125 protein-coding genes, 1 tRNA gene and 2 pseudogenes (1 of these 128 cut by a window edge) are annotated in these 108,401 nt (G+C 58.5%); 76 read left to right on the top strand and 52 right to left on the bottom strand.

What is annotated here, in order from left to right; genetic code table 11:
* The 16 genes from flgB to BLP10_RS03335 form a co-directional block, all read left to right on the top strand.
* A protein-coding gene (flgB, locus tag BLP10_RS03410) for a flagellar basal body rod protein FlgB (protein ID WP_091130169.1) crosses the window boundary here: on the top strand, positions 1-7 show its final stretch. 380 nt of this gene lie to the left of the window's left edge; only the last 7 of its 387 coding nucleotides appear in the window; its start codon lies off the left edge, out of view; the stop codon is at positions 5-7.
* Positions 7-423 carry a flagellar basal body rod protein FlgC gene (flgC, locus tag BLP10_RS03405; protein ID WP_091130165.1) on the top strand — a complete coding sequence of 139 codons (417 nt, stop codon included), beginning with the start codon at positions 7-9 and terminating at the stop codon, positions 421-423. Before flgB ends, flgC begins: the two co-directional genes overlap by 1 nt.
* A 1-nt stretch (position 424) precedes the next feature.
* Positions 425-757, top strand: a complete 333-nt coding sequence (gene fliE, locus BLP10_RS03400) for a flagellar hook-basal body complex protein FliE (RefSeq protein ID WP_091129829.1) — start codon at positions 425-427, stop codon at positions 755-757.
* 12 nt (positions 758-769) lie between these two features.
* A complete protein-coding gene (gene flgG, locus BLP10_RS03395) occupies positions 770-1,558 on the top strand; it encodes a flagellar basal-body rod protein FlgG (protein WP_091129825.1) in 789 nt (262 codons plus the stop codon).
* 23 nt (positions 1,559-1,581) lie between these two features.
* The gene (flgA, locus tag BLP10_RS03390) at positions 1,582-2,043 is read left to right on the top strand and encodes a flagellar basal body P-ring formation chaperone FlgA (protein WP_091129822.1); all 462 of its coding nucleotides are present in this window, start codon (positions 1,582-1,584) and stop codon (positions 2,041-2,043) included.
* The gene (flgI, locus tag BLP10_RS03385) at positions 2,040-3,140 is read left to right on the top strand and encodes a flagellar basal body P-ring protein FlgI (RefSeq protein ID WP_091129818.1); all 1,101 of its coding nucleotides are present in this window, start codon (positions 2,040-2,042) and stop codon (positions 3,138-3,140) included. Before flgA ends, flgI begins: the two co-directional genes overlap by 4 nt.
* Positions 3,137-3,643, top strand: a complete 507-nt coding sequence (locus BLP10_RS03380; protein WP_175493759.1) for a MotE family protein — start codon at positions 3,137-3,139, stop codon at positions 3,641-3,643. Before flgI ends, BLP10_RS03380 begins: the two co-directional genes overlap by 4 nt.
* A complete protein-coding gene (gene flgH / locus BLP10_RS03375; RefSeq protein ID WP_091129815.1) occupies positions 3,640-4,338 on the top strand; it encodes a flagellar basal body L-ring protein FlgH in 699 nt (232 codons plus the stop codon). The genes BLP10_RS03380 and flgH overlap by 4 nt, the downstream gene beginning before the upstream one ends.
* A gap of 12 nt (positions 4,339-4,350) precedes the next feature.
* Positions 4,351-4,857, top strand: coding sequence for a flagellar basal body-associated FliL family protein (locus BLP10_RS03370; RefSeq protein ID WP_091129811.1), 507 nt, complete (start codon positions 4,351-4,353; stop codon positions 4,855-4,857).
* Between the two features lie 45 nt (positions 4,858-4,902).
* A complete protein-coding gene (gene fliP, locus BLP10_RS03365; RefSeq protein ID WP_091129808.1) occupies positions 4,903-5,646 on the top strand; it encodes a flagellar type III secretion system pore protein FliP in 744 nt (247 codons plus the stop codon).
* 90 nt (positions 5,647-5,736) lie between these two features.
* Positions 5,737-7,383: a flagellar basal-body MS-ring/collar protein FliF gene (fliF, locus tag BLP10_RS03360; RefSeq protein WP_091129806.1), complete on the top strand. Its 1,647-nt coding sequence runs from the start codon at positions 5,737-5,739 to the stop codon at positions 7,381-7,383.
* Positions 7,380-8,039 carry a hypothetical protein gene (locus BLP10_RS03355; RefSeq protein ID WP_091129803.1) on the top strand — a complete coding sequence of 220 codons (660 nt, stop codon included), beginning with the start codon at positions 7,380-7,382 and terminating at the stop codon, positions 8,037-8,039. Before fliF ends, BLP10_RS03355 begins: the two co-directional genes overlap by 4 nt.
* On the top strand, positions 8,033-9,247 hold the full coding sequence (locus BLP10_RS03350) for a MotB family protein (RefSeq protein ID WP_091129799.1): 1,215 nt from the start codon (positions 8,033-8,035) through the stop codon (positions 9,245-9,247). The genes BLP10_RS03355 and BLP10_RS03350 overlap by 7 nt, the downstream gene beginning before the upstream one ends.
* A gap of 14 nt (positions 9,248-9,261) precedes the next feature.
* On the top strand, positions 9,262-10,515 hold the full coding sequence (locus tag BLP10_RS03345; protein WP_091129795.1) for a hypothetical protein: 1,254 nt from the start codon (positions 9,262-9,264) through the stop codon (positions 10,513-10,515).
* Entirely contained in the window at positions 10,512-11,855 is a 1,344-nt protein-coding gene (fliK, locus tag BLP10_RS03340; RefSeq protein WP_091129792.1) for a flagellar hook-length control protein FliK, read from the top strand. Before BLP10_RS03345 ends, fliK begins: the two co-directional genes overlap by 4 nt.
* Complete coding sequence (locus BLP10_RS03335) at positions 11,806-12,423, top strand: transglycosylase SLT domain-containing protein (RefSeq protein WP_425286932.1); 618 nt, start codon at positions 11,806-11,808, stop codon at positions 12,421-12,423. Before fliK ends, BLP10_RS03335 begins: the two co-directional genes overlap by 50 nt.
* 722 nt (positions 12,424-13,145) lie before the next feature.
* Here the strand turns inward: BLP10_RS03335 and BLP10_RS03325 are convergent.
* From BLP10_RS03325 to motA, 7 genes are all read right to left on the bottom strand, one after another.
* Positions 13,146-13,643: a hypothetical protein gene (locus tag BLP10_RS03325; protein WP_091129781.1), complete on the bottom strand. Its 498-nt coding sequence runs from the start codon at positions 13,641-13,643 to the stop codon at positions 13,146-13,148.
* Positions 13,640-14,704: a flagellar biosynthesis protein FlhB gene (flhB, locus tag BLP10_RS03320; RefSeq protein WP_091129777.1), complete on the bottom strand. Its 1,065-nt coding sequence runs from the start codon at positions 14,702-14,704 to the stop codon at positions 13,640-13,642. Before flhB ends, BLP10_RS03325 begins: the two co-directional genes overlap by 4 nt.
* Positions 14,705-14,720: 16 nt before the next feature.
* Positions 14,721-15,707 carry a flagellar motor switch protein FliG gene (locus tag BLP10_RS03315; protein WP_425286927.1) on the bottom strand — a complete coding sequence of 329 codons (987 nt, stop codon included), beginning with the start codon at positions 15,705-15,707 and terminating at the stop codon, positions 14,721-14,723.
* 54 nt (positions 15,708-15,761) lie between these two features.
* On the bottom strand, positions 15,762-16,037 hold the full coding sequence (fliN, locus tag BLP10_RS03310) for a flagellar motor switch protein FliN (RefSeq protein ID WP_091129771.1): 276 nt from the start codon (positions 16,035-16,037) through the stop codon (positions 15,762-15,764).
* Positions 16,038-16,147: 110 nt separating this feature from the next.
* Positions 16,148-16,462 (bottom strand): hypothetical protein, encoded by a 315-nt coding sequence (locus BLP10_RS03305; protein WP_244510366.1) that lies wholly within the window; start codon positions 16,460-16,462, stop codon positions 16,148-16,150.
* On the bottom strand, positions 16,443-17,372 hold the full coding sequence (locus BLP10_RS03300; RefSeq protein WP_175493758.1) for a flagellar motor switch protein FliM: 930 nt from the start codon (positions 17,370-17,372) through the stop codon (positions 16,443-16,445). The genes BLP10_RS03305 and BLP10_RS03300 overlap by 20 nt, the downstream gene beginning before the upstream one ends.
* 2 nt (positions 17,373-17,374) lie before the next feature.
* A complete protein-coding gene (motA, locus tag BLP10_RS03295) occupies positions 17,375-18,256 on the bottom strand; it encodes a flagellar motor stator protein MotA (protein WP_091129765.1) in 882 nt (293 codons plus the stop codon).
* 205 nt (positions 18,257-18,461) lie between these two features.
* Between motA and flgF the strand changes: the two genes are divergently transcribed.
* From flgF to BLP10_RS03190, 21 genes are all read left to right on the top strand, one after another.
* Positions 18,462-19,187, top strand: a complete 726-nt coding sequence (flgF, locus tag BLP10_RS03290; protein WP_091129761.1) for a flagellar basal-body rod protein FlgF — start codon at positions 18,462-18,464, stop codon at positions 19,185-19,187.
* An 8-nt stretch (positions 19,188-19,195) separates the two neighbouring features.
* Positions 19,196-20,518, top strand: a complete 1,323-nt coding sequence (fliI, locus tag BLP10_RS03285; protein ID WP_091130157.1) for a flagellar protein export ATPase FliI — start codon at positions 19,196-19,198, stop codon at positions 20,516-20,518.
* 91 nt (positions 20,519-20,609) lie between these two features.
* Positions 20,610-21,785 carry a flagellar hook protein FlgE gene (locus BLP10_RS03280; protein ID WP_091129756.1) on the top strand — a complete coding sequence of 392 codons (1,176 nt, stop codon included), beginning with the start codon at positions 20,610-20,612 and terminating at the stop codon, positions 21,783-21,785.
* Positions 21,786-21,815: 30 nt separating this feature from the next.
* Positions 21,816-23,276, top strand: coding sequence for a flagellar hook-associated protein FlgK (gene flgK, locus BLP10_RS03275; RefSeq protein ID WP_091129751.1), 1,461 nt, complete (start codon positions 21,816-21,818; stop codon positions 23,274-23,276).
* A gap of 2 nt (positions 23,277-23,278) precedes the next feature.
* On the top strand, positions 23,279-24,313 hold the full coding sequence (locus BLP10_RS03270; RefSeq protein WP_091129747.1) for a flagellar hook-associated family protein: 1,035 nt from the start codon (positions 23,279-23,281) through the stop codon (positions 24,311-24,313).
* Between the two features lie 16 nt (positions 24,314-24,329).
* Positions 24,330-24,677 (top strand): flagellar biosynthesis regulator FlaF, encoded by a 348-nt coding sequence (flaF, locus tag BLP10_RS03265; RefSeq protein ID WP_091129744.1) that lies wholly within the window; start codon positions 24,330-24,332, stop codon positions 24,675-24,677.
* Positions 24,674-25,096 (top strand): flagellar biosynthesis repressor FlbT, encoded by a 423-nt coding sequence (gene flbT / locus BLP10_RS03260; protein ID WP_091129741.1) that lies wholly within the window; start codon positions 24,674-24,676, stop codon positions 25,094-25,096. Before flaF ends, flbT begins: the two co-directional genes overlap by 4 nt.
* Positions 25,097-25,110: 14 nt before the next feature.
* Positions 25,111-25,509: a flagellar hook assembly protein FlgD gene (flgD, locus tag BLP10_RS03255; RefSeq protein ID WP_091130154.1), complete on the top strand. Its 399-nt coding sequence runs from the start codon at positions 25,111-25,113 to the stop codon at positions 25,507-25,509.
* Positions 25,510-25,511: 2 nt separating this feature from the next.
* Entirely contained in the window at positions 25,512-25,778 is a 267-nt protein-coding gene (locus tag BLP10_RS03250; RefSeq protein ID WP_091129738.1) for a flagellar biosynthetic protein FliQ, read from the top strand.
* A 165-nt stretch (positions 25,779-25,943) separates the two neighbouring features.
* Complete coding sequence (gene flhA, locus BLP10_RS03245) at positions 25,944-27,974, top strand: flagellar biosynthesis protein FlhA (RefSeq protein ID WP_244510381.1); 2,031 nt, start codon at positions 25,944-25,946, stop codon at positions 27,972-27,974.
* Positions 27,975-27,994: 20 nt separating this feature from the next.
* On the top strand, positions 27,995-28,723 hold the full coding sequence (gene fliR / locus BLP10_RS03240; RefSeq protein WP_244510365.1) for a flagellar biosynthesis protein FliR: 729 nt from the start codon (positions 27,995-27,997) through the stop codon (positions 28,721-28,723).
* 6 nt (positions 28,724-28,729) lie between these two features.
* Positions 28,730-29,128: a hypothetical protein gene (locus tag BLP10_RS03235; RefSeq protein WP_091129727.1), complete on the top strand. Its 399-nt coding sequence runs from the start codon at positions 28,730-28,732 to the stop codon at positions 29,126-29,128.
* 47 nt (positions 29,129-29,175) lie between these two features.
* Positions 29,176-29,610: a rod-binding protein gene (locus BLP10_RS03230; protein ID WP_091129722.1), complete on the top strand. Its 435-nt coding sequence runs from the start codon at positions 29,176-29,178 to the stop codon at positions 29,608-29,610.
* A 10-nt stretch (positions 29,611-29,620) separates the two neighbouring features.
* The gene (locus BLP10_RS03225; RefSeq protein ID WP_091129718.1) at positions 29,621-29,965 is read left to right on the top strand and encodes a hypothetical protein; all 345 of its coding nucleotides are present in this window, start codon (positions 29,621-29,623) and stop codon (positions 29,963-29,965) included.
* Entirely contained in the window at positions 29,962-30,411 is a 450-nt protein-coding gene (locus tag BLP10_RS03220) for a hypothetical protein (protein WP_244510364.1), read from the top strand. The genes BLP10_RS03225 and BLP10_RS03220 overlap by 4 nt, the downstream gene beginning before the upstream one ends.
* Positions 30,412-30,468: 57 nt before the next feature.
* Complete coding sequence (locus BLP10_RS03215) at positions 30,469-30,852, top strand: response regulator (RefSeq protein ID WP_091129714.1); 384 nt, start codon at positions 30,469-30,471, stop codon at positions 30,850-30,852.
* Between the two features lie 4 nt (positions 30,853-30,856).
* Positions 30,857-31,972 carry a protein-glutamate methylesterase/protein-glutamine glutaminase gene (locus tag BLP10_RS03210; protein WP_091129711.1) on the top strand — a complete coding sequence of 372 codons (1,116 nt, stop codon included), beginning with the start codon at positions 30,857-30,859 and terminating at the stop codon, positions 31,970-31,972.
* Positions 31,969-32,823 (top strand): CheR family methyltransferase, encoded by an 855-nt coding sequence (locus BLP10_RS03205; protein ID WP_091129710.1) that lies wholly within the window; start codon positions 31,969-31,971, stop codon positions 32,821-32,823. The genes BLP10_RS03210 and BLP10_RS03205 overlap by 4 nt, the downstream gene beginning before the upstream one ends.
* A gap of 401 nt (positions 32,824-33,224) precedes the next feature.
* Positions 33,225-34,430 (top strand): flagellin N-terminal helical domain-containing protein, encoded by a 1,206-nt coding sequence (locus tag BLP10_RS03200; RefSeq protein ID WP_091129706.1) that lies wholly within the window; start codon positions 33,225-33,227, stop codon positions 34,428-34,430.
* A gap of 75 nt (positions 34,431-34,505) precedes the next feature.
* Entirely contained in the window at positions 34,506-35,105 is a 600-nt protein-coding gene (locus BLP10_RS03195; RefSeq protein WP_139165420.1) for a hypothetical protein, read from the top strand.
* Between the two features lie 36 nt (positions 35,106-35,141).
* Complete coding sequence (locus tag BLP10_RS03190) at positions 35,142-35,927, top strand: DUF1217 domain-containing protein (protein ID WP_091129700.1); 786 nt, start codon at positions 35,142-35,144, stop codon at positions 35,925-35,927.
* 31 nt (positions 35,928-35,958) lie between these two features.
* Here the strand turns inward: BLP10_RS03190 and BLP10_RS03185 are convergent, their stop codons facing one another.
* The 4 genes from BLP10_RS03185 to BLP10_RS23060 form a co-directional block, all read right to left on the bottom strand.
* A complete protein-coding gene (locus BLP10_RS03185; protein WP_091129696.1) occupies positions 35,959-36,564 on the bottom strand; it encodes a hypothetical protein in 606 nt (201 codons plus the stop codon).
* A gap of 231 nt (positions 36,565-36,795) precedes the next feature.
* On the bottom strand, positions 36,796-38,466 hold the full coding sequence (locus BLP10_RS03180) for a methyl-accepting chemotaxis protein (protein ID WP_091129691.1): 1,671 nt from the start codon (positions 38,464-38,466) through the stop codon (positions 36,796-36,798).
* Positions 38,467-38,655: 189 nt separating this feature from the next.
* Positions 38,656-40,347, bottom strand: coding sequence for a methyl-accepting chemotaxis protein (locus BLP10_RS03175; protein ID WP_091129688.1), 1,692 nt, complete (start codon positions 40,345-40,347; stop codon positions 38,656-38,658).
* A 252-nt stretch (positions 40,348-40,599) separates the two neighbouring features.
* Positions 40,600-40,767, bottom strand: coding sequence for a hypothetical protein (locus tag BLP10_RS23060; RefSeq protein ID WP_175493756.1), 168 nt, complete (start codon positions 40,765-40,767; stop codon positions 40,600-40,602).
* Positions 40,768-40,911: 144 nt separating this feature from the next.
* Here BLP10_RS23060 and BLP10_RS03170 point away from each other — a divergent pair, with 144 nt between their 5' ends.
* Positions 40,912-41,178 carry a GlsB/YeaQ/YmgE family stress response membrane protein gene (locus tag BLP10_RS03170; protein WP_091129684.1) on the top strand — a complete coding sequence of 89 codons (267 nt, stop codon included), beginning with the start codon at positions 40,912-40,914 and terminating at the stop codon, positions 41,176-41,178.
* 64 nt (positions 41,179-41,242) lie between these two features.
* On the opposite strand, the gene BLP10_RS03165 is transcribed toward BLP10_RS03170, so the two are convergent.
* Positions 41,243-41,485 carry a YgaP-like transmembrane domain gene (locus BLP10_RS03165; RefSeq protein WP_425286926.1) on the bottom strand — a complete coding sequence of 81 codons (243 nt, stop codon included), beginning with the start codon at positions 41,483-41,485 and terminating at the stop codon, positions 41,243-41,245.
* Positions 41,486-41,614: 129 nt separating this feature from the next.
* Here BLP10_RS03165 and BLP10_RS03160 point away from each other — a divergent pair, with 129 nt between their 5' ends.
* Positions 41,615-42,109 (top strand): YciE/YciF ferroxidase family protein, encoded by a 495-nt coding sequence (locus tag BLP10_RS03160; RefSeq protein ID WP_091129680.1) that lies wholly within the window; start codon positions 41,615-41,617, stop codon positions 42,107-42,109.
* Between the two features lie 74 nt (positions 42,110-42,183).
* On the opposite strand, the gene BLP10_RS03155 is transcribed toward BLP10_RS03160, so the two are convergent.
* The 3 genes from BLP10_RS03155 to BLP10_RS03145 all read right to left on the bottom strand — a co-directional run bounded on the left by BLP10_RS03155 (position 42,184) and on the right by BLP10_RS03145 (position 43,875).
* Positions 42,184-42,432 (bottom strand): hypothetical protein, encoded by a 249-nt coding sequence (locus BLP10_RS03155; RefSeq protein WP_091129676.1) that lies wholly within the window; start codon positions 42,430-42,432, stop codon positions 42,184-42,186.
* The gene (locus BLP10_RS03150) at positions 42,419-43,057 is read right to left on the bottom strand and encodes an acyl-homoserine-lactone synthase (RefSeq protein ID WP_091129673.1); all 639 of its coding nucleotides are present in this window, start codon (positions 43,055-43,057) and stop codon (positions 42,419-42,421) included. The genes BLP10_RS03155 and BLP10_RS03150 overlap by 14 nt, the downstream gene beginning before the upstream one ends.
* 80 nt (positions 43,058-43,137) lie before the next feature.
* Positions 43,138-43,875 (bottom strand): helix-turn-helix transcriptional regulator, encoded by a 738-nt coding sequence (locus tag BLP10_RS03145; RefSeq protein ID WP_091129669.1) that lies wholly within the window; start codon positions 43,873-43,875, stop codon positions 43,138-43,140.
* A gap of 109 nt (positions 43,876-43,984) precedes the next feature.
* On the opposite strand from BLP10_RS03145, the gene BLP10_RS03140 reads away from it, so the two are divergent.
* The 9 genes from BLP10_RS03140 to BLP10_RS03100 all read left to right on the top strand — a co-directional run bounded on the left by BLP10_RS03140 (position 43,985) and on the right by BLP10_RS03100 (position 49,410).
* Complete coding sequence (locus BLP10_RS03140) at positions 43,985-44,371, top strand: helix-turn-helix domain-containing protein (RefSeq protein WP_091129663.1); 387 nt, start codon at positions 43,985-43,987, stop codon at positions 44,369-44,371.
* Between the two features lie 105 nt (positions 44,372-44,476).
* A complete protein-coding gene (locus BLP10_RS03135; protein WP_175493755.1) occupies positions 44,477-45,004 on the top strand; it encodes a hypothetical protein in 528 nt (175 codons plus the stop codon).
* A gap of 12 nt (positions 45,005-45,016) precedes the next feature.
* A complete protein-coding gene (locus tag BLP10_RS03130) occupies positions 45,017-45,409 on the top strand; it encodes a phage holin family protein (protein ID WP_091129659.1) in 393 nt (130 codons plus the stop codon).
* Complete coding sequence (locus BLP10_RS03125; protein WP_091129652.1) at positions 45,406-45,822, top strand: DUF3618 domain-containing protein; 417 nt, start codon at positions 45,406-45,408, stop codon at positions 45,820-45,822. Before BLP10_RS03130 ends, BLP10_RS03125 begins: the two co-directional genes overlap by 4 nt.
* 21 nt (positions 45,823-45,843) lie before the next feature.
* Positions 45,844-46,572 carry a hypothetical protein gene (locus BLP10_RS23055; RefSeq protein WP_175493754.1) on the top strand — a complete coding sequence of 243 codons (729 nt, stop codon included), beginning with the start codon at positions 45,844-45,846 and terminating at the stop codon, positions 46,570-46,572.
* Positions 46,573-46,959: 387 nt separating this feature from the next.
* On the top strand, positions 46,960-47,313 hold the full coding sequence (locus tag BLP10_RS03115) for a response regulator (protein WP_175493753.1): 354 nt from the start codon (positions 46,960-46,962) through the stop codon (positions 47,311-47,313).
* Entirely contained in the window at positions 47,307-48,365 is a 1,059-nt protein-coding gene (locus BLP10_RS03110; protein ID WP_091129645.1) for an apurinic/apyrimidinic endonuclease family protein, read from the top strand. Before BLP10_RS03115 ends, BLP10_RS03110 begins: the two co-directional genes overlap by 7 nt.
* 96 nt (positions 48,366-48,461) lie before the next feature.
* Positions 48,462-48,911 carry a response regulator gene (locus tag BLP10_RS03105; protein ID WP_091129643.1) on the top strand — a complete coding sequence of 150 codons (450 nt, stop codon included), beginning with the start codon at positions 48,462-48,464 and terminating at the stop codon, positions 48,909-48,911.
* Positions 48,912-49,098: 187 nt separating this feature from the next.
* Complete coding sequence (locus BLP10_RS03100; RefSeq protein WP_091129640.1) at positions 49,099-49,410, top strand: SWIB/MDM2 domain-containing protein; 312 nt, start codon at positions 49,099-49,101, stop codon at positions 49,408-49,410.
* 18 nt (positions 49,411-49,428) lie between these two features.
* On the opposite strand, the gene BLP10_RS03095 is transcribed toward BLP10_RS03100, so the two are convergent.
* Positions 49,429-50,037, bottom strand: a complete 609-nt coding sequence (locus BLP10_RS03095) for a hypothetical protein (protein ID WP_139165419.1) — start codon at positions 50,035-50,037, stop codon at positions 49,429-49,431.
* A gap of 107 nt (positions 50,038-50,144) precedes the next feature.
* Here BLP10_RS03095 and BLP10_RS03090 point away from each other — a divergent pair, with 107 nt between their 5' ends.
* Together BLP10_RS03090 and BLP10_RS03085 are read left to right on the top strand one after the other, a co-directional pair.
* Positions 50,145-51,008: a D-amino-acid transaminase gene (locus tag BLP10_RS03090; protein ID WP_091129633.1), complete on the top strand. Its 864-nt coding sequence runs from the start codon at positions 50,145-50,147 to the stop codon at positions 51,006-51,008.
* A 53-nt stretch (positions 51,009-51,061) separates the two neighbouring features.
* Positions 51,062-51,403: a hypothetical protein gene (locus BLP10_RS03085; RefSeq protein ID WP_091129630.1), complete on the top strand. Its 342-nt coding sequence runs from the start codon at positions 51,062-51,064 to the stop codon at positions 51,401-51,403.
* Between the two features lie 9 nt (positions 51,404-51,412).
* Here the strand turns inward: BLP10_RS03085 and BLP10_RS03080 are convergent, their stop codons facing one another.
* The 3 genes from BLP10_RS03080 to BLP10_RS03070 form a co-directional block, all read right to left on the bottom strand.
* Positions 51,413-52,435 (bottom strand): coiled-coil domain-containing protein, encoded by a 1,023-nt coding sequence (locus tag BLP10_RS03080; protein WP_139165418.1) that lies wholly within the window; start codon positions 52,433-52,435, stop codon positions 51,413-51,415.
* A gap of 168 nt (positions 52,436-52,603) precedes the next feature.
* Entirely contained in the window at positions 52,604-53,206 is a 603-nt protein-coding gene (locus tag BLP10_RS03075) for a DUF1134 domain-containing protein (protein WP_091129625.1), read from the bottom strand.
* Positions 53,207-53,349: 143 nt separating this feature from the next.
* Entirely contained in the window at positions 53,350-54,258 is a 909-nt protein-coding gene (locus BLP10_RS03070) for a 3'(2'),5'-bisphosphate nucleotidase CysQ family protein (protein WP_244510362.1), read from the bottom strand.
* Positions 54,259-54,348: 90 nt separating this feature from the next.
* On the opposite strand from BLP10_RS03070, the gene chpT reads away from it, so the two are divergent.
* The gene (chpT, locus tag BLP10_RS03065; protein ID WP_091129620.1) at positions 54,349-54,990 is read left to right on the top strand and encodes a histidine phosphotransferase ChpT; all 642 of its coding nucleotides are present in this window, start codon (positions 54,349-54,351) and stop codon (positions 54,988-54,990) included.
* 489 nt (positions 54,991-55,479) lie between these two features.
* Here the strand turns inward: chpT and ctrA are convergent, their stop codons facing one another.
* Positions 55,480-56,181: a response regulator transcription factor CtrA gene (gene ctrA / locus BLP10_RS03060; RefSeq protein ID WP_091129617.1), complete on the bottom strand. Its 702-nt coding sequence runs from the start codon at positions 56,179-56,181 to the stop codon at positions 55,480-55,482.
* 527 nt (positions 56,182-56,708) lie between these two features.
* Between ctrA and fliJ the strand changes: the two genes are divergently transcribed.
* Positions 56,709-57,110, top strand: coding sequence for a flagellar export protein FliJ (fliJ, locus tag BLP10_RS03055; RefSeq protein WP_091129613.1), 402 nt, complete (start codon positions 56,709-56,711; stop codon positions 57,108-57,110).
* A gap of 60 nt (positions 57,111-57,170) precedes the next feature.
* On the opposite strand, the gene BLP10_RS03050 is transcribed toward fliJ, so the two are convergent.
* Positions 57,171-57,788, bottom strand: a complete 618-nt coding sequence (locus BLP10_RS03050; RefSeq protein WP_244510361.1) for a GNAT family N-acetyltransferase — start codon at positions 57,786-57,788, stop codon at positions 57,171-57,173.
* A 181-nt stretch (positions 57,789-57,969) separates the two neighbouring features.
* Between BLP10_RS03050 and BLP10_RS03045 the strand changes: the two genes are divergently transcribed.
* Positions 57,970-58,983: a lysylphosphatidylglycerol synthase domain-containing protein gene (locus BLP10_RS03045; RefSeq protein ID WP_091129610.1), complete on the top strand. Its 1,014-nt coding sequence runs from the start codon at positions 57,970-57,972 to the stop codon at positions 58,981-58,983.
* Between the two features lie 28 nt (positions 58,984-59,011).
* Here BLP10_RS03045 and BLP10_RS03040 read toward each other — a convergent pair.
* Positions 59,012-59,272 (bottom strand): annotated as a pseudogene (locus BLP10_RS03040) (helix-turn-helix domain-containing protein); the annotation flags it as partial.
* 203 nt (positions 59,273-59,475) lie between these two features.
* Positions 59,476-59,751 (bottom strand): CtrA inhibitor SciP, encoded by a 276-nt coding sequence (sciP, locus tag BLP10_RS03035; protein ID WP_091129607.1) that lies wholly within the window; start codon positions 59,749-59,751, stop codon positions 59,476-59,478.
* Between the two features lie 231 nt (positions 59,752-59,982).
* On the opposite strand from sciP, the gene mnmA reads away from it, so the two are divergent.
* The 4 genes from mnmA (at position 59,983) to BLP10_RS03015 (ending at position 62,379) form a co-directional block, all read left to right on the top strand.
* The gene (gene mnmA, locus BLP10_RS03030; RefSeq protein ID WP_091129603.1) at positions 59,983-61,137 is read left to right on the top strand and encodes a tRNA 2-thiouridine(34) synthase MnmA; all 1,155 of its coding nucleotides are present in this window, start codon (positions 59,983-59,985) and stop codon (positions 61,135-61,137) included.
* 22 nt (positions 61,138-61,159) lie between these two features.
* Positions 61,160-61,801 carry a class I SAM-dependent methyltransferase gene (locus BLP10_RS03025; RefSeq protein WP_091129599.1) on the top strand — a complete coding sequence of 214 codons (642 nt, stop codon included), beginning with the start codon at positions 61,160-61,162 and terminating at the stop codon, positions 61,799-61,801.
* Positions 61,801-62,118 (top strand): hypothetical protein, encoded by a 318-nt coding sequence (locus BLP10_RS03020; protein ID WP_244510360.1) that lies wholly within the window; start codon positions 61,801-61,803, stop codon positions 62,116-62,118. Before BLP10_RS03025 ends, BLP10_RS03020 begins: the two co-directional genes overlap by 1 nt.
* Before the next feature lie 184 nt (positions 62,119-62,302).
* A tRNA-Met gene (locus tag BLP10_RS03015) sits at positions 62,303-62,379 on the top strand.
* A 61-nt stretch (positions 62,380-62,440) separates the two neighbouring features.
* On the opposite strand, the gene BLP10_RS03010 is transcribed toward BLP10_RS03015, so the two are convergent.
* Positions 62,441-62,821 (bottom strand): rhodanese-like domain-containing protein, encoded by a 381-nt coding sequence (locus BLP10_RS03010; RefSeq protein WP_091129595.1) that lies wholly within the window; start codon positions 62,819-62,821, stop codon positions 62,441-62,443.
* A 296-nt stretch (positions 62,822-63,117) separates the two neighbouring features.
* On the opposite strand from BLP10_RS03010, the gene BLP10_RS03005 reads away from it, so the two are divergent.
* Together BLP10_RS03005 and BLP10_RS03000 are read left to right on the top strand one after the other, a co-directional pair.
* A complete protein-coding gene (locus tag BLP10_RS03005; RefSeq protein ID WP_175493752.1) occupies positions 63,118-65,355 on the top strand; it encodes a putative bifunctional diguanylate cyclase/phosphodiesterase in 2,238 nt (745 codons plus the stop codon).
* 1,169 nt (positions 65,356-66,524) lie between these two features.
* Positions 66,525-67,310, top strand: a complete 786-nt coding sequence (locus tag BLP10_RS03000; protein WP_091129588.1) for a LuxR C-terminal-related transcriptional regulator — start codon at positions 66,525-66,527, stop codon at positions 67,308-67,310.
* A gap of 31 nt (positions 67,311-67,341) precedes the next feature.
* Here BLP10_RS03000 and BLP10_RS02995 read toward each other — a convergent pair whose 3' ends face one another.
* Positions 67,342-67,569 carry a DUF6894 family protein gene (locus BLP10_RS02995; protein WP_425286931.1) on the bottom strand — a complete coding sequence of 76 codons (228 nt, stop codon included), beginning with the start codon at positions 67,567-67,569 and terminating at the stop codon, positions 67,342-67,344.
* Between the two features lie 388 nt (positions 67,570-67,957).
* Here BLP10_RS02995 and BLP10_RS02990 point away from each other — a divergent pair, with 388 nt between their 5' ends.
* Positions 67,958-68,776, top strand: a complete 819-nt coding sequence (locus tag BLP10_RS02990; RefSeq protein ID WP_091129583.1) for a LuxR C-terminal-related transcriptional regulator — start codon at positions 67,958-67,960, stop codon at positions 68,774-68,776.
* Positions 68,777-68,836: 60 nt separating this feature from the next.
* Here BLP10_RS02990 and BLP10_RS02985 read toward each other — a convergent pair whose 3' ends face one another.
* From BLP10_RS02985 to BLP10_RS02960, 6 genes are all read right to left on the bottom strand, one after another.
* On the bottom strand, positions 68,837-70,477 hold the full coding sequence (locus tag BLP10_RS02985) for a GMC family oxidoreductase (RefSeq protein WP_091129580.1): 1,641 nt from the start codon (positions 70,475-70,477) through the stop codon (positions 68,837-68,839).
* Positions 70,478-70,512: 35 nt separating this feature from the next.
* Entirely contained in the window at positions 70,513-71,490 is a 978-nt protein-coding gene (locus BLP10_RS02980; protein ID WP_091129576.1) for a branched-chain amino acid ABC transporter permease, read from the bottom strand.
* A 4-nt stretch (positions 71,491-71,494) separates the two neighbouring features.
* Positions 71,495-72,382, bottom strand: a complete 888-nt coding sequence (locus BLP10_RS02975; protein ID WP_091129571.1) for a branched-chain amino acid ABC transporter permease — start codon at positions 72,380-72,382, stop codon at positions 71,495-71,497.
* Between the two features lie 3 nt (positions 72,383-72,385).
* Positions 72,386-73,093 carry an ABC transporter ATP-binding protein gene (locus BLP10_RS02970; protein WP_091129566.1) on the bottom strand — a complete coding sequence of 236 codons (708 nt, stop codon included), beginning with the start codon at positions 73,091-73,093 and terminating at the stop codon, positions 72,386-72,388.
* Entirely contained in the window at positions 73,086-73,844 is a 759-nt protein-coding gene (locus tag BLP10_RS02965; RefSeq protein WP_091129563.1) for an ABC transporter ATP-binding protein, read from the bottom strand. The genes BLP10_RS02970 and BLP10_RS02965 overlap by 8 nt, the downstream gene beginning before the upstream one ends.
* 80 nt (positions 73,845-73,924) lie before the next feature.
* Entirely contained in the window at positions 73,925-75,133 is a 1,209-nt protein-coding gene (locus BLP10_RS02960) for an ABC transporter substrate-binding protein (protein ID WP_091129559.1), read from the bottom strand.
* Positions 75,134-75,424: 291 nt separating this feature from the next.
* Here BLP10_RS02960 and BLP10_RS02955 point away from each other — a divergent pair, with 291 nt between their 5' ends.
* Positions 75,425-76,912, top strand: coding sequence for an NAD-dependent succinate-semialdehyde dehydrogenase (locus tag BLP10_RS02955; protein ID WP_091129556.1), 1,488 nt, complete (start codon positions 75,425-75,427; stop codon positions 76,910-76,912).
* A 39-nt stretch (positions 76,913-76,951) separates the two neighbouring features.
* Here the strand turns inward: BLP10_RS02955 and BLP10_RS02950 are convergent, their stop codons facing one another.
* The 6 genes from BLP10_RS02950 to BLP10_RS02925 form a co-directional block, all read right to left on the bottom strand.
* Positions 76,952-77,794 carry an endonuclease/exonuclease/phosphatase family protein gene (locus BLP10_RS02950; RefSeq protein WP_091129552.1) on the bottom strand — a complete coding sequence of 281 codons (843 nt, stop codon included), beginning with the start codon at positions 77,792-77,794 and terminating at the stop codon, positions 76,952-76,954.
* A complete protein-coding gene (locus BLP10_RS02945; protein WP_091129549.1) occupies positions 77,794-78,603 on the bottom strand; it encodes a carbohydrate ABC transporter permease in 810 nt (269 codons plus the stop codon). The genes BLP10_RS02950 and BLP10_RS02945 overlap by 1 nt, the downstream gene beginning before the upstream one ends.
* Positions 78,600-79,502 (bottom strand): carbohydrate ABC transporter permease, encoded by a 903-nt coding sequence (locus BLP10_RS02940; protein WP_091130135.1) that lies wholly within the window; start codon positions 79,500-79,502, stop codon positions 78,600-78,602. The genes BLP10_RS02945 and BLP10_RS02940 overlap by 4 nt, the downstream gene beginning before the upstream one ends.
* Before the next feature lie 79 nt (positions 79,503-79,581).
* Positions 79,582-80,862 carry an ABC transporter substrate-binding protein gene (locus tag BLP10_RS02935; RefSeq protein WP_091129545.1) on the bottom strand — a complete coding sequence of 427 codons (1,281 nt, stop codon included), beginning with the start codon at positions 80,860-80,862 and terminating at the stop codon, positions 79,582-79,584.
* 76 nt (positions 80,863-80,938) lie between these two features.
* Positions 80,939-81,940, bottom strand: coding sequence for an ABC transporter ATP-binding protein (locus BLP10_RS02930; RefSeq protein ID WP_091129542.1), 1,002 nt, complete (start codon positions 81,938-81,940; stop codon positions 80,939-80,941).
* Positions 81,941-81,965: 25 nt separating this feature from the next.
* Positions 81,966-82,775, bottom strand: coding sequence for an HAD family hydrolase (locus BLP10_RS02925; protein WP_091129538.1), 810 nt, complete (start codon positions 82,773-82,775; stop codon positions 81,966-81,968).
* 199 nt (positions 82,776-82,974) lie between these two features.
* Here BLP10_RS02925 and BLP10_RS02920 point away from each other — a divergent pair, with 199 nt between their 5' ends.
* Both BLP10_RS02920 and BLP10_RS02915 read left to right on the top strand, forming a co-directional pair.
* Positions 82,975-83,778: a DeoR/GlpR family DNA-binding transcription regulator gene (locus BLP10_RS02920; RefSeq protein ID WP_091129535.1), complete on the top strand. Its 804-nt coding sequence runs from the start codon at positions 82,975-82,977 to the stop codon at positions 83,776-83,778.
* A gap of 59 nt (positions 83,779-83,837) precedes the next feature.
* Positions 83,838-85,088: a glycerate kinase type-2 family protein gene (locus BLP10_RS02915; RefSeq protein ID WP_091129532.1), complete on the top strand. Its 1,251-nt coding sequence runs from the start codon at positions 83,838-83,840 to the stop codon at positions 85,086-85,088.
* Here the strand turns inward: BLP10_RS02915 and BLP10_RS02910 are convergent.
* Positions 85,085-85,864, bottom strand: coding sequence for a sensor histidine kinase (locus BLP10_RS02910; RefSeq protein WP_091129529.1), 780 nt, complete (start codon positions 85,862-85,864; stop codon positions 85,085-85,087). The two genes, BLP10_RS02915 and BLP10_RS02910, sit on opposite strands and share 4 nt — an antisense overlap.
* 353 nt (positions 85,865-86,217) lie before the next feature.
* Between BLP10_RS02910 and BLP10_RS02905 the strand changes: the two genes are divergently transcribed.
* Positions 86,218-86,394 carry a CsbD family protein gene (locus BLP10_RS02905; RefSeq protein ID WP_091129525.1) on the top strand — a complete coding sequence of 59 codons (177 nt, stop codon included), beginning with the start codon at positions 86,218-86,220 and terminating at the stop codon, positions 86,392-86,394.
* A 46-nt stretch (positions 86,395-86,440) separates the two neighbouring features.
* Here the strand turns inward: BLP10_RS02905 and BLP10_RS02900 are convergent, their stop codons facing one another.
* From BLP10_RS02900 to BLP10_RS02890, 3 genes are read right to left on the bottom strand one after another with little or no spacing between them, the layout of a single operon-like run.
* Positions 86,441-86,671 (bottom strand): sulfurtransferase TusA family protein, encoded by a 231-nt coding sequence (locus BLP10_RS02900; protein ID WP_091129522.1) that lies wholly within the window; start codon positions 86,669-86,671, stop codon positions 86,441-86,443.
* Positions 86,664-87,326 (bottom strand): molybdenum cofactor guanylyltransferase MobA, encoded by a 663-nt coding sequence (gene mobA, locus BLP10_RS02895; protein WP_091129518.1) that lies wholly within the window; start codon positions 87,324-87,326, stop codon positions 86,664-86,666. Before mobA ends, BLP10_RS02900 begins: the two co-directional genes overlap by 8 nt.
* A 7-nt stretch (positions 87,327-87,333) precedes the next feature.
* Entirely contained in the window at positions 87,334-88,458 is a 1,125-nt protein-coding gene (locus BLP10_RS02890) for an Mrp/NBP35 family ATP-binding protein (RefSeq protein ID WP_091129515.1), read from the bottom strand.
* 220 nt (positions 88,459-88,678) lie between these two features.
* Between BLP10_RS02890 and BLP10_RS02885 the strand changes: the two genes are divergently transcribed.
* On the top strand, positions 88,679-89,182 hold the full coding sequence (locus BLP10_RS02885) for a pyridoxamine 5'-phosphate oxidase family protein (protein ID WP_091130132.1): 504 nt from the start codon (positions 88,679-88,681) through the stop codon (positions 89,180-89,182).
* Here the strand turns inward: BLP10_RS02885 and BLP10_RS23365 are convergent.
* Positions 89,158-89,373, bottom strand: coding sequence for a hypothetical protein (locus BLP10_RS23365; protein ID WP_210183591.1), 216 nt, complete (start codon positions 89,371-89,373; stop codon positions 89,158-89,160). The genes BLP10_RS02885 and BLP10_RS23365 overlap by 25 nt on opposite strands.
* Between BLP10_RS23365 and BLP10_RS02880 the strand changes: the two are divergent.
* From BLP10_RS02880 to BLP10_RS02860, 5 genes and pseudogenes are all read left to right on the top strand, one after another.
* Positions 89,363-90,627, top strand: a pseudogene (locus BLP10_RS02880) (PQQ-dependent sugar dehydrogenase). The gene BLP10_RS23365 and the pseudogene BLP10_RS02880 sit on opposite strands and share 11 nt — an antisense overlap.
* A gap of 57 nt (positions 90,628-90,684) precedes the next feature.
* On the top strand, positions 90,685-91,014 hold the full coding sequence (locus BLP10_RS02875) for a c-type cytochrome (protein WP_091129513.1): 330 nt from the start codon (positions 90,685-90,687) through the stop codon (positions 91,012-91,014).
* A gap of 91 nt (positions 91,015-91,105) precedes the next feature.
* Complete coding sequence (pncB, locus tag BLP10_RS02870) at positions 91,106-92,398, top strand: nicotinate phosphoribosyltransferase (RefSeq protein ID WP_091129510.1); 1,293 nt, start codon at positions 91,106-91,108, stop codon at positions 92,396-92,398.
* Between the two features lie 5 nt (positions 92,399-92,403).
* Positions 92,404-93,168, top strand: a complete 765-nt coding sequence (locus tag BLP10_RS02865; protein WP_091129507.1) for a LamB/YcsF family protein — start codon at positions 92,404-92,406, stop codon at positions 93,166-93,168.
* Positions 93,169-93,912, top strand: a complete 744-nt coding sequence (locus tag BLP10_RS02860; RefSeq protein WP_091129505.1) for a class I SAM-dependent methyltransferase — start codon at positions 93,169-93,171, stop codon at positions 93,910-93,912.
* Here BLP10_RS02860 and BLP10_RS02855 read toward each other — a convergent pair.
* Both BLP10_RS02855 and BLP10_RS02850 read right to left on the bottom strand, forming a co-directional pair.
* Positions 93,909-94,784 carry an alpha/beta fold hydrolase gene (locus tag BLP10_RS02855; protein ID WP_091129502.1) on the bottom strand — a complete coding sequence of 292 codons (876 nt, stop codon included), beginning with the start codon at positions 94,782-94,784 and terminating at the stop codon, positions 93,909-93,911. The two genes, BLP10_RS02860 and BLP10_RS02855, sit on opposite strands and share 4 nt — an antisense overlap.
* 115 nt (positions 94,785-94,899) lie before the next feature.
* Positions 94,900-95,571, bottom strand: a complete 672-nt coding sequence (locus BLP10_RS02850) for a YcbK family protein (RefSeq protein WP_091129497.1) — start codon at positions 95,569-95,571, stop codon at positions 94,900-94,902.
* Between the two features lie 331 nt (positions 95,572-95,902).
* Here BLP10_RS02850 and BLP10_RS02845 point away from each other — a divergent pair, with 331 nt between their 5' ends.
* Both BLP10_RS02845 and BLP10_RS02840 read left to right on the top strand, forming a co-directional pair.
* Positions 95,903-96,340 (top strand): DUF4112 domain-containing protein, encoded by a 438-nt coding sequence (locus tag BLP10_RS02845; RefSeq protein WP_091129494.1) that lies wholly within the window; start codon positions 95,903-95,905, stop codon positions 96,338-96,340.
* A 2-nt stretch (positions 96,341-96,342) separates the two neighbouring features.
* A complete protein-coding gene (locus tag BLP10_RS02840) occupies positions 96,343-96,717 on the top strand; it encodes a hypothetical protein (protein ID WP_091129491.1) in 375 nt (124 codons plus the stop codon).
* A 42-nt stretch (positions 96,718-96,759) separates the two neighbouring features.
* On the opposite strand, the gene BLP10_RS02835 is transcribed toward BLP10_RS02840, so the two are convergent.
* The 6 genes from BLP10_RS02835 to BLP10_RS02810 all read right to left on the bottom strand — a co-directional run bounded on the left by BLP10_RS02835 (position 96,760) and on the right by BLP10_RS02810 (position 101,816).
* Entirely contained in the window at positions 96,760-97,554 is a 795-nt protein-coding gene (locus tag BLP10_RS02835) for an ABC transporter ATP-binding protein (protein WP_091129487.1), read from the bottom strand.
* A complete protein-coding gene (locus BLP10_RS02830; RefSeq protein ID WP_091129484.1) occupies positions 97,547-98,272 on the bottom strand; it encodes an ABC transporter permease in 726 nt (241 codons plus the stop codon). The genes BLP10_RS02835 and BLP10_RS02830 overlap by 8 nt, the downstream gene beginning before the upstream one ends.
* Entirely contained in the window at positions 98,272-98,994 is a 723-nt protein-coding gene (locus BLP10_RS02825; protein ID WP_175493751.1) for an ABC transporter permease, read from the bottom strand. Before BLP10_RS02825 ends, BLP10_RS02830 begins: the two co-directional genes overlap by 1 nt.
* A 101-nt stretch (positions 98,995-99,095) precedes the next feature.
* Complete coding sequence (locus tag BLP10_RS02820) at positions 99,096-99,941, bottom strand: lysine/arginine/ornithine ABC transporter substrate-binding protein (protein WP_091130124.1); 846 nt, start codon at positions 99,939-99,941, stop codon at positions 99,096-99,098.
* A gap of 209 nt (positions 99,942-100,150) precedes the next feature.
* Positions 100,151-100,996 (bottom strand): lysine/arginine/ornithine ABC transporter substrate-binding protein, encoded by an 846-nt coding sequence (locus BLP10_RS02815; protein ID WP_091129481.1) that lies wholly within the window; start codon positions 100,994-100,996, stop codon positions 100,151-100,153.
* A 121-nt stretch (positions 100,997-101,117) separates the two neighbouring features.
* Entirely contained in the window at positions 101,118-101,816 is a 699-nt protein-coding gene (locus tag BLP10_RS02810) for a fumarylacetoacetate hydrolase family protein (RefSeq protein ID WP_091129477.1), read from the bottom strand.
* 112 nt (positions 101,817-101,928) lie between these two features.
* Here BLP10_RS02810 and BLP10_RS02805 point away from each other — a divergent pair, with 112 nt between their 5' ends.
* Positions 101,929-103,383, top strand: a complete 1,455-nt coding sequence (locus BLP10_RS02805; RefSeq protein WP_091130121.1) for an FAD-binding oxidoreductase — start codon at positions 101,929-101,931, stop codon at positions 103,381-103,383.
* A gap of 20 nt (positions 103,384-103,403) precedes the next feature.
* Complete coding sequence (locus BLP10_RS02800; protein WP_091129474.1) at positions 103,404-104,330, top strand: sugar kinase; 927 nt, start codon at positions 103,404-103,406, stop codon at positions 104,328-104,330.
* A gap of 50 nt (positions 104,331-104,380) precedes the next feature.
* On the opposite strand, the gene BLP10_RS02795 is transcribed toward BLP10_RS02800, so the two are convergent.
* Together BLP10_RS02795 and BLP10_RS02790 are read right to left on the bottom strand one after the other, a co-directional pair.
* The gene (locus BLP10_RS02795; RefSeq protein ID WP_244510359.1) at positions 104,381-105,199 is read right to left on the bottom strand and encodes a DUF4142 domain-containing protein; all 819 of its coding nucleotides are present in this window, start codon (positions 105,197-105,199) and stop codon (positions 104,381-104,383) included.
* 215 nt (positions 105,200-105,414) lie between these two features.
* Positions 105,415-106,329 carry a metallophosphoesterase family protein gene (locus tag BLP10_RS02790; protein ID WP_091129470.1) on the bottom strand — a complete coding sequence of 305 codons (915 nt, stop codon included), beginning with the start codon at positions 106,327-106,329 and terminating at the stop codon, positions 105,415-105,417.
* 605 nt (positions 106,330-106,934) lie between these two features.
* Here BLP10_RS02790 and BLP10_RS02785 point away from each other — a divergent pair.
* Positions 106,935-107,417 (top strand): NUDIX domain-containing protein, encoded by a 483-nt coding sequence (locus tag BLP10_RS02785; protein ID WP_091129466.1) that lies wholly within the window; start codon positions 106,935-106,937, stop codon positions 107,415-107,417.
* A gap of 157 nt (positions 107,418-107,574) precedes the next feature.
* Positions 107,575-108,084: a GNAT family N-acetyltransferase gene (locus BLP10_RS02780; RefSeq protein ID WP_091129462.1), complete on the top strand. Its 510-nt coding sequence runs from the start codon at positions 107,575-107,577 to the stop codon at positions 108,082-108,084.
* Positions 108,085-108,401: the final 317 nt, after the last annotated feature.

The raw sequence follows: 108,401 nt of genomic DNA, 5'->3' as shown, positions 1-108,401 counted from the left end.
TGCATGATGGTCGATCCTCTCATTGCATCGGCCAAGCTCTCAAGTGCGGGTCTAGAGGCTCAATCGGCCCGCCTCAGAGTGATCTCCGAGAACGTCGCGAATGCTCAGTCGACAGGGCGTACGCCGGGCTCCGATCCCTACGCGCGAAAGACGATTACCTTCAAGTCGGAGCTTGATCGGGCCATGGGTGCCTCGTCGGTCGCGGTGAAGGAGATCGGAAGAGACGATACGCCTTTCCCGGTCGAGTACGATCCTGGAAACCCTGCGGCGGATGAAAACGGCATGGTGAAAAAGCCGAATGTCAACATGCTGATCGAGATGGCCGACATGCGAGAAGCCAATCGGTCATATCAGGCCAACCTGCAGATGATGAAGCAGGCCCGCGCCATGATCTCCGCAACGATCGACCTAATGAGAGGCTGATATGATCAGTGCCGCTTCTTCAATCTCTTCAATGATCGATCGGCCATCTGCAGTTTCGTCTGCGGCAACGGCCAACGTGAAATCGATCTCTGGTGCGCCTTCAAACGGCGTCGCTCAGGTCAGCTTCCTCGACACGATGACTCAGGTGGCATCGTCTTCAATCGACATGTTGAAGGCAGGCGAGGCAGCCTCCATCGCGGGGATCCAAGGAAAAGCGTCCGTCCAGCAGGTGGCGGAAGCGGTGATGGCTGCTGAACAAACCCTTCAGACGGCGATTGCGATCCGTGACAAGGTCGTTGCCGCTTATCAAGAAATCGCGCGAATGGCGATCTAAGGAAAGTATACCATGAGAGCACTCGCGATCGCTGCTACCGGCATGAATGCCCAGCAGCTCAATGTTGAAGTTATTGCCAACAATATTTCGAATGTGAACACGACGGCGTTCAAGGGCGCACGGGCGGAGTTCACGGATTTGCTTTACCAAGCTGAACGAGCACAGGCTATTCCCACTCAGGCAGGCGCAAGCCCTGTTCCGGAAGGCGCAATGCTAGGCCTTGGTGTGCGGGCGGCGGCCATTCGTAACCTCCACCGTCAGGGAGCGCTCACCAACACGTCTAACCAGTTCGACCTTGCTGTCACCGGGCGCGGCTGGTTCCAAGTCGATGCCCCCAATGGGGATACGGTTTATACGCGTGCAGGCGCCTTCAACAAGGATGCCAATGGACGGCTCGTCACGCTCGACGGCTACACCCTGACGCAGCCGATCTTGGTTCCCGCGGATGCCATTGATGTCACCATCAACGAATCCGGACAAGTGTTCGCAAAGATCGATGGTGAGGTGGAATTGCGCCCCATAGGCCAACTGATGCTCGCGAACTTTGCGAACGATGCAGGCCTGGAGCCGATTGGCGGCAATTACTATCGGGAAACCATCGCATCCGGTGCGCCTCAGGAAGGCAGCCCTACCGATCCCGGTTACGGTAAGATTCACCAAGGATACCTCGAAGCATCGAACGTCGATGCGATCAAGGAAATTACCAACCTCATTTCAGCTCAGCGCGCGTTCGAGATGAACTCCAAGGTCATCCAGGCGGCGGATGACATGGCGGGGACCGTCTCCAAGGGCATTCGCTAAGTGACATCGGCTGGAAGATTGTCATGAAATCATTACTCCTTTGCGCGGTGGCTCTCGTCTCAATCGCTGCTGCGACCCAAGCAGCTTCTAGCGAGGGGCGCGTGCTCCCGGTCCCGAGCGTGACGATCTATCCGGGCGATCTCATCAGCGAATCCATGCTCAAGGATCGAGTCTTCCCTGAGAATTACCGCTTCCGCACAGCTGTGGTCGAGTCGCCGCGCGTTCTTGTGGGAAAGGCAGCGCGCAGAACTTTGCTGCCGGGAGAGCCTATCCCCATGAACTCGGTCGATGATCCAAAGCTCGTCACGCGCGGTGCTCAAACCGCCATCCTCTTCGAGGAGGGCGGATTATCGATTGTTGGAATTGGCATTCCCATGCAGTCGGGAGCCTTGGGCGAAACGGTTCAGGTGAAGAACGTGGATAGCGGGCGGATCATCACCGGTCGCGTCCAGGCGGACGGCAGGATCAGGATCGGCATCCAATGATTATGCGCGCTGTTCTGCTAATCCTCGGAATGCTGATGGCTTCTCATGCCGCGGCAGCCACGCGGATCAAGGATGTTGCGAATGTCCAGGGCGTTCGCGACAATCAGTTGATCGGCTATGGGCTCGTGATGGGCCTGCAGGGCACCGGAGACACGCTTCGGAATTCCCAATTCACCGAACAAGCTCTCCAATCGATGTTGGACCGCATGGGGGTGAATGTCAGGGACATCAACCTGCGGACAAGAAACGTGGCCGCCGTTATTGTAACGGCCGACCTTCCTCCCTTCGTCGGTGCGGGATCCCGGATCGATGTGACGGTAACGTCGATGGGAGATGCGACGTCCCTGAAGGGCGGCACTCTGATGCTGACCGCTCTGCAGGGAGGCGATGGACAGGTCTATGCCGTAGCCCAGGGAGCCATCGTTGTCTCCGGGTTTGCGGCACAGGGGCAAGCGGAGACGCTGACATCCGGCGTGGCAACATCTGGACGCATCGCAAACGGTGCCTTGGTCGAAAAGGAAGTCCGGGGTGGTTTTGACGCAGTGGGAACACTCGCGTTTGAGCTCAAGAACCCCGACTATAAGACCGCAACCCTGGTCACGGACGCGATCAACCACTATGCGCAGCAGAGGTATGGTACACGTGTTGCCGCTCCGAAGGATTTCAGGACAGTTGTTCTGCATCGGCCGAAGAATATTGCCCCAACGCGGTTCATAGCTGAACTGGGCGATCTGGAAATTCAGCCCGATACGCCGGCGCGCATCGTGGTGGACCAGAGGACTGGCACCGTGGTGATCGGAAAGAACGTCCAGATCTCGACCGTTGCGATTACGCACGGGGCCCTGACGATCCGCGTCACGGAGATGCCCGAGGTATCGCAGCCTGATCCAATGTCGTTTGGGCAAACGGTCGTCGTTCCCAGGACGCAGATTTCAGCCGCGGAAGAGCGGGTTCCGCTTGCTATCGTCAGAGGGTCTGACCTTCAAACGCTTGTAAGAGGGCTCAACCAAATGGGCCTGAAGCCATCCGATGTCATAGCGATTCTCCAGGCCGTCAAGACGGCTGGAGCGCTTCAGGCGGAGCTTGTGGTTCAATGATGAAGTTCACGACGAGCACATCGACACTGGCTGCAATAGCCGCTTTATGGACTCTGACCGTGACTGCGCCTGCCTTCTCGCAGGAAAAGCCGGCGGAAGTGAAGGGCAACAATTACTGCGCCAACATCGCCGATGCGGCATCCGACGCCCGTTACGCTCTTCAAAAGCAGGAACTGGCCAATATGGAAAAGGAGATTGAGGGCAGGCTCAAGATCCTTGAGGCGAGGCGGGCTGAATACGAGGAATGGCTGCGCCGCCGGAATGAAGTTCTCGAGAAGGCGGACGAGACGATTGTCGCAATCTACTCCCGCATGCGTCCGGATGCAGCCGCTCTGCAACTCATCAACATGGAAGATGAGATTGCTGCAGCTGTTATCGCTAAACTCAACCCGCGCGTTGCCAGCGCGGTTCTGAATGAGATGGAGCCGGCAAGAGCCGCTCAGCTGGCCAACATCATCACGGATGCTCCGAAGCGCGTTGCGAGTAACGGGAGGAAAGATTGAAGCTTATCATTTCCATCGCTAGCCTCTGCCTCCTTGCGGCCTGCGCGACACGTCCCGAGGATCTAGGGCGTGAGCCGATGATGACCCCGGTCGGCTCAGGCATTGCCGTTGAGCGCGAGCCCCTGCCTCATGTGTTCAAGAGCACGGTGAGCACGGCACCGAATTCCACCTGGAGCAATGCCAGTGCGGATCTGTTCACTTCTCCACGCGCGCGGCAGGTGGGGGACATCGTAACAGTCAATATCCAAATCGACGACAAGGCGCAGTTCGATAACGCAAGCGACAGGTCCCGCTCGTCATCCATCGACGCAGGCCTCGGCTACGGGTTCGCGTTCAAGGGGTGGCAGGCAGACGGGACGGCTGATGTCGGTCTGGATTCCTCCTCATCATCTCAAGGGCAGGGGACCATCGACCGCTCCGAAAAGCTGCGCCTTTCAGTCGCGGCGATCGTGACCGAGGTTCTTCCCAACGGAAACGTCATCATCAGCGGATCTCAGGAGGTTCGGGTGAATTATGAGGTGCGTGTGCTGAATATCGCCGGCATCGTTCGCCCCCGCGACATCTCCCCCCGAAATACGATCAGTTATGACAAGATCGCTGAGGCGCGTGTCTCGTATGGCGGTCGCGGACGCCTCATGGAAGTCCAGCAGCCCGCTTATGGGCAGCAGATTTTTGACGCTGTGACCCCGTTCTGAGCAGGCTTACCCATGGCAGAGAATCTAGCGCTCCCTTCCCCATCCGATCGAACTAAGAAAGAGGGGACCAAAAGCCTGATTTTAACGCTCGGAATGCTGACTCTTCTGTCTGCTGTTGTCGGAGGCGGATTTGGTCTGAGCATCGTGTCAAGCATCGAGAAGAGGGTGGAGGAAAAGTACAATGCTCTGCCTCAGCAGCCCATAGAGAAGAGCGCTTACACGGGTGATGTTACGCTCAAGAAACTCGCTCCGGTTGTGACGAACCTGGCAGGCTCCGAAACCGATTGGGTTCGTCTTGAAGCGTCCATCGTTTATAAGGGCGGGATCGAGTTCAACCCTGACGTCGTTGCGGCTGAAGCGCGGCAGGATGTCCTTGCTTATCTGCGGACCGTCTCACTGGCGCAAATTCAAGGGCCGAGCGGTCTTCTCCACGTGAGAGAAGATCTCAATGAAAGAGCCAAGATCAGATCGAATGGTCTGGTTCAGGAGCTTGTGCTCGAAACTCTTGTTGTCCAGTAATCAAAAATTCTTTCTCAGAGCTGTTTATCCTTTAAGGCCTCTTTTATGCGGATCCGGATCCTCTTTACCAGCCTTGTTCTTCTGCTGCTAACTGGCGCTGGAGCCTATGCGCAGGTTCCGAGTTTGGAGAGCCTTCTTCCGCCAAGCGACGGTGCCGCGAGTGGACGCATCATTCAGATGGTCGTTCTTTTGACGGTCCTATCCCTTGCTCCGGGACTGCTCATCATGGTGACGAGCTTTACCCGTTTCGTGGTGGCTTTTTCATTCCTCCGTTCCGGCCTGGGACTCCAGAGCACCCCTGCCAACATCTTTTTGATCAGCCTTTCCCTTTTCATGACTTTCTTCGTCATGGGACCGACCTTCGACAAGGCTTGGAACGAAGGCGTTCGTCCTCTCACAGAGAACAGGATTACGGAAGCCGAGGCGTTTAATAGAACTGCGGATCCCTTCAGGGAGTTCATGCTCGCCCACGTTCGACCGAAAGACCTGCAGACATTCGTCGATCTTGCCTCGGAGAGCTATCCCAAAGCCAACGAGGGCGAGAAGATTGATCTGCGGATTCTCATTCCTGCGTTCATGATCTCCGAGTTGAGGAGAGGCTTTGAAATCGGCTTCTTGATCGCGCTGCCATTTCTCGTCATCGACATGATTGTGGCGACGCTTGTCATGTCGATGGGCATGATGATGATGCCTCCGACCATTCTGGCGTTGCCGTTCAAGATCCTGTTTTTCGTTCTGATCGATGGCTGGAACATTCTCGTCAGCGGGCTCGTCAGATCCTACTTCTAGGTGCTTCCAAGCAGGGTAGCGGCAACCCTCGCACAAGGTTGATGGAGCAAGAAGGACACTCGATACATCTTATCATTGTCGAGATTCTCTATGCCCGGTCGTCAGCAAGCCGAAAGATTGTGGACCAGCCTGATGCAGCTTGGTGCGCGCCGTTTAGCGGCCCTGGGCGCCATCGGGTTCGTAGTGTTCCTTGCCGTTGGCGTTGGGGCTTATTACCTCAGCCGCCCGGCGCAGGAGACACTCTATACAGGCCTTGATCGCGAAGACGTCAGTCGCATGGGCACTGTCCTCAAGGATGCCGGCGTCCCCTTCGATGTAAGCTCCGATGGAACAGCGCTGCTTGTCAGTTATGGCAATACCGCCCAGGCGCGCATGCTGCTGGCAGAGAAAGGTCTGCCTCACAGCACTAAGTCCGGCTATGAACTGTTTAACGATCTAGGGTCCCTGGGCTTGACGTCGTTCATGCAGGAAGTCACCAAGGTACGTGCCCTTGAGGGTGAGCTTGCCCGCACCATCCAAGGCATGAAAGGCGTCAAAGCGGCCCGGGTCCACATCGTTCTGCCGGATCGCGGTTCTTTCCGCCGTGACCAGCAGCCGCCGTCCGCATCCGTCGTCATCCGCACCTCTCCAGCGGACGATACGTCTCAGGCGCAAGCGATCCGCCACCTCGTCGCCGCAGCCATTCCTGGAATGGCTGTCGACAAGGTGACGATCATGAACACCGAAGGAACGCTCCTGGCATCCGGAGACGATTCCACGAATGCCTCGACGGGTAAACTGGCCAACCTCGAAAAGACCGTCGGCCTTGAGATCCAGGACAGCATCCGGCGCACGCTCTCGCCCTATCTGGGGATTGGTAACTTCGAAATCAGCGTCGCTGCTCGTCTCAACACGGACAAGGTCAGCACCAACGAAACAATCTTCAACCCCGAGTCAAAGGTTGAGCGCTCTGTCCGAACCGTGAGGGAAACCGAGGTCTCCCAGAACAGGGCCGGTCAACGGCCCACGACCGTCCAGCAGAATCTTCCTGAAGAGGAGGTTCGCGCTGGTGCGAGCGACAGCTCGAGCGAAGACAACCAGCGCCGTGAAGAACTGACGAACTTCGAGATCTCGTCGAAGACGATTCAGACGATCAGCGACGGGTACTCGATCAAGAATCTTTCCGTCGCCGTGCTCGTCAACAAGTCCCGCATCGCAGCCCTTCTCGGCGAAGGTGCGGATGCTGCTGAAATCGATGCCAAAGTGGCTGAGATCGAGCAACTCGTGTCATCGGCAGCAGGATTCAGCAAGAACCGTGGCGACCAGATCAAGGTTGCTGCTGTCAGCTTCGTCGACGACAGCGGCGTGCTTCAGCCTGTTCCTGGCCCGTCTGTAGCCGAGATCATGATGCGCCAGTTCGGAACTGTGGTGAATGCACTCACCATCCTGGCACTGTGCGCCATGCTGATCTGGTTTGGGCTCCGCCCGGCGGTCCGTATGCTGATCGCAAGGCACCAGGCTGACATCGAGATCCAGCGTGAGCAGATGGCTGCCCTGGCCGCCGCTGAAGTGAGCAAGGAATTCGAAGCGGCTGAAGCTGAAAGCATGTTGGCTCAGCCAGCCCTTACCGACGATACAGGCCAGCCTTTGATCGAGCTTCCCCGTTCGCCACAACGGAAGCTGGAACAGATTATTGAACTCAGCGAAGAGCAGGCAGCAGCGGTGCTGAAGCAGTGGCTCCGTCAAGAGGCGGCATGATGTCCGGAAGTATCGCCGACCTTATCAGCGATTTTTCCAACCCCGCGCCTTCCGAGGGGTTCGGGATCGGTATTCTCCGCCGGGTGCGTCAAGCTGCCGAGCCGGAGGTGTCAGTTCCAGAACCCGTTGTCGACCAGCAAGCCGAGATGATGCACTCCGTCGAGGAGCGGGTCAGAGCTGAAGAGCAAGAGAAGGCGCGTCGGAAGCTTGATGAAGCTCTGAGCGCCGAACAGGAGCGGCACCGCGAAGAGATGGCTGTTCAGAGGGAGATCTGGGTTGAGCAGGAGGCGCTGCAGCTGTCTTCTCAGATCATCAATGCTATCGGAAACCTTGAGACACTTTTGTCTGAAAAGGCAGCCCGAATCCTGGCGGCAGTCATTCCCGAGGCCCTTCGGCAGAGCGCCATTGCCGAGTTCAACGAGGTCCTTGGCAAGATCCTTTCAGGGGAGAATGCAACCCTTTTGAGAGTGACGGGCCCGGAGGACATGCTCAGCGCCATCAAAGCTGGAATAGTCATGCGGGATGGAATTATCGAATTTGTCGCAAGTGACGCTGTCGAGCTTACGCTTGTGGCTGGCGATACGACTATTCAAACTCAATTCGACGCTTGGTCCGAGCGGCTTCAGGCGCTTCTGAAAGAAGGGTCATCATGCTGAGTTCAGGCAAGCAGGAAATCCTGGTCATTCGCAGAGGCGAAGACGATGAGGTATCCGTAAAGGGCGGAGCCTGGAAGATCGCTCACGCCGACTTCATGACGGCCATGATGGCATTCTTCCTGATCATGTGGCTTGTTGGCATGGCCGATCACGACACCAAGATTGGTGTTGCCAATTATTTCAACCCAGTTCAGCTGGCGAACTCCACTTCCAACAAGAAGGGTCTCGACGACCCGCAGAACGTGCCCCCCGAGCGCGAAACTGAAAACACAGAGAATGGTAAAGAGAAGGGAAGCGGCCAGGGAACAGGTGGTAAGTCGCAGCAACTGCAGAAGCCTCGCTTCAAAGAAGGGGCGCTCTTTCAGGATCCGTATGCTGTGTTGGCCAAGATCGCGGACGAGATCGAGGCTACTCCCCATGACACGCTCGGCGCGGATGTGACGCCTGGTGAAAGTGATATCCCCGGCCTGAATAGCGGTGAGGCTTTCAGGGATCCTTTCGATCCGCTTTACTGGCAGGTTGCTCCTATCGACGAGATGAAGGCTGACGTAAACCCCAAGCCGGGAACAGCCACTCCGGCGCCGACCAAGGCGGAGGTCGATGCCTGGGTTGCCGCAAAGAAAGCGTCTGCCCCTGATCGGAAGGATATTAAATCCGCAAGCGCAAGCGTCTCCACAGAGACGAAGGCTTCGTCAGAGGAACAGCAGGCGGCTGCGGAAGTGCCTCCTCTTTCTGCCGATGCCGCTGCGGATCTGAAGGCAGCGGAGCTGAAGAAAGAGATCATGAATGCCGTTCAGCCAGGGAGGAATGCTACACCGCGACCGCAGATCGAAGTGCGCCGAACGGGTGCCGGCACCGTCATCAGTCTGACGGATGACATCGATTTCTCAATGTTCGCAGTCGGCTCGGCCGAACCGCATGCCAAGGTCGTGCAGGCCATGGCCAAGATCGCGGCTATCCTGCAGTCTCGCCCCGGGAAGATCGTCATTCGTGGGCACACGGACAGTCGACCGTTCAAGTCGGCCGATTACGACAATTGGCGCCTGTCTCACGCCCGAGCTCAGATGGCGCTCTACATGCTTGTTCGCGGCGGCCTCGATGAAAGCAGGATCGTTCGTGTGGAAGGACATGCTGACCGCGATCCCAAAATACCCACGGATTCGAAAGCCGATCAGAACCGCCGGGTGGAAATCCTGCTTCAGGAGTGATCGCTGTGAGGGGAATGCTTCATGCTGCTCTTATTATCGCCATTGCGAGCACGCCGGAACTTGCATCTGCTGAGAACCAGAATCCACCAGGACTTCTCTCTGCACCCACGCCTGTGAAGCTTCAGCTGGAGCCTGTCTCGAAGCCGGTTCAGATGGTTCGGACCCTGCAGCTGATGCAGGACCAGATCGCGGTCGGCTCGACTGAGGCTCATCTGGGGCAGCGAGGGCTTTTGGCTATACTCGACAACCGCTTCATGGCTCTGGAAACGGAGTTCTGGGCGGATGCCAGGAATGTGCGTGCCGCGATTGCTTTCGTCTTGAGCGGCGGTAATCCGCAAATTCTCAGAAAACTTCTGGAAATCGGCGTCCCTCTGGATCAAAGGGCATTCGTCGAAGGAACTCTGGCCTATGTTGAGGGGCGAGAGGAAGAGGCAAAGAACAAGCTCCTGTCATTGGATGTAAAAACGCTCGCGCCCATGCTTGGTGCGCAGCTGGCGCTTGTTCAATCGGCGTTGATTGTCCGCACGGATGCAAAAAAATCCAGTGACCTTCTGGATTTCGTTAGGCTTCAGGCTCCGGGAACCCTGCTTGAAGAGGGCGCTTTGAGACGCCAGGTCTTCGTTGCAAGTCAAACCGGAGACATGAAGAAATTTCTGGCTCTCTCATCGGATTACTTGCGCCGCTACCGCCATTCTGTCTACGCTGGAAACTTCAGGCAACGTCTTGCATCAGCCTTGACGCGAATAGACTTTGGAAAGGACGAGAGACTTTTCAGCGACGTTGTAGAAATGCTGAAGGATCTGGAGTCTGACGCGAGGCTGGACCTCTATCTTCTTGTCGCGCGCTCCTCGATCGATCAGGGATTCACGAAATCCGCTCGTATGCTGTCCGAAAAGGCTCGCGAGTTGGCTCGAGCCGATGCAGTAAGCGCAGAAAGGGCAAAGCTCTACCTTGCCGCCTCCATGATCGTTTCTCCTGAAACGGTCGGCGCGGCAGAAGCAGAGCTGCAGAGCGTCAACAAATCGCTCTTGCCTGAGAGTGATGCTGCTCTCCTGAGTTCTGCACTCTCGATGGCAGGGCACATCCGTCAGATGCCCGGTGACAAGACAGCAGAAAAACGAGCCAACCCTTCATCCGATGCGCTCGCCGTAGAGGCGGCATCCGATGGCGGGCAAGCGCCAGAACAGCTTCAGACTGTATTGAAGGCTCGGGATACTCTGAGCCGTATAGACCAGCTTATCAAGAACCAGGCGCCGACAGTTCGATGAATCCATTCGATATTCTGGCCCGCAATTTGCCCCGGCCTGCCGATCCGCAATCCTTGCGAGAGTCAGCTGCTGCATCCGAGAATGCTGGCAGCAACGCCGCGTCGGAGAATGCGGATAGTTTCAATAGTTTGCTCAAGGGGTTATCAGAACAACTTCCCGCAAGTGAAGCTCCTGTTCTGGGAGCCAACGACCTTGAGTCACTTGAAATGCTACCCACAGAGAGTGCATCCGACAGGGCGGCAGCAAGCATTTCAAATGCTGTAAGCATTCTCTTACAGGGCATCATGCCGAACCCGACACCGCAGGGGGCGAGTGTGCAATCCGCCAGCGGTAACGGTCATGACGGCAGGGCACCCTCGCAGCTACTCCTTGAGACTATGCTCCCTTCGGACGGAATTTCTGAGGTAACCAATCTCGCGCCCGCGCCGAGAATGACGGTTTCCGTCGGACACCAGGAAACCCACTTCAAGCCTATTATCGAGAGTCTGGACGCAAAACTCGCTACCAGTACCCAAGGAAGCGTTGAGTTATCGCTTGAGAATGAGGCTGGCGACGACGTCCTAAACCCACCCTCGGCACTAACCGCAGCTGAGCGGCAGGGTGTGCCACGAGACAGCCGTCCACACCCTGCTTATCCAGTGGCATCATTAGGAGCAGGGGAGCCTAAGCCTGAAGTGCCCGCAAACCTGGCGCAGGACTATGAACAGGCGGGAAGCCCCTTGAGCGAAGAGAATGAGGTCAGGGTCGAACCCGCTCAGCAGACTGCCAAGCAAGATGCAGGAACGGATCTGCCGTCAGAGAATCTTCATCGAATAGCGGGGGCGATCAAAGCAGAGGCTCAATCGATAGCGGACAAGGGCTCGCTTCATCAGCCTCGAGGGGGGGAGGCACCCCAAACGATATCAGTCAAGGCAACTGAGAGCGCTCTGAGGGTGCTCAATCTGCAACTCCATCCCGCGCATCTGGGCGCGGTGACCATTAAGATGAGGCTCGCAGGTGAAAGCCTGGAGATGGAGCTTCATGTCGAGCGTGAGGAAACGGCTCAGCTTCTGAAAACCGATTCTGAAAAGCTCGCATCGCTCCTCCGCGGATCCGGGTACCGTCCGGATACGATCAGCATCCACGTCACCGAAGCTGTCGTTCAGGATCGTACAATAGCCTCACGATCTCAGACCGATATGCAGATGCAAGGGCAGTCATTTCAGGATGGGGGAGCCAGCCATGGTGAGCGCTTCCGGAATCAGGACAATCCGTATGCCAGCGGCAAATCCGAGCAGAAAGAGCATGCAAATGATCAAACGGCCCTGGGCAGCCGTAGCGCTGGCAGCGTTTACCTATAGCCTCACTTTCTCTGGTCAGACGCTGGCACAGCCTGCGAGTCAACTTTGCGAGCGCGAAATGTTGCGGGCTTCTGCAAAGTATGGCGTTCCCGTCGGCATGTTGTATTCGGTTGGATTGACGGAAACTGGACGCAAGGGATCCTTGCAGCCCTATGCGATGAATATCGAAGGACGGGCCGTTTTCGCGAATACACTTCCCGAAGCCGTCCAGCATTTCGAGGCCGCGCGCCGGTCAGGGGCGAAGCTGATCGACTTGGGATGCATGCAGATAAATCACTATTACCATCGCGAGAAATTCTCGTCTTTGGAAAGCATGCTGAATCCCCGAGACAATGTGGAATACGCTGCTCGGTTTCTCAGCGAGCTCAAGGGTCGTCACGAGACATGGACGATGGCAATCGCCCGTTACCATGCTGGCCCGGACAATGATCCCGCGCAGAAACGCTATGTCTGCCGCGTCATTTCCAACATGGTTGCCACCGGTTTCGGGCAATGGACGCCAAATGCGCGATCATTTTGCGCGGATGCGCCAGGGCTTAAGCCTGGCCAAACAGCGTCCAGCGGCTGAGCGACGCTCTTTACCGAACCATTTTGATGGATGTGCCCGATTGGCTCAGAGCGCCGGTAAGTGAGGCCTCTGTTCCCTCAAGTCTGGCAGTTTCCGTGCCACGGGAGAACAACGAGACTCGGCTCCCCTCGAAATGCCACATGTTCACTTGCCGGAGGACTTCATCGGAGCACTTGGATGTCGATGCCTTGTAAAGATCTAAGGCTGATACGTTCGAGAGATGAATCAGGCAGGTACGGCCCTTCTCATCTTTAGCCTGCCATGTGCCGGCATACGATGCCGCACGTCGAGGGGCCGAGAAAACTCCAGGTGGCGAATCTGCGACAGGCGCATGTGCACTATCATTATGCTGTGTCTCGTTTCGTGGCCTAGCGATGGTAGGATTAACAGCCACCGGTGGTGTGTCTTCCCTCATGACGGAAGAAGGCTGCGGATCTTCTGGGAGGCCAGCGACTTGCCCATAATGTCGAGCTGTGGGCGATGGGCCAACAATGATCGCTGGCGGATCAGTATTCACTGTCTCCATGGAGACACGCGCCTCTGCAATCCGTCGCCCCCAGGGTGCAGAATATTCAGGATAGTTGCGGTCTGCGCCATGTCTTCCCCAAGGACCCTGAGAGTATGTTCCCTGTTGCGAATTGCAGCCGGTCAGGAGAGCAATAGCAAATAGCGACAGGATCGGAGGGGCGCTTTGTAACAGAATCTTCACTTGAGGATAATTCTCAATGTCGGAGAGAGGATGCCGGGCAGTAAGCCGATCGAAACCGAGTTGGGAGAGGCCTTAGTCGCGCTGAGGTGATGATCCTCGCAAAGGAGCGCGGATCGAAGTCGGTGTCAGGGGCTTCGGACAGCATGACGCGATTGATATGCACGCCGACAGAGAACTCAGCTAGGACAAGTTTGAAATCGATACTGACCGTCTCATGGGAAAACGCCATATCGAGAACAACACATGGAGGATGGCCGAGCGCCGCGCTGATCCCAGCGGAACGTGCATATGAAAGAGTATGGCCCTTGAAGAACAGCTCTGTGCAGGACGCAACAATCTCATCCACATTTCCATGTAGCTGATTGCTCACATAGGATCTTATGATTTCAGCGTCGACCAGGCAGAAATCGGCCACGACATCTTTGATATTGCAGGCCAAGACTTCTTCGAACGCATTCACGTCAACGTACCCGTTAAGCGCTTCTTCCTGATCTAAAGGAAGCCTTCTCATTTGGACCTCGTAAGGATGTAGAACAGGATCTGAGCAACGGCCTTGTAGAAATCTGGTGGAATCATGCGATCTACTTCAACATGATCATACATGGATCTTGCCAGAGGCTTGTCCTCAATCACCGGAATGCCGTGCTTCTCGGCTGTTTCACGGATTTTCAAGGCGATGAGATCCTTACCCTTTGCGACGACGATGGGAGCGCTTGCTTCGGTGCGTTCATAACGCAGCGCGATTGCATAGTGAGTTGGATTGGCGATGACGAAAGTCGCCTTGGGAACAGCGGCAAGCATACGCTTTCTGGCCCGGTCTTGAGCAAGAGAGCGCATACGCGCCTTGACCATCGGGTCGCCTTCCATCTGCTTGTGCTCTTCCTTGACCTCCTGCGGCGTCATTTTCAGATCGTTGTGCCATTTGAGGCGAGCCCAAACCAGGTCTGCGGCAACGAGAACGATGGTTGCGATGGCAATGGCCGATACGAGCCGCATTGCCATGGTCAGCATTAGCTCCGGAATAAGGGTCGGGTCACTGAACATGGCATTGAAGACCTTATGCTGCTCCGACTTGAGAAGCAGGATGGATACGATGGTGACAGTTCCAAACTTGAACAGGGCTTTGGCGAACTCGACGAGCCCTGAGCGGCTGAAAATCCGCTTCCAGCCACTCATCGGCGATATCCTGTTCCATTGGGGCCTTATCCGTTCGGATACGAAGGAGGGCGTGTTCTGGAAAATTGAAGCCACTAGGCTACAGCTGGCGAGAATCGCAATGATCGGAACCAGAAACATCCCCATATCGAGCGACAGGGCCTGGAACAGAGCCGCGGCGTCAGCCCCCGTTTCCAGACGGAAGTCCTGGGGCCGGTCAACGAACAGAGATAATCGTTCAGTGAGGAACTTCGCCCCGCTGCGAGCCGAGAATGTCAGAACGAGAAGAATGCCAAGAATAGAAGCGAACATGGGCGCCTCTCTCGAGAAGGGGATATTGCCCTTCTCGAGAGCGTCGCGAACCTTCTTGTCCGAAGGGGCTTCTGTTTTACTGTCTTTGTCTTCGGAATCGGACATCGTCTGCCATCAACGATCAGACAAACGATTCGTCGTCGGTTTCCGAATTGATGACGATCTCGCCTCGCCCTGCCATATCCAGCGCAAGATCGGTAATTGAACGACGCGCCTCCGCAATGTCGCGGTTTGCCGACGGCTCCTTGCTGCTCAATTCGTGCTCGATCATGCGGCGAACACGCGAAGAAAGGGCTGTCAGAACCACCTTGCGGAACTCGTCGTTCGTCCCCTTCAAAGCAAGGACCACGCGGTCCGGGGGGACCTGATCGAATAAAGTCGTTCGATCTCTTGGCGCGAGCTTAACGATGTCATCGAACGTAAACAGAAGGCCTCGAAGGATTTCTGCCGATTTCGGCCTGACCGTGGAGAGGCTGCTGAGCACATCCTCCATGTGTTCACGTTCCATCTTGTTGATGATGTCCGCCATCTTGGCGTGCGTATCTGCTCCAGCATTCTTCGAGAAGTTGGCCATGAAATCCTCATGGAGTGTCTTCTCGATGTTCTTCATGGTTTCATCAACAATCGGCTTCATGCTCAACATGCGGCGCATCAGATTGTTGCGCAGCGGTTGAGGAAGCTGAGCCATGACCTTGGCAGCGCACGACGGCTTTACCTTCGACAGGATGAGGGCCGCCGTTTGAGGGTGCTCTTTCAGAAGATAAGAGGCGATAGCACTTTCCGAGACCGTGGAGATGCGCTCCCAGATGCTCCTGTTGGCATTGCCGGCTACATCACTCAGGATGTCGGCTATCTGCTCCGGAGATAGGATCCCAGAGAGAAGCTTCTCGATGTGAGCGACGCTGCCAATGACATCCGCCCCACTTGTGAAGTTTGAGGCAAATTCATCGATCAGCGTTTCAATCTGAATCGGTGAAACAGGGCCGAGCTGGGCTGCAGACCTGGTAACGAGCCGGATCTCGTCCTCGCTGAAATGCTTAAGAATCCGGCCTGCTGCGGGCTTCCCCATGGCGAGAAGAAGCGTCGCAACACGTTCAGGCCCCTTCATGACCTTTGGACCACCTGTCCTTGCAGGAAAACTCGCAACCATGAATGGGACCGTTTAGCCAGTAATATCGTTGGTCGGCGGGCCGACAATTTCAGTGAGAGAAATTCCAAAGCGGGAATTGTCGTCTTCCACGACTACCACCTCGCCCCGGGCGATCACGCGTCCATTGACGACGACGTCGACGGGTTCGCCAACTCTGTGGTCCAGCGGTACGATAGCGCCGCGTCCGAGCTTCATCAGATTGGAGACCGGCATGGTCGCAGAGCCGAGAACAACCTGGATCGTTACAGGAATTCTAAGGATCGAGTCGAGATTGCGACCGCTATCCATCCTGTCTTCCCGCGAGGAGCCGCCAAGGCTCCTGCCGAGTTCCCCATCCTGCTGCCAGGAAGCTTTATCCTGAAAATTGGTCTCAAATGGATTTGACATGCTTCAGAGCCTTATAGACTGGAGCTGCGGGAACGGGACTGCGAGAGTTCGCGCGCAGAGTGAGTAAGTGCTTCAAGCTGCCGGGCAGCTTCACGGGCTTCTTCAATGCGTGAGCCGAGCAGGGCAAGCGTTTCACGTCCCTCGGAGCCGAAGCTGGCGACGGCGTTCTGCGCCCCGATCAAAGCTGCACCGGTCTTGTCGAAGATCCGCTGATAGTCCGCGTGATACTGATCGAGACGCTTGAGCTTCCGGTACATGAGCGCAACCATTGCGCTGGTCACGACGAGGGCGATGAAGAGAATGATGTTAGCGAGCGAAGACATCATCGAGGAACTCCTTCTCCTGGTCGATTAACTCATCAATTTTGAGAACATAAGAACCGTCGGCCTGGCCCATATGGCACCAGAAGAGGCCTTGCTGATTTCCTTCGAGTTTGACGCGGCTTCGAGGAGTCGCTTGCAACTCGATGACTTGGCCAACTTTCAAGTCGGCAATCTCTCCAAGGGAAAGGAAGCGTTCTTCAAGGACAGCGGTCAACGTGACCTCTGTCTTGCTGACCTCGTTGGCCATCTGCTTCAGCCAGCGAGGATCGCGTCCGGATGACTCGCTTGACACGACCCGGGAGAGAACTTTCCTCATGGGGTTCAAGGCCGATTGCGGAATGATAACGAACATCTCTCCGCCGCGATTGAGGGCTTGGAGGAGAAACTTGGCCGCGACCGCTTGATTGTTTCTCCGGCCGATTACGGCAAAGTCCATGCGGGTCTCAAGACGTTCCAGCTTGAACTTCGTATGCGAAACGAGGGAGAACGATGCCTGTAACGCCTTGGCGACCTGCTCGAAGAGAGTTTGCGCCATCCTCAGTTCGATGTTGGAGAAGCCGCGCGCTTCTTCGACGGGGGGCTCGGAGCCGTCGGAGCCGAACAAGACTTCGACCATCGTGTAAATGAAATCGCGATCGAACCCGATCAGGATATGGCTGTCCCATTCCGGAGCATGAAAGATGCCCGCAACCGCGTTGGCTTCATACATCTCCAGGATTTCGCTGATACGGCCGCTCTCGATGCCGCTCAGCGAATAGTACATGGGAGAGGCCGCCATATGGCGAAGGTGCTCGGCGCAACTGGTCGACATGCGATCGAAGATCACATGCAGCATCGGCAGACGATCAACGGACAGACCCGCCGAATCGAGGAGCATATCGCGGATATCGTTGGCGCTTTGCATGCCGCTCATGATTAAGCCGCCTCCTTCAGATCCTCAGGGCGTCCGCCGGTCGTAGTAGCGGTTTCGACCTCATCGATTGTCGGACGGTATTCGATAGAGATACCCTTGCGGCCATGCTCGACGGCGATCTGGGGCAGGGCGCCGTTCATATAGGCGATCAATGCCTGCTTCACGATGATATAGACCCGCGTCTGCTTCTCTCGGGTCGCCTTCACCTTGTTCGCGAGGGGCGACAGAAGGGCATAGGAGATGAAGATGCCGGCGAAGGTTCCGACAAGCGCGGAGGCGATGAGGCCGCCGAGAATAGCTGGTGACTGATCGATGGCGCCCAAGGCTTTCACGATTCCCAGAACAGCCGCAACGATGCCGAGCGCCGGCAGAGCCTCGGCCACCGTATAGATCGAGTAATAGGGCTTGGTCCGATCGCGCTTGAGAGTCGCGATTTCCTCTTCCATCAATGCCTCGATCTCGTGGGGACGTGCATTGCCAATGATGATCAGGCGGGCATAGTCGCAGATGAAGAGGGTTAGGTCCTTGTCGCTCAGGACAGTTGGAAATGACTTGAAGATCTCGGATTCCGACGGGGTATCGATATGAGCTTCGACCTCGTTGCGTGGCTTGTTCTTCAGCTCTCTGAGCAAGGCATACAGCAGGCCAAGGATCGCGAGGTACTGATCCCTCTTGGGAACTTTCCCTTGGATGGCCTCGAAAATGGCCCGCCCGGTATCCTTTAGAAGCGGCATCGGATTCGCGATGATGAACGTGCCAATCGCGATGCCGCAGATGATGACATATTCCCACGGCTGCCAGATGACGGAGAGATGACCGCCCATGGCCACATAGCCGCTGACAAGCGAGCCGATGGCAACAACTAATCCAATTAAGACGCCCAACCTTCTGGTCCTCGCGAAAGCTCAGTTCTTGCTGAATTCCTAATCCCGGAGGCTTGCGCGAAGCTGGAAACGGCAAGGCCAGCTTCGAGCAAGGCTGCCTTGATAGCCTCAGATACGAAGTCGCAGAGCAGGAGCTCGCGCTTATCGGAAGATTTACCTAGGCAAGATGCGGCTTAGTGGCCGTCGGCCTGAAGGGAGTGCCCAGATGCAATCCGCCCTCTACGTGTCGCTGTCGGCTCAGGTTGCGATGGAGAAGCGTCTTTCGACGATCGCCCACAACGTCGCCAATATGACGACCGGAGGCTTTCGCGCTGACGAGATAAAGTTCGAAGAACTGCTATCCCTTGCCGGCAAGAATGATGTGTCTTTCTCCTCGTCTGGACGGAATTACATTTCTCGTCAGGCCGGTCCTTTGAACAAGACGGATAACCCGCTCGATGTTGCGATCCAAGGAGACGCTTGGTTCGCCTATAACGGGCCTGCTGGACCCGTCTATACGCGGGATGGACGCTTCAGCATGAATGAGAACGGTGACCTTGTAACTGTCGATGGGCATGCCATCCTCGATGCCGGAGGAGCGCCCATCGCGCTCGACCCTAATGCCGGGCCTCCTGCAATCGGCCGTGATGGGACGATCACGCAAGGAGACAATCAGGTCGGTGTTCTTGGTCTCTTTCACCTGAACAACGACAGCCGATTGAGCCGATACGGAAACTCCGGCGTTGTTTCCAGTCTCCCCGCTGAAGCCGTGCAGGATTTCACAGCGAATGGGGTTCAGCAGGGATACAGCGAAGGATCGAATGTCAATCCCGTTCTCGAAATGACGAAGATGATCGCGCTCCAGAGGAACTTCGAGAGTGCGGCGACGACCATTCAGGAAAGCGAGAGCACGCTGATGGAGGCAATCCGGACCTTGGGGCCTAGCAGCTGATGAAAGGCATGAGCACCCTGGAGGAGCTTGAGAGGCTGGTTCTCTCCGAGCGTGCAGGACATCGCCTGGTTCGGATCAACGGTACTATCCGCGAGGTTACCCCTAGCTATTACCGCGTGTCGGGTTTGTCTCAGTTCGTCAAGCTGGGGGACCAGGTCGGCTTTGAGTCCAACGACAAGGTGCAAATCGGCGAAGTCGTTCGCATCGATCCAGAGGGATTGACGATCAAGCCTTTCAATGGACGGATCGACGCAAAGATCGGAACGCCGGCTTTCGTGGTCGCCAACAATGGTCTTTCTCCTGATCAGAGTTGGAAGGGGCGGGTGATAAATGCTCTCGGAGAGCCGCTCGATGGTCTAGGGCCTCTCATGGCCGGTTCAAAACCCGTGCATCACGATGCTGAACCTCCCTCGGCCATGACGCGCGCGCGCGTCCAGACGCCTCTGCAAACCGGTGTTAAGGCAATCGACCTTTTCACACCGATTTGCCGGGGGCAGCGCATTGGCATCTTTGCCGGTTCGGGCGTCGGCAAATCAACCCTCCTGACAATGTTGGCGAAATGCGAAGGCTTCGACACGATCGTCGTCGCTCTGGTGGGTGAGCGAGGACGAGAAGTCCGCGAGTTTCTTGAGGGCCCGATCGAGGCCAGCCTGCACAAGGCTGTGATGGTGGTTTCGACCGGGGACGAGAGCCCGATGATGCGCCGCCAAGCCCCCAGGACAGCAGTGTCCATTGCCGAATACTTCCGTGATTGTGGCGAGTCGGTTCTTTTGATCATCGATTCCGTCACACGCTATGCCCATGCTGCCCGGGACGTGGCGCTCGCTGCAGGCGAGCCGGCAGTCGCCCGGGGCTATACGCCTAGCGTATTCAGCGATTTGCCTCGTCTGCTGGAACGGTCCGGCCCGGGTGAGGAAGGGAAGGGATCCATTACTGGCATCTTCTCTGTTCTTATTGATGGTGACGACCACAACGATCCAGTGGCCGACAATATCCGCGGGACCCTCGACGGGCATATCGTTCTGGATCGATCGATTGCAGATCAGGGCCGCTATCCCGCGATCAACGTTCTCGGCTCAATCTCGCGCCTGGCAGATCATGTCTGGACTCGAGAGCAGAAAGAACTCGTACGGCGTTTGCGCGGGATGATCGCCCGCTATGAAGACACGCGCGATTTGCGGATGATGGGCGGCTATCAAGCTGGCACCGACCAGGATCTCGATCAGGCTGTCGTTCTCGTCCCTAAAATCTACGAGGCACTTCGCCAGGATCCTTCGTCTCCTGCAAGCCGAGATGCCTTCGTGGATCTGGCGCAAGCTCTCAAGCCATAGCATCCGTAAAGCCTAGTGGTGTTCAAAGCGCGCTCCAGCTTCACACAAGCATCGTAGTGTTAGGGTTCAACCGGAATTTTAGGAGTTTCACATGAGCCTTTATGGTGTCCTTCGCAGCGGTGTCTCCGGTATGACCGCTCAGTCGAACAAGCTCGGAACGGTCGCCGAGAATATTCAGAACTCGAGCACGAACGGATACAAGCGGGCTTCCACGGAGTTCTCCTCGCTCATTCTCCCTTCAAGCGAAGGCGCTTACAACTCAGGCTCCGTCACGAGCACTGTCCGCTATACGATCTCGGATCAGGGCCCCATCAGCTACACGACTTCAGCCACCGATCTGGCTGTATCCGGAAACGGCTTCTTCGTCGTGTCGGATCCGAAAGGCTCACCCTATCTCACGCGCGCCGGCAACTTCGTCGTTGATGGAAAGACCGGCGACCTCGTCAATGCCGCAGGCTTTACGTTGATGGGTTTCAAGCTCGGGCCTGATGCCACAACCCCGTCTCTGAACAGCCTTGATGGCATGGTTCCTGTCAACCTGTCCACGTTCGGCATGCAGGCTTCGGCCTCGACATATGGCACCTTCACCGGAAACTTGCCTTATGGCGCAGAAATCGGCGCGACCAAAGCATCGTCACTTCAGGTGTACGACAATGTCGGTAACCCAGTGAAGATCGATATCGCCTTGGAGAAGACCAGTTCCACAACTTGGGAGATGACGATCAATGGCGCGACTGGCAGCCCTCTGACTCATACTCTGAGTTTCGACGGGAACGGTAAAATTGATGCTGCTTCGACGGAGCTGCCCTTCACTATTCCCAATGGTGTCGGCTTCACACTCGATATGGCAGGAATGACGCAGCTGGCTGGTGAGTATTCGCTGACCGGTACGTCGAACGGCAATGCTCCATCAGCGGTAAAGAGCGCCGAGTTTGCTTCGGATGGAACGGTTTACGCCGTCTATGAGGACGGCTCTCGGATCGAGGCTTATAGAATTCCCCTGGCGAGTGTGCCAAGCCCAGACAATCTGAATCCGCGCGCCGGCAACGTATATGAAGCAACGAACAGGTCAGGTGGCTATCAGGTTGGATTCCCAGGCACAGTCGGCTTCGGATCGATTGCTTCAGGAGCGCTCGAAGGGTCGAATGTCGATATCGGCACGGAACTAACGGCGATGATCGAGGCTCAGACCAGCTACACGGCCAACTCGAAGGTATTCCAGACCGGCTCCGAACTGCTCGACGTTCTCATGAACCTGAAGCGGTAACGTTCTCGTTCATTCTCAAGAGCTTTAAAAATGTCACTCTCGGTTGCCTATAACACGGCACGCTCCTCTCTACAGGCCTCTCAGTCGCAGATGGCGATTGTTTCGCGCAATACTGCGGGCGCCTCCGACCCTGGGTATTCCCGTAAGATCGGTGCTCTGGTCACCACTGACGGCGTCGCACGTGTGACGGTTCTGAGGGCCAGCGATCGCGCTTTGCTGAACAAGATGCTGGAGACAACCTCAGATGTGGCGATGCAACAATCGCTGCTCGAGGGTCTCCAGAGCTTGAGCCGAACCATCGGCGATCCGGAGCTGGATGAATCCCCCGCTGCCCGCATTGGCGCCCTGAGTTCAGCGCTCCAGCAATACGCGAACGCGCCGGAAGACACCGTTCTGGCGCGTGGGTTTGTGAAGGCTGCCAATGACCTGGCGACAAGCCTGAATCAGGCAACGTCGACCATCAATGCCATCCGCCAGGAAACACAGGTCAAGATCAACGAATCCGTCGCCCGGATCAACGACATTCTCGCCAAGTTCAAGTCCGCCAACGATGAGGTGATGAGCGGATCAGCCCTTGGTCGGGATGTGTCGGACGCCCTCGATACGAGAGACCAGCTCATTGCTCAGCTCTCCGAGGAGATCGGTGTGACGGTGGTGCCGAGAGCCGACAACGACATCGCTCTCTACACCGACAGTGGCGTGCCCTTGTTCGACAGACTCCCGCGCAGTGTGAAGTATGACACCGGCGTTGCCCTGGCCACGGGAAAGCCCGGTGGTGCGATTCTCATCGATAATGTTCCAGTGACTGGTGATTCCTCACCGATGCCGTTGAGCTCCGGCAGCTTGGTGGGGCTCGTCAAGGTACGGGACGATATTGCTATCGGGTTCCAGCGTCAGCTCGATGATTTGGCTCGAGGGCTGATTTCCGCCTTCGCCGAAACCGACAAGACCGATGAGGGCAAAGCGGATTTGGCCGGCGTTTTTACCTATCCGGGCGGTCCCGCGATTCCCGACCCAGCGCCGATCGGTCTTGCAGGATCGATCAAGGTCAATGATGCGATCGACCCATCAAAGGGTACAGGCGGGAAATACGACAGGATCCGTGACGGCGGAATCAATGAAGATGAGGATTATACCTATAGCGAAGGCGTCGCGTCGTTTTCAGGCCGGCTGTATCAACTGATCGATAAGCTGCAGACGGATCGAGATTTCGATCCCGGTCTGGGGTTGGGCGATAAGATGACGTTGCAGGATTTCGCATCGTCTTCGGCAGGCTGGCTGGAAGCCAGGCGCCAGGATGCGTCGCAACAGGTTTCTTACCAGCAGACACTTCTGGCGCAAGCATCGGAAGCCCTGTCGAACGCCACCGACGTCAACATGGATGACGAAACGGCGCTCATGCTGCAGCTCGAGAAATCATATTCCGCATCGGCAAAGTTGATCGCCGTCATCAACCAGATGCTTCAGACACTCCTCAACTCAGTGGGGTAAACATGAAGACGACATTTATCTCGTCTGCGACGCTCTGGAACTCGCCTAGATCCACTCTCGACAAACTCCAGTCGGAGCTTGTGAAAGCCAATAAAGAAGTGGTGACCGGGCGACATATGGATGTCGGCTTGGCGCTTGGCCGCAAGACCGGAAAATCCCTATCCCTGCGCCAGGAACGGCTCACTCTCGACACTTTGACCGACAGCAATGCGACAACAACTCTCAGGTTGAAGTCGACATCGGCTGCACTCGATCAGGTTCGGAGTGTGGCCGACAGTTTCAAGAACTCCCTGATAGGGATGTATGTTGGATCGCAGGATGTGCCCTTGGTCTCTAGTCAGGCCAAAGCCGGCCTCGACAAGCTGATCTCGACGATGAACGAGAATGTTGGAAGCCAGTATTTGTTTGGCGGCGTGAATTCCAAGACACAACCTCTCAATGCCTATGACCCTGGCCCCAAAGAGGCTGTCAACGAGGCTTTCGTTGCGTTCTTCAACTTCTCGCAGACCGATGCCGATGTCGCGGACATCACGCCGGATCTGATGAAGCAATTCATCGACGGGCCCCTTTCCGATCTCTTCAAAGATCAATGGAAGGATACATGGTCCAATGCGTCGGATCAGAATATCCAAAGCCTGATCTCGCCCACGGAGCGGGTCAAGACATCTGCCAGCGCCGACGATAAGGCATTCCGTCAGCTGGCAATGGCCTATGTCATGACCTTTGACTTGGGCATATCAGGTCTGAGCGATGATACCCGAAACTATCTGCTCAACAGAGTGGTCGGAACGCTTGGAGAGGGAATTTCAAGCGTAACTGAAGTCCAGGCCGATCTTGGAACCGTTCAGCAGAAGATCGATCAAGCAAATGAACGGATGAGTCTCCAGAAGTCATTTCTTGATGAAAGGATCACGAATTACGAGGCGGTGGATCCGGCTGAAGCAAAAGTCAGAATCGACCAGCTCTCCACGCAAATCCAGACGTCGTACTCCCTGACAGCTCAACTTAATCAACTCAGTCTGATCAACTTCCTATAACGGCAGGACAGCGTACATGTATCAGTTTTCATATTCCGAGATCCTCGAGGATTCGCCTACAGACTGCCGGCAACGCGAATACGATCTTTTCGAGCGTGCCATCGACCTGCTGCGCGCTGCCGAGGGATATCCGCCTCAATCGCCGGAAACCCTTGGTGCTATTGTTTTTCTTCAGCGCCTTTGGACTTTCCTGATCAAAGATCTGGGTCACCCGGATAATGCGCTGCCTGACAAGTTGAAAGGCCAGCTCATCTCGATCGGCCTCTGGGTGATGAAGGAGTCCGACCTGATCATCCGCGGCGAGAACCATAGCCTCGCAGCGCTCATCGACATCAACATCCTGATTAAGGACGGCCTGAAATGACTGCAAAGATGCGATTTTCTCTCAAGGCTGGCGAGCGGATCTTCATCAATGGCGCCGTGCTGACCGTAAGCCAGAAGGTGACATTGAGCCTCCTCAATGACGCCCGTTTCCTTCTGGAGAGCCATGTTCTCCAGCTGGCGGACGCAACGACTCCGATGCGTCAGCTATACTTCGTTGTGCAATCGCTCCTCATCAATCCTCAGGAGGAGGAGAAGGGAATGATTGCCTTCCATAAGATCTATGACGCCCTTCTGACGATCACTACGGACGAAGCCGTCAAGCTCCAGCTGAAAAGCGTTGGCGAATTCGTCGCTGTCGGCCGAATGTTCGAGGCTTTGAAGGTTATCCGCAGCCTCTTCGAGGCGATTGAGCCTGTTGCTCCGTCGGAGCCCGGGCTCATGGCTGAAAAAGCAGCTTGATCGGGAGAAACGAGATGAATGTCGCTTCGGTTGGGGCTGCCGCGGTTAATCAGAAAACCGCAGGTGGTGCGGAGAAGACCTCTACGGTCAGCTACGACAACTTTCTCAGGTTGCTACTGACCCAGATGAAGAATCAGGATCCCACAGATCCTATGAAATCGACGGAGTACATGGCTCAGCTGGCGACATTCTCCCAGGTCGAGCAGGCGGTCAAAAGCAATGAGAAGCTCGATGCCTTGTTGTCCTCGTTTGCGCTATCTCAGGCAGATAGCGTGATCGGACGGACTGTCACTTCGGCGGACGGGACGGTTTCAGGTCAGGTAACCTCTGTCAAGATTACCAGTCAGGGGCCTTGGGCGACGCTCTCTAACGGCGCCGAGCTTCTGCTCGGCCAAGGCATTGTGGTCCGCTGACAATGAATGAGGTCGACGCACTTGAACTGGTCCGCGCAGCCATATGGACAGTCATCATCGGCTCCGGACCGGCGGTCGGTGCAGCGATGGTCATCGGCGTTGTCATCGCCCTGATCCAGGCCTTGACGCAAATTCAGGAAGTAACCCTCACCTTCATCCCTAAGATCATCGCCATCTTGGTGATCGCTCTCCTTACCGGCTCCTTCGTAGGCTCCCAGATCTACGCGTTCACGGAACTGGTTTATGGACGCATTGTTACAGGGTTCTAAAAATCTCCCGCGATAGGCTTTACCCGGAAAGGCGGCGCTAAGATAGCGTCAAGCGACCTTCGCGCAAGCTTCATAGCGCATGTGTCAGACGGATGAATGACTCGCCCCAGGGAGAGGCACGTGGCGTCGACTGACACGGTAAAAAAGGATCGCGGCAGGGATGTGATGTTCGCCAGCGGCGTCGTCGTCATTCTTGCGATTCTATTCCTGCCAATCCCGCCTCTGCTCATCGATATGGGGTTGGCCTTCTCGATCGCCTTGTCGGTGCTCATTCTGATGGTGGCGCTGTGGATTCAGAAGCCGCTTGAATTCTCAGCCTTTCCGACCGTTCTGCTGATTGCGACACTTCTGCGGCTTGCCTTGAGCATCGCCTCGACGCGCCTGATCCTCTCCCACGGCCATCAGGGCGTCGATGCCGCAGGCCACGTGATCAGTGGCTTTTCCCGCTTCGTCATGAGCGGCGATTTCGTCATCGGAATCGTCGTTTTCATCATCCTGATCACGGTCAACTTCCTGGTGATCACCAAGGGTGCCACCCGTATCGCGGAGGTGGGCGCGCGCTTTACACTGGATGCCATTCCCGGAAAGCAGATGGCGATCGACGCCGATCTGTCCGCAGGTCTGATCGACGAGAAGGAAGCTCAAAGACGGCGCCGCGAACTGGAGGAGGAGAGTGCCTTCTTCGGTTCCATGGACGGTGCCTCCAAGTTCGTGCGCGGTGAGGCTATCGCGAGCCTGATCACCATTGCCGTGAATATCTTCGGCGGGATCATCATCGGCGTCACGCGACATGGCATGCCGCTGTCCAAGGCTGCGGACATCTTCACCCAGCTTTCCGTAGGCGACGGCCTGGTCAGCCAGATCCCGGCTCTCGTCGTTTCTCTGGCCGCGGGCCTTCTCGTCTCCAAGGGTGGCACTCGCGGGCAGGCTCAGCAGGCTGTTCTGGATCAGCTCGGTGCCTATCCGCGGGCCCTGATGGTTGCCTCGGGAATGATGTTCATCTTTGCAATCGTGCCGGGCTTGCCAATGCTGCCATTTCTGGCGCTGGGCGGTTTCATGGGCTTTATGGCCTACAGCATCCCAAAGTCGCGTGCCGAACAGGAAACGCGTGAGAAGCTAACGCAGGAACATGAGCAGCAGACCAAGCTCCTTGAGGCCAGCGATACGGTCAAGGAATCGCTCAAGATGGCAGAAGTGGAGCTCTGCTTGGGCAAGCACCTATCTTCCCATCTCGCGAGCTCACACGGAGATCTCGCGCACCGCGTGAAGAAGATGCGAAAGAAGTTCGCCCAGGACTTCGGCTTCGTTCTACCGGAGGTCAAGCTCTCCGACAGTTTCATGATTCCGGCAAAGAGCTATCAGATCAAAATTCATGGAACAGTGATCGCAACCCATGAAGTCCGCCCTGGCGATCTGCTCGTCGTGCTTGGGGATGGTCCAGTTCCGGACGTGCCTGGAGACGAGGTTCGCGAGCCTGCCTTCGGGATGAAGGCTATGTGGGTTTCAGATGCCTATGCGAATGAAATCAAGCGCCAGGGCTTCACGGCGGTGGATGGTGCCTCCGTTCTCCTTACCCATCTGAGCGAAGTCATTCGCAACAATTTGCCGCAACTCCTCTCTTACAAGGATGTCCGCAACCTTCTGGACGGCCTCGAGCCCGAGTATAAGCGCCTGCTCGACGATATTTGCCCTTCACAGATTTCCTATTCAGGATTGCAGGCTGTTCTAAAACTCCTGCTGGCAGAACGGGTCTCGATCCGGAACCTCAGTCTAATCCTCGAAGCCATTGCCGAGGTGGCGCCGCATGCCCGCCGGGCGGAGCAGCTCGTTGAGCATGTGCGCGTGCGTATGGCGCAGCAGATCTGTGGCGATTTGGCAGAAGGCGGGGCTCTCAATGTTCTGCGCCTGGGGAACAAATGGGATATCGCTTTCCACCAAAGCCTGAAGCGTGATGCCAAAGGTGACGTGATCGAGTTCGACATCGACCCGCGCCTTGTCGAGCAGTTTGGGTCCGAAGCATCGGACGCAATCAAGACGCGCATGGGGCAGGTCAAGAACTTCGCCATTGTGACCGCCCCGGATGCAAGGCCCTATGTTCGCATGATCATCGAGCGCATGTTCTCGTCCCTGCCGGTTCTATCCCATCTGGAAATCGCCCGAGGCGTAGAAGTCAACTCGCTCGGTACGGTCGCGTGAATCAAGTTACGACGGACGCCTTGCTCGGCGTCTTCTTGATCTTCTGCCGGGTCGGCGGGTGCATGCTGATTGCACCGGCCTTGTCCAGCAGCAGGATCCCGCCGCAGATCCGCCTCTTTCTGGCCCTGACAGTCAGTCTGTCGCTGGCACCCATCCTTCTTGACAAGATCGGAACTGGAATTGCCGGCCGGCTTCCGACAGAGATATTGACGTGGATCATATCGGAGACGCTGGTTGGGCTACTGATAGGGCTTTTAGGGCGGGTTTATTTCTTCGCCCTTCAGACGATGCTGAGCGCGGTATCCATGGCGCTCAGCTACGGCGGCATGCCCGGAACGCCCATGGATGATGCAGAACCGCTTCCGGCGGTAAGCTCCCTAATCATGATGGTGGCGACCGCCGCGATCTTCTTGTCCGATCTGCATTGGGAACTCATCAAAGGTCTTATCGGCTCCTATAGCCGAATGCCCGCAGGACAAGGGATCGGACTGGAGACGTCTCTGGCTGAACTGGTCGACCAAGTTGGCGCCGCATTCATCGTAGCACTCAGGATCAGCAGCCCGTTTCTGCTCTACTCCGTGATCGTCAACCTGGTGGCCGGCCTTGCCAACAAGCTGACACCCCAGATTCCTGTCTTCTTCATTGCTACCCCTTTCATCATGCTTGGAGGCTTGTTCATCATGTACTTTGCCGCTCAGGACTACGTGCTGCTGTTCATGGAAGCCTTCGCAACCTGGCTCAAGGGGTGATATGCGATGAAACAAAGGCTCAAAAGATTTGATCGTTTGATCAAGGTTCAGCAGCATATGCACAGGAACGCGGAGCTTCATCTTGCGAACCTTCATCGAAAGGAGAATGAGCTCAAGAATGCTCAAGATGAACTCCTTGAAACCATGGGCGAGGAAAGTGCGCTCCACGGCCTTTTCGTCGACGTTCAGTCGAGACGTCTGAAAGCGCTGGCTTTGGAGGAGTGTCAGACTCAGAACGCGATTGTCCAGCAAAAGGCCGTAACACTGGAGAAAGCTCTGCAAGTGAAGCGTACGGAAAAGACACATGACCGCCTTAAGGAGCAAGCTCATCACGAGCAGGAAAGAAAAGACCTGGTCGCCGTTCTTGAGGCCATGGCCGGACGAGCCAGCACAAGCCTCCCGTAAGCCTCGTGCGATAAGACCTGATCTGAATTGAATCCAAGGAGATCGCGATGGCGATCAGCCCTCCGTCAGATATTCTCAGTGAGGTTGCCAGGGCGGCCGATCCGGCTCGCTACCAGGCGGCGACAAAGAACCTTCTCCAAGGCGCCGCGCCCGCAGGCGGGCCGAGCTTCGATGATGCAGTGCGTGCCGTCTCTGCGCGTCCTGTCGGCGTGGGAGCGGACATCTACGAGATCCGAAATTCGCTCCGTAGCGACGCGCAATCGGCAGAAGCTCAGAAATCGAAGAAAGCTGCACAGGAATTCGAGGCCTTCATCCTTCAATCCTTTGTCGAGTCGATGCTGCCCAAGAATGCTGAGAACACTTATGGAAAAGGCAACGCCGGGTCCATTTGGAAATCCATGATGGCGGAGCAGATCGGCGCGCAAGTGGCCCGAGCGGGCGGCGTCGGATTGGCAAAGCACATTCTTGGCGAACATAAGTAAGGGAAACACGATGCTGATGAAGTCATTGGAGCGCCTTGAGGAGACGCTTGATCTTGAAACGGCTGCGCTCCTGTCTCGTGATTTGAAGAACCTGGAAGAGTTCAATCGCCGAAAGAGCCAGAGCCTTCTGGAGATCAGCCGTATGGTGAAGAACGTCGAGGCGGTTTCCGTTGATGGGATCGCAGCGAAGAAGTTCGAGCGGCTGAAGGTCAAGCTGGAGCGGAACCAGGAAATCCTCGAGCGTCACATGCGTGCTGTTCAGGAGATTTCGACGATCATCTCCGGCGCGATCCAGGCAGCGGAGTCGGATAGCACTTACTCTGCTCATGTGGCGCATGGAGGCTATGGCGCATGATCAGGAACGTCATGGCCGGGTTCTGGGTCTGCGCAGTCACGCTTGGCTCATGTTATGCGGCCGTGACATGGATGGTCGGGCGGTCTCCGGCGGAAAACCAGCCTCATTATGAGGGGTTGCAGTACAAGAAGCTGCCGCCGCTCAATATTCCGATCATCGCCGAAGGGGCCGTGCAGGGATATGTGGTCGCGAACTTCGTCTTTACCGCGGATTCGAAGACCTTGCGGGAGATATCCGTTCCCCCGGAGGCCTTCATCCTGGACGAAATATTCCGCCATATCTACGCTGACGATACGCTCGATTTCAGAAAACTGTCCCGGTACAACGTGAATGGGATGATCGGCAATGTCAGAGAAAAGATCAATAAACGTCTCGGCGCCGAAATCGTCAAAGAAATCCTGATCGAGAATTTCAACTTCATCGGTAAATCGGACATTCGCTCATGAACCGCTGCTGGCTTCAGCCATGCGGGTTCCGTACGACATTTCAAGGGTATTGCCTTCATGAACTATTGCCTGATCGTGGATGATTCCCGGACCATTCGGAAGGTATCCAGGGATATCGTCGAGAGCCTGTCTTTCAAAGTCGTGGAAGCTGAGAACGGCGAAGTCGGCCTTTCTGAGTGCAGGGCGAGAATGCCGGACGTCATCCTCCTCGATTGGAACATGCCCGTCATGGATGGTTACAGCTTCCTCAAAGAGCTCAGGAAGACACCAGGCGGAGTGGAGCCGAAAGTCGTGTTCTGCACGACCGAGAACGACATGAGCCATATCACGCGTGCGCTAGAGGCTGGCGCGGACGAGTACATCATGAAGCCTTTCGACAAGGATATCCTGGCGACGAAGTTCCGGGAACTTGGGCTTCTTCCCGAATCCTACTCGGCGTAACGCAATGGCACTGGAACCTCTCGCTTCACACAATGCCGGTCAAGCTCCGCCGACCCGCGTCATGGTCGTCGACGACAGCGCTGTCATTCGCGGCATGATCGCCCGTTGGGTCCTCGAAGCAGGTGGCTTCGAGGTCGTCTGCACGGCTTCCAATGGACGCATGGCTGTCGATATGGCCGAGCGGCATAAGCCGGATATCGTGCTGCTCGACATCGAGATGCCGGAGGTCGATGGCCTTGCAGCGCTGCCCATGCTGCTGAAGGCTGTTCCGGCGAGCAAGGTCATCGTCATTTCGACGCTGACAAAGCGAAACGCGCAGGTTTCATTGAAGTGCCTTTCCTTGGGAGCCATTGATTACCTGGCCAAGCCTGAGAGCGCTCGGGCTGTCGATGCAGCGATGGAGTTCAGGCGGGATCTGGTCGAAAAGCTGCGCGCCCTCAGCACCGCAAAGCCTCGCACCTTCCGCAAACCGGCTTCGATCACGCCTATGCCCGCATCTCCGGTGCCATCGGCTCCGTCGAGGCCGGCCCATGCTCGCCCTCAATGTCTTCTGATCGGCTCCTCGACTGGCGGCCCGCGAGCGGTTGAGCGTGTCCTGCAGGATCTCAAGCCGGCTCTCGCAACGATCCCCGTTCTGATCGTTCAGCACATGCCTCCGATGTTTACAGCTGTCTTCGCAGAACATCTCCAATCGCTTCTTGCTCTCCCATGCCGAGAGGCGAAGGATGGGGACGCGATTGCCGCAGGCACGATCCTCGTCGCGCAAGGCGGGCGGCACATGGGAATTGCGGCGACTGCCGGCAAGCCTGTGATCCGTCTCAGCGATGGTCCGCCTGAGAATTTCTGCCGTCCTGCCGTCGATGTGCTCTTTCGTGATGCGGCCTCGGTCTTCGGCTCCTCAGTGGTCGCGGCCGTGTTGACGGGCATGGGATCGGACGGCACGGCGGGCGCCCGCCATCTGGTGAAGGCTGGTGCCACGATCATCGCGCAGGATGAGGCGACCAGCATTGTCTGGGGAATGCCGGGAAGCGTCGTAAAAGCAGGTCTTGCTCACGAAGTTCTTCCGCTCGACGCGATTGGACGTTCCCTGAAGGGTCTTATTACCGGAACCTCACGATGACCGAACTCGAATTCGAAGCCCTTCGGGCTTTTCTCAAGGCACGTTCCGGTTTGGCTCTTTCGACCGACAAGCGCTATCTTGTCGAAAGCCGTCTTGCACCGGTCTGCACACGCTTCAAGATAGAGAACCTGTCGATCCTGGTAAGGGAGATCAAGTCAGGTCGGTCGCGGGCGCTCGAGGATGCGACGATCGAGGCGATGACGACGAACGAAACGTTCTTCTTTCGCGACAAGGCGCCTTTCGATCTCTTTCAGGATGTCCTGCTTCCGCGCTTCATCAAGGAGCGCGCAGCGAGTCGACGCTTGAGGATCTGGTGTGCCGCCGCCTCTTCTGGGCAGGAACCATACTCTCTTGCCATGATTCTCAAGGAAGCCTCGGCTCGCATGCCCGGCTGGCAGATCGATATCGTCGCGACCGACATCTCGAATGATGTGCTGGAGAAGGCGAGGGCAGGGATCTACAATCAGTTCGAAGTCCAGCGCGGTCTTCCTGTCCGTCTCCTCGTGAAATATTTCGCCCAGAAGGGCGAACAGTGGCAGATCGCTCCTGAGATCCGGTCCATGGTCGATTTCCGGTACCTGAACCTCATCGAGGATTTCAGCCGCCTTGGACAATTCGACATCGTCTATTGCCGAAACGTTCTGATTTATTTCGACATTCAGATGAAGGCGAACGTGCTGCGCAGAATTGCCCAGCAGATGGCACCTGACGGCAGCCTGGTTCTCGGTGCGTCGGAAACCATTCTCGGCATTACGGAAGCGCTTACGCTGGATCCGGCCTATCGAGGTCTGTATGCGAAATCGGGAACAGCGAATTCAGTAGGCCGCACTGCATTGGCGGGCACGCGCTGAACGAATTCGACTTTATGGTCGGGCGACGTCTGACCATGAGTTTCAAGGATACTTAAGCTCCCACGCTTCGGGAGCTTTCTGTGCTTGTGCCGGCAAGTAGGGTTAATGAAAACTTTATCAATAAAAGTCCGCATTTACTTTGATTTGCTGCTTGACCACATGGGCCGATTCGATCATAACTGAAGCCACGGATGCGGCGAGACGAATGATAACTCCCGCATTGAGAACGCACTATGGAGGCTCTTAAAAGAGCAGGGCATGATGCCACTCCATTTTACCGGTCGAGCCCGGATGTCATGTGAGCAGCGGATCGAGTTTTCCTCGAGGCATGATGCCACTCCGCTGGGTCGGTTAGATCCCGACATTCCCTGAACAAATCATTTCATTCAAGGAAGAAGCACATGTCTTCGATCAATACCAATCTCTCCGCCATGACCGCTCTGCAGGCCCTGAAGGCCACGCAGACCGCCATGAATAAGAACCAGGGTCAGATCTCCACGGGTCTGCGCGTTGGCGAGGCTTCGCACAACGCATCCTACTGGTCGATCGCGACGGCTATGAAGTCCGACAAGGGCGCTCTTGGCGCTGTGAAGGACTCTATCGGCCAGTCCAAGGCGATGATCAACACCTTCACGTCGGCCATGGACAAGTCGCTGACCTACCTCAACAAGATGAAGGAAGGTCTCGTTGCTGCGTCTCAGCCCGGTGCGGATCTGGAGAAGATCCAGACGGAATTCAAAGCAAACATTGCAGGCATGAAGAGCGCAGCCGGCTCGGCGTCCTTCAACGGCCAGAACTGGCTCGAAGGTGACGCTTCTCTAGTCAACCTTGTCTCGTCCTACGACGGCGTAAATAATAAAGTTGGTACGCTCGGAATCGATACCTCCAAGTCAGTGCTGTTTAAGGATGCTTCCGCTGGTACCGGCGGACTCCTCGGCGACGTGGCTAGCATTGATATCACCGGTGTAAAGCCGGATCCGTTTACACAAGTGACAGCGGCGGTTGCAGGAACTACAGCTGCGCCTGCTGGAACGGCTCATGTCATTGGCTTGGCTATTACCGATTTCGAGGACGGCAACACGATTCAGTTCCAGGTTGGGGACGGATCAGTTCGCCAGTTCACCTTCGAAGGAATTGAAGGTGCTGATAATGCGGCCAAGCTCGCTGATCTGAAGACAAAGTTTGACGCATTTCTGACTAGCGCGGGCATCACCGATGTTACTGCTGCTCTGGACGCAGGCACACCAGCAACGAAGCTCCAGCTAACAGTTGCTAATGCCGATGAGGTGAAGGCGGGCACAAAAGTGGCTGCAAGCTTCACCGTTGGAAAGACGGCCCAAGCTCTGAAGACCATTGATGAAGCCATTGCGAGGGTGACCGAAGGCTCTGCCATGCTCGGCGCCAACAAGGCCCTGCTTGAGACCCAGGAAGAGTTCATCGGCGTTCTGTCCGACTCGCTCACCGCTGGCGTCAGCAGCTTCGTTGATGCCGACATGAACGAGGCTTCGACCCGCAACCAGGCTCTGCAGACCCAGCAGCAGCTCGGCGTGCAGGCTCTCTCGATGGCGAACCAGAACAGCCAGATGATCCTGCGTCTCTTCCAGTAAGAGACTTAAGATTGGTCTGAGAGGAGCCTCGCCTTGCAAAGGGCGAGGCTTCTTTTTTAAATAATGGGTGCGGCCATGAGTAAGCAGCCGTCATATTTGTTTTCTGCACAAACCGTTTTCAGTCTCGCTCTTGTTCTAGGTGCAGCAGGGTTTTACGCCACGGCACCGGCACAGGCCTTTGCCACTTGGATCGGGTCCTGGGATTACGTGCTGCGGCACGATCAGGAAGGCAAGCCTCAGGCTGCCTTCGCGCGACTGCGTGGAGAGAGCGAGGCCCTGCTCTGGTTGACTTGCTCTAGGCTCACCACCGGTGAGGATAAGCCGGAGACCTTGTCCATGACAGCGACTGTTTCTCAGAAAGGCTATCTGGGGCGAAGCACGTCACGCGGGCGCAGCACGGTCTATTGGTTCGACGACAGAAGTCCTGAGCTGGCCTACTGGATCTATCGCGAAAAGGCAGGGCAGATGGCCAATGCGGAGCAGGTCTCAGTCTTCCTCAACAGGATCACTGAAGCCCGGTCGCTCGTTATCGAGCTGTCGAATTATCGCTATGAGACCCAGAGATCGGAATTTCGGTTCAACGCGGTTGACACAAAGAACGTGGCTGAAAGGTTCAGGCAGGATTGCCGCGATATCGCTAGCCTCGCAAAGGCGGATTCGTCCTTGATCCGCTAGGGCAGGGCATCGGTTCTTAACGCTTGAAGGTTTACCATGGTCAGTACGTCAACCCGCTACCAGATCGTCACGAACAATCTCGCACGGACAAAGACCCTGATCGCGAACGACGCGACTGTGAAGCGTGAGACGGAATACTACAACAAGACTATCAAGACCATCAAAACGGTTGACGATTTCGTCAAGAACGATCGCGTCTTCAAATATGCCATGAAGGCTTATGGCCTTGAAGACATGGCCTATGCCAAGGCCTTCATCAAGAAGCTGCTCAACGAAGGCGTCAGCAGTTCAACCAGCATGGCGAACAAGATGTCGAACCCGCTCTACAAGGAGTTCGCTAAGGCTTTCGACTTCGCGGGGAAGGGGGCGCTGGCGACCTCTGCGGCCAGCGCCACCACGGAGGCGGTGGACAGATACGTTCAGCAAACCCTGGAGCAGCGGGAAGGCAGCGACAATCAGGGTGTCCGCTTGGCTCTCTACTTCAAGCGGAAAGCCTCATCGGTCAAAACGACGATGGGCATTCTGGCCGACAAGGCGCTCCTGCAATTCGTTCAAACCACGTTCAACATCCCGCAGGCGGCATCGAGGGCGGATCTCGATATCCAGGTGCGCAATCTGGAGAAGGTGCTCGACGTAAAGGACTTTCAGGATCCCAAGAAGGTCGACAAGCTGATCCAGCGCTTCAATGTCATGTGGGATATGACGAATGCTCCCGCGACGGCCGTGTCGCCGGTTCTCAGCCTGTTCAACCAATCCTACGATCAGGGGATCAGCGTCGATCTGATGATGAGCATCACCAAGCTGAGGCTCGGTGGCAATTAAGAGCACCCCGAACTAAGGCCGTATCCCGGCCTCAGTTCGTAGCGTTGCCGGCTATTTCTTCGGTAATCGTCGTCTCCGACGTCACAACGGCCCATCCGGCGTAAGAATGCTCGATGGAAAGGACTTGTCCCACACCTGGGATCTTCATGCCTGGCGTGACCCACCACAAACCATTGGGCCCTTCAATCAGAGCGGATGCCTGTGTCGCACGATGAACGACGTATCGTGCGAATGGGGTCACGCTCGGCCAGACGCTATCAGCCGCGGATCGTTCATTGGACTCGTGTGAAGGAGCCGCAGAACTCTCGCTCACAGGCGTGGCTGCCTTAGACGGAGCGGCGAAGTGCGCGCGGTCTGCCGTCAAGCTGCCCCGTGACGCAAAACTCCCACCCACATTCGGCAGGTAAACATAGGAATCGCGCACGAAGGCGGCGTAAACGGGCAGCGCCATGGCAGAGACCACGAGGGCTGCCCCAATACCGATGACGATGCGGTCTCCGGTCGCCTCCTTGGCGCGGATGAGGTCCTCCAGGCGCCGGACCTTCTGTGCGTGGCTTTCGATCGTCAATTGCTCGGTGGCGAGGTTACTGCCTTCCCGCGCCACTTGTTCCAACGTTTTCTCAAACCGGGTGATCATAGCTGCTTCCGCCAAGCGAATCGAAGATGTTGATCGATGAGTCCCACACACTAAAGCTGAGCTGTTAGTGTATATTCCGTAACTTTCTTGAAGCGTGCGAAGTGAAATCAGCCTCGCGCAAGCTGAGGGAAATATGGATCCTGCGTCCGCATTTCGGACACTCGGAAGCGAGGCTCACTGCGGATGTACCAGGAGCCTCGCTTCAAAATTCCACTCAGTATTCATTCCGCATCAAGCGGCCCGGACCTCGTTCAGGAAGCTCGACACTTCGCTTCCGAGCTCACTCGAGCGCCTTGCCAGTTCCTGAGCGGCGCCCAGAACCTGAGAGGCTGCAGCACCCGTATCGCCAGCGCCCTTTTGGACATCGACGATGTTGCCGGTAACAGCCTCTGTTCCACGTGCCGCCTCTTGGACATTGCGTGCGATTTCAGCCGTTGCGGCGCCTTGCTCTTCCATGGCTGCTGCAATCGACACCGAGATCTGCGACATTTCATTGATCGTCCGGGCGATCTCCTGAATGGCTTCGACAGTCTCCTTCGTTGCGCTCTGAACGGAGCTGATCTGCAGGGAGATTTCTTCGGTCGCCTTGGCGGTCTGGCTGGCGAGATCCTTCACCTCCGAGGCAACGACGGCGAAGCCTTTGCCTGCCTCACCGGCGCGCGCCGCCTCGATGGTGGCATTGAGTGCCAGAAGGTTGGTTTGGCCCGCAATGTTGTTGATGAGCTGCACGACATTGCCGATTTTCTCAGCCGTGGTCGCCAGTTCCTGAACACTCATATTCGTACGCTGGGCTCCTTCCACGGCCTTGTCTGCAATCTGGGACGATTGCGAGACTTGGCCTGCGATCTCACGAATGGAGATGGAGAGCTCTTCGGTCGCGGCGGCCACCGTCTGAACATTGGCGGAGGCCTGCTGCGCTGCCGAGGACACCGTCATCGATTGGCTGGTCGTTTGATTGGCAACGGCAGACATGGAGCGGGCGGTGACTTCCATCTCGCTTGCCGAGGATGAAAGGTGCTGCACGAGGCCTCCCACGCTGCGCTCGAATTGCTGAGCAAGAGCCGCCATCTCCGCTCTGCGCTTCTGGGCCATCTGGCTTTCAGCAGCGGCTTGCTCTTCCCTGAGCTTCTGGGTTTCTTCCATCGCGTTCGCGAAGACCTGAGTTGCCTTCCAGATGTCTCCGATCTCGTCCTTGCTCGGCTTGACTTTTGGCAGGTTGAAGTCGCCCGATGCCAGCTTCTGAAGGGCGATCGTCACAACTTGGAGGGGACGAGCGATCTGACGATTGCCGATGAGCCAGCCCAGCAGGAGGGCAGCAAGCGTACCGCCGGCGGCCAGTACGATCAGAAGATTGAGCATGTTGCTGTAGAGAGCGCTGGCTTCCTCTTCGATCTGATCCATCTTCTGGTTGCCGCGGTTCATCAGCTCATCGATGCGAGCCTGGTAAGCCCTTCTATTGGCGCGGTTGGCGTCTGTATTGCCCTGCGCGTTGGCAGCTTCAGGCGAAACTTCGCTGCCAAGCCGGACTGTTTCGGTCCTGTACGTCTTGAAATCCGCTGCGTCCTTCACCAACCCTTCGAAGAGCGATTTCTCGTCTGCCGGGAGAAGAGGCTGCCATACCTTCAGAAGTGCATCGATATCGCGCAATGCAGCCAGCGATCCTTCTCCGAATTTCTGGGCCTCCTTGGTGTCTTTCGACGCATAGATGCCCCGGGACTCCATGACGACATGCGTTACCAGACGGTTGAGCCGTTCTGCATAGAGCGCGCGCAGAGCAGAGGCTCTGATGTCGCCAACAGCCGCATCGTAAGTACGTACGGTATAGACGCCAACCCCGGCAATGATCGCGGCAAGCAAGCTTAATGCGGAAACGAGCGCAAATAGCTTCGTCTTTATCTTCATGGATTCCCCCTGGCACTCTTATGCTGCGGATATGTCCACGCGCAGCACAACAGGACTATCCGGAATGGCTTGCGCGGAACTGACCATTCCCAGTGGAATGCCGCGACGGCAAAGAGAAAGGCGAGACACGTTTTCCGTGTCTCGCCTTTGGGCATGAGCAATTCAGAAGAGAGAGGTTTGATATGATCGCTATGCGGCCCTGACGTTTGTCAGGAAGTATTGGACCTCTTGGCCAAGGGTGCTTGAATGTCTCGCAAGCTCTTGAGCGGCGCCAAGAACCTGTGAGGCCGCCGAACCGGTCTCGCCTGCGCCTCTCTGCACGTCAGAAATGTTGCCGGTTACCGCTTCCGTGCCGCGGGCTGCTTCCTGAACATTGCGCGCGATTTCCGCCGTCGCTGCACCCTGTTCTTCCATGGCGGCTGCAATGGAAGTCGAGATCTGCGACATCTCGGTGATCGTTCGCGCGATATCCTGGATTGCGGTCACCGTTTCCCTCGTCGCCTGCTGCACCGAAGAGATTTGCGCCCCGATTTCCTCAGTCGCTTTTGCCGTTTGCGACGCCAGTTCTTTGACCTCCGTTGCCACCACGGCAAAGCCCTTTCCGGCTTCACCGGCGCGCGCAGCCTCGATAGTGGCGTTGAGCGCCAGAAGGTTCGTCTGCCCGGCGATAGTATTGATCAGCTGCACCACATCGCCGATGCGTTCGGCCGTGGCAGCCAGGGTCTGAACGGTGGTGTTGGTGCGGTGAGTGCCTTGCACGGCTCGTTCGGCAACCTGAGAAGACTGGCTGACCTGGGAGGCGATCTCGCGGATGGAGATCGAAAGCTCTTCCGTTGCAGCCGCCACTGTCTGCACGTTCGCCGAGGTCTGTTGCGCTGCGGAGGAAACAGTCACAGTCTGCTGCGTAGTCTCATCGGCCACGGCAGTCATCGACTGGGCAGTGGATTCCATCTGCGTGGCTGCCGAGGAGAGGCCTTGCATGAGAGACGAAACCTTCGTCTCAAAGGTGCGGGTCAGCTCGTCCAGCACCTGCGCGCGGCGCATCTTTGCCTCGTTCTCAGTGTCCTGTGCCGCCGCGATCCGACGTGCTTCTATTGCATTGTCCTTGAAGATCTGCAGGGCGCGGGCCAGTTGGCCGACTTCGTCCTTCCGCTCGGCGCCATTGATCCCTACAGAGAGATCGCCATTGGCCAGGCGTGTCATTGCAGCAGTCATCCCGGAGAGCGGTTTGGTGACGCCAAAGATCACGACGGTGCCGGTTAGTCCGAGGGCGGACAGAATGCCCACAAAAGCCGCCGAGATCAGGATCCACGAGGTTCTCTCTGCGAGCGCGTCTGCCTCATTGGCGGCCCGGTCGAGTGCTTCCTTGCTTGCTTCCGCGCGCTTGCTCAAAGCTGCACGGAGCTCCGTACGCGCGGTGCGGCCCTCGCCATTGGAAATACTGATAGCCTCTTCCGTGCGGCTTGCTTGGGCAAGATCGGTGCTTTTGTCCATGAGGCTGTAATAATGAGAGATCTGCGCCTTCAGCTGCATATCGGCTTCCTTGCTCTCTGGGGTGAGGGCAAGGCTGATCAACTGATCTGCGTAACCGAGTGTTGCATCCCGATATTGGTCGAACGCTTTCCGAGCCGCCTTCATCATCTCGGATTCAGTAGAAATGATGAGGTTCTTTTCCTGGATCGTCGTTTCGTTGACGGTCGCATTCATCTGCAGAACCAGGGCCTCTCTGGCCATCTCCTGTTCCACCAGTTCCTGCGTGTCCTGAGCCATGGTCTCAAGGCCGGTCTTGGCAAGAACGATCAGTCCTATGGATACCAAGACGAGAATAGTAATCGGGATCGCCAGCTTGGCGAGTAGTTTCAGGTTGTTGAAGGTGCGCATAATCCTCGTGCCCCTTCTGCAGAAGAAGGGATGCGCATGACCAAGATGCGCAAAGCAATTGATGAGGATTGATTTTGAGGACTCTGGCTTGCGCGAAGCTGTCAGAGAGGGCAGTTGCGGCAAATTGCTCCTGCTACATGCAGGTATTGTTTCTCTATATTCCTAAATATCGAAAGTATGAGAAGGATTTCTGCGAGCTTTGAACAAGAACATGTAGAGCTTAGATCGCGAGGTTTATAAAAACCTCCTTGATCATTGCTCCTCGGTTGCCGGAGTAATTCCAAGCTCAGCGAGCTTGGCGCGGACCTCTGTGATGGGACGCTTGAGCTTAAGACTGATCACTGAGGCAGGCATTCCCTCTTTTGCCAACTCCTTCAGCTGCTGAACTGCCTCATAAGTCCAGAGAGATACATTGTTCATGGCGGCATCTCCAGTTGCAGGGGTAAAGGGTCTCTGCGAACTGCGGCAAGATCATGAAAAAATGCCCTTCTCTACCGGGAGAAAGCGGCAACCTTAGCTTGGGATACGCGTTCTTGAGGAGGCAACGCACTCAAGGACCCCATCATGAGCATTATCTGGACCATCATCATCGGCTTTGTAGCCGGGCTTATCGCCAAATGGATCATGCCAGGCCGGAATGAGCCCTCAGGCTTCATCATGACCACAATCCTCGGCATTATCGGCGCTGTGGTTGCGACCTATCTTGGGCGCGCTGTCGGCTGGTATGGCCCCGATGATGGAGCCAACTTCATTGGCGCCATTGTGGGAGCGATCATCGTCCTCTTTATCTACGGCCTCATTGCCGGGCGCCGTTCCACGACGACGTACTGATCGATAGACCCTTAAAAAACGGGCCGTACTTGTGGGTACGGCCCGTTTTCGTATGAGCGGACGCTCAGGCGTCGCCGTGATGTCCTGTGAGAGCTGCCTTGACCGGGCAGTTGCCGACATAGCCTCTCCAGGCCAGATAGGATCCGCCTGCAAGAGCCAGCACATTCAACAGCGGGTTGGGGCGAGGCTTGGCGGCGGCGGCTGCAAGGCCTAGGCCCGCGAGCATATAAACTCCGCGTTCCGTTGTGCTCAGATTGGGCTCCCCATTCATCAAGGATCCGGCTTCTGTAGAGGTGATGTTTGCCAAGTTTGTTCTCCTTCAATATCGGAGGGCGAACGCGACGCGGATCGGCGTTGTTCCATGAGTCTGCAAGGGGCGAGGAACCGGAAACCTTGACTGTCGTTGAGTCCACGCCTTTCAACATGGAGCCAAACGATGTCCGCTAAGGAAAAGACCCTGAATGACCTGTTCCTTCACACCCTGAAGGATGTCTATTACGCCGAAAAGCAGATCCTGAAGGCGCTGCCGAAGATGGCCAAGAACGCAGAATCCGAAGAGCTCAAGGAGGCTTTTGAAACGCATCGTCAGGAAACCGAAGGCCAGATCGAGCGTCTCGAGCAGGTCTTCGAAATGTTGGGCAAGGCAGCCCGTGGCGTGCAGTGCGAGGCGATCAACGGCATCATCGAAGAAGGCAAGGAAGTCATGGAAGACTTCGCCGACAGCGTGGCCCTTGATGCCGGCATTCTGGCAGCCGCTCAGGCCGTCGAACACTACGAGATCACCCGCTACGGCTCCCTCAAGACCTGGGCGCAGGAACTCGGGATGAACGACGCTGCCAAGCTCATCGATCAGAATCTGCAGGAAGAGAAAAAGACCGATCTTCTGCTCACGAAGCTGGCGGAGGCGCGCGTCAACACCAAGGCCGCGTAACAAGCCCCTTCTCGGACAAAGCCCCGCCTTCCGGCGGGGCTTTGCTTTTTGCACGCGACGCTGGAGGTCGAGCGTTAGTGCTGGTGGAAAGAGCTGGGTGTGACGGCAGTATCGAGCGTCAGGCGCAGAAGACCCGATGGTTGGATCTCTAGCGTTGCTTTCATCGTCTGCGGCTGCTCAACCAGGTGCATGAACGCCAACAGTCGCAAGCGTGCGACCGCAGGCAGGAGATCAAGCAGTTGGCCTAGGTTCTTGCTAATGCCATGGGTCATTTCCTCCTCGATGAAAGAAGCGAGAGGATGAAGTTCTTCAGGCAGCGACATGGGGCACCTGGTGAATGCGGGAGGAGAGTCCGTTGCGGATGAGCGAAGCTCCGCGCAGTCCGGCGAGCTTTCTGACATGCTCGAGACTGGCTTGCGAGATCTCGACGGCAGCAGCAATGCATGGCTGCCCTTCGATCAGCTGAGGCAGACCCAGAGGCCGAACCTTGAAGCCAGCCTGCTGCCATCGTGGCAGCCACCACATTTCAACGACAGCCGTGACTTCGGTGATGCCCTCTCCAAGGCAGAATTCCTGCATGGCGGCCAGAAGGCGACAATCCGTGCGTCCGGTCCGCCGCTCCTTCACCACGAAGTAACGGGTCCATTCGAGAATGTCGGCGGCCTGTGGGACCCCGAGTTGGGCGAGATGGGGAAAGACCTCGCTGATCATGTGCGGCAGCAGGGTCGGATAGAGCCGCTGTCCCCCCACCAAGCGACCGGCATCGATGGCGAGAAGATAGACGGCGTGCTGGTTGTCGTAGGCATCCACCTCCAGCCCATCTGGCTGCCTCAGGCCGCTCCAGCCACGCTCCTCAACAAAGATCTGGTGCCGAAGACGGTGAAATTGCTCCAGGCTCTCCTCGTAAAAGTGTCTGTTTGCATGCGTAATGACGTGAACACAGGTCATCGATGCCCCCCTTTTTATGATCTGGGGACATTTCACTCAAACGATCTGCGAATGGTATTGTAGGAAATTACAGGTCGGGCTCAGATCCGGATGAGCTTGTACTGCATCGCTCGGGCAACGGCCTGGGTCTTGTTGGCAGCCCCAAGCTTTTGGCAGGAGCTGACGATATGCGCTGTCACGGTTCTCTCCGTGATGCCGAGGATCTCACCCGTATCGGCCGCCGATTTGCCCGCGGCAGCCCACATCAGGGTTTCCCGCTCACGGGGAGTCAGCAGTTCCGCCCCGCGATAGGGCAGGGGGTTTAAAAGCTGTCGGGCTCGCTCGAAGGCGTACATGGCCATGAGGTGCAAGGCAGGCTTTGTCCGGGAGGAGAGGTCGAGATCGACCCCACTCATGGATAAGCAGGCCTCATACCCATTGATGCCATGGATCGGCAGGCAGAAGCCGTCCTTCATCCTGAAATCCGTAGCTCGGTCCATTACCTCTGCAGCGCGAGGTTCCGTCTCTCGATCGAAAGGAGCCTCGGACCATTCAAATGGTTGAACCGTGTTCCTGCAAAGACGAATGACCGGGTCAACGCGGACGTAATCTTGTTTGCTGTAGATTTCAAACCAGGCCTTTGGCCATTTCTTAAGAAGAACAACTTGATCGAAACGTTCTTGAGGGCTGGGTAGCCCTGTGATGATAAAATTTTCAAAGCCGAATAAAGTGAAAGACCTTGCCATTTCTTCGATGACGGTCTCCGCGGATGGTAGACCGTCGAGTCTTCCGATGAATTCAAAGGCTTCTGTTGCATAATCGAAGCTCTGCTGAGACATCCGCGCCTCCTGGGCTATTCTATCAACAGATGTATATACTTCGCTTGCTACCAAAGGTTTTGAGGAGAGTATAGTTATCCAAACGTGGCGGTAGCGTTAGGAGAGGCAGTTGCAGCAGAAGTCCCCCAGTCTCATCGACAAGCATATCGGGAGCCGGGTCCGGTCCAGGCGGATCATGCTTGGAATGAGCCAGGAGAAGCTGGCGGAGGCCTTGGGGCTGACTTTTCAGCAGATCCAGAAATACGAGAAGGGCGTCAACCGCGTAGGAGCAAGTCGCCTTCTCCAGATTGCGGGCATTCTGAATGTAAGCATCGAGTTTTTCTTCGAAGGGGCGCCGGGACTGCCGACCAACAATCCTACGGGAGACAGCATGATGGCCGAGTTTTTGACGAGTCCGGACAGTGATCGTCTCGTTCGCGGCTTCCTGCGCCTGAAGGATGACGATGCCCGCAAGAGGGTCGCCGATCTGGTCGATTGGCTGGCATCGGCCCGCTAGGCCCGTCCGTCCCGGCTCGAAACGCCTTCTGCGAAAGAGCGTTGCGCTCTTCGGAACCTGCCGCGCTTCTAATGGTTACTCCCCCACGATTAAGAGAGGTTGACCATGGGCGTGGGACAGCAAAACGGCAACAGACAGCAGGATACCGGCGGCGAAGATTGGGATGCTCTGAAGGGCGATGTCGGCGACATGGCCGGGGCAGCCGTCGAGCGCGGCCGTTTCTTCATCGATTCAGCTCGGGAGCAGGCGACGGACTACGCTGATCGCCGTAAGGATGACATTGCGCAATCGGTTGCGGATTTCGCGACGTCCCTGCGCGACTCCACCCATTCTTTCGACGAGCGGCCGAACATTCGCGCCGTTGTCGACAGCGCTGCCGATGGCTTGGAGCAGCTTGCGGATTCGATCCGCGACAAGACCTTCTCCGACATCTTCAATGATTTCGAGGATGTCGTCCGCCGCCGCCCGGCGACAGTGGCTGCAGTGTCAGTGGCTGTTGGCTTCCTGGCTGCTCGCTTCCTAAAAAGCACGGCCGAGGATATGCGATACGAGCGCATGAATCCAAGCGTGTCGCAGCCTAGCCGCAATCGATCGCAGCAGGCGCAGCGCTCACGCGCCAAAGCCGGGGCATGACGGAGAGCGTTCATGCAGGGTAACAGCAATCAAACCATTCAGGGCCTCGTCGGTGAGGCCCTGCGCGAGTCTACCGATCTCGCACAGAAAGAGTTCACGCTCTTTCGCACGGAGATTTCGCAGAACATCCGCACCCTCTTCATCGGGTTGGCCATGGTGGTGGTGGCGGCGATCTTCGCGATCGCGGCCGTCATGCTCCTGACCGAGTCGCTTGTCGAATGGCTGGCAACAGTCGTGAATTCCGAAGCCCTGGCGGCTCTCATCGTGGGCGGTTTGCTGGCGGTTATCGCGATCGGCCTTGGACTTTACGGACGTCATGCCATGTCGGCTTCGACGCTCACACCCCAAAGAACCATGCGTTCGCTCAAGCGCGATGCGGAAGTTCTCTCCGAGAGAGGTGCATGATGACGCAGAGTCTTCAGGATCTGGAGAAGGATATCGAGCATAGCCGCGCGCAGCTCGATCGTACTATCGACCAGCTCCAGAACAAAATGACTGTCTCGGGTGTCGTCGATGACATGCTGGGAACGGCCCGAACGAGCCAGTACGGTCCTCTCTACGACCGGGTTCTCGAGACTGTGCGCAGCAACCCCGTTCCGGTGATGCTTATCGCGGCTGGCTTAGGGCTTCTCGCTTATCGCCTGGGCAGCCCGGCGCGCCGACGCCCGACGCGGCTGATCGCGGCGGATGAAGACTTCATCACCGAGCAGGACCTCATGGGCGAGCCTGCCGATATGCGTCTCTATGAACCGGGAGCAGCGCCTCTGGAGCAGACAGACGGCATGTTCGACCGCCGCAGAATGAACTCCGGCATTTGATTCACGAAACAGGAGATTTTCATGGCTAATGGAAAGAATGAGAGCGGCAACGCATCCGGCGGAAAGCAGAATGAGGCTGGATCCGGCAAGGTTTCTGCTGGCACCTCCGTGGGCAATATCGGCGAGCCCCCGATGCCGCATGCGCACGACGACAAGAAAGGCGCGCAGAGCGCGACGCTGGCTTCGCATACCTCTCATCCGATGGGCGGGAATCAGGGAAGTGATAAGTCGAAAGGCAGCTCTCAAGCTCGCTCTTCTCAAGATGAAGCCGGCTCAGTGACGGACAAGGCTCAGCAGATGGCAGGCGATATGCGTGAGCGTGCAGAGGATGCTTATGAAGGCGCATCCGAATGGGCGCGCGACACCTATGAGCGCGCCTCTGAATGGGCTTCGGGTGCCTATGAAGGTCAGCGCCGCCGCGTCCGCCGTGCAGGTGGTCGTTCCGCCAAGGCTTTCGATAATGCTCGGGGCGGCATGCAGAACTATGTCTCCGAGAACCCAATGGTCGTCGGCCTCGTAGGATTGGCTGCCGGTCTGCTTCTCGGTGCCCTGCTGCCGCGTACCCGCCGCGAGAACGAATTCTTCGGCGAGTGGGCCGACGAGGTGCGCAACCAGGGTCTTCGCTATGCTCGAGACGCGGCCAGCCGCGGACGTGAATATGTGGAGGAAACCTTCAGCGGCGACGAAGCTCAGTTCAGCCGCCATGAAAGCGAATTCGGCTCCGGTAGCCGGGACGCCAATCGCCACTGAGACGGCAACGTAAATGCTCAAAAACGCCGGCTTGAAGCCGGCGTTTTCGTTTTGATCGGCGCAGCGGCAATGTGAGCTATGCCAGAAATGGCAACGGCCACGGCGAAATCATGCGCGTACATCCGGCGTCATGACCTCGGCAACGTGACCGCATCTGGTGGTGCTAGGCGCCACCAGGTTGATGCTGAGATGGTGTGTCGACCCTTCCGTTTCAAGGCTTGGCGGTAAGAAAGTTTAACCATGCGGGCCCTAAACTGGCAGAGCCTGCAGCAAAGCTGGAACCTCATATTCATGAAGCCGTTGCTCCTGAAGATTAGGATAGGGTTGCGTTTCAAGTGATAAGCTGTGCGTGGGAACCGATCCGATTGGATTGAGTGGAGCCGTGTTGTGCGTATTCTGATTTTGGAAGACGATCCTTTCATTGCATCCGACCTTCAGTCGATTCTGGAAGATGAAGGGCACGAAGTCGTTGGTGTTTTCGACTCGATTGCCGAGACCTACCAGCATCTGGAGGATGAGTTTGACTATGCGCTCCTCGACATCGATGTGGTCGGCGGGAAGAGCTTTGGCGTAGCCAACGCGCTTGCCGAACGGAGTATTCCGTTCGCCTTCGTATCGGCGTCGAAGCCTGGCGATCTGCCTCAGTCGCTGCGTGAAGTCGCCTTCATTCCGAAGCCGTTCGAGGAGCGCGCCATTCTCCAATCGATCGACAGCTCATCTTCCCGCTCCTATTCATGCTGACGCCGATAGGGCCGCACAGCTCCCCAACCCCGAGACTTGGGTTTTGCTGCAAGTTTCTGCCTGAGAGCGGTAAGGCGGAAACGGTGCGGCAGATGAATACAACCACCGTGACTATGGCCTACCTTGGCCGATTGGGACCGGCCGCAGCATATGACAAGCTGCTGTCCGTCGTGGCCCATAACCTTGAGGCCTTCACGCGCCAGATCCAGCATGTGGCAAGCCGCCCGAGGCTGGAGCGTCTGCATCGTCTCTCCAGCGATCTTCTGCCCGGCTACACGCATCCAACCTGCGAGGATTTTTACCGGGATGGGGATCTGCGAGATCTCATCGAGAGCAGGCTGGCGTCAGCAGGGCAGCTTGCGCGGGAACATGGGGTGCGTCTCAGCATGCACCCTGGTCAGTTCTGCGTCATCGCTTCCGCCAACCCGAGTGCAGCCGCCAACGGCATTGCCGAGTTCGAGTATCATGTCGATGTGATGCGCTACATGGGATATGGCGGGGGCTGGCATCCGCATGGCGCGCACATCAACATCCACGGTGGGGCGCGAGCGAACGGAGCTGAAGGTATTCGCGCAGGCCTCGTGCGCTTGTCAGAAACTGCGCGCAATCTCATCACCATCGAGAACGACGAGGTGAGCTTCGGGCTCGACAATCTTCTCCCGCTGGCGGATGCAGTCCCTCTCGTGCTTGATCTTCATCATCATTGGATCAAGAGCGAGGGTGAGTATGTGGAGCCGGACGATCCAAGGATCGCGACGATCATCGCTTCCTGGCGGGGCGTGCGCCCGTTAAGCCATATCAGTGTTTCCAGGGAGGATTTGCTGGTTGGACATGATGCAGGCGTGCTCCCCAATTTCGGCGCACTCGTTCGTGCGGGGATTAGCGCGAAGGATCTGCGGGGCCACTCCGACCTCATGTGGAACTTGGCGATCAATGACTTGGTGATGCGTCATCTGAGCTGGACGGATTTCGAGGTCGAAGCGAAACAAAAGAACATTGCTTCCGAGGGTTTGGCGCAGCATGTGGAGCGGTCAAGGATTCTGGTCGGGTAGGCAGGCGGCCAGACATTCAAGAAGGACGCTCTTAGGGTTGGAACAAATCCTCGGCAGAAGCGTTCATGAAAAATTGTGCCTTCCGCCGAGCGATCGATGCCTGAACTGCAATCCACAATTCTCCTTGTCGAGGATGAGCCTCTGATCCGGCTTTTCGTCGCGGAGCTTCTCGAAGATTCCGGCTTCAAGGTGGTCGAGGCGGCCAATGCTACGGAGGCTCTTGTTCTTCTGGAGGCGGGCCTCGAGGTGGACGTTCTGCTGACCGATGTGGATATGCCGAATGGCTGCAACGGGTTTGAGCTCGCTCATAAGGTTCATGAAGCCTGGCCAAGTGCCGAAATCCTGATCATGTCTGGCCGTCAGTGGCCCGCTCAAGGAGATCTGCCTCAGGGCGCGGCTTTCCTGGCCAAGCCTTGTCCGAATGAGGTGATCGTCTCGCATGTTCATGCGGCGGCCAAGCGGTCGAAGAGATTCCTGCGCCCAGGAAAAGGCCTGCCTCTTCCCCAGGAAACAGCAAAAATCCTTCCTTTTCCGAAAACAGCCTAAATTCCTGAACTCTAGCTTGCTGAAGGCGCAGAGCAGACATAAGCTCTGCCCGAATTGACTTTCCATCGGGGACTGGGGTCTTGAAACAGTCTCCGGACTGCCCGACCCAGGGAAAGTCAATGAGCTTGCAGCACGATAAGCAACATTGCTGCTGACGAGCTTTCCCACTCTACTCCCGGAGGAATACATGCCGACCAAGACGACAGACGGAAAAGCCGGAGCGAAGAAGGCTGCTGAAAAGCCGGCTGCTGGTTCCAAGCCCAATGCTCTTCAGAAGCCCCTGCAGCCCTCCAAGGAGTTGGCCGCCATCGTCGGCTCGAACCCGCTGCCGCGCGGCGAGGTAGTGAGCAAGATGTGGGACTACATCAAGAAGAACAATCTGCAGAACCCTGAGAACAAGCGCGAGATCATCGCGGATGACAAGCTGCAGCCGATCTTTGGAAAGCCGAAGGTGACCATGTTCGAGATGAACAAGCACCTTGCTCAACATCTGAAATAAGCCGTAAGGCGACTTTTGTCAGGAATCCTGCCGCCACTGGACGAGCGGCAGGATTTCGGGCCTCTGGCCCGGCGCTCGCCTCCACGGATCGACCGCCCATTCCCTCCCGCTTTCGTCGATGATCACGGCGGAAAAATGCGGGTAACGGCCATCTAAAAAGAACCCGCGCGATTCCGGCCGCTCAACCTTGTGATGGGCGAGCAAGCCCTGTGCCTGAAGGACCAGCAGCAAACTCGTGGTGTTGGCCGTTTCATCCAGGCAATCCATCTGGCCATGCACACCTGACATGTCGGCCGGAGAACCTGGGACGTCACGTTTGCCGCCGATCGAAGCGGCCAGATAGGCCGTGTAAGTGCTGACAACCTGTCCAAGCGCCTTCCGCTCGCTCTCTGCCGATGCTCTTCCCGCGCTGAGGATCGCCCGCGCTCTGTTGAGCAAGGCACCATCCACCGTAATCACCTGACGTCGCGAGCAGCCATAGCCATGGCAGGCGATGATCCGTGTGCCTTCAGGCCCGACATACCCTTGGCTCTTGAACCATCCCATTGCCGCCTGGGATGCGAAAGCTGGGGAGGGCAGGGAGAGGATCGACAGAGCTGCCGAAATGAGGAGTAGCGTCGCTTTCATCGTAGAGTTACCTATGGCCATGCTGGCAGATGCCAAGGGATCTATGTCAGCGTGCTGCGGCGCATACCCGTCGACGCGGCTCGAGAAGCGCATCATTCGAGGTATCCATGTCCCGCATCGTGTTCTTGAACGGCTCGTTCCTTCCCATCGAGGAGGCGAAGGTCCCCTTCATGGATCGAGGTTTTCTTTTCGGAGACGGTGTTTACGAGGGCATTGCCATCCTCGACGGTCATCTCGTCGACAACGATGCGCATCTCGAGCGTCTGGAAAGATCATTGCGGGAGGTACGGATCCCCAATCCCTACACGCGTGCGGAATGGACACGCCTGGAGGAAGAGATCGCTCGCCGCAATGGGATGACGGAAGGCTTCATCTATTTCCAGGTCACCCGGGGCGTCGCGGAGCGCGACTTCATGTTCCCTGAGAACACCGCCCCCACGGTTGCGATGTTCACACAGGCCAAGGCCATCGTGAATGCGCCCGCTGCGGAGAAGGGCATCGCCGTCATCACAGTGCCGGATCAGCGCTGGAGCCGCCGCGACATCAAATCGATCAACCTGCTGGCGCAGGTTCTCGCCAAGCAGGCGGCCAAGGAGGCCGGTGCGCAGGAGGCCTGGATGGTTCAGGACGGTTTCGTGACGGAGGGCGGCTCGTCGAGCGGCTTCATCGTCACGAAAGAGGGACGCATCGTCGTACGCCCACTGTCGAATGCCATTCTCCCCGGCATTACGCGCAAGTCGCTTCTGGCGCTCTCGCAAGATGCGGGGATAGAGCTCGAAGAGCGGCTGTTCACGGTGGAAGAAGCGTATGACGCCGCCGAGGCCTTCATGACGAGTGCGTCCACCTTCGTGCTCCCCATCGTGTCCATCGACGGACGCTCGATCGGTGACGGAAAGCCGGGACCAATCACCAAGAAACTGCGTGAGATCTACATTCGGATGGCATCGTCGCCGCGCATGGCGGCTGAGTAAGCGAGGCGGAACTGCATCAGGAATCGCTCGTTGCCTTTCGAAAGGAGCGATCCATGAAGCGAATTCTGGTTCTGTCTCTCGCCACATTCGGCGGGATCACCGCCGCTCTGGCGCAAAACCCCGATGTTCTGAACCAGCAGGCACCCAACATGCCTCCGCTGCAGCAAATGCCTGTCGAAAAGGTTGAGCCTCAAGGATCCGTAACGCCGCAGGAGCCCTCGTCGACCGGCTCCACCTTGAGCGACAAGCTGGAGCAAACAGATGGGGTCATCCGTCCTCCGGCGACGGCTACGCCTGACATGAGCGTGCCGGCGCCTGTGCCCAATCCGAATACGACGCCGGTCATCCCGCCGCCGGGCAGCCCTGGCGGCAATCCACGGGTCGATCCGAAATAAGCTGAACCATCATGAAACGGCGGGATCAGGCTGCTTTTGCCTCCCCGCCGACTTATTGCGCCGTCTGCTATTGCGGTTGTTCCCATTGCGGGGTGGCGTACCGCCGTTTTGCTTCATCACTTTGGCGGCGACTTCGCTGATCTGACGGCGCAGCTCTTCATCGCCTGCTCTGGAGCTTTCCTGCGAGGAAAGGCGGGTTTGAGCCTCGTCGCGCTCGGTTTCGATCTCGCGAATGCGCTGTTCCAGGATCAGGCCGCGCTCCTGCTCGGCGGCAAGCTCTTTCACGAGATCGGCAAGGCGCTTGCGCTCGGCAGACAGCTCGACGTTACGCTCGTTGAGCGCGCGCTCGAAATCGTTGCCGCGCGCGGTCTGCGTCATCAAGCGGGTTTCCAGATCCGAAATAGCGATGCGCTTGGCATCGACGTCGCTGAGCGAGGCTGTCAGGCGCTGGTCCGTATCGGCGAATTCCGCCTCCAAGCGAGCGAGCTTTTCCTGCGTATGGAGCAACTCGGTCTTGAACCTCGAACGGTCGCTTTGGGTAAGGTCCAACTCCATGCGCGTGTTCGACAGCTCATTCAAGGTCGCGCGGTGGGCGTTCTCGAGGGCAGCCAGGGTTTCGCGGGTTGCCGACAGGAAGGTTCTGGTCTGGCCGAGCTCATCCTCGGCAGCAGCCAGCCTCGTCTGGGTATGGGCAAGAGAGGTCTCGAGTCCCGCAACCGTCTTGTCCCGCTCGGTCAGCGTGCTTTCAAGCGCCTCGATCCGCACCGCGCGCCGTCCCAGCTCTTCCATGCTGTCATGCTTGGCGGCAAGAGCTTCCTCAGCCTTGCGCTCGATCTTGCGCTGAAGCACCGCAAACTCGGCGCGCAAATGATCCTTCTCCGCCGTCAATTCGGAGATGGACATGGGAAACAGCGCCTCGGCCCTGCGGCGGGCCAGTCGCTCCGCGCGGGCATTGATGGCGGGAATGATGAGGAGCGCGACAAGGGTTGCGGCTACAAACCCCAGCGCGAAAATCATAATGGTTTCAACCACGCGGACGCCAACTCCAAGGAACCAGAAACAGACTGACCGGGAACGCTCGGGCACCTTGCCCTGCGCCGGCGCAGCTTTCCAGAGCGTTCACGCTCCAGCCTGCCGGTTGTAGTGCATCTTTAGGCTGTTTCCACTGCCTTGGGAGCAGGAGAGGGGGCGCGGACCTCCTCAGAAGGGGTTCCAGGTCGGCTCGGACGTGAATTTCAGATAGCCCATGTTGACCCCGAGGCGGGCACCGACGCCGGTGCGGATCGGAACCACGATCATCTGGTCGGCTGCCAGGGCCGTCATGCCGAAGCCGCCGATGAAGTAGGCCGACCCATCGACGCCGACAAAGCGCTTATAGAGGGCATCGGTGAAGGGCATGTTGTAGACCAGCATCATGGTCCGGGCGCCTTCGCCGCCAAAATCGAAGCCCACGGACGGGCCTTGCCAGAAAATCTTGCGCTCGCCCGCATTGCGGGTGAACAGCTTGCCCTCGCCGTAGCGCAGGCCGCCGATAATGGCGCCGGAGGCTTCTTGTCCGAGAATGTAGCCGTTGGGCTCACCCCAGCGGCGTACGGCTTCCTGCAGGGTCAGGGCCAAGCCGCGGGAGGCCGAACCGAAAAACTGATGGCCGGAATCGACCAATTCGTTGGAATCGAAGGAATCGGGGCGGCCCGGGTTGGTCGCATAGGCAGGCTGCATGGTTTGCGCCGATGCCTGAGACGGGAGAGCGCCGGCAAGGGCGCTGAAGGCAACCGCAGCAGCGAAGAAAATTCGGGAGCGCATGGGCTATCTCCTCGTAGGGACAGGGGACGATCCGGGTTCATCAGGCCCGGACGGCTTCTATCGAACCCCGACTTTACGAGCATCAACCCTAACAATCTCTGTACGAACGGCGCCTTGGTGCCGCAGGGGCACGCTGATGAGCCTCAAGCCGCGGCGGCCGGCAGATCAAGCCTGGGCGCGAGCGACGTATCGCCCATGGCGGCGAAGGGGCCGTTGCGATAGCCCCGCACCTCGTGGCCATAGGTGAGGGGAACGCTTCCAGGGCCGACTACGCTGCCGCCAGCGCAGCAGAGAATATGGTCGCCTGCCGCCGTATCCCATTCCATGGTCGCGCCGCAGCGCACATAGATATCGGCCTCGCCTGAGGCGATCAGGCAGAATTTCACGGCGGACGAGGTCATGCGCCGTGTGCCGATGGAAAGCACTGAAAGACAGGCTTCCGTCGCGATGTCTCCGTGACGGCGGCTGACGAGGGCGATGAGGCCGCCTTCGGGGGCGCTGCGAACCTTGATGTCCTGCCACTCGAACGCGTCGCTGCCCGCCTCCGGCATCGGGCTCGTCCGCGCATTCGCTCCTGCGATCCAGACTTTACTCAAGGCCGGGGCTGCAACCGCGGCAGCCAAGGGACGATCTCCCCGGATCAGGGCGATATTGACGCTGTATTCTCCCGTGCCGTGAATGAAGTCGCGGGTGCCATCGAGGGGGTCGACCAGGAAGAAGAACTCGCCGGGATGGGCGGTGCTGGCCGTTTCCTCGGCCACAATCGGCACGCCTGGCCAAGCCTCGTTCAGATGGCGGATGATCAGCTCTTCCGCTGCCAGATCGGCCGCAGTGCTCGGGCTGCCATCGTCCTTGACGCGCTGTTCGATTAGCGCATTTTCCATGCCTCGCAGAAGATGTGCGGCTTTGGAGGCAATGGACGCAAGCCTTACGGCGATTTCATCAGGATGAGTGTCGTCGAGACGCATCATGGGACTTTGCCTGTTCTCGCAAGACCTGTCGATCTCTTTTGCCTGCTTTCCAAAGAACTCATAGCCGGGTATCCGGTTCACGTTCTCTTTCCTGTTTGGCTATATTCGTGAAGTCTGAAATCCAGAATTTCATAAATCCAACGCTGAACTTACGGTCTATCCGGAGCCCTTATGGCCACCATCTCTCTTGATTCGCTCGACCTTGCCGCCCTTCTTTGCTCGCGCGTCTGCCATGACGTGATCTCGCCGGTCGGTGCGATCGTCAACGGGCTCGAGGTCCTGGAGGACGATAGCGACACTTCCATGCGCGAATTCGCTCTCGACCTGATCCAGAAGAGCGCCCGCCAGGCTTCCGCCCGCCTTCAATTCGCCCGTCTCGCCTTCGGCGCGGCAGGTTCGGCTGGAGCATCCATCGACCTTGGCGATGCCGAGCAGGTGGCGCGAGGCATGTTCCTCGACGACAAGATCGCCTTTTCCTGGTCCTCGCCGCGTCTCCTGTTCCCCAAGAACAGGGTCAAGCTGCTCCTCAACCTGATCATGATCGCCATCACCGCCATTCCGCGTGGCGGCGCGATCGACGTGACCGTGACGGGGGATGCTGAGCACTGCGAGTTCACGATCAAGTCCAAGGGCTTGAATGCACGCATTCCCGCACATTCACAGGAACTTCTCGCTGGCCATTCAGAGACGGGCACGGTCGATGCCCATGGCATCCAGATCTACTACGCCGGTATGGTGGCCCGCGCCTCCAACATGAGCATCGCTTTCAGCATCGAGGGCGATGAGGTGAAGATCAAGGCAGTGACGGCCTGATTTGATTAAGGCGCGGTGCTCATTTGGAGCGCCGCGTTCAAATCATGCCTTACACCTCTTCTTAAAGCGCGCGCTTGCCAATGCGTCAGCCGGCATGACGACAAGCATGTATGCCATGCCGGAAACGCGAATGTCAGGAAGGCATCGACCAGGGTCTGCTATAGGTAGCATGCGCGATGCTTCGTCGGAGATGCGACCAATTCCTGAGGATTATGCATCTGCCTGCTGAGTGTCGCGGAAGCAAAGAAGATGAGAGAGGCAATAAGGCTAAAGATTGTCGGAGCCGGGCGGAAACATCTCGCTACCAGGACGAGGTAATCCCAGCCGATAAAAATCTTGAGCCCGTAACGTGAACGGTTCGCGTAACGCCCACCAACGCATAACTGCAAGCAACCAGGGCGCGCATCGATTCCATTCGCAGGATGAAAGCATCATGCCCATAAAAAAGCCCGGCACATTGCCGGGCTTTTTGATTCATTATCGTATCGCTCAAACCGCGACGCGCTCGTCTGCCTCGTTCGGCTCGCGCAGTACGTAGCCGCGGCCCCAGACGGTCTCAATGTAGTTCTTGCCCTGCGAAGCATTGGCGAGTTTCTTGCGCAGCTTGCAGATGAAGACGTCGATGATCTTCAGCTCCGGTTCGTCCATGCCGCCGTAGAGATGGTTGAGGAACATCTCCTTCGTCAGTGTCGTGCCCTTGCGCAGCGAGAGCAGCTCAAGCATCTGATATTCCTTGCCGGTCAGATGCACGCGGGCGCCGCCCACTTCCACCGTCTTCGTGTCGAGATTCACGACGAGATCGCCGGTGGTAATCACGGATTGAGCATGGCCCTTCGAGCGGCGCACGATGGCATGAATGCGGGCGACCATCTCATCCTTGTGGAAAGGCTTCGTGAGATAATCGTCGGCACCGAAGCCGAGGCCCTTCACCTTGTCCTCGATGCCGGCCATGCCGGACAGGATCAGGATCGGAGTCTTCACCTTCGCGACACGCAGCGTGCGCAGAACCTCATAACCCGACATGTCGGGAAGATTCAGGTCGAGAAGAATGATGTCGTAATCGTACAACTTGCCGAGGTCGATGCCCTCTTCGCCGAGATCCGTCGTATAGATATTGAAGTTCTCGGACTTCAGCATCAGCTCGATGCTTTGCGCAGTCGCGCTGTCGTCTTCGATGAGAAGTACGCGCATTGTTATTCCCCAGCCCTTGCCCTGGAGCTTGCGTGTAGCTTGCGACTACCCATCTGCTGCCGGGCCAGCGGCAGATGCCCTTTTGCACTGATTCGTAACGCTAGTTCGGAATGGTTAACAAACCCTGATTCATGCATGCAAGCGCTTAACGACATGGCGGTGCCAATCTGTCGTTCGAAGGGCTCGGCCTGTGGATTCGGGGTGACCATACGGAACCTCGTCGTGCCATTCAAAACTGTTGCAAACGAAGGGTTTCGCCTGCACATGCCCGCCGCTCTTGCGAACCTGCAGGCGTGACAAGAGCAGTGTTAACGAAATGGGTAAACGAAAGGTTGACGCAAGCCTCGAACAGGCCCCGCCACCCGTTCGGTGACGCGGGCGGCGTGCTAGTGATTTGTCCTTCCACGGTTTTTCGTTCGCGGTGGTAAGGAAAGGTCAACTTCCATGCGCGATGATGTCTCATGCCTCAAGGATAACTGAGCGATCCGGCGGGCACCTGAAACAGCGACGTGTGGAGTTGAATCAAGATGAAGTCGCGGGATACGCTCATCCGCCTGAAGCGCTTTCAAGTCGACGAGAAGCGTCGGCGTGTGGCGCAGATCGAGATGATGATGGCCGAGTTCGACCGCATGGCGGCTGACCTCGACCGGGAGATCGCAGCGGAAGAGCACAAGGCCGGGATCTCTGATCCGAACCATTTCGCCTATCCGACCTATGCTCGCGCCGCTGCCCAGCGGCGGGACAACCTTCGCATGTCGGCTCAGAACCTTCACACCCAGCTCGACGATGCCAAGGCCGAGCTCGGCGAAGCCTTTGAGGACCTTAAGAGGGCCGAGAGCCTGGATGACCGGGAGCGCGCCAGCGAGCGTGCGCTCGATCCGGCCATTAGCCAGATGGGGCAGGCCCGCGCCATGCGCGCAACAGCCTGATCCGTTTCCATCTCAACTGCTTGAAAAAGGACGCGCCGCAGCCCGGCGCGTCCTTTTTGTTTAGAGGTCGGCGATGACAGGAATCTGAGGTGCGCATTCTCGCGGCAGGAAGCCTTGCAGCCTCGGGTCGTCCGACACCTCGATGGCCCGTCGGTAGGGTGTGAAGCCCGCGCGCATATAGAAGGTGAGCGCAGCTGGATGATCCAGGCTGCAGGTATGGACGAAGAAGCGGTCTATCGGTTGGGCGAAGGCTCGGCGGATAGCCTCGCTCATGAGGAAGCGCCCGGCACCCTTGCCGATAATCCCAGGCGCGAGGCCGAGGAAAGCCAGCTCGACCTCTCGCTCCGGTCGGAAGTCTAGCTCCAAAAGACCGATGTCATCGGTGCCGTCATGCAGGGCATAGGCTTCGACTTTCGGATCGTCGAGAATGCCTGAGAGTTCCTCGTCGGGCATGACGACACGGCTGAACCAGAGCCATGGTTCGCCGATCCGGCGATATAGGGTTCTGTATCGGCTGTGATCCACATTGAGGCGCTGGAGCGTCCAGGTCCCGGGAGCTTCCGCTGGCGACATTGGGGGCGGGGAGCGCATCTCAAGATAGGTGACGATGGCCGCGATCTTTCCCGGCGGCAGATCCGTATAGCCGTCGAGGTTCAGCATAACCTGAGGGGATGTCATGATGGCCTGTTCAAATCGACAATCAGCGCCATCGCTCTGTCACGTGTTCCTTTGAAGAGCAATGCTGACGAAGGTGTGACCCGTATGGGCGGGATGTCCGCCTCTTCAAGGCCGTTTCTTCTTGCGGAGCGAACGGTTTATAGGGCACAGAAGAGAAAGATAAAGGAGCGCAGCCGTCTCGATGAAAAAAGTGCGTGAGTTCATCTGGCCCGTGATCGGGCTTGTAGCGGTTATCGTCTCTGTCTGGCTTCTTTATCGCGAACTGCGCGGCATGTCCCTGGACGATGTGTGGGACAGCCTGACCGCGGTGCCTCCTCATCGCTACGCCTTGGCCGGCCTGTCGACGCTCGTCGCTTATGCCGCTCTTGCCTGGTACGACCGGATCGCGCTTCTTCATCTCGGCGTGCGCCACATTTCGTGGTTCTTCGTGTCGGTGACCTCGTTCACCACCTATGCCCTGTCTCACAATATCGGCGCCTCGGTTTTCTCCGGTGCCGTCGTGCGCTACCGGGCCTATACGTCCAAGGGATTGAGCGCGCCGCAGATTGCCGTGCTCGTCGCCTTGTGCTCCTTCACATTCGGCCTCGGCACGATCCTGCTCGGTGGCGTGGTCCTTACTGCCGACCCGACGCTTCTGCACCGTCTGGAGGATCTGCTGCCCTCCGCGCTGACCAATCCTGCGACAGCCAGGGGCGTCGGCCTGCTGCTCCTCGGCTTCGTTGCGCTGTATGCGGCAGGCTCCATCCTGCACATGCGGCCTCTGGTGATCCGCAAGGCCAGGCTCGAATATCCTCGTCCCGCCATCATGCTGCGCCAGCTGATTGCTGCCCCTCTTGAGCTTCTGGGCGCTGCCGGCATCATCTATTTCGTGCTTCCAGCCCACCTCGAGCCGAGCTTCATGGTCGTGCTCGCCGTGTTCCTGGCTTCGTTCTCGGCCGCCCTGGTCAGTCACGCGCCGGGAGGGCTCGGGGTCTTCGAACTCGTGTTCCTGACGGCCATGCCGGATATTCCGAAAGCGGATGTGCTCGCGGCCCTCATCATCTTCCGCCTCTTCTATCTGCTGGTTCCCTTCGGAATGTCGCTGGTGGTGGTGCTCCTCTTCGAACGGGCCCGGCTCGCGCAGGCCTGGCGCGCCAGAGGCGCGGTGGACGCAAGCTCAATTCCCCCGCCGCCACTCTCTTCATCGGATAAATAGCCCCTACGTCGTCCGCGAAAGCTCGAACTTAAGAAGCGATGGCAGGCTTCTGTCCCGGCTCAGGCACGGGAATGCCGGCTTCCATGTACTCGTTCAGCTTGTTCCGAAGGGTGCGGATGGAGATGCCGAGAATGCGCGCGGCATGTGTCCTGTTGCCGAAGCAGTAGGATAGGGTGTCCAAGATGAGATGGCGTTCCACGTCGGCGATGGTTTGGCCCACGAGGATGCGCCGGAGCGCCTCGACGGTATGGTCGGCGGAGGAATGCGGAAGGCCTGCATTCGAGGGGGCAGGGGCCTGCTGTTCCGGCATGTCCTGGGCGCTGAGCACGATTCGTACCTATCTGAGTAGAGGGTAAGGATTTATGCCCATTCTATGGTTAGGAAGATCTTAACAGCCTGGCTTCCGCTCCGTGTTTTCGCCGGACCGATAGAATAAGGCGCCGCCCGTAAAAGCAGCGCCTCGTCCTGTAGTGCACCAGGGCCAGCGGCTTGTTACTGCCGGTAGTGCTGAATGCGGGTGGTCCGAAGGCCGGCGAGGCCATGCTGGTCGATGGACATCTGCCAGCTGAGGAATTCCTCCGTCGTCAGCGTATAACGCTGACAGGCTTCCTCGAGGCTCAGCAGACCGCCACGGACGGCGGCGACGACTTCGGCCTTACGGCGGATGACCCAGCGGCGAGTGCTGGAGGGAGGCAGGTCGGCAATCGTCAGAGGACTGCCATCGGGCCCTATGACATACTTGACCCGAGGGCGGTGGGGTTCGGTCATGATACGCTCACACAAAAATTCAACGACCTTTGACAGGCTCGAACCTAATGGGTGGGGCTTAATGTTTTCCTAAGCCCGTCCAGACGGTTACGAGAGTGCCTAAGCTTAGCCATAAACGTTAATGTTGGATTATTTCCGCGCACTTTCCCTTTAAGAATTGTGGCGCAATCGCTATAGAAGGGCTTTGGCCCCTCCCGTGCGCCGCCTTGAACGGCGCCTCTGGATGGAACGATGCTCAACTCACTCGATCTTCCCAAGTCTCCCGCCGAGACCCGCGTCGTCGTCGCGATGTCGGGCGGCGTGGATTCCTCCGTCGTGGCGGCTCTCCTTAAACAGGAGGGCTATGACGTCATCGGCATCACGCTGCAGCTCTACGATCATGGCGAAGCCGCCCATCGTAAGGGGGCCTGCTGTGCGGGCCAGGACATCTACGATGCCCGCCGCGTGGCCGAAGCCATCGGCATCCCGCATTATGTGCTCGATTATGAAGAGCGCTTCCGCAAGGCCGTGATCGATCGCTTCACCCAGAGCTATCTGGCGGGTGAGACGCCGATCCCCTGCGTCGAGTGCAACCGCTCCATCAAGTTCCGGGATCTCCTGGAAACCGCCCGGGAGCTGGGCGCCGATGTCCTCGCGACCGGCCATTACGTGGCCAGCCGGCGCCTGCCCGATGGCCGCCGGGCCCTTCACCGGGCCGCCGATCCGGATCGGGACCAGAGCTACTTTCTCTACGCGACGACGCCCGAGCAGCTCGATATTCTGCGCTTCCCGCTGGGCGAGCTGCCCAAGGAAAAGACCCGCGACTACGCCCGTCAATTCGGCCTCGCCATCGCTGAGAAGGCGGACAGCCAGGATATCTGCTTTGTCACCCAGGGCCGCTACAGCGATGTGATCGAACGCCTCAAGCCCGGAGCCGTCCAGGGAGGCGAGATCGTCCATGTGGACGGCCGCGTGCTCGGCCGCCACGAAGGCATCATCCATTACACCGTGGGCCAACGGAAGGGGCTCGGCCTTTCCGTAGGCGAGCCGCTTTACGTGGTGCGTCTCGATGCCAAGGAAGCCCGCGTGGTGGTCGGACCCCGCGAGGCCCTGGCAACCAAGCTCATCCGCATCATGGACGTGAACTGGCTTGGCGACGTGCCACTGGAATCCTTGGGCGAGCAGGGGATGGAAGTGGCCGTGCGGGTCCGTTCGACCCGCGAGCCGCGCCCGGCGATCTTACGATCCACAGGAACTGGCACTACGGTCGAGCTGTTATCGGCGGAAGATGGGGTGTCTCCCGGTCAAGCCTGTGTCATCTATGAGAGCGATGCTCCGCGGGCCCGGGTGCTTGGCGGAGGCACCATTGCCCGCACTATCGCCCAAGCCGCGCCTGCCGCGGCCTGAGGCGCCCTCTGAAGGTATCTGTATGACGGATGGAGCGACCACGGCCCTGATGCGCAAAGCCTATGCGCGTTGGGCGCCGATCTATGACCTGGTTTACGACAAGCTGACCGAGCCGGCTGCTCGGGCCGCCGTGAATGCGGCTGTTGCCTGCGGCCCGAAAGTTCTGGAGGCAGGCGTCGGCACTGGCCTGTCCCTGGGCTATTATCCCCGGCATGCCGAGGTTTATGGTGTCGATCTTTCCGAGGACATGCTGCGCCGGGCTCAGGAGAAGGTGGATAAGCGTGGCCTTTCCCACGTGAAAAGCCTTCAGGTCATGGATGTGACCCGCCTCGGTTTCCCGGACGCCACGTTCGATGCCGTGACCGCCCAGTTCATCATTACCCTCGTGCCCGAGCCTGAAGTGGCCTTGGCAGAATTCGCTAGAGTGCTGAAGCCCGGCGGTGAGATCGTTCTCGCCAATCACTGGGGCCAGCCTTCGGGGCCCATCGCAGCCGTTGAGGAAATGGCGGCACCGCTTGCCAAGGCCATCGGCTGGAGCTCGTCCTTCAAAGCGGCGCGGGTCGAAGACTGGGCGCGCAGCACCGGCTTCATGGAAGTAGTCGAGCTGAGATCGTTGTTCCCGGCTGGGTTCTTCAAACTCATGAGAATCAAGAAGCGGGCTTAATGCCCGCTTTCCTTTATGGCCGCATCGACGTGACTTTCAGCGCCGGAGCCCTATTTTCTGGCATCAAGTCCCTGCACGCATTCACGAAAGTCATTCTCATGCGCCTTTTCATGTTCACATCCCAGGCCAAGGACGATCTGCACGCTTTCGCTGGCGATGAGGTAGGCAGCAAGCTCCCTGCCAAGTATGGCCCTTGGGGACTGACGGGGACGCTCAGCTCCCGCGAAACGCCCCCGCACAAGTTTTCCCGCCGCACCATCGAGCAGGCGATTGCCACGGAAGGCTTTCAGCTCTGGCGCATGAAGGCCAAGGGGTAAGGGCCCCTTGAAAGGGCAGGAGCTTCGCGCGCTCACCGGTGCAAAACGGTCGAGCGGCTCTCTCGGTCGTGCCCCGAAAAGAAACTGCCATAAATTCGTCGACAGGCTGCGCCTCTTTCTTGACACTGAGGCATAATCTTCCCTATATCGCGCATGCCTGACGCGGGTTCGCCCCGCGACCTGGGGCGGAGTAGCTCAGTTGGTCAGAGCAGAGGAATCATAATCCTTGTGTCGGGGGTTCAAATCCCTCCTCCGCTACCATCTATCCCGTCGAGTTTTCGTCTCCGGGATGGTTTTCTTCATTGAATATCGACCAGATGCCTCAAGCGGGTTCCGTATCGATGCCTGCCTCTGCGAGGTCCTTGAAGCCACCGATGTTGAAGACGGCGGTGTAGCCCATGTCTTGCAGGGTTTTTCCCGCGAGGGCGGAACGACCGCCTGAGGCGCAATGCAGGAGGATCATTTTGTCCTTCTGGAAGGCGGGGTTGTGGTACTGGCTTTCCGGATCAGCCCGAAATTCGAGCATGCCGCGAGAGACGTTAATTGCGCCTCTGATCTTTCCCGTCTGTTGGACTTCCGTTGCGTCGCGAACATCCACCACGAGGACATCCCCTGAGCGAATTTTCTCCTTGGCCTCATCCGCTGACATTTTGGGAACTGCCGAATTGGCCTCCGCCAGCAGGTCCTTGACGTTTTTTGGCATTGCATCCTCCCATTCAGACGGTCGCTGAGAGGCTCTGCCTCGTGCATAGGCATGTCAATGAGGGCAATAGAGGTAAGGGCGTGACGGAGAGGACCACCCTCAAGCCTGGCTATTTTCTGGGAAACAACTTCGCTATTTAAATTTTATGTTATATTGTTATATTGTTATACAAAGATAACGATATGAGCTAATCCATTTGCTAAGGTGCCGGATCCTTGCCCAGGTTTTCTTCAGTGCATCAACTCAACTGGCGGTTTTCCGTGCGGGTCTTGCTTCCCGTTGCGATGAGCACGGCAGTGGCACTCGCATTGGCGGCACTTGCCCTGGTTTGGGCCGTCCGGCAGAGCGACGAGATTTCGATCCAGCGTCAGCAGCGCATGGCGGAGCGCAGTATCCGTGCGGTTCTCGGCGAGCTTGCTAAGCAACAGGAGATGGTGGCCGTCTGGAACGATACCGTCCTTAATCTCAATAAAAAACCTCTCGACGAGAAATGGCTTCACGCCAATATCGGGGGATGGCTTCATGTGACCTTTGACCAGGATCGCACCTATATCCTGGATCCGAACGATCAAGCCATCGATGCGGTCATCGATGGCACACGGATGCCCCCTGAAGAATTCGAGAAAGTTCGAGCGAGCTTCCATGAACTCATCAGAGGCCTTCGAGGAGATGCAAGGTCAAGCCACCACGGTCATTCCGATCGCTTCTCTCATGCCGAATATCTGAAGAGCGGCAGGGCCGTGCATGACACGCATCTTCTGGAATTGCTGGGCAGACCTTCTGCTGTCAGCGCGATGAAGATCGTCCCCGAGAACGAGGAGCTCATTCAAAAACCCGGCAGCGAATTCCTGCTCCTCAGCGTGCGGTTTCTCGACGGAAACTTTCTCAATCAGCTAGCCGAACAGAACCTTATCGAGGGATTGCGTTTCTCGCAGGTGAATGAGCCCGGGGAGGGTGAAATCGGCGTCCCTCTTCGATCCGATGAAGGAAAACTCATCGGCTATTTCATCTGGAAGCCTGAACTCCCGGGAACGACGATTCTCCGCACGTTCGGTCCAAGTATCGCTGTCGTTTGCCTGCTGATCATCGGGGTCATGGCTCTTCTTGCCCGCTCGCTCCGGCGCTCGATGGGGAAGTTGAGAAAAGTGATTGCCGAGTTGCGAGAAAGCGAGGCCCAAGCCCATCATCTCGCTTTCCACGATGTCCTGACCGGCCTTCCCAACCGTGCCATGTTCGACCAAAGCCTCGACCGGACGCTTGCCTCAGCGGGTCCTCAAGGTAGGCTTGCCATTCTCATGCTTGATCTCGATCGGTTCAAGCATGTCAACGACACTTTGGGGCATCAGGCGGGCGACGCGGTTGTCCGTGAGTTCGGGCAAAGGTTAGCTCTGCTTCTTCGTGGCAGCGATACCATTGCCCGCCTCGGAGGCGACGAGTTCGCCATTGTGCTGAGCGGCATCAATGGGCACGAGGATGTCGAAAGGGTTTGTGTTCGCATTCTCGAAGCCGTTCGTCAGCCATTCGAAATTGCAGGCAAGCAGGCCTTTGTTGGCGTGAGCATTGGCGTCGCCTTGGCGCCGGATGCCGGTCTCGAAAGGGTCGATCTGATGCGCAAGGCCGATATCGCCCTCTATCAGGCGAAGTCTGAAGGCCGTGACGCGTATCGCATTTTTACTGCCGCTATGGACGAGACGGTAAAAGTGCGCAGCACGATCGAGGAAGAATTACGCCTTGCTCTCGTCACAGGCAGCGATCTGAGGCTGTTCTATCAGCCACAGGTAGATGTCGATGGCCAGTCCATCATCGGGCTCGAAGCGCTTGTAAGATGGCATCACCCAACCAGGGGCATGATTGCGCCTCACCAGTTCATCGCTATCGCTGAAGAGACAGGCCTCATCTCCTCCTTAGGAGAGTGGGTTCTGCGTCAGGCTTGCTTGGCCTCAAAGCGCTGGCCGGACCTGACGATAGCCGTCAATCTATCTCCCGTTCAGTTCCGGTCCAGCGGCCTTGCGGAACAATTGATCGGCATTGTCCGCGAGGCTGGGGCCGACCCGCGGCGCATCGAGTTCGAGATTACAGAAAGCCTGCTGCTCGATGATAGCGACTTGTCTCGCTGCGCATTGAAGACGTTGAGGCAGGAAGGGTTCAAGATCGCTCTCGACGATTTTGGAACCGGCTATTCCAGCTTGAGTTATCTGCGCCGCTTCGAAGTCGACAAGATCAAGATCGACCGTTCCTTCGTCCAGCATCTGGGACAGCAGGACGAGTCCATGGCGATTGTCACGGCGATTGTCACCCTCTGCCGCGCCATGGGGCTGACGGTTACCGCAGAAGGTGTCGAGACTGAGGACCAGAAGCGCTTCCTGTCGCAGACAGGATGCAGCGAAATGCAGGGTTTCCTGTTTTCGCACGCACTCCCGGAAGAGCAGATCGAGGATCTGCTGATCAGTCTGAGGGACCGGCTCGGCTCTCAGGGTAATGCAACTCTCGCCTCATATGCGAGCGGAGGCAGGAGGGTTGCGGCTCTGACGTAGTGCGCTGTCGGAAGCAACGGCTGTCGTTTCAAACCGTCAACAGGCATATCCGGCAACTGCGATGCGGCTCAGGGCTCAGGTTGAGTCAAAATCTGAACCCGACGTCCATCCGGAAACTCGATCGTGCGCAAGGTCATCACCTGGAGACCGGAGTAGCGTCCCTCGCGGGTCCTGTCCGCGCGCACCACGCGACTTCCATTGCCCGGAAGTTCTCGACGTTGAATGGCCTGCCTGGAGCGCTCACTGGCGGCGGTAACCGAACGTTTAGGCCGAGGCTCTTTCCGTTCAGCTGTGACCTTGCGGACCGATTTCTTGCCGCTTGGAGATGAGGCTTCTCTGGTCGGAGATTTTACCTGCTCCTGGGCTGTTTCATTCGTTTTGGCCGCAGTACTGGTCTCGGTCTGTGGCGAAGCAGGCTGAGAGGCAGCAGGCTTCATGTCACTAGCCTGAGGGCTCTGCACAGGCTTGGGCGCAATAGCTCCACCTTCCAGAGGTGGGTCCACCCAGGGACGTGCGGTCTGCGCATGACTGGGCAGGGACGCGGCAATAAGGCCAAAAGCCAGGGTTGTGCACCCAATCCATTGCAATCGTGGTCCCATAACAGCCTCCTATTAGACAAAAAGGGAAGCTTACCTTGCCGGCCTTGGTTCCAAGGGATCAGGAGTTGTTGATCAGGAAGTTCACGCGAGACGGGAAGCTCAGCTTTATCTGCCTCAGGCTGCATGTACGCAGCCATGGTTTCTCCGCTCTCGTGGATAGGCTGGACACGTTTCTCAGAACGGAGGTAGCGGAACCATAAACATGCTTCTTGAAAGAGAGAGAGCGGCTCCGATGCCCAGGTAAATTTTGTGACGGGTCACAAGAAGGCGACTGGAAGCTGCGCCTCATCACTGATTTCGTCTAATTATGGGGTAGCGCTGGATTATGCGCATGTCCGCAATGGCCCATCGGTGCGGATATCTTGGAGGATCCGTCAATTCGCCGCAGGGTTATTTTGAAATCAGGGTAATCAAAAAATGATAAATAATTCAATTTGTTAAGGGAGGTTTGTCTCGAAAGTGAGTTGCTTTGTACCCCCTAAGCGGTAACAGATACTCCCTTTGCTGCAGTAGTTCCGTGACAGCCCCCTCGTATAATCGGAGGTAATCTCTGCGAAAAGGTTTCCCTCAATGACGAATACGCTTCAGGTCACGACGATCTTGGGCTGCAAGAATTCCATGCTCCGAGAGGGAATCAAGCACATTCTATCGAGCACGCGATATAAGATTCATCCGGAAGACGTGAGCCTTCGCGGAGCGGGGGCGCCGCAGCTCTACGGGAGCGCTCCCTTCCTCTTCATCATCGACAGCAACCTTTACCCGAATGGGATGGGCAATATCGTCCGCGAATTGAAAGCACAGTATGCCAATGCCCGGGTTGTCATTCTTGCAGACGGGTTCGACCTTGAGGGGATGAAGCTATCGCTTCAGGCCGGTGCAGATGGCTATTGCCTTGCCACGACAGGCTGCGAAGCGCTGATCAAGTATTTGGATCTGGTCATGCTGGGCGAAGTCGTTCTCCCATCCTCTGCTTTCCTGAATGCCGTATTACCCGCTGACGAGGCAGTCGAGATACGTAGGGAAAGCGCAACCATTGCAATGTCGTCTGCGCAGGGAGAACGGTCGCCGGAAGGCAAGGATTCCGTCATCAGGACATTGTCCAGCCGCGAGGCCGAGATCTTGCACTGCCTGATGGAAGGAGCGCCCAACAAGGTCATCGCTCGCAAGCTCGAGGTAGCGGAAGCAACCGTCAAGGTTCACATCAAGGCGATCCTCAGGAAGATCCGCGTGGCCAACCGAACCCAGGCCGCCATGTGGGCTGTCAGCCATATGTCAGGCACAAGTCAGGACGCTGCCTGGGCACAGATGAGCGATCGCGCATCCGCGCAGGCCGACACTTACCCTAAGGCCTTCTAACTCACTGGCTTATCGTTGAAGATCTGCATTCTCAATGCAGGCTGTGGGTGAGCTTGAGTGCGAAAAGCACCTTGCCGGATGCGTCGGTTGCTTCCAGGCGCCAGCGATCCCATTCGATGAATTCACCCTCGGCTTCTGCTCGGAGCTCCGCGATGGCCTTGAGCGCCTGCGCCCAGGCTTGGTCCAAGTCCTTTACTTCAACGCCTTCATCGTCGAGCATGGTCTCGTCATCGCTAATCAGGTTAAAGTAGCATCTCATCATCAAAGGCAGATCGGGTTTATACGGGGCGCTATGTTATTCTAGTCCGCTGAAAGTGCATTTCCATATGGGTTGATATCGGATTGTACTATCCTGGATACCGCGCTAGCGCTTTAGCCCAGAACCGCTTCGCGTGGCACAGTTAAAATGCGCGAATGGGTCCTTAATTCAACATGCATTTGGATATTCATTCATTCCCAACAGGAAGATCTAGTTAGGCGCGCGTTGGATATAATTATGTTTCTTTGTGAATGGGATTTTTTTAACAATCTTTTAATAGATTTGATTGGTGAGGCATTGTCGGAGAAGGCTGAATAAGCTAATTTCCCTAAAGGAAAGTGCCAGATTTCCCTCTTGCGCTTGGACTCATGGCCAGAAAGGCTCTTCCATGCGAAAAACCTACGATCTCGATGGCTCGTCCGTACAGAGCATCCCACTTACAAGAGAGATCGGCCAAGCCCGGTACTTGGAACTGGCGCGAGCGTCGGAGCCTCAGGTTCAATACACGAATTCTCAGGCAACCCCGACCTTGCTTGTCGAGCCCAACACGCTTCTGCGTGAGGGGCTCCGGCGGATTCTGGCCGAGACGGCTTACGATCCAGTCGCATTGTCCTCAAGCTTCGACGAGGCTCTGGCGGCATGGGAGCCAGCTGACGCCACGCCCTTCCTCCTGATCATGGATGGCGTTCGAAATCACGAAGAAGCCTGTGCCGAAGTTCGTCGGATCAAGGAGCAATATGCCTCTGCCCGTGTGCTCATGCTGGTTGACCAGTACGACCTCAAGCGAATCATTTCGGCCTTTCAGGCTGGTGCAGACGCGTATCTCGTGAAGTCGGTTTCCTGCGAAGTTCTGGTCAAGACGCTCGATCTGGTCATGCTTGGAGAAGTCGTGTTTCCTTCAGCCGTTCTCGAACTGCTGCATGAGCATGTTCTTCAACCGAGCGAGGCGGCTGAAGTTCAGAGCGGCGAGAAGGCTTCCGATGGGCAGTATCAAAGCAAAGGTCTGTCCGTTCGAGAGACAGTGATCCTGCGTTGCCTCATGGACGGTGACTCGAACAAGCTGATTGCGCGCAAGTTCGACATCACCGAGGCGACTGTCAAAGTTCACGTGAAGGCAATCCTGCGCAAGATTCATGCGAAGAACCGCACGCAGGCCGCCATCTGGGCTGCGAGCCATCTGCCCGCAGAAGGGCAAGTGTCCGCTTGAGTCGGAACGCTGGCGCGGATAAGCCCGCGCCAGCAAGCAAACATTATTTGCAAGGATTTCTCAGGCCGATTGCCTGATCGTATCCACCTTGTGTGAATGATCCTCCAGGATCATGGCCGCTCCTCGCTCTGCGATCATCAGCGTCGGCGAGTTTGTGTTCCCGCTCGTGATCGTCGGCATGACCGAAGCATCGATCACGCGAAGACCTTCGATGCCACGAACCCGCAGACGCTCATCCGTAACCGCCATGGGGTCGGTCTCGATTCCCATCTTCGCCGTACCGACCGGATGGAAGATGGTGGTGCCGATGTCCCGTGCTCCATTGAGAAGCTCGTCGTGCGTATTCAGATGAGCGCCGGGTTTGTATTCTTCGGGCCGGTATTTCTGGAGCGCCGGCATCGAGACGATGCGACGGACAAGGCGCAGTGAATCCACGGCAACCTGCTGATCCTCCGGGGTCGCGAGATAGTTGGGGCGGATAGAGGGCGCATCACCGGCCTTGCCGCTGCGGATCCGGATGCTGCCGCGGCTTGTCGGCCTCAGATTGCAAACGCTTGCCGTGAAAGCCGGGAAGGGGTGCGGGTCCTCTCCGAACTTGTCGAGCGAAAGGGGCTGGATGTGGAACTGAAGGTTGGGCGTGGCATAGTCCGGGGAGGAGCGTGTGAAGGCTCCCAGTTGCGAAGGCGCCATGGTGAGCGGTCCGCGCCGGAACAGGGCATACTCGAGCGCCATATAGCCCTTCTTCACGAGCGAGCGATAATCCTCATTGAGGGTGCGAACCCCAAATACCTTGTAGATCGGCCGCAGCTGTAGGTGATCCTGAAGGTTCTCGCCAACGCCTGGCAGATGTTGCAGCACCGGGATACCGTGCTGCTGCAGGAGATTGCCGTCGCCGATGCCGGATAGTTGCAGGATTTGAGGTGATGCCACTGCGCCAGCAGAGAGAACGACTTCCTTGCGCGCATGAATGCGGCGGAGAGTGCCGTTCTGCAGAATCTCGACGCCTACAGCCCGCTTGCCTTCGAACAGAAGACGCGTGGCATGCGCATTGATTTCGAGCTTCAGATTGGGGCGCGATAGAGCAGGTCTCAGGAAACCGCGCGCGGCGGACCAGCGCCGCCCATTCTTCTGGTTGACGTGGAAGTACGAGATGCCTTCGTTGCTTCCGGTATTGAAATCGCTCGTGCGAGGAATCCCGGTCTCGATGGCGGCCTCGATGAAGGTGTCGAGAATGTCCCACCGGGTTCGGGGGGCTTCGACACGCCACTCACCCCCTGCGCCATGGTGCTCGCCGGCACCAAGATAATGGTCGAGGTGTTGGCGGAAGATCGGTCTGACGTCATCCCAGCCCCAGCCTTTCAGGCCCATCTGGCGCCAGTTGTCGTAATCCTCCCGCTGGCCGCGCATGTAGACCATGGCATTGATGGCCGAGCAGCCGCCCAGCACCTTTCCGCGCGGGTAATTGAGGATGCGCCCGTTGAGCCCGGGCTCGCTCTCGGTCTTGAACATCCAGTCGGCGCGCGGATTGCCGATGGCGAACAGGTAGCCTACGGGAATGTGGTACCAGATCCAGTTGTCTTTTCCGCCAGCCTCCAGGAGGCAGACTGAATTTCCGGGATCTTTGGAGAGACGGTTCGCCAGGACGCAGCCTGCCGAACCTCCTCCGATGATGACATAGTCGAACGTGTTGCTATCGGACATGACACGCCTCAATCGATAGCCATTGGTAATGTCGCTTAGACATTACCCTTGGGCTTGCGCTTCATGAGCTCCAAAATCTCGCCCACGATGCCTCGACGGAACAGCAGCACGCAGATGACGAAGATGATGCCGATCAGAACCGTGACGGGGAACTGGGACGAGGCGAGATAGTTCTGCAGGGCGATGACCAGACCTGCGCCGACGATGGGGCCGATCATGGTGCCGATGCCGCCGAGAAGAGTCATGAGGATGACCTCGCCCGACATCTGCCATTGCACGTCGGTCAGCGTGGCGAATTGGAACACGATGGCCTTCGTGCCGCCGGCGAGACCCGCAAGCGCAGCCGACATGACGAAAGCGCCCAGCTTGTAGCGATCGACCCGGTAGCCGAGAGAGACGGCACGCCGCTCGTTCTCGCGAATGGCCTTCAGGATGTTTCCGAAGGGCGAGTTAACGATGCGCCAGACGGCGAAGACGCCGAACAGGAAGATCGCAAGCGTGACGTAGTACATCGACAGCGGCTGATTGAGGTCGATGATGCCGAGCAGATGGCCCCGGGGAACGCCCTGAATGCCGTCCTCGCCATGGGTAAACGGGACCTGCAGACAGATGAAGGCGAACATCTGCGACAGTGCCAAGGTGATCATGGCGAAGTAGATGCCCTGGCGGCGAATGGCGATGAAGCCGATGATAAGGCCCATGGCAGCAGCGCCGGCAGCGCCGAAAAGAATCCCCGTGAGCGGCTCCAATCCCCACACCTTGACCGCATGGGCTGTGTAATAGGCTGCGCCCCCGAAGAAGGCGGCGTGGCCGAAGGAAAGAAGACCCACATAGCCGATGAGCAGGTTGAACGCGCAGGCGAACAACGCAAAGCAGAGAATGCTCATCAGGAAGACGGGGTAGAAGAAGAAGGGAGCTGCAATCAGAGCCGCAATGGCAATGGCGCCGAGCACAAGCGACGTCGTGCTCAGTTTGGGCTGCTGTTCTGCGAGATACTGGGTTCCGACAGCCATGATATTACTCCTCCCGCCCGAAGAGACCTGCCGGCCTGACGAGCAGAACGATGGCCATGATCACAAAGATAACGATACTTGAGGCTTCTGGGTAGAAGACCTTCGTCAGTCCTTCCAACACACCGAGCACATAGCCCGTGACGATGGCGCCGAGGATCGACCCCATGCCACCCACGACGACCACGGCAAAGACGATGATGATGAGGTTCGTGCCCATCAGAGGACTGACCTGATAGATCGGCGCGGCCAGGACACCCGCCAGCGCCGCCAGCGCTGCACCCAAACCATAGGTGAGTGTCAGAAGAAGCGGCACGTTCACGCCGAAAGCCTGAACAAGCGTGGCATTCTCCGTCGCCGCCCGCAGGTAAGCGCCAAGCCTCGTCTTCTCGATGAGCAGCCATGTGCCGATGCAGACGAACAGGGAGGCCACAACCACCCAGCCGCGATAGATCGGCATGAACATGAAGCCGAGATTCATGGCCCCTGTCAGTTGGGCTGGCGGCGCATAGGGCTTGCCGGCAGCGCCGAACCAATGCCGGAAGGCGCCTTCGAAAATCAGGGCCAAGCCGAAGGTCAGGAGAAGGCCGTAAAGGGGATCGAGACCATAGAGGCGCCGCAGCATGAAGCGCTCGATGACGATCGCCACCGCTCCGACGAGCAGAGGGGCCAGGAAGAGAGACGGCCAGTAGCCGATGCCTGCATAGGTCAGCAGAAGATAGGCCGCAAAGGCGCCGAGCATGTACTGGGCGCCATGGGCGAAGTTGATCACGCGCAGCAGGCCGAAGATCACGGCGAGCCCAAGGCTGAGCATGGCATAGAAGGAGCCGTTGATGAGGCCGATGAGAATTTGCCCGTAGAGGGCAGGGGCGGGAATGCCGAAAATCGTGCTCATTCGTTACACTCCCAGCACTTCGTGGAGTTCGTCCATGCGCGCATCGAGCTCATGACCTGGGAAGGAATTGACCATGCGTCCGTCCTCCATGAGGTAGAAACGGTCCGCGACTTTCTTGGCGAAGCGGAAGTTCTGCTCCACCAGCAGGATTGTCATGCCGCGCTTCTTCAATTCTACCAGCACGTCGCCGATGCGTTGGATGATGACAGGCGCGAGGCCCTCGGTCGGCTCGTCGAGAAGGATGGTCCGCGCCCCGGTGCGCAGGATGCGGGCAATCGCCAGCATCTGCTGCTCACCGCCGGAGAGCTTCGTGCCCTGACTGGAGCGACGCTCATGCAGGTTGGGGAAGAGCGTGTAGATCTCGTCGATGCTCATGCCGCCTTGCGAGACGTTCGGCGGCAGCATCAGGTTCTCGGCCACGTTGAGGCTCGCGAAGATTCCGCGCTCCTCGGGCACATAGCCGATCCCCTCCTGCGCCACCTTGTGAAGCGGAAGGCCGAGAAGATCCTTGCCGCGCAAGCGGATCGTGCCTTGGCGTCGGCGCAGAATCCCCATGATGGCGCGCAGGGTCGTCGTCTTGCCCGCGCCGTTGCGGCCGAGCAGCGTCACGGTTTCACCTTCCCGGATATCGAGATCGACACCGTGAAGGACGTGGCTTTCTCCGTACCAGGCATTCAGCCCGCGAACTTCGAGGAGAGGCTGGTTACTCATGCTCAGTCCCCATATAGGCTTCACGCACGCGCGGATCGGCGCTGACGGTTGCATAGGACCCGTCGGAGAGGATCTCGCCGCGAGCGAGAACGGTGACGCGATCGCACAGATCCGCCACGACATTCAGGTTGTGCTCCACCATGAGCACGGTGCGGTTCTTGGCGACGCGCCTGATCAGGTCGGCAATGCGTCCGATATCTTCATGTCCCATGCCGGCCATCGGCTCGTCGAGAAGGAGCATTGCGGGATCGAGGGCAAGCGTCGTGGCGATCTCGAGCGCGCGCTTGCGGCCATAGGACAGTTCCGAGGCTGTGAGATGCGCATAGGCGGAGAGATTGACCGCATCGATCAGTTCCAGCGCACGATCGTCGAGAACCGAGAGGCTACTGAAGGGAAGCCAGAACTGGGTAGCGAGATTCTTCGGACGCTGCAGTGCCACGCGCACATTGTCGAGCACGGTCAGATGCGGAAAGACCGCTGAGATCTGAAACGAACGCACGAGGCCGAGGCGCGCCACTTCGGCAGGCTTCAGCCCGGTGATGTCGTTGCCGCGAAAGCTGATCTGCCCCCGCGTCGGTGTGAGAAACTTGGTGAGAAGGTTGAAGACCGTGGTCTTGCCGGCGCCATTCGGGCCGATCAAGGCATGGATCGTTCCTTCGTTGACGGACAGCGTCACATCCTTCACCGCGACGAAGCCGCGAAATTCCATGGTGAGGCCTGTGGCGCTCAAAATCGGTTGAGTACTGACCATGCGGCCGTTGATCCCGAACGATGAATGAGAATGAAAGAGCGAGGGCGGCGTGAGCCGTCCCCGCTCCGTTACTGCTTGGATTACTGGGTCAGCTGGCAGCCGCTCTCGGCAGCCTTCATGTAGGCCTGGTCGCCGGGGATGGTGGCGAGCTGCTTGTACATGTCCCATTCGCTCTTGCTCTCTTCCGGCTTCTTCACCTGGAAGAGATACATGTCGTAGACCATGCGGCCGTTGGGCAGGACCTTGCCGTTCTTGGTGAAAGCGTCCTGGACCGGCATCTCATGCAGGGCCTTGGCGACGGCTTCCGTCTCGTCCGTTCCGGCCTTCTGCACAGCCTTCAGGTACTGCATCACGGTCGAATAGGTGCCCACATGGATCATGTTGGGCATCTTGCCGGTTTTGGCCTGGAAGCGCTTGGCGAAGGCACGGTTCTCGTCGTTCTGGTCCCAATACCAGCCTTCGGTGAGCGTCAGACCCTGAGCGGATTGGAGGCCCAGGCCTTTCACTTCGGCAAGGGTGAAGAGAAGCGCAGCGAGGCGCGTTCCGCCCTGGGTAATGCCGAACTCGGCGGCTTGCTTGATGGCGTTTGCGGTGTCGAGGCCGGCATTGGCCATACCGATGACGTTGGCGCCGGAACTCTGAGCCTGGAGCAGGAAGGACGAGTAGTCGGTAGCGGCCAACGGATGGCGCACGGAGCCGACAACCTGACCACCCTTCGACTTCACGAACTTCGAGGTCTGCTCCTCGAGGGAGTAGCCGAAGGCGTAGTCGGCGGTGAGGAAGAACCACTTGTTGCCGCCGTTTTCCACCAGCGCGCCGCCGGTGCCGACAGCGAGAGCATGAGTGTCATAGGCCCAGTGGAAGCCGTAAGGCGAGCACTGCTTGCCGGTGAGCTCGGTCGTTGCCGCACCGGTGGTCATGGTGATCTTCTTCTTCTCCTTCGAGAGACCCTGAACCGCGAGCGCGACGGAAGAGGTGGTCAGCTCCATGATGGCATCGACCTTATCGGCATCGTACCATTGACGGGCGATGCTGGAGGCCACGTCCGGCTTGTTCTGGTGATCGGCGTTCACGACCTCGATCGAGGCGCCGTTGACCTTGCCGCCGAAGTCCTCAACGGCCATTTGAGCCGCTGCCACGGAAGATTTTCCGCCGAAATCCGCATAGACGCCGGATTGATCGTTGAGGATGCCGATCTTCACCACGTTGTCGGAGATATTCTGGGCGTAGGCCGCCTGTGCTGCCACAGTGCAGCTGAGGGCGAACAGGATTGGCTTGAGAACTCGCATCGTCTTCCTTCCCATTGTTGTCGGAAAGGCAGGTTGGTCCTGCCGTATATCGGGCCGCATGGTGAAACCCCCCATGGAACCGGTCAACACAAGGTAACGGCGCCGCACGCCTAAGCAATGCGATTGAGCTTCATCCTTAAGTCGCAACTCTTTCGCTCCGTCACGATTTTGGCCAGGATTCCCTTCCCATAGCTGGCGACAACCCAGACCGGCGCCAAGTGTGGTGTTCAGGCTGAGGAGGGATGCCTATATCCCTTCCATCATTTTCCCTTATCGAGCCTGGAGCCTTCCATGACTGCGCATAATTTTCCGGACCGCCGTGTCCCCGCTTTGAAGGATGCATCCTTGCTGGTGTCGCAGGCCTATGTGGCCGGCGAGTGGACCGATGCCTCCGGGGGCAAGACCATTCCCGTCACCGATCCCTTCGATGGCGCGCTCATCGCCCATGTGCCCGATCTCGGGGCAGAGGACGCCCGCCGGGCCATCGACACGGCCCATGCGGTGCAGAAGGAGTGGGCCAAGCGCACCGCCAAGGAGCGCAGCCGGATCCTCAAGGCATGGTACGACCTCATTATTGAGAATGCCGATGATCTGGCCTTGATCCTCACCACCGAGCAGGGCAAGCCGCTCGCCGAGGCCAAGGGCGAGGTGATCTCGAACGCGGCTTACATCGAGTGGTTCGCCGAAGAGGCCAAGCGCATCGACGGCGACATCATTCCCGGCGCCAATGCCGGCCAGCGCATCCTGGTGCTCAAGCAGCCTGTGGGCGTGTGCGCGGCCATCACGCCTTGGAACTTCCCGAATGGCATGATCACCCGCAAGGTGGGCCCGGCGCTGGCCGCCGGCTGCACCATGGTGCTCAAGCCCGCCGCCCAGACCCCGCTCTCGGCACTCGCGCTCGCGGTGCTGGCCGAACGGGCCGGGGTGCCCAAGGGCGCGTTCTCGGTGATCACGACCAGCGAGGCCAAGCCCATCGGCGAGGAGTTCTGCCGCAATCCGAAGGTGGCCAAGATCACGTTCACCGGCTCGACCAATGTGGGCCGCTGGCTGATGCGGGAGGCCGGTGACAGCATCAAGCGGCTGTCGCTGGAGCTTGGCGGCAACGCCCCCTTCATTGTGTTCGACGATGCCGATCTCGATGCGGCGGTGGAGGGCGCTACGGCTTCGAAGTTCCGCAATGCCGGCCAGACCTGCGTGTGCGCCAACCGGATCTATGTGCAGGAGAGCGTAGCCGAGGCCTTTGCCGAGAAGCTCGCCGCCAAGGCCACGAGCCTGCGGCTCGGGCGGGGCACGGAGGAGGGCGTGACCATGGGGCCGCTGATCGACGATCGCGCTGTGGCCAAGATGGAGGACCACCTGCAGGACGCGCTGTCGAAGGGCGGCCGGGTGCTGGTGGGCGGCAAGCGGTCGGATCTGGGCGGCACGTTCTTCGAGCCCACGGTGATGACGGGCATCACCCAGAGCATGAAGGTGACGAAGGAAGAAACCTTCGCGCCGCTTGCTCCGATCATCACGTTCAAGGACGAGGAGGATGTGATCGCGATGGCCAACGACACGGAGTTCGGACTGGCGTCGTACTTCTACGCCAAGGACATGGCCCGGGTGTGGCGCGTGGCGGAGGCTTTGGAGAGCGGGATGGTGGGCGTGAACACGCCGGCGCTGGCCAACGAGATGGCGCCGTTTGGTGGCATCAAGCAGTCGGGGCTCGGACGTGAGGGCTCCAAATACGGCATCGAGGGCTTCCTCGAAATCAAATACGTCTGCCTCGCCGGTATGTGACAAAGAAAGCCGGGCTTTTCTGAAGCCCGGCTTTTCCTTTTAGTCCCGGAGGGTGATGGAGACTGGCTGATGGTCGGACGCAATGGTTTCCACATCGACGCGCAGGTCGGTGATCCGATCCGCCAGATTTTCCGTCACGAAGATGTAGTCGCGGCAATGGGGACCCTGCGGCCATTGCTTGAAATCGGCAACGCCTGTCGTGGGTGCATGGGGCGCATCGCCATGCTTGATCGCCCACGCATCCACGAAGGCCGGAATGCCTGAGGCGAAGGACGCTCGCATTTCAGCGTGGAGCGGATCGTCAGGGCCGAGATTGAAGTCGCCGCAGACGATGGAGCCGACAGGCGCGGCAAGAGTGCGGTAGGGCCCTTCCGACGTATCGCGATGCTTGAGCCTGCTCCGTTTCTCGTTGGTCTCGTGCACGGCGCGGATGTGTTCGACCTGAGCTTGCCGATGCTCGACGGAGTGATACTCGAGATGGCAGGTGGTGACGCGCACCGGACCGAAGCTCGTTGCGACAATGGCTTCGAGGGCCTGACGCTGCATGCTTCGGCATTCCGTTGCGGGCCACGGGAGCATGTGGCTTGTGATCTCCAGCACGGGCAGGCGCGAGAGAATCATGTTGCCGAAGACCTGCGGGCGGCCATTCCCGTCGCGCCGCTCGACGGCGGGGCGGAAGATGGGGGTGTAGCCGGGCAGAAGATCGCTGAGGATCGCGGGCTGGTCCTCACCGCCGTCATGCGGAGCAAATCCGTGCGAGATCTCCTGGAAGCAGAACACATCCGCATCGCTGAGTGCTTTCGCGGTCTCGACGATGCGGTTGAGATCGACCTTGCCGTCGCAGCCGAGGCCCCACTGAATGTTCCAGGTGACGAGCTTCATCAGCGGATACCTGCCCTCATGAAGGACTGGACGAACTGCTTCTGAAACAGAAGGAAGGCGAGGAGCAACGGCGCCATGGTCATGACGGTCGCTGCCGTGATCACGGACCAGTCGACGCCGGTTTCTGGCGCGCCGAACACGGCGAGGCCCACTGTAAGCGGACGGCTCTCAACCGAGTTTGTCACGATGAGCGGCCAGAGGAAGTTGTTCCAATGGTAGCTCACGGAGACGAGACCGAAGGCGATGTACGTCGTTTTGCCGAGCGGCACGAAGACGCGCCAGAGCACGCCGAACGAGGATGCGCCTTCCACGCGCGCGGCTTCCACGAGCTCGTTCGGAACGCCCTTGAAGGTCTGGCGCAGCAGGAAGATGCCGAAAGCCGAGGCGAAGTAGGGCAGGCCGATGGCCGGAATCGTATCCAGCAGGTTGAGCCCGCTGATGACGCGGTAATTCTCCACGATCAGCACGTCCGGCATGATCATGAGCTGCACGAGCACGAGCGCGAACAGAACATCGCGCCCGAAGAACTTGAAGCGCGCAAAGGCATAGGCCGCCAGCGTGGCAATCACGAGCTGGCAGGCGAGCACCATTGTCACTAGCATCAGGGTGTTGAGGTAGTAGCGCGCGAACGGCGCCTGGTTCCAGGCCCTGACGAAGTTGTCGAGCGTCAGCGGGGCGGTGAGGTCGAAGCGCGTCGCATACTCGGAGGGATGGAACGCACTCCACAGGCTGTATGCCAGCGGCAATAGCCACAGCAGCGCCAGAGCCCAGGCAGCGATGGTTTCGACCGAATGATCTTTTTGTCTCATTGGTAGTGAATCCTGCGGTCGAGATAGACGAACTTGGTGAGGGCCACGCCAGCCAGAATTGCGATCAGGGTGACTGTCAGAGTTGCGGCAAAAGCCGTGTCCTGGAATGTGAAGGCGACTTCGTAAATGTAGTAGAGCAGGAGCGAGCTCGCGTTGTTCGGTCCGCCCTTGGTCATGATGACGAGCTGATCGACGAGCTTGAAGGAGTTGATCAGCGCATTGATCGAAATGAACAGGGTCGTCGGCATGAGAAGCGGCAGCGTCACGCGGCGGAAGAAATACCACCGGCTCGCACCTTCGACTTGTGCGGCTTCCTTCAACTCGGGCGGAATGGTCTGCAGAGCCGCGAGATAGAAGATCATGAAGAAGCCGGCTTCCTTCCAGACCACCATGACAGCGAGGCAGCTCATGACGGTGGAGGGGTCGCCAAGCCAGTTATGGCCCGAGAAGCCAAGGCTCTTCAGGAACTGGTCGAGCAGGCCATAGCCGGGGGTGTAGAAGAACAGCCAGATGTTCGCCACCGCGATCATGGGAAGAACAGTCGGCGTGAAGAAGGCAAGGCGCAGGAAGGAGCGTCCGGCCATCTTCTTGTCCACCCAGACGGCCATCAGAAGCGCGAGTCCGATGCTGGTCGGCACGGTGGCGAGGGCGAAGATGATGTTGTTGCGCAGAACCTGCCAGAAGACGTCGTCCTCCAGCATGAAGGTGTAGTTCTCCAGGCCCACGAACTCGGATGTGCCGCCTCGGCTCAGCGAGTGGAAGCTGTGATAGATCGTGGAGAGGATCGGATAATGGGTAAAGGCTGCCAGGAGAACGACGGCCGGCAGCAGGAGCAGCCAAGCATTGATGTTGGTCTGCCAATTCCTGCGCCTGATGGCCTTGGATTCAACAGCACTCATGACGGCGGATACCATCGCATTCTCCTGCGCGATCAAACGATGTGCTGCGGCGGGGACCCGCCGCAGCACCGAGGCTGGATTACTTGTAGCGGCTGAGGAAACGCTCGGACTGCTTCTGGGCGCCGTCGAGAGCTTCCTGTGGGGTCTGCGCACCGGTCAAGGCCGATTGGATCGCATCGTTCATGATCTTGTAGATGCGGCCGTTTTCGTGGACCGAGAGTTCGGCAACGGCATGCTCCAGCTGATCACGCGCGACAAGAGCCTGCGGGAAGTCCTTGACGTAGTTCTTCATGACTTCCGTCTCATAGGCTGCGGGAGTCACGGCGACGTAGCCGGTCTTGATGCTCCAGTCGGCAGCGCGCTCGGGAGCGGTCATCCACTTGATGAACTTCACAGCAGCCTGCTGCTGCTCAGGGCTTGCGCTCTTGAACACATAGAAGTTGCCGCCGCCGGTCGGAGAGCCGCGACGCTCCTTTGCCGGGAGCATGGCGACGCCGAAGTTGAACTTGGCGGCTTCCTTCACTGCTGTCAGGTTGCCCGTGGTGTGCCACATCATGGCGGTCTTGCCTTCGAGGAAGTCCGTGCGCAGGGTGCCCCATTCCACGGCGCCCTTGGGCATCACGCCTTCCTTGGCCGCGAGATCGACCCAGTACTGCAGGGCTTCGACGGTCTTCGGCGCATTGAAGGAAACCTGATTGCCGGCCTCGTTCATGAGCTTCTGGCCGTTCTCGATGGCGAGTGCCTGAAGCATCCAGTAGCCGTAACCCGTGGAGGGGATTTCAACGCCCCAGCGGCTCACGTTGCCGGATGCATCCTTCTTCACGAGCTTCTTCGACATCTCGGCCATTTCGGCCCAGGTTGTCGGCGGCTTCTCGGGATCGAGGCCTGCTTCCTTGAAAGCGTCCTTATTGTAGTAGAGCACGATGGTGGAGCGCTGGAACGGAATGCTCCAGGTCTTGCCCTCGACGCGGCCGTTTTCCATGAAGGCCGGGTAGAAGCTGTTCAACCATTCCTTGTCGGCGCCGGGGATCTCATCGATCGGCACGATGGCCTTCTCGTCCATGAGCGTGAAGAGATCGGTGGAGAACAGAACCGACAGCTGCGGCGGCTGGCCGCCCTTCATGGCGGTCATGGCCTTGGTCATGGTGTCGGTGTAGTTGCCCGCATAAACGGACTCGACCTTGATGTCCGGATTTTCCTTATGGAACTGCTGGACCATGTCATCGATGACCTTCGTGACAGGACCACCGACTGCAACAGGATAATACATGGTCAGGTCGACCGCCTGAGCAGTGCCGGCGCCGAGGCTGGCCAGCGTCATGAATCCTGCCGTGAGCAGGGCTTTCGTCTTGAACTTCATTGTCCTCCCCCTTCGGGTTATTTAGAAGCCGTACGCCTGCGGCCTTCCACCGCCTGCGCTCTTTCAGAGGAAAGCCTTACTGGGCCAGAGTGCTGCCCACGCGACGCTTTCCGCTGTCCCTGTCAAACAGATGTATGTGACGGTTTTGCCATCCGAGACCGACTTGTGCACCAGCAGGCAGCGAGCAATAGCCGGTCTGACGGACAGAGACGGTTTCGCCCTTTACGTCACAGAGAATGATGCTGTCCGCGCCCAGATATTCCACGGCCTGGACAGTCGCGGGAATGCCGTTGCTCTCGACGAGGGAGATATGCTCAGGACGCACTCCGAGAACGGAGCCATCATGCCAGGAGATGAGGTTCATGGGGGGCGTGCCGATGAAGCGTGCCGTGAAGTCGCTTGCCGGCTCGTTGTAAAGTTCGTGCGGTGCGCCGTTCTGCTCGATATGCCCATCACGCATCAGGATCACCCGGTCTGCCATGGTCATGGCTTCCGTCTGGTCGTGCGTGACATAGACCATCGTCATGCCGAGGCGCTGCTGCAGGCTTCGGATTTCCGTTCTCATCTCGTGACGGAGTTTGGCATCGAGGTTGGAGAGCGGCTCGTCCATCAGGCAAACAGGTGCTTCCGCGATGATGGCGCGGCCCAGCGCGACTCGCTGGCGCTGGCCGCCGGAAAGCTGAGACGGTTTGCGCTCGAGCAGATGGCTCAGGCCCACGATATCCGCCACTTTCTTGAGACGCTCGTCGCGCTCGCCACGTCCGACGCCTCGAACCTTCAGGCCGAAGATAATGTTTTCCGCGACGTTCAGGTGGGGGAAGAGCGCATAGGACTGGAACACCATCGAGATGTTGCGCTGCGCCGGCGAGAGATGCGTGACGTCCCGTCCGCCGATGGTGATGGTGCCGGAATCAACTTCCTCCAGGCCTGCGATCAGGCGGAGCGTCGTGGACTTGCCACAGCCCGAAGGGCCGAGCAGGACCAGAAGCGTCCCCGCATCGGCCTTGAAACTGATGCGGTTGACGCCGCCAACACCGCCCCAGGTTCTCGATACTGCGTTGACGACAATCTCGGACATGAGTTCGACCCTTGAGACCTGAAAGTTAAGATGCGTGTTGGCGTTTGGCCGCCAGGAGAAGATCGGCCAGCTCGGCGAAACCGTCTCCTGAATGACCCTTGGCGATATAGGCGGGCTTGTTCTTCAGCCGGTGCTCGAAAGCGTGAATGTTGGCAACGCCGACACTGAACGGAAAGGCCGCGAACATGGGTTCGTCGTTGGGTGAATCGCCCGCATAAATTACGGATTGCTTGGCTTCTTCCCAGCCCATCCCGAAAACATCGGCCAGAATCGTCTTGGCCATGCTGAGCTTGTTGTAGTCGCCGAACCAGCCGTTCACATGGATGGAGCTAACTTTGGCCTGCGCGCCATGGCGCTCGAAGATGGCGACGATCCGATCGACCTCGGACTCGGGGAGAGCCGGAACGTCCTCGCAGAAATCGATGGCGAGATCCGCCAGGCGGTAGGCCTGATCGCTGGCAAGGGCAGAACCGGGAACGGAAGCGAGAACCTCTTTCTCGATGGCATCGAGCTTTGTGCGGTTCTGTTTCAGCTCCTCAGGGCTCGCCCAGAAATGCTGGTCCATTTTCTTTCGCTCGCGGTCGTAGCGAAAATAGAATGCGCCGTTCTCTCCCACGATGCCGTCTACCGGCCACATGCGGGCGATGTGATCGCACCAGCCTGCGGGACGCCCGGTTACCGGGATCACGAGGAAGCCAGCGCGCTGGAGGTTTTCCAGGGCCGCATAGGCAGAGGCCGTCAACATGCCTTCTGTCGTAACGGTGTCGTCAATATCGGTCAGGATGACGCGAATGGACCGCGCCTTCTCGAGCGAGAGCTGAGAAAGAGGGATCATGCTGTCGCTCCGGTCGACAGGGAGCAGCAAGAATACAGAACGGTCACGAGCATGAGCAGGCGTTTCCTTCGGCGGCACACTCGGTGCCTTGTGTGAAGCCTAGATGACAGAATTTGGCAGTTCAATCATACTTCTGTGGGATGTTCCAATTTTTTTGAGCGAGTTACGCTATCCTTGGTTGCGGATGGAGAGGTGAAGCGTGTCCTTCCCCGAAGGCAAAAAGGCGGTGCGTCAAAGGCTGATCCTGGCCGAACTCGGCTTGAGCCCCGCCGTGCGAACGTCGGATCTCGCCCGTAGGCTTGGTGTTTCCGCCGAGACGGTGCGGCGTGACATCGAGGAACTGACCCAGCGAGGGTTGGTCAGCCGCACCTATGGAGGCGCGGCCGGACGGCAGCTTGGTCTCCAACCTGAATTTCAGGACAGGAACACGCTGGCTGTTGAAGAGCGCGAGGCTATTGCCAGGGCTGCCGCCAAACTGGTGCAGCCGGGAGACGTGATCATGATCGATTCGGGCTCGACCACAGCCCGGTTCGCCCATGTTCTGGCCGAAATGGCCAAGAAGATCACGGTGATCACCAACTGCTTTGCCGTTGCCAATGCGCTTGTGCAGCAGGGCAGTGCGCGAGTGCTGTTTTGCCCGGGCGACTTCTCGGCGCACGAGCGAGGTGTCTATGGCTCGGAAACCTGCTCTTTCCTTCAGCGCTTCAACGCGGATATCGCCTTCATCGGCGCCAGCGGTCTCACATTCGAGGGGCCGAACGATGTGGAAACACAGGCCTGCTGGGTCAAGCGCACGATGATCGACCGGGCTGAGCGAAGCGTCCTCCTTCTTGACGGGGCCAAATTCAACCGGCGCCATCTCGAGCTTGTCTGCCCGATGGAGAGGCTCTCGGATATCGTCACCGACCGAGCGCCCGACAGCGTGCTTGCCGAGAAGATTGCCGCCGACAACGTGTCCTTGCATCTGGCCAGGCAGAGCGGGCATGTCAGGGTCGACGCTTGAACGAGGCCGGATAGGATCCTGGGTCTTCCCGAAAATGATTTCTGTCGTAAGCTCTCGGCATGACAGACGATGCCAAGATCCTGCATGACTTGTTCGATGCTGCCCTGAGGGCGGCGCTCCCGGATGGAAAATTCGATGGGCGCCTGCCGCCTCAGCCCAAAGGCCGAACCATCGTGCTCGGAGCCGGCAAGGCCTCCGCACGTATGGCGGCGGCTTTTGAAGATGCCTGGGTGAAGGCGGGGGGAACCTGCGAGGGGCTGGTCGTTACGCGTTATGGCCATGCAGTTTCCACGCGCTCCATTGAGATCGTCGAGGCGGCTCATCCTGTTCCCGACGAGGCAGGGCTGAATGCTGCAAGACGCATTCTGGCTTTGGCGAAGGAGGCAGGGCCCCACGATCTCATCATCTGCCTGATCTCAGGCGGCGCATCCGCGTTGCTTTCGCTACCCGCGGAAGGCATCACCCTTGAAGACAAGCAGGCCTTGAACCGTGCTCTCCTCAAGTCGGGTGCGCCAATCGGCGAGATGAACCTCGTGCGCAAGGCGCTCTCCGCGATCAAGGGAGGGAGGCTGGCCGAAGCGGCCTATCCAGCACAGATCGTCACCTATCTCATCTCGGATGTTCCGGGCGACGATCCTGGCAGCATCGGTTCCGGCCCGACAATTCCGGAGCGCGTCGATCCGGATGTGGTTGAGGCTATCCTCGGCAAGTATGGGATTGATGTGCCTGCGCATGTGATGCAGGCGGTGAGGGCGAATGCAGTTGAACCTACGGGCGCGGGTGGTGTGGTGCATATGCTTGCCACGCCCAAGATGGCGCTCGACGCGGCAGCCGCCAGAGCCCGTGAAGCTGGCCTTATTCCGCTGATCCTCGGCGATGCCATCGAAGGTGAGGCGCGTGAGGTCGGGCGCGTAATGGCAGGAATCGCGCGCTCTGTGCGGTTGCATGGAGAACCTGTTGGGGTGCCCTGCGTGCTTCTCTCGGGCGGAGAGACGACCGTGACGCTCCGTGGTTCAGGGCGGGGCGGGCGCAATGCCGAGTTCCTATTGTCGCTTGCTCTGGCGCTGCGCGGAGAGGCACGCCTCTCCGCCATTGCCTGCGATACCGACGGGATCGACGGATCGGAAGACAATGCAGGCGCATGGTTCGATCAGACCCTGTTTGCGGACGCCCGGGGCAGGGGCGTCAACCTTGCCTCGCATCTTGCGGGCAACGATGCTTATTCCGCGTTCGCGCAACTCGACAGGCTTGTCATCACAGGACCGACATTGACCAACGTGAATGACTTTCGTGCCATCCTGATCCGCTAGAGGACGCCCGCAGCACCCGTCACATTTCTCTCGGGAATCGTCATCGTTACGGTCGTCCCGTTCCCTTCCTTGCTGGCGATGTGAAGGCTGCCGCCATGAAGCGTGACGATGTGCCATGCAAGGCTGAGGCCAAGTCCCGTGCCGGGAATATCCTTGGCGTTGCGGCCGCGGAAGAAGGGTTGCATCACGAATGGCAGGTCGTGTTCGGAGATCCCGATCCCTTCGTCCTTCACGACGATCATGACACCCTCTTTTGAAGGACGTGCCCTGAGGCTGATTGGGGCTCTGGCGGCCGAATACTTGATCGCGTTGGACAATACGATCACGAGAGCCTGCTCCAGCAGGATAGGATCACCTATGATGATCTCGGGGAGCTTCTGAATGTCGATGGAAAATGGCCGATCGGGATCGTGATTGTTCTGTTCCTTGCAGGCGCGCCTGATCAAGGCTTCAGGGTTGAACTCGCTCGGGTTGAGGAGCATGCCGCCCGCGCTTGCCCTCGTATAGGACATGATCATCTCGATCAGTTCATCCAAGCGCAGGCTGGCGCGCCAGATCTTTTCCGCGCGGGTCATGACATCCTCGGAACTCATACGCTCCGCACGGCGCATCAAGCCTTGCGCCAAGGCATTGATTGCCGAGAGGGGCGTCCTGAGCTGGTGCGCAAGCAGGGCAATCCGGTCCAGAGGCTGCGCCGTTTTCCTTGCACCGGACCGAATAGGCGGAAGGTACGCAGGCTTCGTGGGTTTCTTAGGGGGCCTTTGAGCGGATGGCACGAGAACTCACTATCCACATATATAACGTTAGAACGGAACTCACGAAGTAGAGCAGACGAATGCCATGTCCATGTGTGAAAAGTGACAAAAGGCAAAAGAACAGGAATGTAGTGCTTTGCGAGAATTTTTCTCGGAAAGATATTGGTATGATTATGATTATTCTAAATATTGCTATGTATTTAACCAGAGAAGGTGTGTTTTATTCAGAATAAAAATAGTGTTATTTAACAATAATATTTAATGACGAATTTGTGAATGCCTTAAGATGAGAGCTGAAAATACGTAACGCCCAGCTTGAAACCTTCCTCAGGAACGCGCGTTCTCCCTCACACACTAGACTGAGGAGAATAACGATGGATCATGATCGCACCGAAGGCAGCATGAAGAACATCAAGGGTCGCGTGAAGGAAGGGCTTGGTAAGGCCCTTGGCGATTCGAAGATGGAAGCTGAAGGCAAAATGGATAAGGCTGAAGGCCGGATCCAGAACACCGTCGGCGGCATGAAGGATAGCCTGCGCAAGAGCACCTGATCCAGGTAAGGCTCCATAAATCGGCCCGGCATCTGCCGGGCCTTTTTCATTTCGATTGTTCGGCCTTGGCAATCAGAAAACTGATGCTCTTCTCTCCCTGGCGCTGTTCAATCAGCTCATCGCCAAGTTCACGGACAAGGTTAGGGACATCGATGCCTGCCAGCGGGTCCGTGCAGATCACGCGCAATTGGTCGCCAGGCTTCATGGCAAGCAGAACCTTGCGGGTCCGCAGGACGGGGAGCGGGCATTTCAACCCGGACAGGTCCAATTCAAGCATCGTATCCTCCGGTCCTCGCGGCTGCCGTATCCATTGATGTGTGCCGTTCGAAGATATCCTGTGCGGCCGCCAGATCGTCCGGGGTGTTGATGTTGAAGAATGGATCGAACGGTTCGGCTGGCCAGAAAGCGGCTGTCGACCCATGAAGCTTCATCCAGTCTTCCACGCGACGCATGCCTTCCAGAAGCGCATGACGCATGTCATGGCGCAGATCGACGGGCCAAAGGCACGTGGTGTAGTGCTGGTTGGCACCCGATGCAGCGCAGGCAAGAGGTGTGGAGGCTGCGTCGCGCGCTGCATGAAGACGCAACACAAGATCTCTCGGGATAAAAGGCGTATCGCCTGGCACGGTCGCGACCCACGTGATGGAGGGCTTGTGAAGGGCTGCCCATTCAAGGGCAGCCAGAACGCCCGCCAACGGGCCCGGATTGTCGGAAATCGAATCCTGAACCACAGGTATGTCCAGCATCCCGAAGCGTGAAAGGTCGCCGTTCGCATTGAGGATCATGCTTTCGCATTGCGGCGCCAGACGCTGCGCCACATGAGCAAGAAGGGTTTGACCTCCAAGCCTCAGAAGAGGCTTGTCACCGCCGCCCATGCGCCGCGCCAACCCGCCGGCGAGAATTACGCCTAACGTTGCCGGATATGGCGCCATGGCACGCCTACTCGATCACGATGCGCGGGGCAGGACGAGCAGTCTCTCCGCCGGACAAGGTCGTCCATATGCGCTGCGCCATATCCTTGTAGATCGTGGCATGAGGCCCTTTAGGATCCGTCGCGACAACGGGACGTCCTGCGTCCGAAAGTTCACGAATGGTCATGTTGAGCGGGACTTCTCCAAGAAATGGCACTCCCAGACGCTCGGCTTCCGATCGTGCGCCGCCATGTCCGAAAATATGCGAGCTCTGTCCGCAATGAGGGCAGACGAAGGTAGCCATGTTCTCGACGATCCCAAGGATGGGTATTTCCACACGCTTGAACATGGATACACCGCGCCGTGCATCGATGAGCGCCAGATCCTGGGGGGTGGAAACGATTACGGCGCCTGCCAGAGGCGTTGCCTGCGCCATGGTGAGTTGGGCGTCACCCGTGCCCGGCGGCATATCCACCACAAGTACGTCCAGATCGCCCCAGGCGACTTCGCGCAGCATCTGCGTAATGGCCGACATGACCATCGGCCCGCGCCAGATCATGGCGGCCTCCTCCTCGACCAAGAAGCCGATGGACATGACCTTCAAGCCATAGGCCTCCATGGGTTCGAGAATGCGGTTCTCGAGCAGCTTCGGCTTGCCGTGAATGCCGAAGAGTTTGGGCATGGATGGGCCATAGATATCGGCGTCCAGAACGCCGACCTTCAGGCCCAGCGCTGCGAGGCCCAAGGCAAGATTGCAAGCGGTCGTCGATTTGCCGACGCCCCCTTTGCCGGAAGCTACGGCGATCACATGCTTCACGCCCGGAATGCGTTGATTCTTGGGCTGGGCTGCAGCGCGGGGACGCTGAGCAGCGGCAGGAGAAGATTGCGGAGCCGATCCGGCAGGCCTGTCGGCGGTGAGGCTTGCGAAGACGCCCTTCACACCCGGTAGCCCCTGGACGGCGGTGGCGGCGGTTTGGCGAACCTGCTCCATGGCCTGCGCTTCGGAAGGGTCGACTGCGATCGAGAACATCACGCGGCCCGCATCGTCGATGTGAACGTCGGAGAGACGCCCTGAAGCCACAAGGTCGGTTCCACTGGCGTCGACCGTCACGGTCGAGAGCGCCTGCAGCACATGTTCACGGGTAATCGCCACGATGGAGGCTCCTGGACTTGGCTTCGATAATCGCTTGAGCCTCATGTATAGGCTATGCGCCCATCCGTTAAGGCGTTGTCTGGGTGTCATAGGCGATATCCGAACCAAAACCCACCTAACCCGTTGTTCAACCGATCCCTCGGGGGCGCCATCCCGCAATCGAAAGCCTGCATTTGCGCATCGCCTGCCCGAGACATTGTGATGCAACCAGGAGAGGATGATGCACCAGCACGGCCATAATGACCCTAATGCCAAGAAGCTCTACGAACTCATCAAGGACGTGAAGATCGCCATGATGACCACCGTCGATACGGATGGCACGCTGCACAGCCGCCCCATGCACAGCCAAGAGACCGACGAGCATGGAGATCTCTGGTTCTTCACGCAAATCCAATCTCCCAAGATTACCGAAGTCTCCCGCGATAATGAAGTGAATCTGGCCTACAGTGATCCCAGCAGCCAAACCTACGTCTCCGTTGCCGGCAAGGCGGAGATTGTGCGCGACAAGGCTACGATCCAGGAGAAGTGGTCGGAGCCGTTGCGTGCCTGGTTCCCGGAAGGCGTGGACGATCCGCAGATCGCATTGATCCGTGTGCATCCTTCGAAGGGGGAGTATTGGGACAGCCCATCCTCAACCATCGTGCATCTCTACGGCTATGCCAAGGCTGCTTTGACGGGGCAGCAGCCCAATCCAGGCGATCAGGCAAAGGTCAACCTGAGCTGACGAGACTCAGTAAGCTGACAATCAACAGGGCCGCGTAGCGGCCCTTTTTCATGATACTTATTTGTTTCTTCCGCAATGCGGGCAGCTTGAGTATAATCAACGTCAATAAAACAAAGTAACCTGTAGATAATTTGCAGGTTGAAGAGCACAAAAACAGGGGGCGCTCCCAGGGAGGGAAGGATGAAGTTCATCTGGCTTGTCGCCGTCTCCACTGTAGCGTTTGCATCTTCCAGTTTTGCACAGCCTGCCACTCAGCCGCCGACGAGTAACCTCGAAAAGCTGCAGACATTTCAGAGCACAGGAACCGTTGAACCCAGGCAAATCCCCCAAGAGGGACGCCGGGCTGACGCCATTCGAAAGAACCTTGCGAAGATTACGATGCCTGCGGGCTTCAAGATTGATCTCTATGCCTTGGTTCCTGATGCCCGCCACATGGCAGTCGGCCCGAACGCTGGCGTTGTTTTTGTTGGGACCCGCAAGAACAATGTCTATGTGGTCACGGATCGCGATAAGGATCGTGTGGCAGACGAGGTGAAGCAGTTCGCACCATCCGTAGAGTTCAAGATCCCCAACGGAGTCTGCTTCTCCCGCGATGGCATGCTCTACGTTGTCGAGCAGAACCGCGTGCTGCAATTCCCTGCTGCAGAGTTTTTCTATGAAGGGCCCGATGTCGCGGCGGGAATCGTCGCCAAGCAGGGTGAGTTGATCCCGCCGGCTGAGGAGAGCTTCAATCATACGGCCCGCGTCTGCCGCGTCGGACCCGATAACAAGCTCTACATTGCTCTCGGACAGCCCTTCAATGTGCCGCCCAAGGAAAAGATGGAGCTTTATCGGCAGGTCGGCATCGGCGGCATCATCCGCATGGATCAGGACGGGAAGAACCGGGAGGTCTACGCAACCGGCATCCGCAACTCGGTGGGGATCGAGTTCAACCCAGCCGACAAGTCCTTGTGGTTCACCGACAATCAGGTTGACGGGATGGGTGATGACCAGCCTCCCGGCGAGCTCAACCGCGCCGTCCAGATAGGCCAGAACTTCGGCTTCCCCTATTATGGGGGTGGGACGGTTCGCACCGTCGAATACAAGGACGATCAGGTTCCGGCAGGGTCGTAGGGCCCCAATCCGAAATGGCGCCCCATGCCGCCGACCTCGGGCTCATGTTCTATACGGGCAAGATGTTTCCGGCAGCCTATCAGGGCGGCATCTTCTCGGCTCAGCATGGGTCCTGGAACCGCACCAAACCGATAGGCGCGCGGGTGATGTTCACGCCGCTCAAGCCCGACGGAACGGCAGACAAGCCTCAGGTCTTCGCAGAAGGCTGGCTTAACGAGAACGGCGAGTATCTCGGCCGTCCGGTTGACGTTGCCATGTTGCTCGACGGTTCGCTTCTTGTCTCGGACGATACGGCAGGTGCGATCTACCGCATCTCCTATGAAGGACAGTAAGCCCGCTTTGACAGGCGCGCCCCGGGCGGCGCGCCTGTTTCCCCGAAAGGCGAAACCATGAAGAAGACCGACGCCCTGATGTTGTTCGGGGCTCTCTCGACGAGTCTCCTGCCTGTCTCCGGATATGCCGCTGACGCCAGGGCAGGGCGCCAGAAGATCACCACATGCCAGGCCTGCCATGGGTTGGATGGCCTCTCGAAGAACCCGGAAGCTCCGAATCTGGCAGGACAGATCGAAGGGTACCTCGTTAAAGCGTTGGCCGATTACAAATCCGGTGCCCGCCAGAACGAGAGCATGAACATTGTCGCAAAAGACCTCTCGGAACAGGATATGGCCGATATCGCGGCCTATTACTCGTCGATTGAGGTCGATGTGCTGCCCCCGTGAGGGCAAACAAAGGAGGTATGAGCCAAGCGCTCTTTCGCCAGCTTCCAGCCTTCGCTATTGTCCTGCCTCCTGAAACGGCTAGGAGCAGGCGATGGTGGACATCGCGACCCGGGTCTATAACCACACCTGGAAAATCGATCCGATCGTTCGGTCGGTCCTGGATACGGACTTCTACAAGCTTCTGATGGCGCAAACGATCTTTCGCCGTCATCGGGATGTCCAGGTCACCTTCGGAATCCATAACCGCAGCACTCGAATTCGCCTTGCCGACATCATCGATGCGGGTGAATTGCGCGAGCAGCTCGACCATGTGCGCAGCCTGTCCTTGACCCGTGGCGAATCCACCTGGCTTCGCGGCAACACGTTCTATGGCAAGCGGCAGATGTTCTCGCCGGAATTCATGGATTGGCTCGAGACCTTCCGCTTCCCGGAATATCTTTTGGAGAAGGAAGACGGCCAGTACGTGCTGACCTTTCATGGGCCATGGATCGAAACCACCATGTGGGAGATCCCCGCGCTCGCCATCCTCAACGAGCTGCGCTCGCGCGGGGTCTTGAGAGGCATGGGCAAGTTCGAGCTGCAGGTGCTCTATGCCCGCGCCATGACACGGGTTTGGGAAAAGATCGAGAGCCTGAAGAAGCTGCCGGACCTGTCGATCTCGGACTTCGGCACACGCCGTCGTCATGGCTTCCTGTGGCAGGACTGGTGCGTTCAGGCGATGATCGAAGGTCTCGGCCCTGCCTTCCTTGGCACGTCAAACTGCCTCATCGCCATGCGCCGCGAGGTGGAGGCCGTCGGCACCAATGCCCACGAGCTTCCCATGGTTTATGCAGCGCTGACCGAAAGCGATGAGGAGCTTGCGAAGTCTCCCTATCGCGTGCTGGCCGATTGGCAGGAAGATTACGAAGGCAACCTGCGGATCATCCTGCCCGATACGTACGGCACCACGAATTTCCTGCAGAATGCACCCGATTGGGTTTCATCCTGGACCGGTATCCGCATCGACTCCAAGGACCCCATCGAGGGTGGCGAAGAGGCAATCGAATGGTGGCGGCAGCGGGGACAAAACCCGAGCGAGAAGCTCGCAATCTTCTCCGATGGCCTCGATGTGAATGTGATCGAACGCATTCACCACCATTTCCGCGGGCGCATGCGCATCGGTTATGGTTGGGGCACTTTGCTGACGAACGATTTCCGCGGACTTGTCGCCGATGGCGGGCTCGATCCCATCTCCATCGTGTGCAAAGTGATTTCGGCAAACGATCATCCGACCGTGAAGCTCTCGGACAATCCAACGAAAGCCCTGGGGCCGGACGATCAGATTGAGCGTTATAAGCGCGTGTTCCACGTGGGCGCGCAAACAGCACAACCGGTTCTGGTGTGAGGACAATGAAAGTCGATCTCAACTGCGATATGGGCGAAGGCTACGGACCATGGCGCATGGGCGATGATGAGGCGATGCTCGACATCGTCTCTTCGGCAAATGTGGCATGCGGCTTCCATGCCGGCGATCCATCCATCATGTTCCGCACAGCGGAGATCGCCAAACGCAAGGGTGTGGCGGTTGGCGCGCATCCGGGCTTCAATGATCTGCATGGTTTCGGAAGACGCGTGATCCGCGGCGATTCTCCCGCTGAGATCGAGCGAATGGTGGCCTACCAGATTGGCGCCATGCAGGCGGTTGCAGCGTTAGCCGGACACAAAGTTACTTATGTGAAGGCGCACGGCTCTCTCAATAACATGGCAAACGAGGACGAGGATCTTGCGCTTGCCATCGCGCGCGCCATCAAGGGTGTCGATTCAAGCCTCGTCAACGTGTGCATGCCGGGGCTCCTGATGGAGAAGGCATCGGAACAGATCGGCATTCCGGTTGCGCGGGAGTTCTTCGCCGACCGCACCTATGAGGACGACGGTACGCTGACGTCCCGCAAAAAACCCGGCTCCGTACTGCACGATGCCGATGCAGCGGCCGAGCGCGTTCTGCGCACCATTCAGGATAGAGCGGTCATCACTACGTCGGGAAAGCGCATTCCTATCGAGATCGATACGATCTGCGTTCATGGCGATGAACCGAGCGCGGTCGTCATGGCGCGGACCGTACGGGCGAAGCTCGAGGCAAACGGCGTGACTATAGCGCCATTCTCCGGAAGCTAGATGTCGTTCAAGGATCACTTCTCGGAAAAGTCGGGAGACTACGCGGCCCATCGCCCGACTTACCCGCGCGCACTCATCGAGTACCTCGCTGACATGTGCCGACGGACAGACGTTGCTCTGGATGTCGGCTGCGGCACCGGGCAGCTCTCGGTGCTATTGGCCGAGCGTTTCAGGCATGTGATCGCCACCGATGCCAGCGCGCAGCAGATCGAGAAGGCGCAAGCCCATGACCGTGTGGAGTATCGGGTTGCACCTGCCGAGACGAGCGGGCTTGCCGATGCTTCCGTCGATCTGATCACGGCAGCGCAAGCAGCGCATTGGTTCGATCTCGATGCATTCTATGCAGAAGTTCGTCGTGTCGGAAAACCCGGAGCGGTTCTGGCGCTCATCACCTATGGTGTGATCCAGGCGGATCAAGATGTTCAGCCGCTCATCGAGAGCTTCTACAAGAACGTGGTGGGACCTTACTGGCCGCCGGAGCGCCGTCATGTGGAGGAGGGCTACCGCTCCTTCGATTTTCCCTTGGAGGAATGGCCTGCTCCACCTCTTGCCATCGAAGTGCAGTGGCAGGCATCCGATCTCATCGGCTATGTGGATACATGGTCGGCGGTGCGTGGCCTTGAGAAGGCAGAGGGACGCCAACCGATCGAGCAGTTCGGGCGAAATCTGCGGAGCCTATGGGGAGATCCGCAGCAGCGGCGCAACATTCGCTTCCCCCTGTCGCTGCGGATCGGGCGGCTTTAACGGGTCTTGAGCGTTCTCTGAAGGAAGCTTTTCAGCGCGGCGAGCGTTTCGTCCGGCGCTTCCTCGGCAAGGTAATGGCCGCAATCGATGCCATGCCCTTCAACATGATCCGCCCATTCGCGCCAGACGGCCAGAACATCGTACCAGCGTTCCAAGCCATTCTTTAAGCCCCAGATCGCTTGCACAGGACAAGCGATGCGCCGTCCCGCGAACTTGTCCGCTTCGTCCAGCTTCATATCGATTGTCGCACCCGCCCTGTAATCTTCGCACATGGCGTTGATTGTGATGGGGTTGGAGTAACATCGCTTATACTCCGCCAAGGCTTGCGGTTCGAACATGGTCCGCCCGCGCCGCAGATAGAACGTGTCCGGATCGGCGGAAATCAAGGTTTCTGGAATGGGGTGCGGCTGCGCGAGGAAAAACCAGTGCCAGTAGCCCATGGCGAAGGCCATATCGGTGCGCGTGAAGTGCTCGTAGGTCGGTAGGATGTCGAGCACGGAGAGAGCAGCGATGCAATCTGGATGATCGAGCGCCATGCGATAGGCGCATCGCCCGCCGCGATCATGCCCTACAACGGCAAAGCGGTCCAAGCCGAGATCCTGCATCGCTTCGACCATATCCCGCGCCATGGCGCGCTTAGAATAGGGCTCGTGGTCGGAGGCCGTCGGTGGCTTGGAACTGTCGCCATAACCACGCAGATCCGCGCAAACGACCGTGTACTCATCTGCGAGACGCGGAGCCACCCGGTGCCACATGACATGGGTTTGCGGGTGTCCATGCAGCAGCAGGACAGGCGGGCCGCTGCCGCCATAACGAAGATTGATGTTGGCTTCTGAAGTTTCAACGAGGCGGTGTGTGAAGTGCTCGAACATCGGCCGATTGTCTTACACCTGAGCCGGAGCCTCCAGCCCTACGAAAGCAGACGAGAGCAGCCTGTGAAGCATGGGTAGCATCGGCATTGCGTCTCGCCTGCTTGGGGAGATGGATTTACCAGGACCGGCGTTCGCCGTTATCGATATGAATGATGCCGTTCCGATAGATCTTGAGACCGCCGACTTCGGGGCGGCCACGAAGATAGGCCATGACGCCGCGCGCGCGGGCTTTGACCCTGAAATCGATGGCGCGGCACGACAGATGCAGAGAGCGACGAGCGCCTCCTGCGCGCCAGTTGCGGCCTGAGCTTCGATGCGTGGACTCGACGCTGACGGCGCCGAACCTACTGGCGACATCTGCGACCACTTCCCGCAGGTTGCCTGGCAGGCAGTTGGTCGGCGCGCTGGCACGCAAGGTGATAGCGCCTTTCGCAACCAGGGAAGCGAAACCCGAAAGGGTTTTCGTTCCGAGGGCGCTCGCGTCGGGCAGGCTGCCGGTCGTGACCGGATCGGTAATCCGGTCATTGGAGGGAAGGCTGCTGTACTCCACCTTGGGAGGGGCCTTCGAATGAACTCTGGGAGGAGCCTTGGTTCTAGCGCGTGTTCTCGGAAGAGGATCGAGAGGGGGCGAGGCATTCGCATGGGAAACCGGGATCGGGATCACGATTCCTGCAGGTTCGGTATTCGGGCTTTGTGCATTGGCCGTGGCAGCTGACAGGCCCGCAAGACAAGCGCTGGTCAAGAAGGCGAGCCAAGGTGCGCGACGAACTTTCAATTCGGTGCTCATCGGGTTCTCCCCGTTCTGAGCCCCCACATGAGGAAAGCCGCGTGGATGGTCCTCCCGACGGCAATATTGTTATTGGCCAGTAAACCGGCAGTTGCGTTTACCGCTTAGGTGCAAGTAGCTAAGCTGCTGCCTAGTAGAGGCAAGGGCATTGCAGGCGAAAACGCTAATTCAAAAGGGTTAACAGATCTGGAAGCCTTATTTTGTAAGAGTTTTAGCCTGTAAAAATTTTTATACTCTAATGTTATATGTAACAATTCTTCAGGTCTTGTAGCCACTTCCGGTGATACACATATCATGTTGTGAGCCGTAACATCGGCATCTGGAGACTGGAATGCCCGCTGTCCGTAGCGATCTGTTTGAAGCCATCAAGGCTGCCGGCCCAAGCCGGGAGGATTCCCTTGCGCGCATCACGCTCCTTGCGAAGCTGATGGACAGCGCTTTCCTCATCCCTGGTCTGAACCGCCGCATTGGTCTTGATGCCGTTATCGGCCTTGTGCCGGGCATCGGTGATGCCGTGTCGGCTGCTCTCGCCAGCTACATCATCTGGGAGGCGCGTCAGCTCGGCTTGCCGCGCTGGAAGATCGCCCGAATGGTGGGCAATGTAGCCTTCGATACCGCCATCGGCGCCATTCCACTGGCCGGTGACGTTTTTGACGTATTCTTCAAGGCCAATGAGCGTAACCTTCGCATCATCCACGAGCATCTTGGAACGCCCAAGCGCGGGCCGAAGGAGATCGATGGGACGGCCGTGCGGGTTGGGGAGCGCTGACGATGAGACGCCTGCTTTGGATTCTCGCCTGGATCGGAGTTGTACTCTGGTCGCTGTTCGCCTGGGGAGCCTATGGGCTTCTCGACATCTTCGGGGATGTGGCCGTCCGTAACGCAGATATCGTGAGCGACCACCCCGAGACCGTCGAGTGGCTGTCATGGAGTCTTGCGGTGCTGAGAAGCCTCGGGCTTGGAGCGATCGTGTTTGTGTGGGGCGCGGTGTCCCTGCTGATCCTCGCTGTTCCGGCAGTGATCGGGTTCGTTCTTCCACGTGCACGTCCAGAGGAGCGGGTCTTCCCTTCGCAAGGCCCTCGCGGAGGGGCGGGCGGATATCCGCCCGGATCCGCAGTGCCGCCTCGCCGGATCGAACGGCATTGACAGCAAAGAAGAAAAAAGCGCGGCTTGTACCGCGCTTTTTCTTTATCGATGACTCGAGATGAATTGCTTGAAGCGCTCAGACTTCGGAGCGCCAAACACCTCGGCTGGCGGCCCCTCTTCTTCCACCAAGCCCTTATGGAGAAACACCACGCGGTTCGACACGTCGCGGGCAAAGCCCATCTCGTGCGTCACCACCAGCATGGTGCGGCCTTCTTCAGCGAGCGAGCGCATCACGCGCAGCACCTCACCCACAAGTTCGGGATCGAGTGCGGAGGTAGGTTCGTCGAAGAGCATCACATCCGGGCGCATGGCAAGGGCACGTGCAATGGCTGCACGCTGCTGCTGGCCGCCGGAGAGGTGTGAAGGATACTGATTGCGCTTGTCGACAATCCCGACCTTCGCAAGCAATTCTTCTGCTTCTGCGATGCATTCCGCCTTCGGGCGCTTCTGCACATGCACAGGCGCTTCGATCACGTTCTCCAGAATGGTCATGTGAGACCAGAGATTGAAGCTCTGGAATACCATGGCGACACGCGAGCGGATGCGGTCCACCTGGCGCTGATCCGCCGGCATCATGCCCTTGCGGCTTTGCTTCAGCTTGATCGTTTCGCCGCCGATGGTGACGTCGCCGCCGTCGGGCACCTCAAGCATGTTGATGCAGCGAAGCATCGTCGACTTGCCGGATCCTGAAGCGCCGAGGATCGAGATCACATCTCCCTCGTTGGCTTTCAGGGAAATGCCTTTGAGAACTTCGAGGGATCCGAAGCTCTTGCGCAGGTTCGCGACCGAAACCGCAGGAACAGTCTGGGAAGACAAGGATGCAACTCCGTTAGACATGCGCGGCCTCCAGGCGCGGCTCGATAGCCGGCGGGCGGCGCAGATGAGGCGACAGCCACCATTCGATGGCCATGATGATCCGCGTGATGAGGAAGTTCAGGACGAGGTAGATCGCTCCGGCCACGATGAACACCTCTATGGCGCGGAAGGTCTGAGAGATCATCTTGGCGGCAAGGCCTGTGACCTCCATCATGGTGATGACGGAGGCAAGCGATGTCGCCTTCACCATCAGGATGACTTCGCTGCCGTAGGCGGGGAGGGCCTGTCGCACCGCAATCGGGAAGGTGATGCGGCGGAAGAGAAGGAAACCTGACATGCCGCAGGCGCGTGCTGCTTCAACCTGATGATGAGGAACCGATTGCAGCCCGCCGCGAATGATCTCGCTGCCGTAAGCCGCCGTGTTCATGGTCAGCGCAAGAACCGCGCACCAATACGGCTCGCGGAAGAAGCCCCACAATCCCAGGGCATCCAGTGTCGGACGAAACTGGCCGAGACCGTAATAGATCAGGAAGATCTGCACGAGCAGCGGCGTGCCGCGGAACACGAACACGTAAGCCTGAGCGGGCCAGTCGAAGACCTTGAGGTTCGACATGCGCATGAGCGCAAGCAGCATCGCGAAGATCGCACCGAACGCAATCGACGTGAAGGCCAGATTGAGCGTAAGTGGAACACCGGAAATGAGACGCAGGAAAGCTTCCTGCATGAAGGCGAAATCCATCAGGAAGCCCTCCGCATGCCGCGCATCGAATGTGTCTCCGCACGCTGGAACAGGTAGGTCGAAACCCAGGTGATCAGGAGATAAAGGATCGCGGCCGTGATGTAGAAGTCGAACGGACGGCGCGTCGAGCCTGCTGCAACCTGCGACTGACGTAGAAGTTCGACGAGACCCGTCACCGAGATCAGCGCAGATTCCTTCAGCACCAGCTGCCATGTATTGCCGAGGCCGGGAATGGCATAACGCAGCACCTGCGGTGCGATGATGCGGCGGAACATCAGCCAGCGATGCATGCCGACCGAGCGCGCAGCCTCCAGCTCGCCACGGCTCACCACCTGATAGGCTCCGCGAAACACTTCAGCCTGATAGGCGCCGGAGATGATGCCGATGGCCATGGCGCCTGTGATAAAAGCCGGAACGCCGATGAAGCCTTCGGCGCCGAACAGGCTGCCGATGGCGCCGAGCGCCGCGCTGCCGCCGAAATAGAACAGATAAATCACGAGAAGGTCGGGGATACCGCGCAGGACGGTCGTGTAACCGTCGGCGAGCCAGCGAACCGGCGTATTGCCGCCGATCTTACCCCAGGCCACGAAAGTTCCGACTACGGACCCTGCGAGGAAACCACAGGTGGCGACGGCAATCGTCATGCCCGCCGCCGTCAGAAGAGCCCATCCCCATCCATTGGGGCCGAACCCGATGAGTTCGAAATAGCTCAGTTGCTGCACGCGTTTCTACTTTCCTGAATATGCTCCGCCCCGCGTCAGGCGCGGGGCGAGGCGTCATCTTTACACTCGGCGCAAGTCTGCGCCGACCTTGCGGGCCCTTGTCAGGTCTGAGGGGCCATGTCGATCTTGAACCACTTCTCCGTGAGCTTCTTCACGGTGCCATCGTCGATAGCAGCCTGAATCGCCTTGTCGAACATGCCCTTCAACTCGGCATCGTCCTTACGCAGGCCGACCGCCACGCCGCGGCCGAGCACGTCGCCGTCCACCGCGCCACCGACGATCTGCATGTCCTTGAATTCCGGCTTCTCGGTCGAGGCCTTCAGCGAGGAATGCGCCGCGAAGATCGCATCGATGCGGCCCGCAGCGAGGTCGAGGTCGTGCTGTTCCGTGGTCTTGTATTCACGGATGGTGATCGTGTCCTTCAGGTACTTCTCGAGGAATGCCCCATTCACGGTCGAGCTCTGCGTGCCTACGGTCTTACCCTTCAGCAGTGGCTTCCATTCCTCGATCATCGCCTTGGCAGCGTCAGCATCTTTTTCGAGGTTGATGCGCTTGCCTTGGCCCGCGAGTTTGGCCAGCGGAGAATCCTTCAGAACGCCCCAGCCATGGGAGCCGGTGGCGTAGGGGCGGGAAAAGTTAATGGCCTCGAGGCGCTTCGGCGTGATGTTCATGCCGGCCATGATGGCGTCGTACTTCTTGGCATTGAGGGCGGGGATGATGCCGTCCCAGTCCTGGGATACGATCTCGCACTTCACCTTCATGCGGACGCACAGGTCGTTGGCCAGATCGATCTCGAACCCTTCCAGCTTGCCGCCGGCGCCGGTGAAGTTCCAGGGAGCGTAGGCGCCTTCCGTGGCGATCTTAATGGTCTTCTCCTGAGCCGAGGCCGCGCCCATGGCGAGGGCGGAGGCCAGCAGGCTCAATCCTAATGTTTTCAATAGCTTCATCGTCGTTCCCTTGATCAGCTTGAGCTGAATCTTATCCGGGTGGAGTCTTCCGCCCGCCGGATCAAAGCTAACATTCAAATGCCGAGCCAGCGCAAGCCCATTTCATTGCGAACACAGGGCTCAAAATGATGTTTTGCGTCGCATTCTGCCTGTTTTCATACAAAAAGGCGCGGCAGAAGCCGCGCCTTGAAGGATTCCAGAGCTGGGGATCAGCTGCGGGGGGTCAGGTCGATCTTGAACCACTTCTCGGTAAGCTTCTTGATCGTGCCATCCGCCTTAGCGGCCTGGATCGCATCTTCGAAGCCCTTCTTCAGCTCCGTCTCGCCTTTGCGCATGCCGACACCGACGCCGGCACCGAGCAGACCGCCGGTGATGGACGGGCCGACCATGACGTAGTCCTTGAACTCGGGCTTATCGAGGGTGCCGATGATGGCGGTGGCATCCGCCAGAACGATGTCGATTCGGCCAGCCGCGAGGTCGAGGTCGTGGGCCTCGGTCGTCTTGTACTCACGGATCTCGGCCGTGCCCTTCAGGTACTTGTCGGCGAAGTTCGCGTGGATGGTCGAACCCTGTACGCCGACGGTCTTGCCCTTCAGCAGCGGCTTGTAGGCCTCGATTGCCTTCTCGGCGGCGGCCTGCTGGGTGCCGAGGTTGTAGGCCTCACCCGTGCCCGGAATCTTGGCGAGGGGCGAGTTCTTCTCCACGAGGAAGCCGTTCGGGGAGTTGGCATAAGGACCAGCGAAGTCGATGGTCTTCTGGCGCTCCTCGGTGATGCTCATGCCGGCCATGATGGCGTCGTACTTCTTGGCGGTGAGGCCCGGAATGATGCCGTCCCAGTCCTGTGCGACGATCTCGCACTTCACCTTCATGCGGGCGCACAGGTCGTTGGCGAGGTCGATCTCGAAACCTTCCAGCTTGCCGCCGGCGCCGGTGAAGTTCCAGGGGGCATAGGCGCCTTCCGTGGCGATCTTAATGGTCTTTTCCTGGGCCGAGGCAGCGCCCATCGCAAGGGCAGTGCCGAGAATGGCGAGGCTGGCAGTCTTCAGAAATTTCATAGTCGTTCCCTTAGCTTAGCGGCTCAGGTGGACCGGAGCCTATCTTACTCGCGGCCCTTTGGCCGCGCCGTGACGCAGTAACGGCCAATCTCCAAAAAAAGGCAAGGGCCGCCAAAGTCCCTTACACAACCCGCAGGCTGATCTCTCCAAGACCCTCGATGGCTCCTACCATCGTTTGGCCCTGAGTGACGGCTCCCACGCCTTCTGGGGTTCCGGCAAAGATCACGTCGCCGGGAGCGAGTTCGAAATAAGAGGAGAGATAGGAGATCTGCTCGGCGACGGACCAGATCATGTCCGAAAGGTCCGCCTTCTGCTTCATCGTGCCGTCAATGGACAGCGAAATGACGCCCTTGTGCGGATGGCCGACCTTCGAGGCCGGATGGATTGGGCCGACGGGGCCTGAGTAATCTCCAGCCTTGCCGAGTTCCCAGGGGCGGCGCAGTTGCTTGGCATCGTCCTGCAGGTCGCGGCGGGTCATGTCGAGGCCGATGGCATAGCCGAACACGTGGTCCAGTGCCTCGGCAACAGGAATGTCCTTGCCGCCCTTTGCGAGGGTAACCACCAGTTCGATCTCGAAATGATAGTTCTGGGTTTTGGGCGGGTAGGGGTGGTCGACGGTCTGGCCATCCGTGACAACCTGGAGAGCATCGGCCGGCTTCATGAAAAAGAACGGCGGCTCGCGGGTCGGGTCTCCGCCCATTTCCCGTGCATGGGCAGCATAGTTGCGACCGACGCAATAAACGCGCCGCACGGGGAAGAGATCGCCGGTGCCGACGACTGGAAGAGCGTGGACCGGGGGAGTGGGGATGACATAGGCCATGATGGTTCGCGAGAGCCTTCTGGTGAAAGGGCGGGGTCGTGTTCTCCCTTCCTACACCTTGCGGTTCTCACGACAAGACGTCATGAACGAGGGCTCCACACGAGGAATGACGATGACGGCACTCGGCAGCTCTGGCACGGCTCTCATTGACGCTCTCAAAGCGAGGCTCGGCGAATCCTATGTGCTGACGGCGGCAGGAGACATCGAGGGGCATATCACGGAGGCGCGAGGACTTTATCGAGGCGAAGCCCTGGCGGTGGTGCGGCCCAAGAACCGTGACGAAGTTGCTTTCGTCCTGCAGGAGTGTGCGAAAGCCGGCGTGCCGGTCGTGCCGCAGGGCGGCAATACGGGCCTTGTCGGCGGCGGCGTTCCTTATGGAGGCGTAGTGGTGTCGCTCACACGTCTCGACGGCATTCGCGAGATAGATCCGGTCAATGCCACGATCACGGTCGAGGCCGGTTGCATTTTGAAAACGGTGCAGGATGCGGCAAGCGATGCCGGGTATCTCTTTCCTCTGTCGCTGGCCTCGGAAGGATCGTGCCGCATCGGCGGCAATCTCGCCACCAACGCGGGCGGCACTGCCGTTCTGCGTTACGGTAACATGCGCGAGCTCACCCTCGGCCTCGAAGTAGTGCTGGCCGACGGCCGCATCTGGGATGGGCTGAAAGGGCTGCGCAAGGACAATACGGGCTATGATCTCAAGGATCTGTTCATCGGATCTGAGGGGACGCTCGGCATCATCACGGCAGCGGTGCTGAGGCTCTTTCCAAAGCCGCATGCCCGCGTCACCGCCTTTATCGGATGCGAGTCACCTTATGATGCGCTGAAGGTGTTTCAGCGCTTGCGCGAAGCTGCGGGCGATCAGCTCACGGCCTTCGAATACATACCGGAATTCGGCATCGAGATTGTGCTCAAGCACATGCCCGGTTCGGTGCGCCCCCTGGCCGAGAGGCATAATTCCTACGCTCTGATCGAACTTTCTTCGCCGCAGAAGGATGCCGATCTGCAGAGCCAGCTCGAGGCTGTGCTCGGCGAGGCCTTCGAGGAGGGACTGGTGCAGGATGCCGTGTTTGGATCGAGCGAGACACAGAGCCAGGCGCTGTGGGGATTGCGCGAGCATCTCTCCGAGGTGCAGCGCATGGAAGGCGGTTCGATCAAGCACGATGTTTCGGTGCCGGTTTCACGCGTTGCCGAATTCATCGATGTCGCGACGAAAGCCTGCGAGGCGGAAATGCCCGGTGTACGCGTGTGCGCCTTCGGTCATTTCGGAGACGGCAACATCCACTTCAACCTCACCCAACCCGTCGGCATGGATAAGGCCGAGTATCTCGGCCAGTGGGAGCGCTTCAACCGGATCGTGCACGATATCGTGCACGGCATGAACGGCTCGATCTCAGCCGAGCATGGCGTGGGGCTCATCAAGCGCGATGAGTTGATGCTCTATAAGGACGCGGTGGCGCTCGATCTCATGCGCAGCCTCAAACGCGCTCTCGATCCTCAAAACATTCTCAACCCAGGCAAGGTTGTGTCCATTGGAGACAACGCGCCTGCGGCCCTGCCGAAGTAAATCGCTCAACGAGGTATCTCATGAAAAGCATCGATCTTCTCACCTTCGGCGAGCCGATGATGGAATTCGCGGAGGTGCAGCGCAATGGCGAGCGCCTCTATCTGCCAGGCTTTGGAGGGGACGTCTCCAACACAGCCGTTGCAGCAGCGCGCCAGGGCGCGAAAGTCGCAATCTTCACGGCTCTCGGGCGCGACTTCTTCGGGCAGGACTTCCTCGATCTCTGGCATCGCGAAGGCATCGATTGCTCTTCCGTCATCCTGCGCAAGGACGGCAGAACGGGAGCCTATTTCATCAGCTATGGCGCGGAGGGGCATGTCTTCTCCTATGCCCGCGCGGGATCGGCTGCGAGCCTGATCATGACGGATGAATTGCCTCTTATCCAGATCGCGTCCGCACATGTTCTTCACGCGTCTGGCATCACGCAGGCGATTTCGGAAACCTGCACCGACGCCGTGTTCGCCGCGATTCATCACGCGAAGGCAAACGGTACCGTTGTCAGCTATGACACGAACCTGCGCTTGAAATTGTGGCCGCTGGAGCGTGCCCGGGCCATCATCCACGGTGCAGCTGCGATGTCGGATATTCTTTTGCCTGGGCTCGACGATGCCCGTCAGCTCACAGGGCTGGAGAGCCCGGAGGAGATCTGCGCGTTCTATCTCAACCTCGGCTGCGGCGTGGTTGCGCTGACCATGGGCAAGAACGGAACAATGGTTTCGACGAAGGAGCGGCTCGAAGTCATAGCAGCCAAGCCTGTCGAAGCAGTTGATGCGACCGGCGCGGGCGATACGTTCGACGGCGCATTCATCGCTGAATGGATCGTGCATCGCGATCCGTTCCGGGCTGCGGCTTATGCCAACGCTGCTGCGGCCTTGTCGACTTTGGGCCATGGGGCAGTCGCGCCCATTCCTCAGCGCGCCAAGGTCGAGAGCTTCCTCCAAAGCGCATGAAAACGGCGGGCTGAGGGCCCGCCGCAATCATCGAAGTCCTGTAGATTTGCTTAGCGGCTGCGCGCCGCCGTGCCACCGGGAAGGCGGCGGGTTTCTGCAAGGTGATGCTCGATGTGAGGCACCACGGAAGCTGCAAACTGGCGAAGCGACGGATCGCCGCCAGCCTGAGCATAGGATGCATGCAGGTTCAGCGCTTCCTGGTGAGCCATGCGCTGATACTGACCGTAGAGACGATCGAACTGCGGGCCGGATGCCGAGGCAAGCTCGTTCAGCATTGCCGTCTTTTCAGGGCTGAGCGGGACGCCGAGACGAATTGGCGTCACCGAGCCGGTGGACTGCACGTCTGCAGCGCCTGCGGCTGCGCCTGTCGTTGCACCGACACCCGCGCCGACTGCTGCGCCGACCGGGCCGCCGACAAGAGCGCCGACGCCCGCACCCGTCAGGGCGCCTGCTGTCGTGCCGCCGGCCGCATTCGGAGAGGCTGCGGCCGCGCCGGCCGTCGCGCCAGCCGTTGCGCCGACGCCCGCACCTACCGCGGCGCCGACAGGACCGCCGATCAGAGCACCGATGCCGGCGCCTGCCAGCGTGCCGCCCACGGAGCCGGGAATGAAATCACCGGATGCGGAGTAAACTGCACGGCCACCATTGAGAGCCTGGCTGGTCACGCCGTGATCGCGGATCATGTCCTGAGCAAAGCGCCGCACATTGGGGTTGCGCGAGCGCTGGAGGGCAAGCTGGCTCGATGCGATTTCGAAAGCATCGGACTGAGCTGCCATCGTGCGATAGGTTTGGCTGTCCATCACCGTCTGGGCAAAGGCCGGTGCGGAGATCGATGCAAGCAAAGCCGCGAGAACAACATGTTTCTTCATCTGTGAACTCCTGTTTGAGGGAGCGCAGGACACCGCGCGAAGCCCGCGAGGCTTGCATTACTCTTGGGTGTGGCTGCTGCACCCCTTCAACGAAGAGGCGTTTAGGCGGTTCCAGAAAAGCAGAAGATATGACTGCGCTAAATAAGCTGCCGAGCTTCTGATGCTTTAAATCCAAGCATTTCCTGAAATGCGCTCAGTCATCGCTCGGCAATGCTTCAAGGCAATTCTTGCGATTTGCGGATTTGCGCGAGGGATAGCATGCCCATGCCGCCGACCGTGCCGTCAGGCTTCAAGCCTCGCAGCTCGGCCTTGAGCAGGAAACCGGTTTCATCGCGGTCGATGGTGAAGAGATGATAGCCGGCCTTGTGCGTGAGCGTGCCGCTGCGCGCCGAAGCGGATGGCGCGCCGATGACGGGAACAGGTCCGCGCGGGCCGTCGAGATGCGCGAGCGAGCCCACATGGTTGTGGCCGTGGAGAATGAGCTCCGCGCCCACCCGTTTGATCATGCCCTCGAAACGCTTGGCATCGGTAAGGTTGCGCCCTGGTTCGGCGCCTCCGATATGCGGCGGGTGGTGAATGAGAATGATGCGGAAGCAGGACGGATCGCGTCCGAGTTCCCGGAGCATGTCCTCCGTGTCCTTCGTCTGCTGCGAACCCACCCGTCCGCTGGCTACGAAGGGGAGGGTGGGAATGGCGGAGGAGAGGCCAATGATGGCGATCTGCCCGTAACGGCGAAGGTAGGGGAAGACTCCTTCGCGCCCGTTGTCGCCGCGTGTCCAGGGCGAGATTTTCTTGAGCAGGCCTTCGAGGGAACCGCGCACATAGGCGTCGTGGTTGCCGGGCACGAAGGTGACGCGCGCCGGGTCCCCGAGGCTCTTCATGAAGATGCGCGACGTCTCCCATTCGTCGGGAAGGCCGATGTTGCACGTGTCCCCCGTGCAGGTGATGTGATCGGGGTTCTGCGCGTGGATGTCCGCGACGAGTTCCGCGAGCAGCTCCATGTCGTGCAGGTCCTGCCGGCTGCGGTGCCAGTTGTACCAGCCCGTCAGGCGCTTGCTGAGAAGCTGCTTCAGGCGGGGCTTGGGGAGGGGCCCCACATGAGGATCCGTGAGATGGGCGATGCGAAACATGACGGCCTAACTGAGATGAGGGGACGAGAGTTCGCCCGGCCAGGACGCGGCGTCAAGATTGGCGGTAAGATGCAGATGGAAAGCAGGAAGCTGCGAGGCCTGTCATGGGCGTGGCAGGCTCACTAGGCCTGCCGGGCCGAATGGTCAGGAAGGTCGGGCTTGGGGGCGAAGGCGGCGCGAAATGTCGGGCCTTGAGTCTTCTTCGCCGGGAACGGCGAGCGCGATAAAACTCGCGCTCCATCCGTTCAGGCAGGATTTCATCTCCGGCTTCTGCTTGAGGACAGGCCTCAGGAGGAGCGACGGAGGGAGCCAGGCGAAGGCCGCTTGGTCTCGATGGGCTGCGGATGCAGGCTTAGTACTGGGCGCCCGGGATCAGCGTCGAGTAGATCGTGCGATCCTCGAGGTTGAGGGCCGGAGACCAGGAAAAGCGAGCAGCGCGGTTGATACGGGAGAGGATCAGCGAGAGAAACATTGGAACACCTTTGGTTGACGCCGTATTAGACCTTAGTCGGAGGCGGGTCACGCGCTATTCGTATGGATCAGCTATGCATGGGACGAATGTCTCTGTTCATCTTCCCGTAATCTTGTTGTGATGGACTCAGCCAATGTCCGACACCGTGCCTTCGAGAAAGTCCACCCGTCTCGTGACGTGGGGTCTCCATACCTATTGGCGTTTCGCCAGGGGCATGACCCTGGGGGTCCGGGCCGTGGTGCTCGATGATCAGGGTCGGGTCTTCCTCATCCGCCATACCTATGTGCCCGGCTGGCACCTGCCCGGAGGCGGGGTCGAGACAGGGGAGACGGCCCTCGATGCCCTGACCCGTGAGCTGGGTGAGGAGGCCTGCATCGCCATCGACGAACCGCCCTCCCTGTTCGGCGTGTTCTTCAACCGGCAAGCCTCCCGGCGCGATCACGTGCTCGTCTATGTCATCCGCCGCTTCACGGTGCTGGAGGAAAAGCAGCCTGATCGCGAGATCGCGGAGGCCGGTTTCTTTCCCCTCGACAAGCTGCCCGAGGGCACGACCCGGGCCACCCGTCGCCGCCTCGCCGAAATTCTCGAAGGACAGCCGCTCTCGGCCACATGGTAGAAGAGTAGGGTTTGCGCCGCGTCCTTGAGGCTGCTATGGCCAGCGCATTCGAGGAAACGCAAGCGGCCATGAGCATCATCCGGATTCAGCGACGACGACACGGCTGACTTTATCGTCCAGCCGCCTTCGATGCCGTCCTGCTATTTCGAGTCCGTTCATGACCGAGCTTTCCCTGATCATCCGTTCCGAGCAGCCTATCGATGCGGAGGCCATCGAGCGCCTCCATGAGCGCGCCTTCGGCCCCGGCCGCTTTGCGCGCACCGCCTCCCGCCTGCGGGAGGGAGCCGGTCATCTGCTCGAGCTCTCTTTCACCGCCATGGTCGGCACCCTGCTGGTCGGCTCCGTGCGCCTGACGCCGGTGAGGGCGGGCGAGGTGCCTGCCCTGATGCTGGGCCCGTTGACCGTCGAGCCCGCTTTCGAGAACCGCGGCATCGGCGCAGCCCTCATGAGCCGCTCGCTCGATGCGGCTAGGGCCAAGGGGCACACGCTGGTGCTGCTCGTAGGCGACGAGCCCTATTACAGCCGCTTCCGCTTCAAGCGTGTTCCGCCGCAGGCCCTGCAATTGCCGGGTCCGGTCAATCCGATGCGCTTCCTCGCCCTGGAACTGGAGGAGGGGGCGTTGGCCCGCGCCAAGGGAATCGTCACGCCTCTGCCGAAAGAGGGCTGAGGTCTGTCTTAAGCGGATCGCGCTGCCGGCAGACTGGCAAGATATCAAAGAGCATGCGGGAATGGCCTCGCGAGCTTGTTGCTCCGAGGTTTGGGGTCGAGGGAGGGCGCGAGGAGGCGTCCGGCTCGTTGATTGAGTGTGTGAAGAACCCGACGGCTCCTCGCGCACGGTTTGTTTAGGCGGACACCGCATCTTGCAGCGATGGGCCTCCCGTCACAGGCGTGCGAGGCCTGCACAGGACCGTTCCGGCTCCCGTCATTCACGACGCCTCGCGAGCGCGCCCCTCCTGGAGCCGGATGCCCACAGCTATAGCCCAG

It is taken from the genome of Microvirga guangxiensis (assembly GCF_900102135.1).
Classification (GTDB): Bacteria; Pseudomonadota; Alphaproteobacteria; order Rhizobiales; family Beijerinckiaceae; genus Microvirga; species Microvirga guangxiensis.
Note: the sequence above shows the minus strand (reverse complement) of the source record. Positions and strands in the feature narration are given on the sequence as shown.

What these genes read in the sequence shown, in the direction of transcription:
- flgC (WP_091130165.1), top strand. Translation starts at nt 7, where the DNA reads ATGGTCGATCCTCTCATTGCATCGGCCAAGCTCTCAAGTGCGGGTCTA.
- fliE (WP_091129829.1), top strand. Translation starts at nt 425, where the DNA reads ATGATCAGTGCCGCTTCTTCAATCTCTTCAATGATCGATCGGCCATCT.
- flgG (WP_091129825.1), top strand. Translation starts at nt 770, where the DNA reads ATGAGAGCACTCGCGATCGCTGCTACCGGCATGAATGCCCAGCAGCTC.
- flgA (WP_091129822.1), top strand. Translation starts at nt 1,582, where the DNA reads ATGAAATCATTACTCCTTTGCGCGGTGGCTCTCGTCTCAATCGCTGCT.
- flgI (WP_091129818.1), top strand. Translation starts at nt 2,040, where the DNA reads ATGATTATGCGCGCTGTTCTGCTAATCCTCGGAATGCTGATGGCTTCT.
- BLP10_RS03380 (WP_175493759.1), top strand. Translation starts at nt 3,137, where the DNA reads ATGATGAAGTTCACGACGAGCACATCGACACTGGCTGCAATAGCCGCT.
- BLP10_RS03370 (WP_091129811.1), top strand. Translation starts at nt 4,351, where the DNA reads ATGGCAGAGAATCTAGCGCTCCCTTCCCCATCCGATCGAACTAAGAAA.
- fliP (WP_091129808.1), top strand. Translation starts at nt 4,903, where the DNA reads ATGCGGATCCGGATCCTCTTTACCAGCCTTGTTCTTCTGCTGCTAACT.
- fliF (WP_091129806.1), top strand. Translation starts at nt 5,737, where the DNA reads ATGCCCGGTCGTCAGCAAGCCGAAAGATTGTGGACCAGCCTGATGCAG.
- BLP10_RS03355 (WP_091129803.1), top strand. Translation starts at nt 7,380, where the DNA reads ATGATGTCCGGAAGTATCGCCGACCTTATCAGCGATTTTTCCAACCCC.
- BLP10_RS03350 (WP_091129799.1), top strand. Translation starts at nt 8,033, where the DNA reads ATGCTGAGTTCAGGCAAGCAGGAAATCCTGGTCATTCGCAGAGGCGAA.
- BLP10_RS03345 (WP_091129795.1), top strand. Translation starts at nt 9,262, where the DNA reads ATGCTTCATGCTGCTCTTATTATCGCCATTGCGAGCACGCCGGAACTT.
- fliK (WP_091129792.1), top strand. Translation starts at nt 10,512, where the DNA reads ATGAATCCATTCGATATTCTGGCCCGCAATTTGCCCCGGCCTGCCGAT.
- BLP10_RS03335 (WP_425286932.1), top strand. Translation starts at nt 11,806, where the DNA reads ATGATCAAACGGCCCTGGGCAGCCGTAGCGCTGGCAGCGTTTACCTAT.
- BLP10_RS03325 (WP_091129781.1), bottom strand. Translation starts at nt 13,643, where the DNA reads ATGAGAAGGCTTCCTTTAGATCAGGAAGAAGCGCTTAACGGGTACGTT.
- flhB (WP_091129777.1), bottom strand. Translation starts at nt 14,704, where the DNA reads ATGTCCGATTCCGAAGACAAAGACAGTAAAACAGAAGCCCCTTCGGAC.
- BLP10_RS03315 (WP_425286927.1), bottom strand. Translation starts at nt 15,707, where the DNA reads ATGAAGGGGCCTGAACGTGTTGCGACGCTTCTTCTCGCCATGGGGAAG.
- fliN (WP_091129771.1), bottom strand. Translation starts at nt 16,037, where the DNA reads ATGGATAGCGGTCGCAATCTCGACTCGATCCTTAGAATTCCTGTAACG.
- BLP10_RS03305 (WP_244510366.1), bottom strand. Translation starts at nt 16,462, where the DNA reads ATGATGTCTTCGCTCGCTAACATCATTCTCTTCATCGCCCTCGTCGTG.
- BLP10_RS03300 (WP_175493758.1), bottom strand. Translation starts at nt 17,372, where the DNA reads ATGAGCGGCATGCAAAGCGCCAACGATATCCGCGATATGCTCCTCGAT.
- flgF (WP_091129761.1), top strand. Translation starts at nt 18,462, where the DNA reads ATGCAATCCGCCCTCTACGTGTCGCTGTCGGCTCAGGTTGCGATGGAG.
- fliI (WP_091130157.1), top strand. Translation starts at nt 19,196, where the DNA reads ATGAGCACCCTGGAGGAGCTTGAGAGGCTGGTTCTCTCCGAGCGTGCA.
- BLP10_RS03280 (WP_091129756.1), top strand. Translation starts at nt 20,610, where the DNA reads ATGAGCCTTTATGGTGTCCTTCGCAGCGGTGTCTCCGGTATGACCGCT.
- flgK (WP_091129751.1), top strand. Translation starts at nt 21,816, where the DNA reads ATGTCACTCTCGGTTGCCTATAACACGGCACGCTCCTCTCTACAGGCC.
- BLP10_RS03270 (WP_091129747.1), top strand. Translation starts at nt 23,279, where the DNA reads ATGAAGACGACATTTATCTCGTCTGCGACGCTCTGGAACTCGCCTAGA.
- flaF (WP_091129744.1), top strand. Translation starts at nt 24,330, where the DNA reads ATGTATCAGTTTTCATATTCCGAGATCCTCGAGGATTCGCCTACAGAC.
- flbT (WP_091129741.1), top strand. Translation starts at nt 24,674, where the DNA reads ATGACTGCAAAGATGCGATTTTCTCTCAAGGCTGGCGAGCGGATCTTC.
- flgD (WP_091130154.1), top strand. Translation starts at nt 25,111, where the DNA reads ATGAATGTCGCTTCGGTTGGGGCTGCCGCGGTTAATCAGAAAACCGCA.
- BLP10_RS03250 (WP_091129738.1), top strand. Translation starts at nt 25,512, where the DNA reads ATGAATGAGGTCGACGCACTTGAACTGGTCCGCGCAGCCATATGGACA.
- flhA (WP_244510381.1), top strand. Translation starts at nt 25,944, where the DNA reads ATGTTCGCCAGCGGCGTCGTCGTCATTCTTGCGATTCTATTCCTGCCA.
- BLP10_RS03235 (WP_091129727.1), top strand. Translation starts at nt 28,730, where the DNA reads ATGAAACAAAGGCTCAAAAGATTTGATCGTTTGATCAAGGTTCAGCAG.
- BLP10_RS03230 (WP_091129722.1), top strand. Translation starts at nt 29,176, where the DNA reads ATGGCGATCAGCCCTCCGTCAGATATTCTCAGTGAGGTTGCCAGGGCG.
- BLP10_RS03225 (WP_091129718.1), top strand. Translation starts at nt 29,621, where the DNA reads ATGCTGATGAAGTCATTGGAGCGCCTTGAGGAGACGCTTGATCTTGAA.
- BLP10_RS03220 (WP_244510364.1), top strand. Translation starts at nt 29,962, where the DNA reads ATGATCAGGAACGTCATGGCCGGGTTCTGGGTCTGCGCAGTCACGCTT.
- BLP10_RS03215 (WP_091129714.1), top strand. Translation starts at nt 30,469, where the DNA reads ATGAACTATTGCCTGATCGTGGATGATTCCCGGACCATTCGGAAGGTA.
- BLP10_RS03210 (WP_091129711.1), top strand. Translation starts at nt 30,857, where the DNA reads ATGGCACTGGAACCTCTCGCTTCACACAATGCCGGTCAAGCTCCGCCG.
- BLP10_RS03205 (WP_091129710.1), top strand. Translation starts at nt 31,969, where the DNA reads ATGACCGAACTCGAATTCGAAGCCCTTCGGGCTTTTCTCAAGGCACGT.
- BLP10_RS03200 (WP_091129706.1), top strand. Translation starts at nt 33,225, where the DNA reads ATGTCTTCGATCAATACCAATCTCTCCGCCATGACCGCTCTGCAGGCC.
- BLP10_RS03195 (WP_139165420.1), top strand. Translation starts at nt 34,506, where the DNA reads ATGAGTAAGCAGCCGTCATATTTGTTTTCTGCACAAACCGTTTTCAGT.
- BLP10_RS03190 (WP_091129700.1), top strand. Translation starts at nt 35,142, where the DNA reads ATGGTCAGTACGTCAACCCGCTACCAGATCGTCACGAACAATCTCGCA.
- BLP10_RS03185 (WP_091129696.1), bottom strand. Translation starts at nt 36,564, where the DNA reads ATGATCACCCGGTTTGAGAAAACGTTGGAACAAGTGGCGCGGGAAGGC.
- BLP10_RS03180 (WP_091129691.1), bottom strand. Translation starts at nt 38,466, where the DNA reads ATGAAGATAAAGACGAAGCTATTTGCGCTCGTTTCCGCATTAAGCTTG.
- BLP10_RS03175 (WP_091129688.1), bottom strand. Translation starts at nt 40,347, where the DNA reads ATGCGCACCTTCAACAACCTGAAACTACTCGCCAAGCTGGCGATCCCG.
- BLP10_RS23060 (WP_175493756.1), bottom strand. Translation starts at nt 40,767, where the DNA reads ATGAACAATGTATCTCTCTGGACTTATGAGGCAGTTCAGCAGCTGAAG.
- BLP10_RS03170 (WP_091129684.1), top strand. Translation starts at nt 40,912, where the DNA reads ATGAGCATTATCTGGACCATCATCATCGGCTTTGTAGCCGGGCTTATC.
- BLP10_RS03160 (WP_091129680.1), top strand. Translation starts at nt 41,615, where the DNA reads ATGTCCGCTAAGGAAAAGACCCTGAATGACCTGTTCCTTCACACCCTG.
- BLP10_RS03155 (WP_091129676.1), bottom strand. Translation starts at nt 42,432, where the DNA reads ATGTCGCTGCCTGAAGAACTTCATCCTCTCGCTTCTTTCATCGAGGAG.
- BLP10_RS03150 (WP_091129673.1), bottom strand. Translation starts at nt 43,057, where the DNA reads ATGACCTGTGTTCACGTCATTACGCATGCAAACAGACACTTTTACGAG.
- BLP10_RS03145 (WP_091129669.1), bottom strand. Translation starts at nt 43,875, where the DNA reads ATGTCTCAGCAGAGCTTCGATTATGCAACAGAAGCCTTTGAATTCATC.
- BLP10_RS03135 (WP_175493755.1), top strand. Translation starts at nt 44,477, where the DNA reads ATGGGCGTGGGACAGCAAAACGGCAACAGACAGCAGGATACCGGCGGC.
- BLP10_RS03130 (WP_091129659.1), top strand. Translation starts at nt 45,017, where the DNA reads ATGCAGGGTAACAGCAATCAAACCATTCAGGGCCTCGTCGGTGAGGCC.
- BLP10_RS03125 (WP_091129652.1), top strand. Translation starts at nt 45,406, where the DNA reads ATGATGACGCAGAGTCTTCAGGATCTGGAGAAGGATATCGAGCATAGC.
- BLP10_RS23055 (WP_175493754.1), top strand. Translation starts at nt 45,844, where the DNA reads ATGGCTAATGGAAAGAATGAGAGCGGCAACGCATCCGGCGGAAAGCAG.
- BLP10_RS03110 (WP_091129645.1), top strand. Translation starts at nt 47,307, where the DNA reads ATGCTGACGCCGATAGGGCCGCACAGCTCCCCAACCCCGAGACTTGGG.
- BLP10_RS03105 (WP_091129643.1), top strand. Translation starts at nt 48,462, where the DNA reads ATGCCTGAACTGCAATCCACAATTCTCCTTGTCGAGGATGAGCCTCTG.
- BLP10_RS03100 (WP_091129640.1), top strand. Translation starts at nt 49,099, where the DNA reads ATGCCGACCAAGACGACAGACGGAAAAGCCGGAGCGAAGAAGGCTGCT.
- BLP10_RS03095 (WP_139165419.1), bottom strand. Translation starts at nt 50,037, where the DNA reads ATGAAAGCGACGCTACTCCTCATTTCGGCAGCTCTGTCGATCCTCTCC.
- BLP10_RS03090 (WP_091129633.1), top strand. Translation starts at nt 50,145, where the DNA reads ATGTCCCGCATCGTGTTCTTGAACGGCTCGTTCCTTCCCATCGAGGAG.
- BLP10_RS03085 (WP_091129630.1), top strand. Translation starts at nt 51,062, where the DNA reads ATGAAGCGAATTCTGGTTCTGTCTCTCGCCACATTCGGCGGGATCACC.
- BLP10_RS03075 (WP_091129625.1), bottom strand. Translation starts at nt 53,206, where the DNA reads ATGCGCTCCCGAATTTTCTTCGCTGCTGCGGTTGCCTTCAGCGCCCTT.
- chpT (WP_091129620.1), top strand. Translation starts at nt 54,349, where the DNA reads ATGGCCACCATCTCTCTTGATTCGCTCGACCTTGCCGCCCTTCTTTGC.
- ctrA (WP_091129617.1), bottom strand. Translation starts at nt 56,181, where the DNA reads ATGCGCGTACTTCTCATCGAAGACGACAGCGCGACTGCGCAAAGCATC.
- fliJ (WP_091129613.1), top strand. Translation starts at nt 56,709, where the DNA reads ATGAAGTCGCGGGATACGCTCATCCGCCTGAAGCGCTTTCAAGTCGAC.
- BLP10_RS03050 (WP_244510361.1), bottom strand. Translation starts at nt 57,788, where the DNA reads ATGACATCCCCTCAGGTTATGCTGAACCTCGACGGCTATACGGATCTG.
- BLP10_RS03045 (WP_091129610.1), top strand. Translation starts at nt 57,970, where the DNA reads ATGAAAAAAGTGCGTGAGTTCATCTGGCCCGTGATCGGGCTTGTAGCG.
- sciP (WP_091129607.1), bottom strand. Translation starts at nt 59,751, where the DNA reads ATGACCGAACCCCACCGCCCTCGGGTCAAGTATGTCATAGGGCCCGAT.
- mnmA (WP_091129603.1), top strand. Translation starts at nt 59,983, where the DNA reads ATGCTCAACTCACTCGATCTTCCCAAGTCTCCCGCCGAGACCCGCGTC.
- BLP10_RS03025 (WP_091129599.1), top strand. Translation starts at nt 61,160, where the DNA reads ATGACGGATGGAGCGACCACGGCCCTGATGCGCAAAGCCTATGCGCGT.
- BLP10_RS03020 (WP_244510360.1), top strand. Translation starts at nt 61,801, where the DNA reads ATGCCCGCTTTCCTTTATGGCCGCATCGACGTGACTTTCAGCGCCGGA.
- BLP10_RS03010 (WP_091129595.1), bottom strand. Translation starts at nt 62,821, where the DNA reads ATGCCAAAAAACGTCAAGGACCTGCTGGCGGAGGCCAATTCGGCAGTT.
- BLP10_RS03000 (WP_091129588.1), top strand. Translation starts at nt 66,525, where the DNA reads ATGACGAATACGCTTCAGGTCACGACGATCTTGGGCTGCAAGAATTCC.
- BLP10_RS02995 (WP_425286931.1), bottom strand. Translation starts at nt 67,569, where the DNA reads ATGAGATGCTACTTTAACCTGATTAGCGATGACGAGACCATGCTCGAC.
- BLP10_RS02990 (WP_091129583.1), top strand. Translation starts at nt 67,958, where the DNA reads ATGCGAAAAACCTACGATCTCGATGGCTCGTCCGTACAGAGCATCCCA.
- BLP10_RS02985 (WP_091129580.1), bottom strand. Translation starts at nt 70,477, where the DNA reads ATGTCCGATAGCAACACGTTCGACTATGTCATCATCGGAGGAGGTTCG.
- BLP10_RS02980 (WP_091129576.1), bottom strand. Translation starts at nt 71,490, where the DNA reads ATGGCTGTCGGAACCCAGTATCTCGCAGAACAGCAGCCCAAACTGAGC.
- BLP10_RS02975 (WP_091129571.1), bottom strand. Translation starts at nt 72,382, where the DNA reads ATGAGCACGATTTTCGGCATTCCCGCCCCTGCCCTCTACGGGCAAATT.
- BLP10_RS02970 (WP_091129566.1), bottom strand. Translation starts at nt 73,093, where the DNA reads ATGAGTAACCAGCCTCTCCTCGAAGTTCGCGGGCTGAATGCCTGGTAC.
- BLP10_RS02965 (WP_091129563.1), bottom strand. Translation starts at nt 73,844, where the DNA reads ATGGTCAGTACTCAACCGATTTTGAGCGCCACAGGCCTCACCATGGAA.
- BLP10_RS02960 (WP_091129559.1), bottom strand. Translation starts at nt 75,133, where the DNA reads ATGCGAGTTCTCAAGCCAATCCTGTTCGCCCTCAGCTGCACTGTGGCA.
- BLP10_RS02955 (WP_091129556.1), top strand. Translation starts at nt 75,425, where the DNA reads ATGACTGCGCATAATTTTCCGGACCGCCGTGTCCCCGCTTTGAAGGAT.
- BLP10_RS02950 (WP_091129552.1), bottom strand. Translation starts at nt 77,794, where the DNA reads ATGAAGCTCGTCACCTGGAACATTCAGTGGGGCCTCGGCTGCGACGGC.
- BLP10_RS02945 (WP_091129549.1), bottom strand. Translation starts at nt 78,603, where the DNA reads ATGAGACAAAAAGATCATTCGGTCGAAACCATCGCTGCCTGGGCTCTG.
- BLP10_RS02940 (WP_091130135.1), bottom strand. Translation starts at nt 79,502, where the DNA reads ATGAGTGCTGTTGAATCCAAGGCCATCAGGCGCAGGAATTGGCAGACC.
- BLP10_RS02935 (WP_091129545.1), bottom strand. Translation starts at nt 80,862, where the DNA reads ATGAAGTTCAAGACGAAAGCCCTGCTCACGGCAGGATTCATGACGCTG.
- BLP10_RS02930 (WP_091129542.1), bottom strand. Translation starts at nt 81,940, where the DNA reads ATGTCCGAGATTGTCGTCAACGCAGTATCGAGAACCTGGGGCGGTGTT.
- BLP10_RS02925 (WP_091129538.1), bottom strand. Translation starts at nt 82,775, where the DNA reads ATGATCCCTCTTTCTCAGCTCTCGCTCGAGAAGGCGCGGTCCATTCGC.
- BLP10_RS02915 (WP_091129532.1), top strand. Translation starts at nt 83,838, where the DNA reads ATGACAGACGATGCCAAGATCCTGCATGACTTGTTCGATGCTGCCCTG.
- BLP10_RS02905 (WP_091129525.1), top strand. Translation starts at nt 86,218, where the DNA reads ATGGATCATGATCGCACCGAAGGCAGCATGAAGAACATCAAGGGTCGC.
- BLP10_RS02900 (WP_091129522.1), bottom strand. Translation starts at nt 86,671, where the DNA reads ATGCTTGAATTGGACCTGTCCGGGTTGAAATGCCCGCTCCCCGTCCTG.
- mobA (WP_091129518.1), bottom strand. Translation starts at nt 87,326, where the DNA reads ATGGCGCCATATCCGGCAACGTTAGGCGTAATTCTCGCCGGCGGGTTG.
- BLP10_RS02885 (WP_091130132.1), top strand. Translation starts at nt 88,679, where the DNA reads ATGCACCAGCACGGCCATAATGACCCTAATGCCAAGAAGCTCTACGAA.
- BLP10_RS23365 (WP_210183591.1), bottom strand. Translation starts at nt 89,373, where the DNA reads ATGAACTTCATCCTTCCCTCCCTGGGAGCGCCCCCTGTTTTTGTGCTC.
- BLP10_RS02875 (WP_091129513.1), top strand. Translation starts at nt 90,685, where the DNA reads ATGAAGAAGACCGACGCCCTGATGTTGTTCGGGGCTCTCTCGACGAGT.
- pncB (WP_091129510.1), top strand. Translation starts at nt 91,106, where the DNA reads ATGGTGGACATCGCGACCCGGGTCTATAACCACACCTGGAAAATCGAT.
- BLP10_RS02865 (WP_091129507.1), top strand. Translation starts at nt 92,404, where the DNA reads ATGAAAGTCGATCTCAACTGCGATATGGGCGAAGGCTACGGACCATGG.
- BLP10_RS02860 (WP_091129505.1), top strand. Translation starts at nt 93,169, where the DNA reads ATGTCGTTCAAGGATCACTTCTCGGAAAAGTCGGGAGACTACGCGGCC.
- BLP10_RS02855 (WP_091129502.1), bottom strand. Translation starts at nt 94,784, where the DNA reads ATGTTCGAGCACTTCACACACCGCCTCGTTGAAACTTCAGAAGCCAAC.
- BLP10_RS02850 (WP_091129497.1), bottom strand. Translation starts at nt 95,571, where the DNA reads ATGAGCACCGAATTGAAAGTTCGTCGCGCACCTTGGCTCGCCTTCTTG.
- BLP10_RS02845 (WP_091129494.1), top strand. Translation starts at nt 95,903, where the DNA reads ATGCCCGCTGTCCGTAGCGATCTGTTTGAAGCCATCAAGGCTGCCGGC.
- BLP10_RS02840 (WP_091129491.1), top strand. Translation starts at nt 96,343, where the DNA reads ATGAGACGCCTGCTTTGGATTCTCGCCTGGATCGGAGTTGTACTCTGG.
- BLP10_RS02835 (WP_091129487.1), bottom strand. Translation starts at nt 97,554, where the DNA reads ATGTCTAACGGAGTTGCATCCTTGTCTTCCCAGACTGTTCCTGCGGTT.
- BLP10_RS02830 (WP_091129484.1), bottom strand. Translation starts at nt 98,272, where the DNA reads ATGGATTTCGCCTTCATGCAGGAAGCTTTCCTGCGTCTCATTTCCGGT.
- BLP10_RS02820 (WP_091130124.1), bottom strand. Translation starts at nt 99,941, where the DNA reads ATGAAGCTATTGAAAACATTAGGATTGAGCCTGCTGGCCTCCGCCCTC.
- BLP10_RS02815 (WP_091129481.1), bottom strand. Translation starts at nt 100,996, where the DNA reads ATGAAATTTCTGAAGACTGCCAGCCTCGCCATTCTCGGCACTGCCCTT.
- BLP10_RS02810 (WP_091129477.1), bottom strand. Translation starts at nt 101,816, where the DNA reads ATGGCCTATGTCATCCCCACTCCCCCGGTCCACGCTCTTCCAGTCGTC.
- BLP10_RS02805 (WP_091130121.1), top strand. Translation starts at nt 101,929, where the DNA reads ATGACGGCACTCGGCAGCTCTGGCACGGCTCTCATTGACGCTCTCAAA.
- BLP10_RS02800 (WP_091129474.1), top strand. Translation starts at nt 103,404, where the DNA reads ATGAAAAGCATCGATCTTCTCACCTTCGGCGAGCCGATGATGGAATTC.
- BLP10_RS02795 (WP_244510359.1), bottom strand. Translation starts at nt 105,199, where the DNA reads ATGAAGAAACATGTTGTTCTCGCGGCTTTGCTTGCATCGATCTCCGCA.
- BLP10_RS02790 (WP_091129470.1), bottom strand. Translation starts at nt 106,329, where the DNA reads ATGTTTCGCATCGCCCATCTCACGGATCCTCATGTGGGGCCCCTCCCC.
- BLP10_RS02785 (WP_091129466.1), top strand. Translation starts at nt 106,935, where the DNA reads ATGTCCGACACCGTGCCTTCGAGAAAGTCCACCCGTCTCGTGACGTGG.
- BLP10_RS02780 (WP_091129462.1), top strand. Translation starts at nt 107,575, where the DNA reads ATGACCGAGCTTTCCCTGATCATCCGTTCCGAGCAGCCTATCGATGCG.